The organism is Streptomyces sp. NPDC005494 (assembly GCF_042872025.1).
Lineage (GTDB): Bacteria > Actinomycetota > Actinomycetes > Streptomycetales > Streptomycetaceae > Streptomyces.
Map to the genome: position 1 here is coordinate 63,428 of NZ_JBIAJR010000001.1, position 112,366 is coordinate 175,793.

Annotated in this window: 106 protein-coding genes (2 of these 106 cut by a window edge); 36 read left to right on the forward strand and 70 right to left on the reverse strand. The window is 71.0% G+C overall.

The features are described from left to right. A protein-coding gene (locus tag ACFYQ6_RS00325; protein WP_388759440.1) for an SCO1860 family LAETG-anchored protein crosses the window boundary here: on the reverse strand, nt 1-610 show its 5' portion. Its footprint begins 530 nt before the window's first position; 610 of the gene's 1,140 nt are visible here — the first part of the coding sequence; its start codon is at nt 608-610; its stop codon lies beyond the left edge, outside the window. Nucleotides 611-942: 332 nt separating this feature from the next. After that, a complete protein-coding gene (locus ACFYQ6_RS00330) occupies nt 943-2,043 on the reverse strand; it encodes an amidohydrolase family protein (RefSeq protein ID WP_361580344.1) in 1,101 nt (366 codons plus the stop codon). Nucleotides 2,044-2,145: 102 nt separating this feature from the next. Here ACFYQ6_RS00330 and ACFYQ6_RS00335 point away from each other — a divergent pair, with 102 nt between their 5' ends. The 7 genes from ACFYQ6_RS00335 to ACFYQ6_RS00365 all read left to right on the forward strand — a co-directional run bounded on the left by ACFYQ6_RS00335 (nt 2,146) and on the right by ACFYQ6_RS00365 (nt 9,052). Beyond that, a complete protein-coding gene (locus ACFYQ6_RS00335; protein ID WP_361580342.1) occupies nt 2,146-3,252 on the forward strand; it encodes an aminotransferase class V-fold PLP-dependent enzyme in 1,107 nt (368 codons plus the stop codon). Between the two features lie 336 nt (nt 3,253-3,588). Then, on the forward strand, nt 3,589-4,113 hold the full coding sequence (ectA, locus tag ACFYQ6_RS00340) for a diaminobutyrate acetyltransferase (protein ID WP_361580340.1): 525 nt from the start codon (nt 3,589-3,591) through the stop codon (nt 4,111-4,113). Between the two features lie 95 nt (nt 4,114-4,208). Next, nucleotides 4,209-5,471, forward strand: coding sequence for a diaminobutyrate--2-oxoglutarate transaminase (ectB, locus tag ACFYQ6_RS00345; protein WP_361580338.1), 1,263 nt, complete (start codon nt 4,209-4,211; stop codon nt 5,469-5,471). A gap of 61 nt (nt 5,472-5,532) precedes the next feature. Then, nucleotides 5,533-5,931 (forward strand): ectoine synthase, encoded by a 399-nt coding sequence (locus ACFYQ6_RS00350; RefSeq protein WP_073747901.1) that lies wholly within the window; start codon nt 5,533-5,535, stop codon nt 5,929-5,931. A 3-nt stretch (nt 5,932-5,934) separates the two neighbouring features. Further along, nucleotides 5,935-6,828, forward strand: coding sequence for an ectoine hydroxylase (gene thpD / locus ACFYQ6_RS00355; protein ID WP_361580336.1), 894 nt, complete (start codon nt 5,935-5,937; stop codon nt 6,826-6,828). Nucleotides 6,829-7,074: 246 nt separating this feature from the next. Further along, nucleotides 7,075-7,773 (forward strand): hypothetical protein, encoded by a 699-nt coding sequence (locus tag ACFYQ6_RS00360; protein WP_361580334.1) that lies wholly within the window; start codon nt 7,075-7,077, stop codon nt 7,771-7,773. Between the two features lie 271 nt (nt 7,774-8,044). Beyond that, entirely contained in the window at nt 8,045-9,052 is a 1,008-nt protein-coding gene (locus tag ACFYQ6_RS00365; protein WP_361580332.1) for a VOC family protein, read from the forward strand. A gap of 3 nt (nt 9,053-9,055) precedes the next feature. On the opposite strand, the gene ACFYQ6_RS00370 is transcribed toward ACFYQ6_RS00365, so the two are convergent. Together ACFYQ6_RS00370 and ACFYQ6_RS00375 are read right to left on the reverse strand one after the other, a co-directional pair. Next, on the reverse strand, nt 9,056-10,615 hold the full coding sequence (locus ACFYQ6_RS00370; RefSeq protein ID WP_361580330.1) for an arabinogalactan endo-1,4-beta-galactosidase: 1,560 nt from the start codon (nt 10,613-10,615) through the stop codon (nt 9,056-9,058). Between the two features lie 45 nt (nt 10,616-10,660). Next, the gene (locus ACFYQ6_RS00375) at nt 10,661-12,706 is read right to left on the reverse strand and encodes a beta-galactosidase (RefSeq protein WP_361580328.1); all 2,046 of its coding nucleotides are present in this window, start codon (nt 12,704-12,706) and stop codon (nt 10,661-10,663) included. A 188-nt stretch (nt 12,707-12,894) separates the two neighbouring features. Here ACFYQ6_RS00375 and ACFYQ6_RS00380 point away from each other — a divergent pair, with 188 nt between their 5' ends. From ACFYQ6_RS00380 to ACFYQ6_RS00395, 4 genes are read left to right on the forward strand one after another with little or no spacing between them, the layout of a single operon-like run. After that, nucleotides 12,895-14,208 carry an extracellular solute-binding protein gene (locus ACFYQ6_RS00380; RefSeq protein ID WP_388759448.1) on the forward strand — a complete coding sequence of 438 codons (1,314 nt, stop codon included), beginning with the start codon at nt 12,895-12,897 and terminating at the stop codon, nt 14,206-14,208. After that, complete coding sequence (locus tag ACFYQ6_RS00385; RefSeq protein ID WP_361580324.1) at nt 14,205-15,131, forward strand: sugar ABC transporter permease; 927 nt, start codon at nt 14,205-14,207, stop codon at nt 15,129-15,131. Before ACFYQ6_RS00380 ends, ACFYQ6_RS00385 begins: the two co-directional genes overlap by 4 nt. Beyond that, nucleotides 15,128-15,988, forward strand: a complete 861-nt coding sequence (locus ACFYQ6_RS00390) for a carbohydrate ABC transporter permease (RefSeq protein ID WP_361580322.1) — start codon at nt 15,128-15,130, stop codon at nt 15,986-15,988. Before ACFYQ6_RS00385 ends, ACFYQ6_RS00390 begins: the two co-directional genes overlap by 4 nt. Nucleotides 15,989-16,030: 42 nt before the next feature. Further along, on the forward strand, nt 16,031-17,065 hold the full coding sequence (locus ACFYQ6_RS00395) for a LacI family DNA-binding transcriptional regulator (RefSeq protein ID WP_361580320.1): 1,035 nt from the start codon (nt 16,031-16,033) through the stop codon (nt 17,063-17,065). A 91-nt stretch (nt 17,066-17,156) separates the two neighbouring features. On the opposite strand, the gene ACFYQ6_RS00400 is transcribed toward ACFYQ6_RS00395, so the two are convergent. The 3 genes from ACFYQ6_RS00400 to ACFYQ6_RS00410 all read right to left on the reverse strand — a co-directional run bounded on the left by ACFYQ6_RS00400 (nt 17,157) and on the right by ACFYQ6_RS00410 (nt 19,279). Continuing rightward, nucleotides 17,157-17,627 (reverse strand): MarR family transcriptional regulator, encoded by a 471-nt coding sequence (locus tag ACFYQ6_RS00400; protein ID WP_361580318.1) that lies wholly within the window; start codon nt 17,625-17,627, stop codon nt 17,157-17,159. Further along, the gene (locus ACFYQ6_RS00405; RefSeq protein ID WP_361580316.1) at nt 17,624-18,118 is read right to left on the reverse strand and encodes a MarR family transcriptional regulator; all 495 of its coding nucleotides are present in this window, start codon (nt 18,116-18,118) and stop codon (nt 17,624-17,626) included. Before ACFYQ6_RS00405 ends, ACFYQ6_RS00400 begins: the two co-directional genes overlap by 4 nt. A 93-nt stretch (nt 18,119-18,211) precedes the next feature. Then, on the reverse strand, nt 18,212-19,279 hold the full coding sequence (locus ACFYQ6_RS00410) for an alkene reductase (protein ID WP_361580314.1): 1,068 nt from the start codon (nt 19,277-19,279) through the stop codon (nt 18,212-18,214). A gap of 146 nt (nt 19,280-19,425) precedes the next feature. Here ACFYQ6_RS00410 and ACFYQ6_RS00415 point away from each other — a divergent pair, with 146 nt between their 5' ends. Beyond that, nucleotides 19,426-19,929, forward strand: coding sequence for a MarR family winged helix-turn-helix transcriptional regulator (locus ACFYQ6_RS00415; protein WP_361580312.1), 504 nt, complete (start codon nt 19,426-19,428; stop codon nt 19,927-19,929). Between the two features lie 5 nt (nt 19,930-19,934). Here the strand turns inward: ACFYQ6_RS00415 and ACFYQ6_RS00420 are convergent, their stop codons facing one another. Continuing rightward, the gene (locus tag ACFYQ6_RS00420) at nt 19,935-20,996 is read right to left on the reverse strand and encodes an aminotransferase class V-fold PLP-dependent enzyme (RefSeq protein ID WP_361580310.1); all 1,062 of its coding nucleotides are present in this window, start codon (nt 20,994-20,996) and stop codon (nt 19,935-19,937) included. Nucleotides 20,997-21,066: 70 nt separating this feature from the next. Next, nucleotides 21,067-21,804, reverse strand: coding sequence for a DsbA family oxidoreductase (locus tag ACFYQ6_RS00425; protein ID WP_388759455.1), 738 nt, complete (start codon nt 21,802-21,804; stop codon nt 21,067-21,069). 204 nt (nt 21,805-22,008) lie between these two features. Here ACFYQ6_RS00425 and ACFYQ6_RS00430 point away from each other — a divergent pair, with 204 nt between their 5' ends. Continuing rightward, nucleotides 22,009-22,500, forward strand: a complete 492-nt coding sequence (locus ACFYQ6_RS00430) for a DUF664 domain-containing protein (RefSeq protein ID WP_388759457.1) — start codon at nt 22,009-22,011, stop codon at nt 22,498-22,500. 194 nt (nt 22,501-22,694) lie between these two features. Next, complete coding sequence (locus ACFYQ6_RS00435; protein WP_361580305.1) at nt 22,695-23,267, forward strand: dihydrofolate reductase family protein; 573 nt, start codon at nt 22,695-22,697, stop codon at nt 23,265-23,267. Between the two features lie 269 nt (nt 23,268-23,536). On the opposite strand, the gene ACFYQ6_RS00440 is transcribed toward ACFYQ6_RS00435, so the two are convergent. Both ACFYQ6_RS00440 and ACFYQ6_RS00445 read right to left on the reverse strand, forming a co-directional pair. Continuing rightward, entirely contained in the window at nt 23,537-24,151 is a 615-nt protein-coding gene (locus ACFYQ6_RS00440) for a DUF1349 domain-containing protein (RefSeq protein ID WP_388759460.1), read from the reverse strand. Beyond that, entirely contained in the window at nt 24,148-25,668 is a 1,521-nt protein-coding gene (locus tag ACFYQ6_RS00445; RefSeq protein ID WP_356736347.1) for an aldehyde dehydrogenase (NADP(+)), read from the reverse strand. Before ACFYQ6_RS00445 ends, ACFYQ6_RS00440 begins: the two co-directional genes overlap by 4 nt. Before the next feature lie 153 nt (nt 25,669-25,821). Between ACFYQ6_RS00445 and ACFYQ6_RS00450 the strand changes: the two genes are divergently transcribed. From ACFYQ6_RS00450 to ACFYQ6_RS00470, 5 genes are all read left to right on the forward strand, one after another. Further along, complete coding sequence (locus tag ACFYQ6_RS00450) at nt 25,822-26,592, forward strand: IclR family transcriptional regulator (RefSeq protein ID WP_037691667.1); 771 nt, start codon at nt 25,822-25,824, stop codon at nt 26,590-26,592. A 121-nt stretch (nt 26,593-26,713) separates the two neighbouring features. Further along, nucleotides 26,714-28,165 (forward strand): penicillin-binding transpeptidase domain-containing protein, encoded by a 1,452-nt coding sequence (locus ACFYQ6_RS00455; RefSeq protein ID WP_361580301.1) that lies wholly within the window; start codon nt 26,714-26,716, stop codon nt 28,163-28,165. Nucleotides 28,166-28,388: 223 nt separating this feature from the next. Continuing rightward, a complete protein-coding gene (locus ACFYQ6_RS00460; protein WP_356736343.1) occupies nt 28,389-28,961 on the forward strand; it encodes a SigE family RNA polymerase sigma factor in 573 nt (190 codons plus the stop codon). Continuing rightward, entirely contained in the window at nt 28,961-29,671 is a 711-nt protein-coding gene (locus ACFYQ6_RS00465) for a hypothetical protein (RefSeq protein ID WP_388759465.1), read from the forward strand. The genes ACFYQ6_RS00460 and ACFYQ6_RS00465 overlap by 1 nt, the downstream gene beginning before the upstream one ends. A 114-nt stretch (nt 29,672-29,785) precedes the next feature. Further along, on the forward strand, nt 29,786-30,619 hold the full coding sequence (locus ACFYQ6_RS00470) for a pectate lyase (RefSeq protein WP_361580297.1): 834 nt from the start codon (nt 29,786-29,788) through the stop codon (nt 30,617-30,619). Here ACFYQ6_RS00470 and ACFYQ6_RS00475 read toward each other — a convergent pair. The 17 genes from ACFYQ6_RS00475 to ACFYQ6_RS00555 form a co-directional block, all read right to left on the reverse strand. Continuing rightward, nucleotides 30,606-31,748: a dienelactone hydrolase family protein gene (locus ACFYQ6_RS00475; RefSeq protein ID WP_388759468.1), complete on the reverse strand. Its 1,143-nt coding sequence runs from the start codon at nt 31,746-31,748 to the stop codon at nt 30,606-30,608. The genes ACFYQ6_RS00470 and ACFYQ6_RS00475 overlap by 14 nt on opposite strands. Then, nucleotides 31,745-32,848 (reverse strand): pectinesterase family protein, encoded by a 1,104-nt coding sequence (locus ACFYQ6_RS00480; protein WP_361580293.1) that lies wholly within the window; start codon nt 32,846-32,848, stop codon nt 31,745-31,747. Before ACFYQ6_RS00480 ends, ACFYQ6_RS00475 begins: the two co-directional genes overlap by 4 nt. A 96-nt stretch (nt 32,849-32,944) precedes the next feature. Further along, complete coding sequence (locus ACFYQ6_RS00485; protein WP_388759471.1) at nt 32,945-34,270, reverse strand: polysaccharide lyase family 1 protein; 1,326 nt, start codon at nt 34,268-34,270, stop codon at nt 32,945-32,947. Between the two features lie 67 nt (nt 34,271-34,337). Then, complete coding sequence (locus ACFYQ6_RS00490; RefSeq protein WP_361580289.1) at nt 34,338-35,162, reverse strand: rhamnogalacturonan acetylesterase; 825 nt, start codon at nt 35,160-35,162, stop codon at nt 34,338-34,340. A gap of 127 nt (nt 35,163-35,289) precedes the next feature. Beyond that, complete coding sequence (locus tag ACFYQ6_RS00495; protein ID WP_361580287.1) at nt 35,290-36,624, reverse strand: sugar ABC transporter substrate-binding protein; 1,335 nt, start codon at nt 36,622-36,624, stop codon at nt 35,290-35,292. Between the two features lie 44 nt (nt 36,625-36,668). Next, on the reverse strand, nt 36,669-37,721 hold the full coding sequence (locus ACFYQ6_RS00500) for a right-handed parallel beta-helix repeat-containing protein (protein WP_361580285.1): 1,053 nt from the start codon (nt 37,719-37,721) through the stop codon (nt 36,669-36,671). 26 nt (nt 37,722-37,747) lie between these two features. Next, on the reverse strand, nt 37,748-39,295 hold the full coding sequence (locus ACFYQ6_RS00505) for a family 43 glycosylhydrolase (protein WP_388759475.1): 1,548 nt from the start codon (nt 39,293-39,295) through the stop codon (nt 37,748-37,750). After that, on the reverse strand, nt 39,292-40,116 hold the full coding sequence (locus ACFYQ6_RS00510; protein WP_361580281.1) for a PmoA family protein: 825 nt from the start codon (nt 40,114-40,116) through the stop codon (nt 39,292-39,294). The genes ACFYQ6_RS00505 and ACFYQ6_RS00510 overlap by 4 nt, the downstream gene beginning before the upstream one ends. Continuing rightward, on the reverse strand, nt 40,113-41,285 hold the full coding sequence (locus ACFYQ6_RS00515; RefSeq protein WP_361580279.1) for a Gfo/Idh/MocA family oxidoreductase: 1,173 nt from the start codon (nt 41,283-41,285) through the stop codon (nt 40,113-40,115). The genes ACFYQ6_RS00510 and ACFYQ6_RS00515 overlap by 4 nt, the downstream gene beginning before the upstream one ends. Further along, nucleotides 41,282-42,637, reverse strand: coding sequence for a pectate lyase (locus ACFYQ6_RS00520; protein ID WP_361580277.1), 1,356 nt, complete (start codon nt 42,635-42,637; stop codon nt 41,282-41,284). The genes ACFYQ6_RS00515 and ACFYQ6_RS00520 overlap by 4 nt, the downstream gene beginning before the upstream one ends. Nucleotides 42,638-42,642: 5 nt before the next feature. Next, complete coding sequence (locus tag ACFYQ6_RS00525) at nt 42,643-43,560, reverse strand: carbohydrate ABC transporter permease (protein ID WP_361580275.1); 918 nt, start codon at nt 43,558-43,560, stop codon at nt 42,643-42,645. Then, nucleotides 43,557-44,492: a sugar ABC transporter permease gene (locus tag ACFYQ6_RS00530; protein WP_356736315.1), complete on the reverse strand. Its 936-nt coding sequence runs from the start codon at nt 44,490-44,492 to the stop codon at nt 43,557-43,559. Before ACFYQ6_RS00530 ends, ACFYQ6_RS00525 begins: the two co-directional genes overlap by 4 nt. A gap of 121 nt (nt 44,493-44,613) precedes the next feature. Beyond that, nucleotides 44,614-46,359: an L-arabinonate dehydratase gene (araD, locus tag ACFYQ6_RS00535; protein WP_388759480.1), complete on the reverse strand. Its 1,746-nt coding sequence runs from the start codon at nt 46,357-46,359 to the stop codon at nt 44,614-44,616. After that, nucleotides 46,356-47,258 (reverse strand): dihydrodipicolinate synthase family protein, encoded by a 903-nt coding sequence (locus tag ACFYQ6_RS00540; protein WP_361580270.1) that lies wholly within the window; start codon nt 47,256-47,258, stop codon nt 46,356-46,358. Before ACFYQ6_RS00540 ends, araD begins: the two co-directional genes overlap by 4 nt. Nucleotides 47,259-47,308: 50 nt before the next feature. Beyond that, complete coding sequence (locus ACFYQ6_RS00545) at nt 47,309-47,965, reverse strand: GntR family transcriptional regulator (protein ID WP_361580268.1); 657 nt, start codon at nt 47,963-47,965, stop codon at nt 47,309-47,311. Nucleotides 47,966-48,160: 195 nt separating this feature from the next. Then, nucleotides 48,161-49,345, reverse strand: coding sequence for a hypothetical protein (locus ACFYQ6_RS00550; RefSeq protein WP_388759484.1), 1,185 nt, complete (start codon nt 49,343-49,345; stop codon nt 48,161-48,163). Then, on the reverse strand, nt 49,342-50,301 hold the full coding sequence (locus ACFYQ6_RS00555; RefSeq protein ID WP_388759487.1) for a 5-dehydro-4-deoxyglucarate dehydratase: 960 nt from the start codon (nt 50,299-50,301) through the stop codon (nt 49,342-49,344). The genes ACFYQ6_RS00550 and ACFYQ6_RS00555 overlap by 4 nt, the downstream gene beginning before the upstream one ends. A gap of 344 nt (nt 50,302-50,645) precedes the next feature. Here ACFYQ6_RS00555 and ACFYQ6_RS00560 point away from each other — a divergent pair, with 344 nt between their 5' ends. The 3 genes from ACFYQ6_RS00560 to ACFYQ6_RS00570 all read left to right on the forward strand — a co-directional run bounded on the left by ACFYQ6_RS00560 (nt 50,646) and on the right by ACFYQ6_RS00570 (nt 53,068). Beyond that, entirely contained in the window at nt 50,646-51,455 is an 810-nt protein-coding gene (locus ACFYQ6_RS00560; protein WP_361580262.1) for an NAD(P)-dependent oxidoreductase, read from the forward strand. Between the two features lie 88 nt (nt 51,456-51,543). Continuing rightward, entirely contained in the window at nt 51,544-51,777 is a 234-nt protein-coding gene (locus ACFYQ6_RS00565) for a hypothetical protein (protein WP_361580260.1), read from the forward strand. Between the two features lie 64 nt (nt 51,778-51,841). Beyond that, on the forward strand, nt 51,842-53,068 hold the full coding sequence (locus ACFYQ6_RS00570; RefSeq protein WP_361580258.1) for a TerD family protein: 1,227 nt from the start codon (nt 51,842-51,844) through the stop codon (nt 53,066-53,068). Between the two features lie 113 nt (nt 53,069-53,181). Here the strand turns inward: ACFYQ6_RS00570 and ACFYQ6_RS00575 are convergent, their stop codons facing one another. The 7 genes from ACFYQ6_RS00575 to ACFYQ6_RS00605 all read right to left on the reverse strand — a co-directional run bounded on the left by ACFYQ6_RS00575 (nt 53,182) and on the right by ACFYQ6_RS00605 (nt 61,540). Next, a complete protein-coding gene (locus tag ACFYQ6_RS00575; RefSeq protein ID WP_356736297.1) occupies nt 53,182-53,412 on the reverse strand; it encodes a hypothetical protein in 231 nt (76 codons plus the stop codon). 79 nt (nt 53,413-53,491) lie between these two features. Then, complete coding sequence (locus ACFYQ6_RS00580; protein WP_388759491.1) at nt 53,492-55,072, reverse strand: TROVE domain-containing protein; 1,581 nt, start codon at nt 55,070-55,072, stop codon at nt 53,492-53,494. 328 nt (nt 55,073-55,400) lie between these two features. Continuing rightward, nucleotides 55,401-56,858: an alkaline phosphatase PhoX gene (locus tag ACFYQ6_RS00585; protein ID WP_361580254.1), complete on the reverse strand. Its 1,458-nt coding sequence runs from the start codon at nt 56,856-56,858 to the stop codon at nt 55,401-55,403. 218 nt (nt 56,859-57,076) lie between these two features. Continuing rightward, on the reverse strand, nt 57,077-58,558 hold the full coding sequence (locus ACFYQ6_RS00590; RefSeq protein WP_361580252.1) for a hypothetical protein: 1,482 nt from the start codon (nt 58,556-58,558) through the stop codon (nt 57,077-57,079). Between the two features lie 439 nt (nt 58,559-58,997). Next, nucleotides 58,998-60,170 (reverse strand): DUF6596 domain-containing protein, encoded by a 1,173-nt coding sequence (locus ACFYQ6_RS00595; protein ID WP_361580442.1) that lies wholly within the window; start codon nt 60,168-60,170, stop codon nt 58,998-59,000. Nucleotides 60,171-60,178: 8 nt separating this feature from the next. Then, complete coding sequence (locus ACFYQ6_RS00600) at nt 60,179-60,586, reverse strand: YciI family protein (RefSeq protein ID WP_361580250.1); 408 nt, start codon at nt 60,584-60,586, stop codon at nt 60,179-60,181. 312 nt (nt 60,587-60,898) lie between these two features. Next, nucleotides 60,899-61,540, reverse strand: a complete 642-nt coding sequence (locus tag ACFYQ6_RS00605; protein WP_361580248.1) for a DUF4232 domain-containing protein — start codon at nt 61,538-61,540, stop codon at nt 60,899-60,901. 150 nt (nt 61,541-61,690) lie between these two features. On the opposite strand from ACFYQ6_RS00605, the gene dapA reads away from it, so the two are divergent. Beyond that, nucleotides 61,691-62,578, forward strand: a complete 888-nt coding sequence (dapA, locus tag ACFYQ6_RS00610; RefSeq protein WP_361580247.1) for a 4-hydroxy-tetrahydrodipicolinate synthase — start codon at nt 61,691-61,693, stop codon at nt 62,576-62,578. On the opposite strand, the gene dapD is transcribed toward dapA, so the two are convergent. The 3 genes from dapD to ACFYQ6_RS00625 all read right to left on the reverse strand — a co-directional run bounded on the left by dapD (nt 62,579) and on the right by ACFYQ6_RS00625 (nt 64,725). Continuing rightward, the gene (gene dapD / locus ACFYQ6_RS00615) at nt 62,579-63,577 is read right to left on the reverse strand and encodes a 2,3,4,5-tetrahydropyridine-2,6-dicarboxylate N-succinyltransferase (protein ID WP_361580245.1); all 999 of its coding nucleotides are present in this window, start codon (nt 63,575-63,577) and stop codon (nt 62,579-62,581) included. 279 nt (nt 63,578-63,856) lie between these two features. Continuing rightward, nucleotides 63,857-64,405 (reverse strand): TetR family transcriptional regulator, encoded by a 549-nt coding sequence (locus ACFYQ6_RS00620; protein WP_361580243.1) that lies wholly within the window; start codon nt 64,403-64,405, stop codon nt 63,857-63,859. Then, nucleotides 64,405-64,725 (reverse strand): multidrug efflux SMR transporter, encoded by a 321-nt coding sequence (locus ACFYQ6_RS00625; RefSeq protein ID WP_361580241.1) that lies wholly within the window; start codon nt 64,723-64,725, stop codon nt 64,405-64,407. Before ACFYQ6_RS00625 ends, ACFYQ6_RS00620 begins: the two co-directional genes overlap by 1 nt. Nucleotides 64,726-64,878: 153 nt before the next feature. Here ACFYQ6_RS00625 and ACFYQ6_RS00630 point away from each other — a divergent pair, with 153 nt between their 5' ends. Beyond that, complete coding sequence (locus ACFYQ6_RS00630) at nt 64,879-66,021, forward strand: hypothetical protein (protein ID WP_361580239.1); 1,143 nt, start codon at nt 64,879-64,881, stop codon at nt 66,019-66,021. Between the two features lie 53 nt (nt 66,022-66,074). On the opposite strand, the gene ACFYQ6_RS00635 is transcribed toward ACFYQ6_RS00630, so the two are convergent. The 9 genes from ACFYQ6_RS00635 to ACFYQ6_RS00675 form a co-directional block, all read right to left on the reverse strand. After that, nucleotides 66,075-66,437, reverse strand: coding sequence for a VOC family protein (locus tag ACFYQ6_RS00635; protein WP_361580237.1), 363 nt, complete (start codon nt 66,435-66,437; stop codon nt 66,075-66,077). Nucleotides 66,438-66,633: 196 nt separating this feature from the next. Next, nucleotides 66,634-66,972 carry a metal-sulfur cluster assembly factor gene (locus tag ACFYQ6_RS00640; protein WP_014156915.1) on the reverse strand — a complete coding sequence of 113 codons (339 nt, stop codon included), beginning with the start codon at nt 66,970-66,972 and terminating at the stop codon, nt 66,634-66,636. Beyond that, nucleotides 66,969-67,424 (reverse strand): Fe-S cluster assembly sulfur transfer protein SufU, encoded by a 456-nt coding sequence (gene sufU / locus ACFYQ6_RS00645; RefSeq protein ID WP_356736277.1) that lies wholly within the window; start codon nt 67,422-67,424, stop codon nt 66,969-66,971. The genes ACFYQ6_RS00640 and sufU overlap by 4 nt, the downstream gene beginning before the upstream one ends. 26 nt (nt 67,425-67,450) lie before the next feature. Continuing rightward, nucleotides 67,451-68,719: a cysteine desulfurase gene (locus ACFYQ6_RS00650; RefSeq protein ID WP_361580235.1), complete on the reverse strand. Its 1,269-nt coding sequence runs from the start codon at nt 68,717-68,719 to the stop codon at nt 67,451-67,453. Next, complete coding sequence (sufC, locus tag ACFYQ6_RS00655) at nt 68,716-69,504, reverse strand: Fe-S cluster assembly ATPase SufC (protein WP_361580233.1); 789 nt, start codon at nt 69,502-69,504, stop codon at nt 68,716-68,718. The genes ACFYQ6_RS00650 and sufC overlap by 4 nt, the downstream gene beginning before the upstream one ends. Nucleotides 69,505-69,511: 7 nt before the next feature. Beyond that, entirely contained in the window at nt 69,512-69,829 is a 318-nt protein-coding gene (locus ACFYQ6_RS00660; protein WP_014156911.1) for a bifunctional 3-phenylpropionate/cinnamic acid dioxygenase ferredoxin subunit, read from the reverse strand. Between the two features lies 1 nt (nt 69,830). Beyond that, entirely contained in the window at nt 69,831-71,012 is a 1,182-nt protein-coding gene (gene sufD / locus ACFYQ6_RS00665) for a Fe-S cluster assembly protein SufD (protein ID WP_361580231.1), read from the reverse strand. Nucleotides 71,013-71,072: 60 nt separating this feature from the next. After that, the gene (gene sufB, locus ACFYQ6_RS00670) at nt 71,073-72,494 is read right to left on the reverse strand and encodes a Fe-S cluster assembly protein SufB (protein ID WP_033303094.1); all 1,422 of its coding nucleotides are present in this window, start codon (nt 72,492-72,494) and stop codon (nt 71,073-71,075) included. Beyond that, nucleotides 72,491-73,240: a metalloregulator ArsR/SmtB family transcription factor gene (locus ACFYQ6_RS00675; RefSeq protein ID WP_361580229.1), complete on the reverse strand. Its 750-nt coding sequence runs from the start codon at nt 73,238-73,240 to the stop codon at nt 72,491-72,493. Before ACFYQ6_RS00675 ends, sufB begins: the two co-directional genes overlap by 4 nt. Before the next feature lie 344 nt (nt 73,241-73,584). Between ACFYQ6_RS00675 and ACFYQ6_RS00680 the strand changes: the two genes are divergently transcribed. From ACFYQ6_RS00680 to ACFYQ6_RS00690, 3 genes are all read left to right on the forward strand, one after another. After that, on the forward strand, nt 73,585-74,511 hold the full coding sequence (locus ACFYQ6_RS00680) for an ABC transporter ATP-binding protein (RefSeq protein WP_388759502.1): 927 nt from the start codon (nt 73,585-73,587) through the stop codon (nt 74,509-74,511). Further along, entirely contained in the window at nt 74,508-75,275 is a 768-nt protein-coding gene (locus tag ACFYQ6_RS00685) for an ABC transporter permease (RefSeq protein WP_361580225.1), read from the forward strand. Before ACFYQ6_RS00680 ends, ACFYQ6_RS00685 begins: the two co-directional genes overlap by 4 nt. 152 nt (nt 75,276-75,427) lie before the next feature. Beyond that, nucleotides 75,428-76,408 carry a COX15/CtaA family protein gene (locus ACFYQ6_RS00690; RefSeq protein ID WP_361580223.1) on the forward strand — a complete coding sequence of 327 codons (981 nt, stop codon included), beginning with the start codon at nt 75,428-75,430 and terminating at the stop codon, nt 76,406-76,408. Nucleotides 76,409-76,484: 76 nt separating this feature from the next. Here ACFYQ6_RS00690 and ACFYQ6_RS00695 read toward each other — a convergent pair whose 3' ends face one another. Continuing rightward, the gene (locus tag ACFYQ6_RS00695; protein ID WP_361580221.1) at nt 76,485-76,847 is read right to left on the reverse strand and encodes a hypothetical protein; all 363 of its coding nucleotides are present in this window, start codon (nt 76,845-76,847) and stop codon (nt 76,485-76,487) included. Between the two features lie 99 nt (nt 76,848-76,946). Next, entirely contained in the window at nt 76,947-77,900 is a 954-nt protein-coding gene (locus tag ACFYQ6_RS00700) for a heme o synthase (protein ID WP_388759506.1), read from the reverse strand. 286 nt (nt 77,901-78,186) lie between these two features. Here ACFYQ6_RS00700 and tkt point away from each other — a divergent pair, with 286 nt between their 5' ends. The 6 genes from tkt (at nt 78,187) to ACFYQ6_RS00730 (ending at nt 85,412) form a co-directional block, all read left to right on the forward strand. Beyond that, entirely contained in the window at nt 78,187-80,274 is a 2,088-nt protein-coding gene (gene tkt, locus ACFYQ6_RS00705; RefSeq protein WP_361580217.1) for a transketolase, read from the forward strand. A gap of 34 nt (nt 80,275-80,308) precedes the next feature. Next, nucleotides 80,309-81,427, forward strand: a complete 1,119-nt coding sequence (gene tal / locus ACFYQ6_RS00710; protein WP_388759509.1) for a transaldolase — start codon at nt 80,309-80,311, stop codon at nt 81,425-81,427. Between the two features lie 5 nt (nt 81,428-81,432). After that, nucleotides 81,433-82,965: a glucose-6-phosphate dehydrogenase gene (zwf, locus tag ACFYQ6_RS00715; protein ID WP_388759512.1), complete on the forward strand. Its 1,533-nt coding sequence runs from the start codon at nt 81,433-81,435 to the stop codon at nt 82,963-82,965. After that, a complete protein-coding gene (gene opcA, locus ACFYQ6_RS00720) occupies nt 82,962-83,993 on the forward strand; it encodes a glucose-6-phosphate dehydrogenase assembly protein OpcA (protein ID WP_388759515.1) in 1,032 nt (343 codons plus the stop codon). The genes zwf and opcA overlap by 4 nt, the downstream gene beginning before the upstream one ends. Continuing rightward, nucleotides 83,990-84,772 carry a 6-phosphogluconolactonase gene (pgl, locus tag ACFYQ6_RS00725; protein ID WP_388759517.1) on the forward strand — a complete coding sequence of 261 codons (783 nt, stop codon included), beginning with the start codon at nt 83,990-83,992 and terminating at the stop codon, nt 84,770-84,772. Before opcA ends, pgl begins: the two co-directional genes overlap by 4 nt. 211 nt (nt 84,773-84,983) lie before the next feature. Next, nucleotides 84,984-85,412, forward strand: a complete 429-nt coding sequence (locus ACFYQ6_RS00730) for a hypothetical protein (RefSeq protein WP_361580207.1) — start codon at nt 84,984-84,986, stop codon at nt 85,410-85,412. Between the two features lie 8 nt (nt 85,413-85,420). Here the strand turns inward: ACFYQ6_RS00730 and ACFYQ6_RS00735 are convergent, their stop codons facing one another. Beyond that, a complete protein-coding gene (locus ACFYQ6_RS00735) occupies nt 85,421-86,371 on the reverse strand; it encodes an esterase/lipase family protein (RefSeq protein WP_388759521.1) in 951 nt (316 codons plus the stop codon). 392 nt (nt 86,372-86,763) lie between these two features. Between ACFYQ6_RS00735 and ACFYQ6_RS00740 the strand changes: the two genes are divergently transcribed. Then, nucleotides 86,764-88,491, forward strand: a complete 1,728-nt coding sequence (locus ACFYQ6_RS00740) for an alpha/beta fold hydrolase (protein ID WP_388759523.1) — start codon at nt 86,764-86,766, stop codon at nt 88,489-88,491. A gap of 61 nt (nt 88,492-88,552) precedes the next feature. Here ACFYQ6_RS00740 and ACFYQ6_RS00745 read toward each other — a convergent pair whose 3' ends face one another. Further along, nucleotides 88,553-89,806: a beta-ketoacyl-[acyl-carrier-protein] synthase family protein gene (locus ACFYQ6_RS00745; RefSeq protein WP_388759525.1), complete on the reverse strand. Its 1,254-nt coding sequence runs from the start codon at nt 89,804-89,806 to the stop codon at nt 88,553-88,555. Continuing rightward, entirely contained in the window at nt 89,787-90,041 is a 255-nt protein-coding gene (locus ACFYQ6_RS00750) for a hypothetical protein (protein ID WP_361580199.1), read from the reverse strand. The genes ACFYQ6_RS00745 and ACFYQ6_RS00750 overlap by 20 nt, the downstream gene beginning before the upstream one ends. Before the next feature lie 558 nt (nt 90,042-90,599). Here ACFYQ6_RS00750 and ACFYQ6_RS00755 point away from each other — a divergent pair. After that, nucleotides 90,600-91,073, forward strand: coding sequence for a winged helix-turn-helix domain-containing protein (locus tag ACFYQ6_RS00755; protein WP_361580197.1), 474 nt, complete (start codon nt 90,600-90,602; stop codon nt 91,071-91,073). A gap of 91 nt (nt 91,074-91,164) precedes the next feature. Here the strand turns inward: ACFYQ6_RS00755 and ACFYQ6_RS00760 are convergent, their stop codons facing one another. The 6 genes from ACFYQ6_RS00760 to ACFYQ6_RS00785 all read right to left on the reverse strand — a co-directional run bounded on the left by ACFYQ6_RS00760 (nt 91,165) and on the right by ACFYQ6_RS00785 (nt 97,165). Continuing rightward, nucleotides 91,165-91,881, reverse strand: coding sequence for a LuxR C-terminal-related transcriptional regulator (locus ACFYQ6_RS00760; protein ID WP_388760882.1), 717 nt, complete (start codon nt 91,879-91,881; stop codon nt 91,165-91,167). 162 nt (nt 91,882-92,043) lie between these two features. Next, a complete protein-coding gene (locus tag ACFYQ6_RS00765) occupies nt 92,044-93,477 on the reverse strand; it encodes an MFS transporter (RefSeq protein ID WP_361580195.1) in 1,434 nt (477 codons plus the stop codon). A 101-nt stretch (nt 93,478-93,578) separates the two neighbouring features. Beyond that, a complete protein-coding gene (locus ACFYQ6_RS00770; protein WP_361580193.1) occupies nt 93,579-94,505 on the reverse strand; it encodes a ThiF family adenylyltransferase in 927 nt (308 codons plus the stop codon). Further along, nucleotides 94,502-95,497, reverse strand: coding sequence for a hypothetical protein (locus ACFYQ6_RS00775; protein ID WP_388759530.1), 996 nt, complete (start codon nt 95,495-95,497; stop codon nt 94,502-94,504). The genes ACFYQ6_RS00770 and ACFYQ6_RS00775 overlap by 4 nt, the downstream gene beginning before the upstream one ends. After that, nucleotides 95,494-96,720, reverse strand: a complete 1,227-nt coding sequence (locus ACFYQ6_RS00780; RefSeq protein ID WP_361580189.1) for an acyl-CoA dehydrogenase family protein — start codon at nt 96,718-96,720, stop codon at nt 95,494-95,496. The genes ACFYQ6_RS00775 and ACFYQ6_RS00780 overlap by 4 nt, the downstream gene beginning before the upstream one ends. Before the next feature lie 55 nt (nt 96,721-96,775). After that, a complete protein-coding gene (locus ACFYQ6_RS00785; RefSeq protein ID WP_361580187.1) occupies nt 96,776-97,165 on the reverse strand; it encodes a hypothetical protein in 390 nt (129 codons plus the stop codon). Between the two features lie 749 nt (nt 97,166-97,914). Between ACFYQ6_RS00785 and ACFYQ6_RS00790 the strand changes: the two genes are divergently transcribed. Further along, entirely contained in the window at nt 97,915-99,156 is a 1,242-nt protein-coding gene (locus ACFYQ6_RS00790; protein WP_361580185.1) for a SagB/ThcOx family dehydrogenase, read from the forward strand. 119 nt (nt 99,157-99,275) lie between these two features. Here the strand turns inward: ACFYQ6_RS00790 and ACFYQ6_RS00795 are convergent, their stop codons facing one another. The 12 genes from ACFYQ6_RS00795 to uvrC all read right to left on the reverse strand — a co-directional run. Continuing rightward, nucleotides 99,276-100,781: a PH domain-containing protein gene (locus ACFYQ6_RS00795; protein ID WP_361580183.1), complete on the reverse strand. Its 1,506-nt coding sequence runs from the start codon at nt 100,779-100,781 to the stop codon at nt 99,276-99,278. Next, nucleotides 100,778-101,281, reverse strand: a complete 504-nt coding sequence (locus tag ACFYQ6_RS00800) for a PH domain-containing protein (RefSeq protein ID WP_361580181.1) — start codon at nt 101,279-101,281, stop codon at nt 100,778-100,780. The genes ACFYQ6_RS00795 and ACFYQ6_RS00800 overlap by 4 nt, the downstream gene beginning before the upstream one ends. Nucleotides 101,282-101,285: 4 nt before the next feature. Beyond that, nucleotides 101,286-102,938 carry a glucose-6-phosphate isomerase gene (pgi, locus tag ACFYQ6_RS00805; protein ID WP_361580179.1) on the reverse strand — a complete coding sequence of 551 codons (1,653 nt, stop codon included), beginning with the start codon at nt 102,936-102,938 and terminating at the stop codon, nt 101,286-101,288. Nucleotides 102,939-103,091: 153 nt separating this feature from the next. After that, nucleotides 103,092-103,427 (reverse strand): RNA polymerase-binding protein RbpA, encoded by a 336-nt coding sequence (locus ACFYQ6_RS00810; RefSeq protein ID WP_073747820.1) that lies wholly within the window; start codon nt 103,425-103,427, stop codon nt 103,092-103,094. A 109-nt stretch (nt 103,428-103,536) separates the two neighbouring features. Continuing rightward, entirely contained in the window at nt 103,537-103,773 is a 237-nt protein-coding gene (secG, locus tag ACFYQ6_RS00815) for a preprotein translocase subunit SecG (RefSeq protein ID WP_014156893.1), read from the reverse strand. A gap of 113 nt (nt 103,774-103,886) precedes the next feature. Next, nucleotides 103,887-104,675 (reverse strand): triose-phosphate isomerase, encoded by a 789-nt coding sequence (gene tpiA / locus ACFYQ6_RS00820; RefSeq protein WP_361580176.1) that lies wholly within the window; start codon nt 104,673-104,675, stop codon nt 103,887-103,889. Nucleotides 104,676-104,681: 6 nt separating this feature from the next. Next, nucleotides 104,682-105,893 carry a phosphoglycerate kinase gene (locus tag ACFYQ6_RS00825; protein WP_361580174.1) on the reverse strand — a complete coding sequence of 404 codons (1,212 nt, stop codon included), beginning with the start codon at nt 105,891-105,893 and terminating at the stop codon, nt 104,682-104,684. 112 nt (nt 105,894-106,005) lie between these two features. Continuing rightward, the gene (gene gap, locus ACFYQ6_RS00830; protein ID WP_145802384.1) at nt 106,006-107,016 is read right to left on the reverse strand and encodes a type I glyceraldehyde-3-phosphate dehydrogenase; all 1,011 of its coding nucleotides are present in this window, start codon (nt 107,014-107,016) and stop codon (nt 106,006-106,008) included. Between the two features lie 739 nt (nt 107,017-107,755). Next, nucleotides 107,756-108,745 (reverse strand): DNA-binding protein WhiA, encoded by a 990-nt coding sequence (gene whiA, locus ACFYQ6_RS00835; protein WP_356736213.1) that lies wholly within the window; start codon nt 108,743-108,745, stop codon nt 107,756-107,758. Continuing rightward, nucleotides 108,736-109,767, reverse strand: coding sequence for a uridine diphosphate-N-acetylglucosamine-binding protein YvcK (gene yvcK / locus ACFYQ6_RS00840; protein ID WP_356736211.1), 1,032 nt, complete (start codon nt 109,765-109,767; stop codon nt 108,736-108,738). The genes whiA and yvcK overlap by 10 nt, the downstream gene beginning before the upstream one ends. Then, nucleotides 109,764-110,669, reverse strand: a complete 906-nt coding sequence (rapZ, locus tag ACFYQ6_RS00845; RefSeq protein WP_388759540.1) for an RNase adapter RapZ — start codon at nt 110,667-110,669, stop codon at nt 109,764-109,766. Before rapZ ends, yvcK begins: the two co-directional genes overlap by 4 nt. Before the next feature lie 56 nt (nt 110,670-110,725). After that, nucleotides 110,726-112,366, reverse strand: the 3' portion of a protein-coding gene (gene uvrC / locus ACFYQ6_RS00850) for an excinuclease ABC subunit UvrC (protein WP_388759544.1). 507 nt of this gene lie beyond the right edge of the window; only the last 1,641 of its 2,148 coding nucleotides appear in the window; its start codon lies off the right edge, out of view; its stop codon occupies nt 110,726-110,728.

A 112,366-nucleotide genomic window follows, 5' to 3' on the forward strand; every position in this document is an offset into this window, starting at 1 on the left:
CCGTGCGCGTGGTGGTCTCGGTCCTGGACAGGTCGAGCGTGACCTCACCGACGCCCGGCACCTCGATCCTCGTCGTACCGGCGGACGTGAGCCGGACCCTCTTGCCGAGCACGGACACATGGCCCAGGACGTTCGACTCGGCGACCGGCTTGCGGCCCACCTCGCACAGCGCCTTGGAGGTGACCTTCTGGACCTCGATCAGGGAGAGCAGCGGCAGCCCCGGCACATGGACCCGGGCCTTGGCGAGATTGGCGTAGGCCTCGGCCTTGCGCGCGTCCACGGTGGCGTTCGCCGTCGCCACGTCGGCCTTCAGGATGCGGATCGGCCGCCCCCGCTCGGCGCCGTCGAGCTCGACACTGAGGGCGGTCTTCCTCGCACTGGCCGGGGCGTGCACCTCGTTGAGCGTGGCCTCGAGCGGGACCTGGACGGACTTGTTCACGAGCGAGACGTCGAGCCCGGCGCGGAGCACGACGGCCCCCGCCTTTCCGTGGCCGCCGCCCGGCGTGGCCGGGTTCGTCGCGGGAGCTGCGTGCGCGGGGACGGCGACCAGCAGAGCGACGGGAGCGGCGGCGACCGCCAGGGCAGCCAGACGGAAGGTGTTGCTGTTCAAGATGGTGGAACCCCCACAAGAGACATGGAGCCGCCGGCGCCGTCCAATGGGGGACATCGCGGACGCCGGTGGCCTCGACTCCGTGAATCTTTACGCACGGAGAGTGAACTGGCCGCTACCTTCCGCCAGTTCACTCCAAAGAGGGGTTTCCGTGTGCACATTCGAATCTCCCGGCACAGGAGTTCCTCTGAATCACCCGGAATCACCTGCCTCACCGGCCGTTCGGCACGGATCTCGCGCCTCGCCTCACGGTGGGCAGAGGTGTTTCAACGAGAGGCAGGGCCCGAGGTCACCGCCGGTCAACACGACACCTGCGGGCGGGTCAACCGGGGTCAGCCGGTCACCCTCCCGTTGAGCACCACCCTGCGCGGGGACCCCAGCACCCGCACATCCGCCCTCGGGTCCTCGTCGTACAGCACCAGGTCCGCCGGGGCGCCCTCCTCCAGTCCCGGGCGGCCCAGCCAGCTCCGCGCGCCCCAAGTCGTCGCCGAGAGGGCGTCGAGGGGCGGGATGCCGGCCTTCACCAGTTCGGCGACCTCCGAGGCGACGAGACCGTGGGCCAGCGAGCCGCCCGCGTCCGTACCGGCGAAGACCGGGATGCCCGCGTCGTACGCCGCCCGCACGGTGTCGTACCGGCCGGCGTGCAGACGTCGCATGTGGGCGGACCAACGGGGATATCGGCCCTCGCCCGCGTCCGCGAGGCCCGGGAACGTGGCGATGTTGACCAGGGTCGGGACGATAGCGACGCCGCGCTCCGCGAAGAGGGGGATGGTGTCCTCGGTGAGCCCGGTGGCGTGCTCGATGCAGTCGATTCCGGCCTCCACCAGGTCGCGCAGGGCCGCCTCGGCGAAGCAGTGCGCGGTGACGCGGGCGCCGAGCCGGTGCGCCTCCGCGATGGCGGCCTCGACCTCGCCCCGGGGCCAGCAGGCGGTCAGGTCCCCTGCGTCCCGGTCGATCCAGTCGCCGACCAGCTTCACCCAGCCGTCGCCGCGCTTCGCCTCCTGGGCGACGTAGGCGACCAGGTCGCCCGGTTCGATCTCATGGGCGTAGCCGCGGATGTAGCGGCGGGTCCTGGCGATGTGACGGCCCGCCCTGATGATCTTCGGCAGGTCGTCGCGCTCGTCCGTCCACCGCGTGTCGGAGGGCGACCCCGCGTCCCGGATGAGGAGCGTGCCGGCCTCCCGGTCGGTGAGGGCCTGCTTCTCGCTGGTCGCCGCGTCGACGGGCCCCTCGTGGCCGAGGCCGACATGGCAGTGGGCATCGACGAGGCCGGGCAGTGCCCAGCCGGTGAGCGTCGTCGCGCCGTCCGCGCCCGGCGGCCTCTCGTAGGTGATCCGCCCGTCCACGGCCCAGAGTTCGTCCCTCACCTCGTCGGGCCCGACGAGCACCCGCCCTTTGATGCGCAGCACCGGCGCCACCTCGTGATCGCTCATGGACAGCACTGTACGAGGCGGGCCCGCCGGGGCTCCTGGAGGTGCTGGGTACCCTCGACCCAGGCGCTGACGCGCACCTGCCGACCCGAAGAGAGCACCACCGTGACACACCCGTTCCTCGACCTCGCCCCGCTCACCGCCGCGCGTTTCGCAGCGATCGAAGGGCGGGTGGCCGGCCTCCTCGCGACGGAGCAGGACGTCGTCATCATGCAGGGCGAGGCGCTGCTGCCCCTCGAAGGCTGCATCCGGGGCGGCGCCCGTCCGGGTTCCACCGCACTGAACGTCGTCACCGGCCCGTACGGCCAGACCTTCGGCAACTGGCTGCGGGACTGCGGCGCCGAGGTCGTCGACCTCCCGGTGCCCTTCCACTCCGCGGTCACCGCCGAGCAGGTCGAGCGGGCGCTGGCGGAGCACCCCGGGATCGACTTCGTCTCGCTCGTGCACGCGGAGGCGGCGACCGGCAACACCAACCCGGTCGCGGAGATCGGTGAGGTCGTGCGGGAGCACGGCGCGCTGTTCATGGTGGACGCGGTCGCATCCGTGGGCGCGGAGCCGCTGCTGGTGGACGCCTGGGGCGTGGACCTGTGTGTCATCGGAGCGCAGAAGGCCATGGGCGGGCCGGCCGGGGTGTCCGCGGTGTCGGTGAGCGCGCGGGCCTGGGAGCGGATGGCCGCCAACCCGCAGGCGCCGCGCCAGTCCTATCTCTCACTGCTGGACTGGAAGGCGCGCTGGATCGACGGGGGCCGCAAGGCGCTGCCGCACGCCCCCGCGCAGCTGGAGATGCTGGCCCTGGAGGCGTGTCTGGAGCGGATCGAGGCGGACGGCCTGGACACCGTCATGGCGCGGCACGCCTCGGCCGCCGCGGCGACCCGGGCGGGTGCCACGGCGCTCGGGGGCGGCCTGGAGCCGTACGTCCACGACGCCCGCGACGCGGCTCCGGTCGCCACGACGCTGCGCGTGCCCGCGGGCCTCGACGCCACGGAGCTCGTCGGCCGGGCACTCGCGGCCGACTCCTCGCTGCCACTGATCGCGGGCGGTGGGGCCCTGTCCAAGGAGATGATCCGGGTCAACCACTACGGCGCGGACGCGACGCGGGAGGCGGTGCTGTCCTCGCTGGCCGCCCTGGGGGCCGCACTGGACGGTGCGGGCCGGGAGACCGATATCGATGCTGCCCGCGAAGCCGTCGCGGAAACCTGGCGGAACAGCTGAATTAATTATCGGCGGTCCGTTGCCGATTCAATCGACGCAAAAGGGGAGCTGCTTTATCGGGAGCAGCTCCCCGCATTCTTCTTCCCCCGTTCTTCGAGCCTAAACGCTGCGGTTTTCACTCGATCGGCCTAAGCACCCAAAACGGATGCCGGGAGGGTTACAACGATGTGACAGACTCCACATCGCGTCCGGTATGTTCGGAAAATCCCGGACACTACCGGCGAAATTGCCCCCGAGGCAGGGTCGGGCCGCGCCCGCGTGATAACACAACAGGCTGCCGCACCCAACCCCCTGCGGCGATGCAATTTTGATTTTTGCTGGGTAAATTCAATTCGCATGACCGCCGCACCAGCAGATTTTGCCCGTGCCCGAAGCGAATTCCTCAGAATCGACACCCCTCGAGTGGAGGACGGAGCCGCGATCTGGCGCATCGCCCGCGACTCCGAGGTCCTGGACCTCAACTCCTCGTACAGCTACCTGCTGTGGTGCCGTGACTTCGCGGCGACCTCCGTGGTCGCCCGCGACGAGAACGGCGACCCGATCGCCTTCGTGACCGGGTACATCCGTCCCGACCGCCCCGAGACGCTCGTCGTCTGGCAGGTGGCCGTCGACCAGGCCCACCGTGGCAAGGGGCTGGCGGCCACACTGCTGGACGCGCTGACCGCTCGCGTCGCCTCCGACCAGGGCCTGGCATCGGTCGAGACGACCGTCACCCCGGACAACACCGCCTCCGACCGGCTGTTCACCTCCTACGCGCAGCGGCACGACGTGCCACTGGAGCGCGAGGTGCTCTTCGACGGGTCGCTGTTCCCCGAGGGAACGCACCTGCCGGAGGTGCTGTACCGCATCGGCCCCTTCTAGGGCCCCGTCGCCCCTCCGCGCCCCGCCCGGGCGCGGCTCCCCGGGGCATGTCCGACCCTCCGCCCGTCACACCCCCCTCGAGCAGGAGATCCGCTGTGACCATCACCCCGCCCGCCCTGAGCGTCTTCGAAAGCCTTGAGTCGGAAGTACGGAGCTACTGCCGCGGTTGGCCCGCAGTCTTCGACCGCGCGCAGGGCGCCCGTATGACCGACGAGGACGGCCACTCGTACCTCGACTTCTTCGCCGGTGCCGGATCGCTCAACTACGGCCACAACAACCCCGTGCTGAAACGCGCGCTGATCGACTACATCGAGCGCGACGGCGTCACCCATGGCCTCGACATGGCCACGACGGCCAAAAGGGCCTTCCTCGAGACCTTCGAGAACGTCATCCTGCGCCCCCGGGACCTCCCCTACAAGGTGATGTTCCCCGGCCCGACCGGCACCAACGCCGTCGAGTCGGCGCTGAAGCTCGCCCGTAAGGTCAAGGGGCGCGAGTCCGTCGTCTCGTTCACCAACGCCTTCCACGGCATGTCGCTCGGCTCGCTCGCCGTGACCGGCAACGCCTTCAAGCGCGCCGGCGCCGGCATCCCGCTGGTGCACGGCACCCCGATGCCGTTCGACAACTACTTCGACGGCAAGGTCCCCGATTTCCTCTGGTTCGAGCGGCTCCTGGAGGACCAGGGTTCCGGGCTCAACAAGCCCGCGGCCGTGATCGTGGAGACCGTGCAGGGCGAGGGCGGCATCAACGTCGCCCGTGCCGAGTGGCTCCGCGCGCTCCAGGACCTCTGCCACCGCCAGGACATGCTCCTGATCGTCGACGACATCCAGATGGGCTGCGGCCGGACCGGCGGCTTCTTCTCGTTCGAGGAGGCCGGCATCGTCCCGGACATCGTCACGCTGTCCAAGTCGATCAGCGGCTACGGCCTGCCGATGTCGCTCTGCCTCTTCAAGGGCGAGCTGGACATCTGGGAGCCCGGCGAGCACAACGGCACCTTCCGCGGCAACAACCCGGCCTTCGTGACCGCCGCCGCGGCACTGGACGCCTACTGGGCCGACGGCCAGATGGAGAAGCAGACCCTCGCCCGCGGCGAGCAGGTCGAGCAGACACTGCTGGCGATCTGCGGTGAGGACGAGACCGCGCACTTCCGTGGCCGTGGTCTGGTCTGGGGCCTGGAGTTCACCGACCCGGAACGCGCGTCCGCCATCTGCGCGCGCGCCTTCGAGCTGGGCCTGCTGCTGGAGACCTCCGGCCCGCAGTCCGAGGTCGTGAAGCTGCTGCCGCCGCTGACCATCACCCCCGACGAGCTGGACGAGGGCCTGCGCACGCTGGCCCGGTCCGTCCGCGAGACCGCCTGACCAGGGCTCCGCCCCGGGGCAGGCACCAAGAGCAGGACAGAAGAGAAAGGCACCATCCCACGTGATCGTCCGATCTTTCAGTGACATCGAGAACACCGACCGGCACATCAGGTCCGCTTCAGGCACCTGGGAGAGCAAGCGCATCGTGCTCGCCAAGGAGAAGGTGGGCTTCTCGCTCCACGAGACCGTGCTCTACGCGGGCACGGAGACGTCGATGTGGTACGCGAACCACATCGAGGCCGTTCTGTGCACCGAGGGCGAGGCCGAGCTCACCAATGACGAGACCGGCGAGAAGCACTGGATCTCCCCCGGGACGATGTACCTGCTGAACGGACACGAGCACCACACCCTGCGGCCGAAGACCGACTTTCGCTGCGTGTGCGTCTTCAATCCTCCCGTCACCGGACGGGAGGACCACGACGAGAACGGTGTCTACCCGCTGCTGACAGAGGAGGGCTGAACCATGACCACCGATGTACGCGCCGACCTGTACCCCTCGCGCGGCGCCGCCGAGATGACCACTCCCCGCCAGGACCCGGTCATCTGGTCCGCGCCGGGCGCGCCGGGGCCGGTCACCGCGAAGGACCTCCAGGGGTTCGAGGAGAACGGCTTCCTCACCGTCGACCAGCTCGTCACTCCGGACGAGGTGGCGGTCTACCGGGCGGAGCTGGACCGGCTGATCGCCGACCCGCGGGTCCGTGCCGACGAGCGCTCGATCATCGAGCCGCAGTCCCAGAGCGTGCGGTCCGTCTTCGAGGTGCACAAGATCAGCGAGATCTTCGCGAACCTGGTGCGTGACGAGCGTGTGGTGGGCCGTGCCCGCCAGATCCTGGGCTCGGACGTGTACGTCCACCAGTCCCGGATCAACGTGAAGCCCGGTTTCGGCGCCTCGGGCTTCTACTGGCACTCGGACTTCGAGACCTGGCACGCCGAGGACGGCCTGCCGAACATGCGGGCGGTGTCCGTCTCGATCGCGCTGACCGAGAACTACGACACCAACGGCGGGCTGATGATCATGCCCGGCTCGCACAAGTCGTTCCTCGGCTGCGCGGGTGAGACGCCGAAGGACAACTACAAGAAGTCCCTGCAGATGCAGGACGCCGGCACCCCGTCCGACGAGGCGCTGACGAAGATGGCAGACCGGCACGGCATCAAGCTCTTCACGGGCAAGGCCGGTTCGGCGACCTGGTTCGACTGCAACGCCATGCACGGGTCCGGGGACAACATCACCCCGTACGCGCGCAGCAACGTGTTCATCGTCTTCAACAGCGTCGAGAACACGGCGCAGGAGCCGTTCGCGGCTCCGATCCGCCGGCCCGAGTTCATCGGGGCGCGCGACTTCACCCCGGTGAAGTAGTCACGCAGGACGACCGGAAGGGGCGGGACGCATCGCGCGTCCCGCCCCTTCCGCGTCTCCGGCCGTGCTCCCGCCGGTGCGGGGTCGGGGGGAGGTGTTCCCGCCGCTGCGGCGCGCGGTGAGGCAGGGGGTTGTTCGTACCGGCTGTTTCCGTACCGGCCGCCCGGCAGGCGGCGGCCGGGCGTTGTTAGGCTGCCCGTGCCGATCATGGTTGTGATCGTGTGCCCGTCGGAGAGGTGTCGACCCATGCGAACGGTTCACAGGACGATGGCGGTGACGCTGACGTCTCTGCTGGCCGGTGCCGCACTCGCCGGCTGCGGGGGCAACGGCGGAGGGCCGGCGCAGAAGTCGGCGTCGGACATGCTCGATGAGGCCAACGCCCGTATGGAGAAGCTCAGTTCCCTCACCATAGAGATCAGCAACACGGTCGGCGACGACCGTGTGACCTGGCGGATGACCACGGACCTCAAGAGCCGTTGCCAGGTGCGGAACACCTTCTCCAGAAGCGGCACCCTGGAGCAGATCCGGATCGGCGAGACGGACTACGTCCGCCCGGACAAGGCGTACCTGGAGGCCTGGAGCGGCAACGATCTCGGCGACGCCGAGCCGGGCGTATGGGCGAAGGTTTCCGTGTCCAGGTCGCAGCCGGGCGACGGGCTGTCCCAGTGCACGAGGCCGTTCGAGTCGTTCGGCACGGCGACCAAGGGGGAAGCCACCCGCATCGAGGGCCGGGAGGCTCTCGGCCTGAACGTGACCGACCCTGCGGACAAGGAGGGAAAGTACTCCTTCTACGTCGCCACCGAGGGCGAGCCGCATCTGCTGAAGGCCGTGTACAGGAGCGGGAAGCAGGTCACCACCACGTCGTTCAGCGATTTCGACGAGCCGCTGGACATTCGGCCGCCGGCCTCGGCCGATGTGCTGGAGCCTGGTGGAACCACCGAGTAGCGCCGCCGCGGCGGGCGCTCGCCTCTTCGGGCGGTGATGGCCCTCCATGACGGTACGGCCGTGTCAGACGGTGATGGTCTTGTACCCGGTGCAGGTACCGAGGCCGACCGCGCCGTACTCGCGGCCTCTCCTCCCGGCAGCTGCCCGAGCTGAGCTCCGCCCGCGCGGCGGACGTCGTCGTCGACACCCTGCTGCGCGGAGTCGGGGCCCCCTGAGCCGGCGGAGTCAACTCACTGGACCTCGGCACGGTCCAGCGGAGACAGTGGCGCCCATGACTTCGCTCGTACAGCACATCACCATCGACTGCGCCGACGCCTACCAACTGGCCCTGTTCTGGGCGGAGGTGCTCGGCTCACCCCTGTCCGACGACGACGCGCCCGGCGATCCCGAGGCACTGGTCGAGGCCCCCGGGGCGGCACTGCTCTTCGTCACGGTGCCCGAGCCCAAGAGCGGCAAGAACCGCGTCCATCTGGACGTGCGCCCCGAGGATCGGACCCGCGACGAGGAGGTCGAACGGCTGCTGGCCCTGGGCGCCACGCTGGTCGCCGACCACCGCAAGCCGAACGGCCGGGGCTGGGCGACCCTGGCCGATCCCGAGGGCAACGAGTTCTGTGTGGAGTGCGGTGCCGCCGAACGTGCCGCGCTGACCGGTGCACGACTGCCCGTCACCGCCGACGACGTCACGCTGGCGGTCCGGCTCTCGGTCGACACCCTCGCGCAGTCCCCGGCGGACGACTGGCGCGTCCCGGCGGGGTCGTTGACGTGGGACTGCTGGGAGACCGTGGAACATCTGAGCGACGACCTCTTCGCGTACGCGGTCCAGCTCGGCCCGCGCAGGCCGCCGCAGGCGCGTGAGGTGCCGTACCGGTACGGGCCCGAGCGCGAGGGAGGCCCCGCGAACTCGATCTTCGCCAACCCGGAGGCGGGGACCGCCGGACTGCTCCAGACGCTGGAGGCGAGCGGGGCCCTGCTGGCCGCGATGGTGCGGACGACCCCTTCGGACGTGCGCTCCCACCACGTGTTCGGGCTCTCCGACCCGGAGGGCTTCGCCGCCATGGGCGTCGTCGAGACCCTGGTGCACACCCACGACGTCGCCGCCGGGCTGTCGCTCGACTGGACCCCGCCCCGGGACCTCTGCGACCGGGTGCTGGCGCGGCTCTTCCCCGACGCGCCGGACGACGACGACCGGTGGACCGTACTGCTGTGGTCCACCGGCCGTGCCGATCTGCCGGGCCGCGACCGTGTCACCTCGTGGAGGTGGCACGGGGCGCCGCTGTAGCGGCTACCTGTGCGAGAACCAGGCGGCCGCCGGGAGCAGCCTGCCGTCGTAGTCGAACACCGCCTGGTTCTCCCAGGCGTTGCCCGAGGAGGGGTCGGCCGGGTCCCAGCCGCTGCCGGTGACGGCGGTCCAGGCCGGCTCCCAGTAGACGGCACCGAGTCCCCGCCCGCCGGGGACGGCTTCGACGACGTTCATGACGTCCCGGAGGTTCGCCGCCTGGCCCGCCGGAGTCGCCGGGTATCCGGAGACCAGCTGGCCGGCGGTGGCGACGTTGTTCTCCAGGCCGTCGTCGTTCGCGAGCGTGTGGGCGTATGCGGTCTCGGCGACGAGGACGGGCTTCCCGTAGCGGGAGGCCGCGTCGTCGAGGTTGGTCTGGAGCTCGGACAGCGAGCCGTGCCAGTAGCCGTAGTAGGAGAGGGCGATGACGTCGAAGGGCACCTTCTGCGCCACGGCGTTGTCGAACCACCAGCGGGTGCCCGCGTTGTCGCCGCCCTCGGCGAGGTGCAGCGCCACCTTCGTGCCGGAGGAGACCGCCTTGGCCGCGTTCGCCCCGGAGGTGATCAGGCCCGCCAGCTGGGACCAGTTGTCGGTCGAGCCCTCCGGCCAGAGCATCCCGCCGTTGATCTCGTTGCCTATCTGCACCATGTCGGCGGTGGTGCCCTGGGCCTTCAGGGCGTTCAGTACGTCGTAGGTGTGGTTGTAGACGTCCGTGCGGAGCTGCGCGTAGCTGTGGCCCGCCCAGGCGGCGGGCTTGTTCTGCTTGCCGGGGTCGGCCCAGGCGTCGGAGTAGTGGAAGTCGACGAGGGTCTTCATGCCGAGGGCCTTGGCGCGCTTGGCCATGGCGAGGACCCGGGCCTTGTCGTTGTAGCCGTCGGCCGGGTTCACCCACACCTTGAGGCGTACGTAGTTCATCCCGGAGCTCTTGAGGATGCTCATGGCGTCCCCCGCTCCGCCGCTCGCGCCCCTGTACTTCGCGCCGTACGCCTCGTTCTTCGGGAGGGTGGAGAGGTCACCGCCCCTGACGCTCAGCCCGGTACTGCCCGGGGTGAAGGTGATGTCGTCGAAGTTGGCCCACTCCCCCGCGTGCGCGTCGGAGTTGAGGCTGATCGTGCAGGACCCTCCGGTCACCTTGACGGAGGTGACGAGCCTGATCCAGGCGCCGTTCGCGGTCGGCGGCAGGTCGGTGCGCTGCTCGGCGCTGCCGCAGTTGCGCAGGGCGATGTAGGCGGAGTTCTGGCCGCCGCCCGAGCGCACCCAGGCGCTGAGGGTGTACGCGCCGTCGGTGAGGCCGCTCAGGTACTGGTAGGTCTCGACCTTGTACGCCGAGGCCGACCAGTGGCTGAGCCGGGTGCTGCCCCCGTGGCCCCCCGCCTCGGTGAAGGAGGCGGCGTTCTGCCCCCCGGCCGAGTACGTCGACCAGCCCGTCGCGCCGGACTCGAAGCCGGTGTTGACGGGGGTGGTGGCCGCGTGTGCGGCCTGGGCGGGAAGTGCGGCGAACAGGAGGCCTGAGAGCGCGGCCACCGCTCCGGCCGCCTTCGCGCGGGTGTGCGTCGTTCCGTACATCGTCGATGTCCCTTCGACAGTTGTGCGGGTGAACGTGCGGGCGCCTCAGCCGTCGAGCCGTACGACGCGGACCGCCCCCGCCGGAACGGCGAGCTTGTCCACGGCGGGCTCGCCGGTGAGGAGTTCGGTGCCGGGGGTGCCGAGCGGCACCACCGCCTCGGCGTCGGTGTGGTTGATCACGAAGAGGTGGCTGCCGGAGTCACCGGTGCGGCGCACGACCTCGACGTCGTACGGGAGGCCGGTGCGCGGCTCGACACCGGCGTCGGAGGCCGCGCGGTCCAGGACGGCGTCCAGGTCCGGGCCGGAGAGCCGGGTGGAGATGTACCAGGCGGTGCCCTCGCCGAGCCGGTTGCGGGTGACGGCGGGGCGGCCTGCCGGGATGCCGTCGGCGTACGACCAGACGGTCTCGGCGCCGCGCGGGATCACCACGTCCGACCAGAGGTCACCGGTCAGCTCGGGGCCCTCGGGAGCGCCCTCGGGCGTGATCAGCCGGACGGTATCGCCCTCCCCGAGCGGGGCGAACTCCTCGACGGTCAGGCCGAGTACGTCCCGGAGCGCGCCCGGGTAGGCCCCGGGGTGGACCGCGTCGTCGGTGTCGACGATGCCGGAGAAGTACGAGACGACGAGGGTGCCGCCCTGCTCGACGTACCGGCGCAGATTGCGGCCGGTCTCCTCGGTGGCGAGGTAGAGGGCCGGGACGACGACCAGGGGGTAGCCGGAGAGGTCGGCGTCCGGGTGGGCGAAGTCGACGGTGAGGTGGCGGTCGTAGAGCGAGGCGTAGAAGGTGTCGGCGCGCTCGCGTGCGTCGTGCTCCTCGCTGGGGCGCCACTCCAGGCGCTGCGCCCACCAGGACTCCCAGTCCCAGAGCATCGCCACATCGGCGACGGTGCGGGAGCCCCGGATGCCCTCCAGCCGGCCCAGACCCGCGCCCAGCGCGCTCACCTCGCGCCACACGCGTGAGTCGGTGCCGGCGTGCGGGACCATCGCGGAGTGGAACTTCTCGGCGCCGCGCCGGGACTGCCGCCACTGGAAGAACATCGCGCCCTCGGAGCCCCGGGCGACGTGGGCGAGGCTGTTGCGGGCCATCTCGCCGGGGCGCTTGGCGGGGTTCCGGGGCTGCCAGTTGACGCCGCTGGTGGAGTGCTCCAGCAGGAGCCAGGGGGCGCCGCCCGCGACCGAGCGGGTGAGGTCGGCGGCCATGGCGAGGTTGACGTGGGTGCGGCGGCCGTCGGTGATCAGGTAGTGGTCGTTGGTGACGAGGTCGACTTCGCGGCCCCAGGCCCAGTAGTCGACGGACTCGCACTGGCTGAGCGCGGTCATGAAGTTGGTGGTGACCGGGATGCCGGGGGCGAGCCGGTGCAGGATGTCGCGTTCGGCGGTGAAGTTCTCGCGCATGGTGGCGTCGGCGAAGCGGGCGTAGTCCAGCTGCTGCGCCGGGTTGCCGACCGTGGGGGTGGTGCGGGGCGGGTCGATGTCGTCGAGGCTGCGGTAGCGCTGGCCCCAGAACGCGGTGCCCCAGGCCTCGTTGACCGCTTCGGCCGTGCCGTGCCGGGCGGCGAGCCAGCGGCGGAAGTGCGCGGCGCAGCTGTCGCAGTAGCAGGCGCTGACCGGTACGCCGTACTCGTTGTGGACGTGCCAGAGCGCGAGGGCGGGGTGCTTCGCGTAGCGGCGGGCGAGCTGTTCGGTGATGTTCGCCGCGGCAGCGCGGTAGGGAGCCGAGCTGTGACAGATGGCGCCGCGCGACCCGAAGGCGTAGCGGACCCTGTCCCTGCTGACGGGCAGGGCCTCGGGGTGGGCGCGGTAGAACCAGGCGGGCGGGGCGACGGTGGGGGTGCCGAGGTCGGCGCGGATGCCGTTGACGTGCAGCAGGTCCAGGAGACGGTCGAGCCAGCCGAAGTCGTACACGCCCGGCTCGGGTTCCAGGAGTGCCCAGGAGAAGATCCCGACGCTGACCATGCTCACGCCCGCTTCCCGCATCAGGCGTACGTCCTCGTGCCAGACCTCTTCGGGCCACTGCTCGGGGTTGTAGTCGCCGCCGAAGGCGAGCGTGCGCAGGCCTGCCGGGTAGGGAGCGGATTCTGAGTGCGGCATGGACAGCTCCTGGCTCTTCGGGACAACTTCTGGGAACGTGCACACACACTCTCGGCGGCGCAGGGCCAACATAACCGCACAGCAACAACCATTGACAAGTGTCGGTTTGGTTTCTCTACTGTGAACGCTCACAGCGCCTTTCCGGCCAGTCCGCCGAAGCGTCTGTTCGTCTCGTCAGGGGAGAAACCATGAAATACCGCACCGTCGCGGTGTCCACCGCCGCCGCTCTCGCCGCCACCGCCCTGCTCTCGGGGTGCGGCTCGGACGACGGCGGCGACGAGCCGGCCGCTTCCGGGCCCGCCTCGCTGACGTACTGGGCGTGGGCCCCCGGCCTGGACAAGGTCGCCGACATCTGGAACAAGGGCCCCGGCAAGGAGGCCGGCATCACCGTCACGGTGAAGAAGCAGGCCTCGGGTGACGACCTGGTCACCAAGATCATCACGGCGGCCAAGGCCCACAAGGCCCCCGACCTGGTCCAGGCCGAGTACCAGGCGCTCCCCACCCTGGTCTCCAACGACGTCCTCGCGGACATATCCGAGGAGGCGGGCGACGCGAAGGGCGAGTTCGCCGACGGGATCTGGCAGCAGGCGACGCTCGGCTCGGACGCCCTGTACGCACTGCCGCAGGACTCCGGTCCGCTGATGTTCTACTACCGCCAGGACCTCTTCGAGCAGTACGGCCTGACCGTGCCCACCACCTGGGACGAGTTCGCCGAGACCGCCCGTGCGCTGAAGAAGAAGGCGCCGGACAAGGACCTCACCACGTTCTCCTCCAACGACTCGGGGCTCTTCGCGGGTCTCGCCCAGCAGGCGGGCGCGAAGTGGTGGACCACGGGCGGCGACAAGTGGAAGGTCGCGATCGACGACCCCGCGACGCAGAAGGTCGCGGACTTCTGGGGCGGCCTGGTGAAGGAGGGCGCCATCGACAACCAGCCGATGTACACCCCCGCCTGGAACAAGGCGCTGAACACCGGCAAGCAGGTCGCCTGGGTCAGCGCGGTCTGGGCACCGGGCACCCTGACCACCGCGGCGCCCGACACCAAGGGCAAGTGGGCGATGGCCCCGCTCCCCCAGTGGACCGCCGGTGAGAACGTCACCGGCAGCTGGGGCGGCTCCTCCACCGCCGTCACCAACGACTCCAAGAACAAGAAGGCCGCCGCCACCTTCGCGAAGTGGCTGAACACGGACCCGACGGCCCTCGCCGCGCTGGTGAAGGAGAGCGGCATCTACCCCGCCGCGACCTCCGCCCAGACCGGTGGCGCGCTCGCGAAGGCCCCGGACTACTTCTCCGGCCAGCCCGCCTTCTACACCGAGGCCGCCAAGATCGCCCAGGGCACCGCCCCGGCCGCGTGGGGCCCGAACGTCAACGTCGCGTACAGCGCCTTCAAGGACAACTTCGCCGCCGCCGCGAAGAACAAGTCGGACTTCGGCTCCGCGCTGACCGCCATGCAGGACGCCACCGTCGCGGACCTGAAGAAGCAGGGCTTCGGGGTCTCGGAGTGACACGCGCACCCCGCGGGAAGGCGTACGGGGTCAGGAGCGCCCCGTACGTCTTCCTGATCCCCGCCACCCTGCTGTTCCTGCTCTTCTTCGCCCTGCCCATCGGCTACGCCGTGTACCTCAGCTTCCGCAGGACCGAGGTCAGGGGACTGGGCCTCGGCAAGGGCGCACGGGAGGAGATCTGGGCCGGCCTCGCCAACTACACGGACGCGCTCTCCGACTCGGAACTGCTGCACGGGGCGCTGCGTATCCTGGGCTACGGCGCGATCGTCGTCCCGGTGATGCTCGGTCTCGCCCTGCTCTTCGCCCTGCTGCTGGACACGGACGGGCTCCGCATGCGCGGCTTCAGCAGGCTGGCGATCTTCCTGCCGTACGCGATCCCGGGCGTCATCGCCGCGCTGATGTGGGGCTTCCTGTACCTGCCCGACGTCAGCCCCTTCCTCTACGTGCTCGACGCCGTGGGGCTCCCGCAGCCCGACCTGCTGGACGGCGGGCCGCTGTACGCCTCGCTGGCGAACATCGCGGTGTGGGGCGGCACCGGCTTCAACATGATCGTGATCTACACGTCGCTGCGGGCGATCCCCGCCGAGATCTTCGAGGCCGCCCGGCTCGACGGCTGCTCGCAGCTCCAGATCGCGCTGCGCATCAAGATCCCGATGGTGGCGCCGTCCCTGATCCTGACCTTCTTCTTCTCGATCATCGCGACGCTCCAGGTCTTCAGCGAACCCACCACGCTGAAGCCGCTGACCAACTCGCTCTCCACCACCTGGAGTCCGCTGATGAAGGTCTACCAGGACGCCTTCGTCAACAACGACATCCACGCGGCCGCCGCCCAGGCGGTCATCATCGCCCTGGCCACCCTCGCCCTGTCGTTCGGCTTCCTCAAGGCGGCCAACTCCCGTACGAAGCAGGGAGACTCCCGATGAGCACCCAGCCATTCCCCTCCCCCGGCCGCCGTCGCCTCCCGCTCGTGCCGACCGCCGCGCTGCTCCTCGGCGCGCTGTACTGCCTGCTGCCCGTCGCCTGGGTCCTGGTCGCCTCGACGAAGTCCGGCAGCGAGCTGTTCTCCACCTTCACCTTCCTGCCGGGCTCCGGATTCACGCAGAACGTCGCCGACCTCACGGAGTACCGCGACGGGGTGTACTGGAAGTGGATGGCCAACTCGGCCTTCTACGCGGGTGCGGGCGCCCTGCTCTCCACCGCGGTGTCCGCGGTCTCCGGGTACGCGCTGGCCGTGTACCGCTTCCGGGGCAAGGAGACGGTCTTCAACATCCTGCTCGCCGGGGTGCTGATGCCTCCGGTGATCCTGGCCGTGCCGCAGTACCTGCTGCTGGCCGAGGCGGACATGACCGACTCCTACCTCTCGGTGCTGCTGCCGCTGATCCTCTCGCCGTACGGCGTCTACCTCGCCCGGATCTACGCGGCGGCAGCCGTGCCGGCCGATGTGATCGAGGCCGGGCGGATGGACGGCGGCGGCGAGTGGCGGATCTTCCGGACGATCGCGCTGCCGATGATGCTGCCGGGGCTCGTGACGGTGTTCCTGTTCCAGTTCGTGGCGGTCTGGAACAACTTCCTGCTGCCGTACATCATGCTCGGCGACGACGAGAAGTTCCCGGTCACCCTGGGGCTCTACACGCTGCTCCAGCAGGGTTCGAACACCCCCGCGCTCTACACCCTGGTCATCACGGGAGCACTGCTGGCGATCATCCCGCTGATCGCCCTGTTCCTGGTCATCCAGCGGTTCTGGAGCCTCGACCTGCTCTCCGGCGCCGTAAAGTCCTGACAGCTCCTCAACAGGGCACCCCTTCATGAAAGATCGAGCACCATGAGCCGCACAGAACAGAACGGCGCGGGACGCCGCAGGCCGCCGACGATCCATGACGTCGCCCGGGAGGCCGGGGTCTCCCGGGGCACGGTCTCCCGGGTGCTCAACGGCGGTCACAACGTCAGCCCGGCCGCGCTCGAAGCGGTTCAGTCCGCCATCCGGCGGACCGGCTACACCGTCAACCGGCATGCCCGGTCGCTGATCACCGGCCGTTCCGACTCGGTGGCGTTCCTGCTGACCGAGCCCCAGGAACGCTTCTTCGAGGATCCGAACTTCAACGTGCTGCTGCGCGGCTGCACCACCGCGCTCGCCGCGCACGACATCCCGCTCCTGCTGATGATCGCGGGGACCGAGGCGGAGCGGCGCCGCAACATGCGTTACATCGCCGGGCACGTGGACGGGGTGCTGCTGGTCTCCAACCACTCCGGCGATCCCGTGGCGGCCCAGCTGCACGAGGCCGGCGTACCGCTCGTGGCGTGCGGGAAGCCGCTCGGCCAGGGGTCGCGGGTCAGCTACGTGGCGGCGGACGACCGCAACGGCGCCAGGGACATGGTGCGTTTCCTGTACGAATCCGGGCGCAGCCGGATCGCCACGGTCACCGGCCCGCTGGACACGCCGGGCGGTGTGGACCGCCTGGCGGGCTACCGCGAGACGCTCACCGAGTGCGGGCTGCCGGTGGACGAGTCGCTGATCGTGCCGGGCGACTACAGCAGGGCGGGCGGTGAGGCCGCGGCGGCGCTGCTGCTGGAGCGGGCGCCGGACGTGGACGCGGTGTTCGTGGCGTCCGACCTGATGGCGCAGGGGGTCCTGAGCACCCTGGAGCGGGCGGGCCGGCGGGTACCGCAGGACATCGCGGTGGGCGGTTTCGACGACTCCCCCGCGGCGCTCGCGGCCCGCCCGGAGCTGACGACGGTCCGCCAGCCGTGGGACCGGATCAGCGCGGAGATGGTCCGGGTGCTGCTGGCGCAGATCGGCGGGGAGGACCCGGCAGCGGTCATACTCCCCACCGAACTGGTGCGCCGGGATTCGGCGTAGGCATCACGGGACGGCGCCGGGATTCGGCGTAGTCCTTGCGGGCCGGGCGCCGGGATTCGGTGCAGGTCCTACGGGCCGGGCGCCCGGGCGGTCAGGCGGCCAGTGCCGCGAGCTCCGCTTCCGCGCGCTCGGTGACCAGGGCGAGGACGCGGCCGGCGACCGCCAGGTCCTCGGCCGGTATGCCGGACCAGATACGGGCTGAAAAGGGGGCGGTCTCGGCGCCCACGGCGGCGAGCAGTTCGCGCCCCGCGTCGGTCGGGCGCAGATGCGCGCCGTCCTCGGCGAGCAGCCGTGCGGCCAGCAGTTCGTCGAGGGTGACGCGGATCCCGGCCGGGTCGGCCTTGAGGGACGCCCGGACCTGGGCGACCAGCTCGTCCGCGGTCTGCGGGCCGCCGGCGGTCACGGCGGCGCGCAGGGCGATCTGCTGCTGGAAGGTGACGCCGTGCCTCGCCAGGACGTGCTCCAGGACGCCGCGGGCGGCGTAGTGGGCCAGGCCGAGGGTGCGGGCGTCGGCGGCGGGTGCCGTGGATGCGGTGGGGCCGGTGGAGGTGGTGGTGGTCATGGTGTCGTCCCCTGGGTGCTCTCGTCGGTCGGTACGGATGGAGCGAGAGGTGCGTCGAGCAGGGTCGTCAGCTCTTCGGTGAACGCGCGCGTCCGGGGCCCGTCGATGCCGCCGAGCGGCTCCAGCAACTGCTGGAGAAGCTCCTGGACCGCCGCGACGGCCTGCAGCGCGACGGTCCGGCCCTCCTCGGTGAGGGCGAGCTGCACGGCACGCGGGTCACGGGGATCACGGGTGCGCTCGATCAGACCGGCCGACTCCAGGGCGCGCGCCAGCTTCGAGACGTACAGCGCCTCCAGACCGGTGTGGTCGGCGAGTCGGCGCTGGCTGGGCCGCTCGCCGGTGCGTCCCATCCCGTACAGCGACGCGACCACCGCGTACTGCGCGTGGGTGAGGCCCAGCGGGGCCAGCGCACGATCGACCGCGACCCGCCACTTGTTGGCGAGCCGCCACACCAGAAAGCCGGGCGTGGGCCCCGGTGAACCCTTGCTCATGGAAAATAGAGTACATAGCTACTATGTCCATGGCTACTGTTTTCGATGGGACCCACACCCCCGGACCTCGGGGCCGGACCTCGGGGCCGGACCTCAGTCCGTCAGCGCCGGATAGTCGGTGTATCCCTTCACCCCTCCACCGAAGAAGGTTGACGGGTCCGGGGTGTTGAAGGGCCCGCCGGCCTTCAGCCGGGCGGGCAGGTCCGGGTTGGCGAGGAAGAGCGCGCCGTAGGAGATGACGTCGGCGATGCCGTCGTCGATCACCGTGTGGTGCTCGGGGCCGGTCGGCCCCTCGGAGAACACGTTGATGACGAGCGTGCCGGTGAACTTCTTCCGCAGCGCGAGCGTCAGTTCACGGCCGTCGGCCTGCTCCAGCACGTGCAGGTAGGCGAGCCCGAGCGGTTCGAGCTCGGCGACGAGCGCGTGGTAGACGGCGTCGGGCTCCGGCTCCTCGATGCCGTTGTACGGGTTGCCGGGCGAGATGCGCAGCCCCGTGCGCGCGGCGCCGATCTCGGCGACGACCGCCTTGGTCACCTCGACGGCGAAGCGGACGCGCGCCTGGTCGGAGCCTCCCCATCCGTCCGTGCGCAGGTTGGTGTTGGGGGCCAGGAACTGGTGGATCAGATAGCCGTTGGCGCCGTGCAGCTCGACCCCGTCGAAGCCCGCCTCGACCGCGTTGCGCGCGGCGGCGGCGAAGTCGGCGATCGTCGCGCGTATCTCGGAATCGGAGAGTTCGCGGGGCTCCACGAAGTCCTTCGGCCCCACGTGGGTGTAGACCTGGCCGGGCGCCGTCACCGGGGAGGGGCCGACCGGGCTCAGCCCGTCCGGCAGCAGGACGGGGTGGCCGATCCGGCCCGCGTGCATGATCTGGGCGAAGATCCGGCCCCCCGCGGCGTGCACGGAGTCGGTGACCTTGCGCCAGGAGGCGACCTGCTCGGCACTGTGCAGGCCGGGGGTGGAGGGATAGCCCTGGCCCACCACTGAGGGCTGGACGCCCTCCGTGATGAGCAGCCCGGCCGAGGCCCGCTGGGTGTAGTACTCGACGGTGAGGTCGGTCGCCGTGCCTCCTTCACCGGCCCTGCTGCGGGTCATGGGCGCGAGGGCGATGCGGTTGGCGAGCTGGATGCCGGAGAGGTCGATGGGGTCGAACACGGTGGTCATGAGAGCCTCCGTCGAATTTATATGGTCGGCCAAGTAATCAGCTGCCGGTCACTGTAACCTATTAATTGGCCGACCAAGGTAAAGTTCACGAGGACGTCATGAACCCGGCTGCGGACCGGGCAGAGACACCGCCCGGAGGAGTCACGATGCAGCCCGACAGCACCACTGCCGCCGATCCCGCGTGTGCCGCCGGGCTGCCGAGCGCGGCCATGGGCGGCCCGGTCAGCCATGCCGTCTCCCGGGTCGCCAGGCTGCACAGGAACGCGGCGGGCAAGCTGCTCCGGGGGCTCGGTCTCTACCCCGGGCAGGAGTTCCTGCTGATGCACCTGTGGGACACGGGCGCGGTCCGCCAGGCCGAACTGATCAAGGCGATGGATCTCGACCCCTCCACCGTGACCAAGATGCTCCAGCGCCTCGAACAGACCGGGCACGTACGCCGCCGCCCCGACCCTGACGACCGGCGGGCCGTGCTGGTCGAGGCGACCGTGGAGAGCTGCGCCCTGCGCACCGACGTGTGCGACGCCTGGTCGAGCCTGGAGGAGCACACCCTCACCGGGCTGGACCCGGCCGAGCGCGCCGAGCTGGTCAGGCTGCTCGCCAAGGTGGAGGACAACCTCTGCCAGGAGACCGGCGACTGCCCCGGGCGGTAGCCGGCTCAGCCCGACAGCACGTCCAGCACACGGTCGACGTCCGCCTCGGTGTTGTACAGGTGGAAGGCCGCCCTCAGGTTCCCCGCCCGGGCCGAGACCATCACCCCGGCCGCGGCCAGATCCGGCTCCCGGCCGCCGAGCCCGGGCAGGGCGACGATCGCCGAGGTGCCGGGCACGGTCTCGTACCCGGCCGACGCCAGCCCTTCCCGGAGGCGGGCGGCGAGCCCGGTGGCGTGGGAGTACAGCGCGTCGGGGCCGACCTCGGCCAGGAGCTCCAGCGACCGTTCGGCGCCGTGATAGGCGAGGAAGGCGACCGGCTCGTCGAACCGCCGTGCGGTGACGGCCAGTTGCTCCACCGGTCCGTACGTGCTGTTCCAGGGGTCCTGCGCCGAGACCCAGCCCGCGTACAGGACGGGCAGGGTCGCCTGCGCCTCCTCGGTGACCGTGAGGAACGAGGTGCCCCGCGGGCACAGCAGGAACTTGAAGCCGCCGGTGACGGTGTAGTCGTAGGCCCCCGCGTCGAGCGGAAGCCAGCCGGCCGACTGGCTGGCGTCGAGCAGGGTGCGGGCCCCGTGCTCGGCGGCGGCCGCGCGGATCGCGTCCAGGTCGGCGACCCGGCCGTCGGCGGACTGGACGGCCGAGAAGGCGACGAGCGAGGTCCCTGGCCGCACGGCGTCCGCCAGCCCGGCCAGCGGGACGTATCGCATCTTCAGGTCGCCACGCACGGCGAAGGGACTGACGACGGAACTGAACTCACCCTCGGGAGCGACGACTTCGGCACCCGCGGGGAGGGAGGCGGCCACGAGCCCCACATGGGCGGCGACGGAGCCACCGACGGCCACCCGGTCGGCGCCGACCCCGGCGATCCGGGCGAAGCCCGCCCGGGCGGCGTCCACCCGCTCGAAGCTGCCCGCGCCGGCCCGGGTGCCCGCGGCGTTCTCGCCGGCCAGTGCCGTGACGGCCTCGACGGTGCGGCGGGGCAGCAACCCGCAGGTGGAGGTGTTGAGATAGGTGGTCTCCGGTGCGAATTCGGTGGCCCTCGCCTGGTCGATCGCAGAAGTCTCCATGCGCCACAGCCTGACGGCCGCTCAACCCCACGTCAATCGTGCAGATATGAGCGGCGCGCCCTAGGCAGCCTTATACGCGCTGGTCAGAAACCTTCTGCTGCGGCACCTCACAGGCTCCGTCCGCATCGCAGGCCGCGGCGTCCCCGCCCACCTGGGCGAGACCGGGCACCTCGCGGTCCTTCCACGCCTGCTCCAGTGCCTGGGCGAAGACCTCCGCGGGCTGCCCGCCGGAGATCCCGTAGCGCCGGTCGAGCACGAAGAACGGCACGGCGTTGGCACCGAACTCGGCGGCCTCGCGCTCGTCGGCGCGTACGTCGTCGGCGTACGCCTCAGGGTCGGCCAGCACCGCACGCGCCTCGTCACCGTCGAGTCCCGCCTCGACGGCCAGATCGGCCAGTACCGAGTCGTCGAAGACCGAGCGCTCCTCGGCGAAGTTCGCCCGGTAGACGCGGGTCAGCAGCTCGTCCTGGCGCCCCCGGGCCTTGGCGAGGTGCAGCAGCCGGTGGATGTCGAAGGTGCTGCCGTGGTCGCGCCCCTCGACGCGGTAGCCGAGCCCTTCGGCCTGCGCGTTCGCCGCGACGTTGGCCTCCATCCCGCGGGCCTGCTCGGGGGTGCGCCCGTACTTCTGCGCCAGCATGTCGACGACCTGCTCGATGTCGCCCTTGGCCCGCCCGGGGTCGAGCTCGAAGGAGCGGTGGACCACCTCGACCTCGTCGCGGTGGGCGAACCCGGCCAGGCCCTTCTCGAAGCGTGCCTTGCCGACGTAACACCACGGGCAAGCGATGTCGCTCCATATCTCGACGCGCATGACTCTTCTACTCTCCACCTCTGCAGCAACGGTGCGGAGGGAGCCTCCGCCGCCGGTTCAACGTGCGGACCGAGCGGCTGATTCCCGGGGCCGGCCCATGCTCCCGGCTCAGGGCGTCCCGGTCCGGGGACCATGCTCCCGGCTCAGGGCGCCCCGGTCCGAACGAGGACAGCTTCTGACCTGTTGGCCTTCTACGGTGTCCGCATGACGCCTGAGACCGAAGGACTTCTGACCGCCCTGCGCGAAGCGCGCCGGCTCCTCCTCATCACCACGCGGGACGCGACGGACGCACAGCTGGCAGAGCGGTCCACGGTGAGCCAGCTGACGCTCGGCGGCATCCTGAACCACCTCACCCGGGGCGAGCGGGTCTGGACGCACATCCTCACCGACACCACCGGCCGGACCCCGGACGGCATGTGGGACATGGGCCAGTACCGGTGCCCCGAGGGCGCCACGGTCGCCGGCCTGCGCGCCGCGTACGAGGAGGCCGCCCGCGCCACCGACGAGGCCGCCGCGACGGCGCGCCCGGACGCGGAGGCCCGCCTTCCGGAGACACCGTGGGAGCCTGGGGTCGTACGCCACTGGACGGTGCGGCGGATCCTGCTGCACCTTCTCCAGGAGACGGCCCAGCACACCGGGCACGCGGACATCGTCCGGGAGGCGAGCGACGGCGCGAACAGCACGGCGCTGAGGTGACCGGCGACGATCGACGGCGCCGAGGTGACCGGCGGCGATCGGCGGCGCCGAGGTGACCGGGCGGCGGGCCCCGGACCGATGAGTTTCCCGGCGAGCCGCAGTCGAAGACCATGAGGAGCGCGCGGCGCCACGACGAGGCCGCCGCGTTCACCGGACGAGCCGCCGGCCCTGACACGAGAACCGAGGAACTTCAGATGCGCACTCTGATCAGCACCGCTTTCGTCTCGCTCGACGGTGTCGTGGAGGCCCCGGGCGGCGAGCCCGGCTACCGGAACTCCGGATGGACCTTCAAGGAGGTGGAGTTCCTCCCCGAGGCCTTCGAGATCAAGGGCCGGGAGCAGAAGGAGGCCTCCGCGATGCTGATGGGCCGGGTCAGCTACGAAGCGTTCAGCCCCGTGTGGCCGGAGATGGAGGACTTCGCGGACTACAAGGTGATGCCGAAGTACGTCGTCTCCACGACCCTCGCCGAGGGGGACCTCGTACCGGGGTGGGGCGAGACCACCATCCTGCGCTCGCTCGACGACGTCGCCGCGCTGAAGGAGACCGAGGGAGGGCCGATCATCGTCCACGGCAGCGCCACCCTCAACCAGGGACTCTCGGACGCGGGGCTGATCGACCGTTACCACCTGCTGGTCTTCCCGCTCCTGCTGGGCGCGGGCAAGCGGCTGTTCAGCGCGACGGACAAGGACACCCAGAAGCTGAAGCTCGTCGAGCACGAGGCGTACGCCAACGGGCTGCAGAAGAACGTCTTCGACGTGGTGCGCTGAACCGTCTCCCGCAGCGGGCGCGCGGGTCAGCGCGCTGGTGCGGGGCAGTGCTCCTGGCCGGGGGCGGCCGGCAGGAGCAGCCGGAGGGCGCGGCCCTCACCCGGGCCGGTGTCGAGCTCCAGGCGGCCTCCGTGGGCCCCGGCGATCGTCGAGGCGATGGCCAGGCCGAGGAACTTGCCCGGGCAGACCGAGCGATGACGGGTCCCGGACAGACCGAAGGGCCCGGAAGACTCTCGGATCCGGGCCCTTCGTCCGTGTGCGTCCGCCGGTCAGCTGCCGTCCCGCAGATCGCCGGGGGCGGTGGGCCGGAAGGCGATGCGGTCGAACGACACCTCGCAGCCCTTGCCCGTGGGCGACTGGACGAGGAAGCCGATGCGGGCGGCCGCGCGCTCCTGCTCCGTGCCGAGGGTGAACAGCCGGACGAAGGTCCACCGTTCGCCGTCGGGCGAGGCGTGGAAGGCGAACGCGCCGCCGGCGCGGCTGAGCCGCAGCCAGTAGGTGTCGCCCTCCACCTCGGCGGAGTTGACGTCGTCGGACTGACCACGGGTGACCACGGTGCAGATCGTCGGGCGCTCCGGGGAGAGCTCCAGGCAGAGCTTCGCCCACTCCCGCTCCCCCACGTGGAGGTAGAGGACCCCCGCGTCGAAGGCTGCGGCGAAGCCCACCCGCACCCGGGCGATCAGCTGGAAATCGCCCTCCGGTGCCGCGCCGAGCAGGCGGGGCGCGTCGGTCGCGGGCTCCAGGGCGTCACCGCCCGGCGGGACGAAACGGTCCTGCTCCGCGCCCGCCAGGCCGGTGAGCACCCCGCCCTCGTACGTCCATCCGCCCTCGGGCCCGGCCGGTTCCAGGGTGAAGGGGAGCTCGGGGAGCTGTATCGCCGTCATGCGCGGCGCCCGTCGACCCGGCGGGGCAGGCCCTGCGGGTTGTCCTCGCGCAGCTCCGGGGGGAGCAGCGCGTCGGGCGTCGACTGGTAGCTGACGGGGCGCAGCCAGCGCTCGATCGCGGTGGCACCGACCGAGGTGGAGGTGGAGGTGGTGGCCGGGTAGGGGCCGCCGTGGTGCTGGGCGGGCGCGACGGCGACGCCGGTCGGCCAGCCGTTGACCAGCACGCGCCCTGCCACCGGGGTGAGCTCGCCGAGCAGCCCGGCGGCGCTGCCGTCGGCCTCCTCGGTGGCGATCTGGAGGGTGGCGGTGAGGTTTCCGGGGAGCCGGGAGAGCACGGCGGTGATCTCGTCCGCGGAGTCGTAGCGCGCGACGACGGTGACCGGGCCGAAGCACTCCTCGAGCAGCGCGTCGTGCGGGCCCTCCTCGGCCAGGTGCCGGGCGGGCACGGTGAAGAAGCCCGGGGAGACCGTGTGGTCGTCCCCGGCGCCCGGGGCGACCGGGGCCTCGACGTCCGGGAGCGCGGCCCGCTCGGCCACGCCCTTGACGAAGGCGTCCCGCATCCGGTGGTCGAGCATGGTGCCGGCACCCGTGCCGCCGACCGTCTCGGTGAGGGACTTCAGCAGCCGGTCACCGGCCTCGCCGGACGGCGCGAACACGAAACCGGGCTTGGTGCAGAACTGTCCGGCGCCCATGGTCATCGAACCGCCGAGTCCGGCACCGATCTGGTCGCCGCGCTCCGAGGCGGCCGCCTCGGTGACCACGACGGGGTTGAGCGAGCCGAGCTCACCGTGGAAGGGGATCGGGGTGGGCCGGGCCGCCGCCGCGTCGAACAGCGCACGGCCCCCGCGGATCGAACCGGTGAAGCCGGCGGCGGAGATCAGCGGGTGCTTGACCAGCTCGACGCCCGCGTCGAAGCCGTGCAGCACGCTCACGACGTCCTCGGGCAGGCCGTTGCGTGCGGCGGCCGTACGCAGGATCGAGGCGCAGAGTTCGGACGTCGCGGGGTGGTCAGGGTGCGCCTTGACGACGACCGGGCAGCCCGCCGCGAGCGCGCTCGCGGTGTCGCCGCCGGGGACGGAGAAGGCGAGCGGGAAGTTGCTGGCCGCGTAGACGGCGACGACGCCGAGCGGGATCTTGTAGCGGCGCAGGTCCGGCCAGGGCGGGGTCCTGCTGCCGTCCTCGTGGTCGATGTGGATGTCGAGGTAGGCACCCTCGTCCACGACCTCCGCGAAGGCCCGCAGCTGCGCGGCCGTGCGGGCGAGTTCGCCGGTCAGCCGGACGGGGCCGAGCGCGGTCTCCGCGTCGGCGGTCTCGACGATCTGTTCCTGGGCCTCGGTGAGCAGATCGGCCGCGGTGCGCAGGAACGCCGCGCGCACGGTGCGGTCGGCCAGCGTGCCGCGCACGGCGTGCGCCGCCCGGACCGCGCGGTCGACCTCCTCCGCTGTAGCCTCCACCGCAACCTGCTCGCGCGGGTTCCCCGTCCGGGGGTCGACGCTCCAGACTGGTGCTGCTGCCACCGTATTTCCTTCCGGTCCACTGCCACACAGGAGAAGTTGTTCGGTATTCTGAACAGCGTTCCTGAACGTGAATACATGGGAACTCTATTTCCGGGCGCTCGTGGTTGCAAGAAGTAGCAGGGTCGTACAAGAAGGCTGGAAGGGGCATAAGGCATGTCGGTAGCCGAGTCTGGTGGGGCGCAGGTCAAGTCCGCTGTACGGACGGTGGAACTCCTCGAATACTTCGCGGGACGCCCCGGTATGCACTCGCTGGCCGCGGTGCAGGAGGCCGTGGGCTACCCCAAGTCCAGCCTCTACATGCTGCTGCGCACGCTGGTGGAGCTCGGCTGGGTGGAGACGGACGCCACCGGCACGCGGTACGGCATCGGCGTGCGTGCCCTGCTCGTCGGCACCTCGTACATCGACGGCGACGAGGTCGTCGCGGCGGCCCGGCCCACCCTCGACCGGCTCTCCGACGACACCACGGAGACCATTCACCTGGCCCGGCTCGACGGGACCAACGTGGTCTACCTCGCCACCCGGCAGTCCCAGCACTACCTGCGCCCCTTCACGCGCGTCGGCCGCCGCCTGCCCGCGCACTCCACCTCGCTCGGCAAGGCGCTGCTGGCCACCCACAGCGACGAGCAGGTGCGCAAGATGCTGCCCGAGACGCTGCCGGCGCTGACGGAGCACACGCTCACCGACCGCGAGAAGCTGATCGAGGAACTGCACCTGATCCGCGAGCAGGGATACGCGGTGGACCGCGAGGAGAACACGCTGGGGCTGCGCTGCTTCGGCGTGGCGATCCCCTACCGCACCCCGGCGCGCGACGCGATCAGCTGCTCGGTGCCGGTCGCCCGCCTCACGCCCGCGCACGAGCAGATGGTGAAGGACGCCCTCTTCGACGCCCGCGACCGGCTGACCCTCGCGACCCGGAGGCTCTGAGCACCGGAGGCTCCGGGCGCCGGAGGCCCGCCCCGGCGCCGGGAGCGGCGCGCCTGAGAAACCGGTGAGAAGGCACACGAACGGGAACGCCCCCCGCGCCCCCGTTCGTCCCTCCAGCGGGATGAACAAGACGATCAGGCGCGCTTCGGTCTTCTGTCTGCTGATGGTTCTCGCCCTGCTGGTGCGGGCGACCTGGGTGCAGGCGTACGAGGCCCGGGCGCTCGCAGACGACGAACACAACCGGCGGAACGTGATCGCGCAGTACGCGCAGCCGCTCGGGAACATCATCGTGGCCGGTTCCCCGGTCACCGGTTCGAAGGAGACGGACGGCGACGACCTCCGCCACAAACGCACCTACACCCAGGGCGAGCTGTACGCGGCGGTCACCGGCTACAGCTCGCAGGCGTACGGCGCCACCCAGCTCGAAGGCATCTACGGCGATGTACTCGACGGCACCGACGACCGGCTGAAGAGTCCCGCCGATCTGCTGACCGGCGAGCAGGCGTCACCCGGCGACGTGGTGACGACCATCGACCCCGACGTCCAGAAGGCCGCCTTCGAAGCGCTCGGGGACGACCGGGGCGCGGCCGTCGCGATCGACCCGGCGACCGGGCGGATCCTCGGGATGGTCTCCTCGCCCTCGTACGACCCGTCGGACATCAGCGGTACGTCGGACGGCGACGCATGGCAGAAGCTGCTGGACGACAAGGACAAGCCCCTGGTCAACCGGGCGCTGCGGCAGCCGCTCCCGCCGGGCTCGACGTTCAAGCTGGTCGTCGCGTCGGCGGCGCTGGAGAACGGCCTCTACAGCTCGGTCGACGAGGCCACGGACAGCCCCGATCCGTACACCCTCCCGCACACGAGCACGGTCCTGTCGAACGAGAACCCCTCGGCCCCCTGCGAGAACGCCACCCTGCGCACCGCCCTCCAGCACTCCTGCAACAACGTCTTCGCGAAGGTCGCGGCCGATCTCGGCCAGGACAAGCTGAAGGCGATGGCGGACGCCTTCGGCTTCGACACCGAGAAGCTGGACGTGCCGGTGCGGGCGTCGCAGAGCGTCTACCCGTCCGGCATGGACGAGGCCCAGACCGCGCTGACCGGCATCGGCCAGTTCGAGGTGACCGCGACGCCGCTCCAGATGGCCATGGTCTCGTCGGCCCTCGCCAACGGCGGTGAGCTGGCCTCGCCGCACATGGTCTCGAAGGTGACGGACTCCGACGGCTCCACGCTCCAGGAGTACTCCGACGACGACACCGAGCGTGTGGTGAAGGCGTCGACGGCCGAGCAGCTGCGCAGCGCGATGGTCACCGTCGTGGAGGAGGGCACCGGCAGCAACGCCCGGATCGACGGCGCCGAGGTGGGCGGCAAGACGGGAACCGCGCAGAACGGCGTGGACAACAGCAACACCCCGTACGCCTGGTTCACCTCGTACGCGAAGGACGACTCGACCGGCAAGCAGGTCGCGGTCGCGGTGGTCGTCGAGGACTCGGGGGCGGCCCGCTCCGAGGTCAGCGGGAACGGCCTGGCGGCTCCGGTCGCGCAGAAGATGATGAAGGCGGCCCTGAAGGACTGAACCCCCGGGACCGGAAACTGGACATGCCCCCCTGCGACAGCTGGATCGTTCACCTGCCGCAGGGGGGTTCAGGTTTTCGCCGTGTTACGCCTTACTGGGAGGCGCACCCGCGTCGAAGCGCTTCCGGGGTGCGCGTTGGTACGCTCTCGCCCCGCGAACGGGATTGGGAACGTACACAGCTTGTCCGAGCGCGCAGGCACCCGGTGCAGAGAAGAGGTAATCCGTGGGCACGGTCGTCGATGATGCCGCCGCCGCCGAGTTCCATGCGTTCTTCGAGGCGCACTACACCGAACTCGCCCGGCTCGCCCATCTGCTGACGGGCGAGGCCGATGCGGCGGACGACCTGGCAGCCGAAGCGCTGCTGGCCCTCTGGCACCGCTGGGACCGGGTCAGGGACGCCGATCACCCGGGGGCGTACGCGCGAGGCGTGGTCGCCAACCTGGCCCGTACGCGCATCCGCAGCGCGGTGCGCGAGCGCCGGCGGATCGCCCTGTTCTGGATGCCACGCGGGGCCGGGGACGCCTACACGGCCGACGGGCCCGACGTGTCGGCGGTGGTGGACGTCCAGGAGGCCCTGCGACGGCTGCCGTTCCGCAAGCGCGCGTGCGTGGTGCTGCGGCACGCCTTCGACCTGTCCGAACGCGACACCGCTCTCGTCCTCGGGGTCTCGGTCGGTACGGTGAAGAGCCAGACCTCGCGTGGTGTGGCGGAACTCCAGCGGCTGCTCGGATCCGAGACCCCGGCGGCACAGGTACAGGTGGCGGCTGCGGGTCAGCGCGCCGGAGGAAGGCACTGATGGACGAGGAGCTGCGGGAGCGGCTGCGCACGGCCGCTGCTTCGCACCGGCCCGACCGGGCGCGGATGCTGGCCCGGATCGAGCGCGGGATGGCCCAGGAGCCGCCGGCCCGCCCCGCCCGCGCCCCCCGCACACCCATGCCGTGGCTGCGGATCGCGGGCGCGACGGTGGCGGTGTGCGGCGTGCTGACGGCCGGGGCGCTCGCGGTCACCTCGGCGGGCCGGGAAGAGCCCACGAGCGGGCAGCGGGTCGCCGCCGAACCCGTCCCGACGGCGCCCTCGTCGCCGTCCGGCCCCCGGGGCGCCGCACTGCCGGCCGGCCGGGGCCCGCTGTGGTCGGACGGTTCCCTGGACCCGAACAGCAACAGCTACTGGGCGCAGAGCGAGGTGGTGGTGAAGACGACGGAGAAGCTGTCCGGGCTGACCGTCGAGCTCCGGATCGCGCAGAACGGCGGTGTGAACACGACCGGTTCCTGGCGCTCGCTGCCGGAAGGGGACTTCGAGGTCTCGGTGCGCGAGGAGGAGGGGTATCTCGTCTACCGCTGGGCGCTGAAGCCGGGCCGGAGCGTGCCGGTGGGTACGCACACGTTCGCGGGGCAGTACAACCACGACGAGGGCACGCGCGACACGGGGCGGGACGACTACACGGCGCGGGCACGCACGACGGGTGGTCCGGCCGCGGTGGGCGGGGACTTCGGCGACACCCGCTGAGGGCGCGAGGTCTCCGTGTGAAATACGCGTCCATGACACGGCAACCCTTTCGCGGGCGGTGGCGACCCATCAGCGCTACACACACCCCCACCCCCGAGGAACGGACCGACCGACATGAGCGAACGAGCGCACACCCACCGCCGCCGCCCCGGCAGGCGACGCATGGCCGCCGCGCTGACCGCGGCCCTGGCCCTGACCGGCGCCGCCCTGGCCACCAACGTGATGCTCCAGCCCGCAGGCGCGGCCACCGCCGCCGTGCCCGCCTGGCCCAGCGCAACCGGCAGCCAGGCCGTCACGAAGACGATCGAGGTCTCCGGGACGTACGACGGGTCGCTGAAGCGCTTCTACGGGAGCGGTGACCTCGGCGACGGCGGTCAGGACGAGGGCCAGGACCCGATCTTCAAGCTGGCCGACGGGGCGACGCTCAAGAACGTCGTCCTGGGCTCACCCGCCGCCGACGGCGTCCACTGCTCCGGCAGCTGCACGATCCAGAACGTCTGGTGGGAGGACGTCGGCGAGGACGCGGCGTCCTTCAAGGGCAAGTCCACCGGTTCCGTCTACACGGTGTACGGCGGCGGCGCCAGGAAGGCCTCCGACAAGGTCTTCCAGTTCAACGGCGCGGGCAAGCTGGTCATCACGAAGTTCCAGGTCGCGGACTTCGGCAAGCTCGTCCGTTCCTGCGGCAACTGCTCCACGCAGTACCAGCGTTCCATCATCGTGAACGACGTCGACATCACGGCACCGGGCAAGTCCCTGGTCGGCATCAACACCAACTACGGGGACACCGCCGCACTGCGTTCGGTGCGGATCCACGGCGACAGCAGCAAGAAGATCAAGCCGTGCGTCCGCTACACCGGCAACAACACCGGTGCCGAGCCGACGGAGACGGGCAGCGGCCCGGACGGCACGTACTGCCGCTACACCGCGTCGGACCTCAGCTACGACTAGGAGGCGGCAGTGGGGCGCCCCCGCCGGGCCCGGGTCCGGATCCGGCGGGGGTGCCGAGCCAGGTGTCCAGCCAGGCGTGGACCTCGTCCTGCATGGCCGCCGTGAAGGCATGGCCCGTCTCCGGCCACACCGTGGTGGTGAGCCGGTCGCCCGCTCCTGCCGCCTCCCAGACCGCGCGCAGCTTCGCGTACGCCGTCCGCACCCCGGCCGGCGTGAAGAGGTGGTCGCGGCCGCCGGAGAGGAACAGGGCCGGCTTGGGGGCGGCGAGCGACGCCACGTCCGGGAGGTCGAGATGGCGGTGCAGGCCGGGGTGGAGCATGAAGTACGCGGACTGCCCCCGCAGGGCGTTGCCGCCCGGAAGCATCAGCTCCTTGAGCCCCGTCATCCAGCAGACGGCCGCCGCGGCGCGGACGCCGTCGGTCAGGGCGGACAGCTGCCAGGCACGGAAGGCGCCCATGGAGAAGCCCAGCGCCCCCACCCGGCGTCCGTCGACCTCCGGCAGTGAACCGAGGAAGGCCGCCGCGCGGATGTCCTCGTGCGCGGCGAGACCGGCCGCCGAGGTGCCCAGCTGCATGAGGTTCGCGGCGAGGGCCTGCTGGTCCTCGTAGGCGAGCGGGCCTCTGTCGCCCCAGCCGAGGGTGTCCACGGCGAGCACGACGTAACCCCGGGCGGCCAGGTCGTCGCCGATGAACCGTCCGTCGTAGTGCCGGTCCGCCCATCGTGTGGCCAGGGCGAGCCTGGCAGGGTCCGACCTGGGCCGCACCAGCTTCTCGCGGCCGATCGTGAACTCGGAGCCGTGGTCGTGCAGGAGCAGCACGGCCGGGAAGGGTCCCACGCCGTTCGGCACCAGCAGGGAGCCGCGCGCACGTCCGTAGCGGCTGAGGGCGAACTCGACGGTGCGCCCGGTGTACGCCCGCGAGCGGTGCTCCTCGACCGTCACCGGGTCGAAGGGCTCGGGGCCCGGGCCGGCCGGCTGCAGCAGCGACTCCCCGGCCACGGCGCGGGCCCGCGCGCGCCAGGCCGGGAAGTCACGGGCCGTGGCCCTCTCCCAGGAGAGCGGGAAGGTCAGTTCGTCCCTGAGCCGCTCGTGGAAGGCGGGGAGCGCCCCCTCGGTGAGGCCGAGGCTCACGCGTAGGGGCGCCAGTCGCCGAGGTGGGCGGCCAGGGTGTGCGCGCGGGCCTCGGAGGCGGTCAGCTGCGGGCGGTTGTCCGGGACGGTGACGCGCGCGCCGGGGCCGGTGTTGCGGAACTCGGCGAAGCGCTGTTCCTGCCAGGGGAAGCCGGCGGACATGGTGCCGTACGGCGCGACGGCGTCGATGCCCGCGCCGAGGTGGCTGTCGCGGACGGTCAGCATCGGGTGCGCGGTGAGGTCGGACGAGGGCACCCAGGGGCGGGCCAGCTTGTAGTACGCGTCGGGCGCGGTGCTGGTGATCCGCGAGCGCAGGACGAGGTATCCGCGCGGGTTGGCTCCGGCGGTGCTGGGCGCGAACACGAACCCGTACGGGGCCGAGGTGAGGTCGGGGCGCGTCAGGGTGCGGAAGTGGCAGCGGTCGTAGGCGGCCGTGGCGCGCCCGAAGACGAAGTCGACGTCGCCCTCCATGTAGCAGTCGCGGTAGTACTGCCGGGCGAAGGCGGTCAGGGCGAGGGAGTCGGCGTACAGGGTGTCCTGGTGGCCGAGGAAGCGGCAGCGGTAGAACGCCGAACGGTCGCCCTGGACCTTGATCGCGACGGCCTGGGTCCCGGTGTACTCCGGGTTGTCGGAGCGCAGCCAGTCGTTGGCGAAGGTCACGTCGCGGGCGGTGAAGCCCGCGGCCTGGACGGTGACGCTGGCGGATCCGCTGGTGCCGTAGGTGCCGGAGCCGTCGGGCTTGGGCGTGCCCGCCGCGGTGCCGTGGACGACGACGGTGTCGCGCGGGTCGCCGCTCGCACCGATGAGGGTGAGTCCGGTCCGGGCGGCGCCGACGGTGACCCTGCCCCGGTAGGTGCCGGGAGCCAGTACCAGGGTGTGACCGGTGCCGGTGGCGGCGTCGACGGCGGACTGCACGTCGGTGTGGTCGCCCCTGCCGTGCGGGTCGACGTACAGGGTCAGGGCGTCGAGGCGCCGGGCGGGTGAGCCGTAGCGTCCGAAGGGGCCGTGCGGGGCGGGCCTCGCACGGGCGGCGGGGGCGCCGACGGCGAGGGCCGCGCCCGCGCCGGCGAGCAGGGACAGGGCACTGCGTCTGCTGGGCATTGCGGAACTCCTTGCGCAGGGGGCAGGCCGGAGCGGCGCCTTCCGGGGTGGTGGAAGGGTGCGGTGCCGCTCCGGCCGGTTCATGGGGAGGGGGGATCAGCGGCCGGAGACCTTGCCGGCTCCCGCCTTGAGGCCGACCAGCACGGGGACGAGCAGCGGGTGGCTGACCTTCGTGCGCAGCGTCGGGGTCCAGCCGGCGCCCTCGGTGAGCTGCTCGGTGGGAACGCCCGCGTTGTGCACGGCGACCAGATCGGTCTTGCGCCCGTTGACGTAGTTGTCCTCCGCGGTGAGCGAGGACTCGGACCACTTCTTGAGGATGGTGGCCTTGTCGAAGCCCTTGGGGACGGTGAACGCGTTGTGCTCGGCGACGAGCTTGGACTCGGCACCGATGCCGTACGTGTAGCCGTAGGCGCTGCCGGCGGTGGCCACGAAGTGGTTGTTGTACGAGTCGACCTGGCCGAAGCGGACGCGGGGCGCGCGCTCCTTCACGTCCTTGAAGAGGTTGTGGTGCAGGGTCACGCGGAGCTTGCCGCGGTCGCTTGCGCCGGCGCCGTCGCTGTTGCCGATGAGCATGGTCTTGTCGTGGTCCTTGAGGACGTTCCACGACACGGTCACGAGGTCGGCCCCGCGCACGATGTCGAAGAGACCGTCGTGCTGCTGGTAGACCTGCCCGAAGTAGTGGGGCTGGTCGGCGTCAGGGCGGTCGCCGTCGCTGAAGGTGTTGTGGTCGACCCAGACGTGGCGGGAGCCGTAGACGACCAGGTTGTCGTACTCGGAGTTCCAGGCGCCCTGGTCACCGTCGGTCGGGTCCCACTGGGGGAAGCAGTCGTAGGTGTCCTCGAACGAGATGTTGCGGACGATGACGTTGGAGACGTTCTTGACCTGGAGACTGGCGCCGATGATCGTGGCGTCCTTGCCGACACCGACGAGCGTGGTGTTGGACGGGACGTTCACGTTGACGGCGGCGGCCTGCAGCTTCGCGGACGCCGCGCGGGCGTCCTCCAGCGGGCCGGAGGGGACCGTGTCGCTGCCCCAGACGGCCGGGGCGTAGGCCGCCAGGTACTTCTCCAGCGTGTAACCGCCCTGCTGGTAGGCCTCGCAGCCGATCGGGGTGCCGTCGGCGTCGGAGTTGCCGTGCACGGTGCCGGCGATCCTGACGATCTTCGGCGCGTCCCCGGCCTCCTCGAAGGCGGCGATGAGTTCCGCCCGGTTGGACACGGTGTAGACGTGCTCGGGGGCGGCCTCGGCACCGCCGGTGGTGGAGCCTTCGGCGGAGGCCCAGCCGTCGCCGGAGGGAAGGACGGCGCGTTCGATCCCCTGGCCGTGGGAGGCCGCCTGGGCGGGGACGCTCACGGCGAGGGCCAGCGAGGCACAGCCCATCACCACGGCAATGGCGCGGACATGTCTCATGCGTGCGGGCATGGCGAATCCTTAACTGTCGTACGCGGGAAAGGAGAGATGTGCGGGAGGAGCCGGGAGGGAGCGGGGATCAGGCCTGCGGCCAGGTGATCCACGTCTCGGGGACCGGATCGTCCAGGCGGCGCAGATCGCGCGGGGCGAGCACGCGCCCGTCCAGCAGCGCGCGGGCGACGGTGCGGGCCACCTCGATCGCGCCCTTCGGCGCGAAGTGGGTGTTGTCCTGCTTGCCGTCCGGGTAATTGGGCGACTCACCGGGCTCGAGCCAGTTGAAGTACGCCAGGGTCCCGTCGGGGCCGAGTTCCTGCCAGCGGGCCAGGGAGAGCGCCTGTGTGTCGAGGAGGGCCACTTGCTCCTCCGCCGCCAGGGCGCGCATCGCGGCGGGGTACTCGCCGTGGGTGGCCCTGGCGGTGCCGTCCGCGGCGAACCGGCGGCGCTCCACGGGCGTGAGCAGCACGGGTGTCGCGCGACGCGCGCGGGCGCCGTCGATGTACCTGCGCAGACAGTCCTGGTAGGTGGTGTACGGGTCGGTGCCCCGGGTGGGGTCCTCGGTCTTCTCGTCGTTGTGACCGAACTGGACGAGGACGAGATCGCCCGGGCGGACGCCCTCCAGGAGGGCGGTGAGCCGGCCCTCGTCGATGAAGCTCTTGGAACTCCGGCCGTTCATCGCGTGGTTGGCGACGGTGAGGGAGCGGCCGAGGAAGAAGGGGAGGGCCATGCCCCACCCGGTCTCCGGGGCGGCGTCGGCGTATTTCCGGGCCGCCGTGGAGTCGCCCGCGATGTGCAGCGTCCGGCGCCGGGGCCCGCCTCGGCCGCCGGCCGCGAGTGCGGGGGTGGCGCCGAGGGCGAGGGGCAGCGCGAGGAGCGCGGCGGCCGTCCGTCTGCGGGTGAGTGACACAGGATGACTGCCTCTCTCGGATGACAAACGTGAGGTGGTACGTGGAGGGGGACCGGCGGCGGGACGCGACCCGGACCGCCGCCGGTCCCCCGGTCACCGGGGTGCCGAGGTGTGGCGGGGCGGCGGCTCAGCCGTTGCCCAGTTCCTTCCACTCCTTCTGGGCGGCGTTCAGCTCATCGGCCATCTTGTCCAGGAAGGCCTTGGCCGTGATCTTGCCGAGGAGCAGCTTCTGGAACTCGGGCTCGTTGTCGGCCTTGCTGATGTTGTTCCAGTCGGGCAGGTAGTACGGCAGGTTGACGATGGTCGTGGAGCCGTCGGTGAGCGCCTTGGCGGCGAGCGCCGTCGGCTCCGTCTCGTTGATCCACGGGTCCCCGGCCGCCTCGGTGTTCGCCGGGATGGCGCCCGCGGACTTGTTCCACTTGCTGTTGGACTCGTGCGAGGCCGCGAACTCGATGAACTTCCAGGCCGCGTTCTTGTTCTTGCTCGAACGGAAGAGGCCGAGGCCGTCGACCGGGTTGGAGACCTGGACGCGCTTGCCGGTCTCACCGGTGGGCGCGGGTATGCCCGCGAACTTCTCCTCGCCCAGGGCCTTCAGGTGGTCCTGGTAGGAACCGAGGTTGTGGCTGAGCATCCCGATGGTGCCGGTGTCCCACTGCGCGACCATCTTGGTGAAGTCGTTGTTGACGTCGGCGGCGGGCGTCGTCTTCTTGTAGAGGGCGGCGTACTTCTCCAGCGCCGCGACGTTCTTCGGGTCGTTGAGGGTGGTCTTCTCGCCGTCCCAGAACTCCGTGATGCCGGTCTGGCCGTAGATCGCGTCCAGGGCCTGCGCGATGGAGCCGGCGCCGCCGCGGATGGTGTAGCCGAACTTGTTCTTCTTCGCGTCGGTGAGCTTCTCGGCCGCCGCGTAGAACGCGTCCCAGGTGGTGGGGGCCTCCAGGCCGGCCTGCTCGAACAGGTCGGTGCGGTACCAGAGCGCGCCGTTGTTCGCGGACGTCGGTACGGAGTACATGTCGTCGCCCCGGCCGCCGGCGTCCCTGACGCTCTCGACCATGCCCTCGACGAGCTTGCCCTTGAGGGCGGACTTCTCCAGCCGGTCGTTGACCGGCTCCAGGGCCTCCTGGGACACGATGTTGGCCAGGTAGGCCGTACCGACACCGCCGACGTCGGGCAGACCGCCGCCCGCGATGGCCGTGTCGTACTTGGACTGGACGTCGGCGATCGGGATCGGGACGTACTTGACCTCGATGTCCGGGTTGGCCTTCTCGAAATCCTTGATGATCTCGGTCCAGATCGCGGTGCGCGGACCACCGTTGTTGTCCCAGAAGGTGATCTCGCCCTTGCCGCTGCCTTCCGTGCCGGAGCTGCTGCCGTCGTCACCGCAGCCGGTGGCCGCGAGGGCCAGGACCGCCGTGAGGGACACCGCGGTCGCGGCACGCCCCCGGAGCGTCTTCGAGATGTTCATGTCGGCTCTTCTCTCTCGGGTCTGTACGCGTACGTGGGGGGAAATCAGTGGTGTGTGCCGTGCGGCGCGTTGCCGATGTGCCTCTGCGGGCCGGCGTTCCTGGTCACGAGCTTCGGCACGTCGGCGGCGCGGTCCAGGGTGTACGGATAGAAGTCACGCGGCTCGAACGCGGCGCCCCGGGCGTCGGTGCGCCCGGTGGTGTTCTTCAGGATCGATCCGCGCTGGACGAGCTCGGCCGTGGCGTCGGCCTGGTAGGGGTGCTGGACGTCCTGGTAGTAGCTGTTCTCGATGACCATCCTGGTCGCGCCGCGCGCCCAGTTGCCGTACGTCCACGTGGGGTCCCCGTCCGCGACCTGCGCGGAGAGGTAGTTGTTGTAGAGGTGGGCGTAGGCGCAGTTGTCGGCGGACGGGTTGCGCTGCTTGGTGCCGCTGAACCAGTTGTGGTCGATCGTGATCTGCGTCCGGACGTTCTCGGTCCAGCCGATGCCGAGCGCCTTGTTGTGGTTGTCGAAGTGGTTGTACGACACGGTGATGTACTGGCTGTCCTTGCGGATGTCGAGCAGCCCGTCACCCATGTGCGTCAGCCGGTTGTGGTCGATCCAGACGTGGTCGGCCGAGTCCATCTGGATCGCGTCGAAGTCCGTCGTCTTCCCGTCCCAGTCGCCCTCGATGTAGGAGTCGCGGATGGTGAGGTTACGGATGATGACGTTGCTGGTGCCGGGGTTCAGGTGCAGCTCGCCGTGGACGATCTCCCCGGTGTCTCCGGCTCCGACGATGGTCTTGTCCGACGCGACGTCGATGTCCGCGCCGAACGGCTCCACCGCGATGGATCCGGCCACCCTGATGACGTAGGGCTCCTCGGCACCGGCGTACCTCTCCAGGCCTGCCTGGTCGGTGACGGTCACCACCCTGCCGCCCTGGCCCCCGGTGGTGCCCCCGGCGAGCGAGGCGAATCCGTGCGGGCCCGCGGGCCGGCCGCCGCCCTGCTGGACGGCCGTCGCCTCGCCCGGGACGGTGGGCAGGAGGAAGGCGGCGGCGAGGGCGAGGGCTGTGAACAGCGTCCTCGTTCTGGTGCGCTCGGTACGGAGGTGCGTCATTGCGGCTCCCATACAGCGGTGCGGAATCAGGAGGTGCGTGGTCTTTCGCTGGTGCGGAATGCGGTGAAACCCGCGGTGCCCGAAGGCCCCGTGCCGGCCGGTGCCGTGGCGAAGAGGCCGAGCAGGGCTCCGACCCAGCGCCAGGGGGTGGCGGCGAAGACCTGGCCGGAACGGCGGAACCCGGCGCCGTCGCCGGTGTCGGCGTAGAAGCGGCAGCGGGCGCCCCGGGTGACCTCGATCCGGACCCAGACCTCTGCCCCGGGTGCGGGGCGGGGGTGTTCGGCGTCCCGCTCGTGCTCGGCCACGGCCTCGGCGTACCGGTGCACCAGCTGTGCCGTGCCGTCCGCCCCGGCCTCCAGGCCGATCCACGAGAAGGCGTCACCGAGGATGGCGAGCCCTGCTTTGGCGCCCGGCTCGCCCGTGTCCAGGGTGATGCCCACCTCGACGGTGAACTCCTCCGCGGGGAGCCGCTGCACCAGGACGTTGGGCAGGGCCCGCAGATCGTGGGCGTACGCGGTGCGTACGCAGCTCAGCCGCAGTCCGTCACCCGTGTGCCCGACGGTCCAGCCGGGCCGGGGGTTGGCCGTCCACTGCCACTGGCGGCCGTGGCGCCCGCCGGGGAAGTCGTCGCTGGACGCCGGCGCCCCGGCGGCCTGCTCCGGTGCGCGGGGCCGGCGGTGGACGAGGACGGGTTCGCCCTCGTCGCCGATGACCGGCCAGCCCGCCTCCCAGCGCATCGGCTGGAGGTGCACGACCCGGCCGTAGGCGCCGCGGTCCTGGAAGTGCAGGAACCAGTCCTCGCCCGCCGCGGTACGGACCCAGCCGCCCTGGTGCGGGCCGTTGACCTCGGTGCGGCCCTGCTCCAGGACGACGCGCTCCTCGTAGGGACCGTCGAAGGTCCGCGAACGGAAGGCACCCTGCCAGCCGGTCTCCACTCCCCCGGCGGGGGCGAAGATCCAGAAGTACCCGTCGTGCAGGTAGAGCTTGGGGCCTTCGAGGGTGAACCAGCCCGGGATCGTGTCGGCGTCGATCAGGGTGGTGCCCTCGTCGAGGAGTTCGCGTCCGTCGGGGCTCATCCGGTGCCCTGTGAGCCGGTTCTTGACGCCGGAGCGGGACTTCGCCCAGGCGTGCACCAGATAGGCCTCGCCGGTCTCCTCGTCCCACAGGGGGCAGGCGTCGATCAGGCCCTTGCCCCCCTTGACGAGGTGCGGGGCGCTCCAGGGTCCGCGGATGTCCTCGGCGTTGATCTGCTGGATGCCGTGGTCGGGGTCTCCCCAGAAGATCCAGAAGCGTCCGGCGTGGTGGCGCAGCGAGGGTGCCCACACGCCGCAGTCGTGCCGGGGTACGGAGAAGTCCGCGTCCGGCCCGAGCCGGTCCAGGGCGTGGCCGATGAGCGTCCAGTTGACCAGGTCGCGGGAGTGCAGCAGGGGCAGCCCCGGGACGCGGCCGAAGCTGGACGCGGTGAGGTAGTAGTCGTCGCCGACGCGCACGACGTCCGGGTCGGACCAGTCCGAGTTGAGGACCGGGTTGCGGTAGGTGCCGTCCCCGAGGTCGGCTCTCCAGACCGGTGTCATGCGGCGACCGCCTTCCGGACGTGGGCGGCGGCGGCGTCGCGGTCGAGGCGTCCGTCGGCGACGACGGTGACGACCCGGCGTACGACGGTGGCTCCGGCGGCGACGGGCAGCCGCCGGTCCGCGGCGAGGGACGAGCCGACGCCCGGGTACTCGGTGGTCCGTACGAACCACGGGTCGCGCCGGGTCTCCTCGGTCGCACCGGCGAACACGAGGGTCCAGCCGTCCCCGGCGAGGGCCAGCCAGTCGGCCGCCTTGCCGTGCACGGCCTCCTCGCCGTCGAGCGTCCCGCTGAAGACGGCCGGCGGCCGGGCCTCCTTGGGGGCCCGCCAGAAGAAGCCCCCGTATCCGGCGCCGGGACGGCCGTTGGTGGCGGGGCTGCCGATGGAGAGGTCACCGGTGCCCCGGTTGGTCAGGGAGAACGAGAAGTCCAGCGCCCAGGCCGTCGTGGAGAGTTCGGCGACGGCGACCGTGCGGTGCTCGCGCAGCAGTTCGGTGCCGGCGGCCTCCCAGCTGAGCTCCTCCACGAAACCGTCCGGGTCGCGGAGCTTCCAGCCGATGTGGCGCTGCGTGCCGTGGTTGTCGAGCTCGGTGGGTCCCTGGCCGCGGACGAAGGTGCGTCCGCCCCAGAAGTTGTGTCCGGCCACGTCGGGCACGGCGACGGAGGCTCCGAGGTGGTGGATGTGGTCGGCCGGGCGCTCCTCGGTGACGGGGGTTCCGGCGAGGGTGGTGACGGGGTGGAGGTAGGGTCGGCTGTCCGTCCCGGGCCGGTAGGTGTAGCGGCCCACGGGGCGTCCGGCGCAGCTGAGGAGTGCGGTGGTCACGGTGTGCTCACCTCGCTCGGGCGCGCCCAGGACGCGCCCAGTTCGGAGAAGAGGGTGAGGGTGTCGGCGGCGGCGGCGACGGTGCCGTCGATGCCACGCACGACACGCCGGTCCCCTCCGGCGGGCCCGTCGGGCCGGGTGTGCCAGGCCGTTGCGGGCAGGGCGGTGGGGTCGGGTGCGGTGCGCACGGCTTCGACGACCCGCATGAAGGCGCCCGTGCGCTCCGGCGGTACGAGGAGCGCGGTGCCGTGCTCCAGGTGGTCGACGAGGTTCTCCAGGAGGTCGGTCCGCCCGTGCACGGCCTCCTCGGGGCCGTGGCCGGCGCGCTGGACGAGGACGCGGTCCTGCTTGTACCAGAAGGTGACGCGGCCCCGGTCACCGTGCACGATCACGTACGGTTCCCCGGCCTTCTCGGCGCAGAGGGTGACCGCGACGGTGATCGGCAGCCCGCCGGTGGTGGTGACGCGGCAGCAGCTGGTGTCGTCGGACTCGATGTCGTGGGCCCGGAAGAGCTCGGTCTCGATGGAGGCGACGTCCTCGGCCGTGCCGCGGTCCGCCAGTTCGAGAGCGGTGGCGACGGCGTGCGCCAGCGGGTTGGTGAGCACCCCGTCGACCACGTCCGTGCCGCCGAGCCTGCGACGGCCGGCCCAGGGGGCGCGGCGGAAGTAGGTGTCGTCGCGGACCCAGGCGCCGGCGGCACCGATGCCGCGCACGTTCCCGATGGCTCCGGAGCGTACGAGTTCCTTGATGGCGGGCACCGCGTGGGACCCGAAGGACTGGAAGCCGATCTGGCAGGCGATGCCCGCCTCCCGTACGCCCTCGGTCATGCGGGCGTAGTCCGCCCAGGTGGCGGCGGGCGGCTTCTCCAGGAGGAGGTGGACGCCGCGGGAGGCCGCGGTCAGGGCGAGCTCGGTGTGCGTCGGGATCGGTGTGCAGATGACGGCGGCGCGTGCGCCGGTGGAGTCCAGGAGGGCGCCGAAGTCGGACGACTGCTCCGGGAGTTCACCGGCGAACGCTTCGAGTTCGTCCTCGGTCAGCGGGTTCAGTTCGCAGATCCCGGCGAGCCTGACCAGGCCCTGGTGCTGGAGCCTGCGGATGTTGGCGAGGTGCCAGCGGCCGTGGCCCCTGGCACCGGCCAGGACGAGGGGCAGGGGGGTGGTGGCGCTCATCGGCCCGCCCTCCCCGCTCCGGCCTCGCGGGCGACGTCGGCGGCGGCACGTTCGGCGCTGTCGACGGGGCCGTGCAGGGCGGGCGTCCAGCCGGTGTCGGGGCTGAGGTCCTGCTCGCTGCCTGAGTTGTAGGCGTTGTAGATGGAGACGAGGTCGACGGGGAAGCCGTTGAAGACGGTGCCGCGCTGGGTGAGGGCGCTGCCGTTCCAGCTCTTGACCAGGTCGGCGACCTCCACGTGGCCCGGTGCCTCGAAGGCGTTGTTCTCCGCGACGATCCGCGACTCGGTCGAGACGCCGATGGAGTAGCGGTGGTCGGCGTCCCCGGGGAGGACGTAGCGGTTGTTGTAGAGGTGGACCTGGCCGAAGCGGACGCGGGGCGCGCGCTGGACGACGGAGTGGAACTCGTTGTGGTGCAGGGTGACGCGGAGCTTGCCCCGGTCGGTGGTGACACCGTCGCCGTTGCCGATCAGCATCGCCTTGTCGTGGTCGGCGAACCGGCTCCAGGAGACGGTGACCAGGTCGGAGCCGTTGGTGATGTCGAGGAGCCCGTCGTGGCGCAGGAAGTTGCGCCCGAAGTAGGTGGGCTCGCGGTCGTCGGGGTGGCCCTTGTCGTCGGCGGTGACGTGGTCGACCCAGACGTGGGTGGCGCCGCGCAGCCACAGGGTGTCGTACGCCGTCTTCCAGTCGCCGAGTCCGCCGGTGTTGGGCTGCCAGGCCGGGAAGCAGTCGTAGGCGTCGCGCAGTGCGATGTTGCGGACGATGACGTTGTCGGCGCCGTCGACCCGCAGGCTCGCACCCTTGAGGACGGCGCTCGTGCCGACGCCGACGATCGTGGTGTTGGAGCCGACCAGCAGTTCGACGCGTTCGGCCTGGCGGGCGGCGGACGCCTTGCGGGCGTCCTCCTGTGCTCCGGCGGGCTTGGCGCCGCCCCAGGTGCGCGGGTCGTAGGCGGCGAGGTAGGCGTCCAGGTCGTAGCCGTCGGTGGCGTAGTCGGCGCAGTCCAGCCGCCGGCCGCGGTCGTCGGTGTTGGCGTCGACGGTCCCCGCGACCTTGATGATCTTGGGCGTCGGACTGCCGCCGTCGAGCGCCGCGACGAGCTGGGCGCGGTTGCGCACGGTGAAGACGTGGGCGTCGTCCGCCGTCGAGCCGCCGGTGGTTCCGGCGCCCTCGGCCGCCCAGCCGTCGCCGGCGGGGAGGACCTCGCGGCCGAGGTCGCGCTCCGGGGCGGCGGGCCGGGCCTCCGGCGCCGCGGTTGCGGCCTGGGCCCCGGCCTGGAGGGCCAGGCTGCCCAGCAGCAGGGCGAGCGCTGCGGCGACGCGGCGGGCGGCCCGGGGACGGGACGTCGGGATCATGTCCGTCATCCCTTCACCGCGCCGGCGCTGAAGCCGGTGATGAGCCACTTCTGGATGAAGGCGAAGACGATCACCACGGGCACCGCGGCGATGACACCGCCCGCGGCCAGTGCCCCGAGGTCGACGCTGTCGGCGCCGATCAGGGTGTTGAGGCCGACCGGGATCGTCTGCTTGTCCTGCTCGCTGAGGAACATCAGGGCGAACAGGAAGTGGTTCCAGCTGTGGACGAAGGCGAAGGAGCCGACGGCGATCAGGCCGGGGCGCAGCAGCGGCAGCACGACCGCGCAGAAGGCCTTGAAGCGCGAGCAGCCGTCCACCCAGGCGGCCTCTTCGAGGGAGACCGGCACGTTCTTGATGAAGCCGCTGATCAGGATGATCGACAGGGGGAGCTGGAAGACGGTCTCCGCGATGACGACGCTCCCGAGGGAGTTGATCATCTGGAGGTTCTTGAAGATCTCGAAGAGCGGTACGAGCATCAGCGCGCCCGGGATGAACTGCGAGCAGAGCAGCGCCAGCATGAAGGCGCCCTTGATCTTGAAGTCGAACCGGGCCAGGGCGTAACCGCCGGCCAGGGCGACCAGCGTCGTCGCGATCAGCGTCGCGACGCCGACGAGCATGCTGTTCTGGAAGAAGACCGCGAAGCTGCGTTCGTTCCAGACCTTGGAGAAGTGCTGCCCCGTCATGGGCCACGGCACGAGGGAGGTGGAGCCCGCGGGCCGTACGGCGAAGAGGAACATCCAGTAGAAGGGGATGAGCGTGAAGAGCAGGTAGATGCCGAGCGGCACGTAGATCTGCCAGCGCGGTACGTCGTCGAAGGCGCGCTCACGCTTGGCACGGCGGTGGGCGGGGGGCGGCGGGACGTCGTTCCCCGTGGACGGTCCCGGCGTGCGGGCGCTGTTCTTCTCTGCGAGTGCGGCAGTCACTTGTGGTCGCCTCCGAACTTGCTCAGGCGCAGATAGACGATCGAGCAGAAGAGGAGGATCACGAAGGCGACGGTGGTGAGCGCCGAGGCGTATCCGAAGTCGTGGCCCTCGATGCCGGTATTGGCGACGTAGAGCGGGAGGGTGGTGGTCTCACCCGCGGGCCCGCCCCCGGTGAGGGTGTAGAGCAGGTCGACGTTGTTGAACTCCCAGACCCCGCGCAGCAGGGTGGCGAGGATGATCGCGTCGCGCAGGTGCGGGAGGGTGATGTGGAAGAACTGGCGCATCCGCCCCGCTCCGTCCACCGACGCCGCCTCGTACAGTTCCTTGGAGACGGACTGCAGGTCGGCGAGGATGAGGATGGCGAAGAAGGGGACTCCGCGCCAGAGTTCGGAGATGGTCGCCGCCCAGAAGACGGTCCCGGTGTCGGAGAGCACCGAGGTGCCGTACTCGCCGATCCCGGCGTCCGCGAGGTAGCGGCTGAAGCCGGTCGAGGAGTTGTACAGCAGGATCCAGATGGTGCTGGTCAGCACGCCGGAGACGGCCCAGGGAGAGAAGACCATGGCGCGGGATATGCCGCGGCCGATGAAGGTCTGGTTGACGATCAGGGCGAGCGCGAGGCCGAGTGCGAGCTGCAGGGTGACCTGGGTGAAGACCCACTGGGCGCTGAAGCCGAGCGTCGACCAGAACTGGTCGTCCTCGGTGAAGATCCGGGTGAAGTTGTCGAAGCCGGCGAAGCCGTTCCGCCACGGCTTGGTGACGTTGTAGTTCTGCAGGCTGTAGTAGAAGACGCTGATGACCGGGTAGGCGATGAAGCCCACCATCAGCAGGCCCGCGGGCGCGATCAGCAGGTACGGCAGGCGGCGGGGACTTGCCGAGCGGCGCTTGGTCGCCTTCGCCTTGGGCGGCGGTGTGGCCACGGCTGTGTGGGCCATGACGCGTCTCCGATCTCTGGGAAGTGCTGGATGTGCCGTGCTTTCGGTGCATGGTGCAAGCGCTTACCGCATGCCGTTCGGCATCCCGGACAGGTGGTGCGCTGAATTCCGTGCGCCCGGTTCAGCCCGCGTACGGGTCGGGAACCTCTCCCTGCCTCGCCAGGAACGCGAAGTCGCATCCGGTGTCGGCCTGGGTGATCTGGTCCTGGTAGAGCGCGCCGTATCCGCGCCCGTAGCGGGCGGGCGGCTCGGACCACTCGGACCTGCGGAGCTCCATCTCCTCGTCGGACACGTCGAGATGGAGCAGCCGCGCCTCGACGTCCAGCGTGATCAGGTCCCCGGTGCGGACCAGGGCGAGCGGTCCGCCGACGAAGGACTCGGGGGCGATGTGCAGGACGCAGGCGCCGTAACTGGTGCCGCTCATGCGGGCGTCGGACAGCCGCACCATGTCGCGTACGCCCTGCTTCAGCAGGTAGTCGGGGATCGGCAGCATGCCGTACTCGGGCATGCCCGGTCCGCCCTTGGGGCCGGCGTTCCGCAGCACCAGCACGTGGTCCGGGGTGAGGGCCAGGGCCGGATCGTTGATGGTGCGCTGCATCTCCTTGTAGTCGTCGAAGACGACCGCGGGTCCGGTGTGACGCAGCAGGTGGGGCTCGGCGGCGATGTGCTTGATGACGGCGCCGTCGGGGCACAGGTTGCCGCGCAGCACCGCCACGCCGCCCTCCTCCGCCAGGGGGTTGTCGCGCTCCCGGATGACGTCGGCGTTGTGGACGAGCGCCCCGTCGAGCTGCTCGCGCATCGTGCCATGCGTGACCGTGGGCCGGTCCAGGTGGAGTACGTCGGTGAGCCGCGCCAGGAAACCCGGCAGCCCTCCGGCGAAGTGGAAGTCCTCCATGAGGTACTTGCCGCCGGGGCGGAGGTTGGCGAGGACCGGGACGGTGCGGGCGATGCGGTCGAAGTCGTCCAGGGTGAGTTTCACCCCGGAGCGGCCGGCCATGGCGATCAGGTGGATGACGGCGTTGGTGGAGCCGCCGAGGGCGAGGACGGTGGCGACGGCGTCCTCGTAGGCGTCGGCCGTGAGGATCTTCGACAACGTCAGCTGCTGCCACACCAGTTCGACGACGCGGAGGCCGGACTGCGCGGCCATCCGGTCGTGACCGGAGTCCACGGCCGGGATGGACGAGGCGCCCGGCACGGTGACCCCCAGCGCCTCGGCGGCGGCGGTCAGCGTGGAGGCCGTACCCATGGTCATGCAGTGGCCCGGCGAGCGGGCGAGCCCGTTCTCCAGCTCGGCCATCTCGCAGTCCCCGATGAGCCCGGCCCGCTTGTCGTCCCAGTACTTCCACATGTCCGTACCGGAGCCGAGGACCTCGTTGCGCCAGTGGCCCGGCAGCATCGGTCCGGCGGGCACGAAGACCGTCGGCAGGTCGACGGACGCGGCACCCATCAGCAGCGCCGGCGTGGACTTGTCGCAGCCGCCCAGCAGCACCGCGCCGTCGACGGGGTAGGAGCGCAGCAGCTCCTCCGTCTCCATCGCCAGCATGTTGCGGTAGAGCATCGGGGTCGGCTTCTGGAAGGTCTCCGAGAGCGTGGAGACCGGGAACTCCAGCGGGAAGCCGCCCGCCTGCCAGACGCCCCGCTTGACCGCCTGGGCGCGGTCGCGCAGGTGGACGTGGCAGGGGTTGATGTCGGACCAGGTGTTGAGGATCGCGATGACCGGCTTGCCCAGGTGCTCCTCGGGGAGGTAGCCGAGCTGCCGGGTGCGGGCGCGGTGGCTGAACGAGCGCAGGCCGTCCGTGCCGTACCACTGGTGGCTGCGCAGCTCCTCGGGGGCGATGCGGCGGCCCGTCGTGCCGTTGTCCGTCATATGGACCACCCGGCGACCTGGTCGGCGACCTCCGCGCGCTGCGCCTCGGGCAGGACCCGGCTCGGCGCGCGCACGTCACGGCGGCAGAGCCCGAGCGAGGCCAGCGCCTCCTTGACGACCGTCACGTTGTTGGCGGACTGCCGGTCGGCACGCAGTTCCTCGAAGCGGCGGATCTGCTCCCAGACCTTCATGGCCGCGGTGTAGTCGCCGGCCTTCAGCGCCTCCAGCATGCCGAGCGAGACGCCGGGCGCGACGTTGACGAGGCCGGAGGTGAAGCCGGTGGCGCCGGTGGCGAAGTAGGAGGGGGCGTAGAGCTCGGCGAGCCCTGCGACCCACACGAACCGCTCCAGGCCGGCGTCGCGGGCGAAGGCGCCGAAGCGCGCGGCGTCCGGGACGGCGTACTTCACGCCGATGACGTTGGGGCAGCTGTCGGCGAGCTCCGCGAGCGCCTCACCGGCCAGCAGCGGGTTGCGGATGTAGGGGACGACGCCGAGGTCCGGGACGGCTTCGGCGATGGCCCGGTGGTAGTCGATCCAGCCGTCCTGCGAGACGTAGGGGTGCACGGGCTGGTGCACCATCACCATCTCGGCCCCCGTGTCCCTGGCGTGCTCGGCGGCGGCGACCGCGGTGGGCACGTCGTGGCCCACCCCCACCAGGACGGTGGCGCGCCCGCCGGCCTCCTCGACGGTCAGCTCGGTGACGGTGCGCCGCTCGTCGGGGGTGAGCGCGTAGAACTCACCGGTGTTGCCGTTCGGGGTGACGATGCGGACGCCGCCGTCGAGCAGGCGCCTCAGCAGGACGCGGTGCGCCGGGACGTCGATGCTCCCGTCCTCGGCGAACGGGGTCACCGGGATCGCCACTACGTCTGCGAGGGCCGCCTTCAGCGGGGAGATGTCCATGCGGACTGGCCTTTCGTCGGAGTGCTGGTGAGTCGGATCCAGCGGGTGGTTCACGCCGTGTCACCCCCGTCTTCGTCGTCGGGGAACGCACGGCGTACGAACGATGCGATGTGGTCGTGCAGGGCTCCCGCGGCGGCATCCGCGTCGGCGGCCAGCGCGAGCCTGAGGATCTCGCGGTGCTCGGCCGCCTCGCGCTCCCAGGAGGGGATCGCCGACCAGGCCACGGTCGACACGAGTGCGGCCTGGTCGCGGACCTCGTCGAGCATCCGGCCGAGCAGCGGGTTGCCGCAGGGCAGGTAGAGCGCCCGGTGGAAGTCGCGGTTGGCGAGCGACCTGTCCGCCTTGTCGATCGCCGAGTCGGACCGCTCCAGGGCCTCCTGGGCCGCTTCCAGCGATGCCTGCCGGGTGATGGTGCGGCGCAGCGCCTCCGGCTCCAGGAGCAGGCGCACGTCGTAGACCTCCCGGGCCATGGCGGCGTCCACGAGGCGGACCGTGGCGCCCTTGTACTGGCTCATGACGACCAGTCCGGTACCGGCGAGTGTCTTCAGCGCCTCACGGACGGGGGTCTTCGACACCCCGAACTGGGCGGCGAGTTCGGTCTCCACGAGGGCCTGTCCCGGTCTCAGCTGCGCGGTGAGGATCGCGTGCTTGATCGCCTCCAGCACGTACTGGGTCCTGGAAGGGATCGGGGCAGGCGCAAAGGTCATGGAAAGGTGCTCTCACATCTCGCGTATCGCGTCTCATATATGACGTACGAAGTATGACGCGATGAAGCTAGAGCGGTGCGAATGTTTCGTCAACGCTTCTGGCAGAAGAAATTTGGTTTCGTCACCGGAAGCCGGAAAAGCCGCAGGTCCCCGGCGTGCACCGGGGACCTGCGGGTGGGACGTGTGCCGGCCGGTTCAGCCGCCGCGCAGGGCGGACAGGGCGTCGGTGACGGCACGCAGGTCCGGGCCGGAGGCCAGACCCGCGTGGTACAGGCGCAGTTCGCCCGCGCCGAGGGAGGCCGCGTGCGCGGCGTCCCGTGCCAGTGTGCCGGGGCTGCCGCCCATCCCGGTGACCAAGTTGAAGTTCGCGGCGAGCACGCCGGAGAGGCCTCTGTACGGGCCGAGCACCACCTCGCGCGCCGGGTCCGGTCCGGTGCACGGCAGCACGACCCCGTCCGCCGTGGACAGGATGTGCGCGGGGTCCGTCCCGACGTTGGCACCGGTGCGGTACGGCGCCGGGTCGGCGTGCAGCAGGACCTGGAAGTCCGGACTCGGCGCGGCGGCCCGCACCGCCGTCACAGCCGCCTCCTGGAGGCCCCTGGCGACCTGTGTGCGCCACCGCAGGGTGGCGTCGGCGAGGTCCTCGCCGAGCAGTTCCCCCACGCCGGACCAGCCGGCCTCGGCGGACCCCTGACCGGCCCAGACGGGTTCCAGCGCGCGGCGGACCGCCGCGCCCAGCCCGTCGGGGTCCAGCCCCACCGAGGCGTACCCGGCCCGGCAGTCGGCGCAGAAGCAGAGGGACATCAGATACTGCGCGGCGTCCCCGAGGCCCACCCCCGCGGTCTTGTCGTGGGCGTGCAGATGCGCGAAGCCGTACCAGCCGCACGACTCCAGCTCGGTTCCCGACGCCCCCGGCCGTACGGCGGCCTCGGCCGCCAGGTCCACCAGGTACGCGTGGACGGCGGGCTGCGCGATGCACGGCGCCCAGGGATAGCGGTCACCGTAGGCGTTGACCACGGAGGTGTCCGGATGTTCCGCCCCGAGCCGGGAGTTGTGCGCCAGGACCACCCAGGAGTGCACCTGGAGACCGGCGTCCGACAGCGCGTCGGCGGCCTCGGCGTACGGATCCTCCCCCGGCACCCAGGACTGCGGGTAAGGGCTCAGCTCGCGCCCCTTCCAGCGGGTGTCGTCCGGCGGGTAGAGCACCGCCGCGTGTTCGGCGGTGACGATCCGGTGGCCGGGGTGGCGCGGGGTCAGGGCCCGGGTGGAGTGATACGCGGAGGCGAGCGTCACCTGCTCGACACCGAGACCGGCAAGCCGTCCGGCCGCCTCGGGATCCCCTACGACGTCCCAGGGGTACAGGAAGGCGGAGGCCTTCACTTCGCCTCCTCCGTGCCGTACTTCTCCAGCAGGGCGCGGCCGTTCGCGATGATCGCGGTCAGCTCCTCGACGTGCGCCGCCGTGGGCTCGGTGAGCGGGGTGCGCACCGGTCCGACGTCCAGACCCTCCAGCCGGACGGCCGCCTTGACCAGCGAGACGGCGTAGCCCCGGCCCTTGGCCCGGAGTTCGACGAGCGGCCGGTAGAAGTGGTCGAGCAGCGCGTTGACCTGGTCGTCGTCGCCGGATTCCAGCGCCCGGTAGAAGGCCAGGGCGATGTCGGGGGCGAAGGCGAAGACGGCGGAGGAGTAGAGCGTGACGCCGATGCCCCGGTAGGCGAGCCCCGTCAGTTCGGCGGTGGGCAGCCCGTTGAAGTACAGGAAGTCCTCACCCGGCAGTCCGGTGCGCACGGCGCTGACGGTGCGCTGCATCAGGTCGAGGTCGCCGACGCCGTCCTTCAGCCCGATGATCCCGGGAGTGGCGGCCAGGGCGAGGACGGTCTCCGGGGTGAAGACCGCGTTGTCCCGCTGATAGACGATCGTCTCCAGCGAGGTCGCGGCGGCGAGGGCGGCGTAGTGGGCGAGCAGCCCCTCCTGGCCGGCGACGACGAGGTAGGGCGGCATGGCGAGCAGCCCGTCCGCCCCCGCCTCCTCGGCGAGCTTCGCGTACTGGATCGCGAGCGCCGTGCCGTAACCGGCGCCCGCGACGACGGGCACCCGCCCCGCCGTCTCCTCGACGGCGGCGGCCACGAGGAGGCGGAACTCGTCGGGGGCCAGCGCGTGGAACTCGCCGGTGCCGCAGCAGGCGAAGACGGCTGCCGCGCCGGCGTCGACGCCCTTGCGCACGTGTGCGCGGAAGGCGTCGAGATCGACGGCGCCGTCCGGCCCGTAGGCGGTGACGGGGAAGAAGAGCGGCCCGGCGACGTCGGTGAGTCGGGCGGCAAGGGGGGCTGAGGTCACGGGCGCTCCCTGAGCAGATTCAGGCGTGCACAATTATGATCGATGTCCATATTCATGAACGCTGCCACGCTAAGGCAGCCGTACGGCGCAGGTCAAGACGCGAACACCCGACTCGGGCCCGGATCGTTCGAGTGGGCACCGCACTTGACGCGGTCCGCCCGGAGTTCTTAGCGTGTCCACGCATGTGAATGTGATCCATGCATTTGACGCTCCGGGCGGGTTGCGCCATGTCCGCGCGCCGCGCGTACCTTGCTGTCCGTACGTCCAGCTCCGCGCAGCACCTTGCCGCACCTGTCCGCGCACGCCGCGCCCGCGTCCTGCGCCCGCACCGAGGAGATCCCCGTATGCCCGCTCCCCGCACCGTTCTGCTCACCGGCGCCGCCGGCGGCCTCGGCACCCTCATGCGGGGACTGCTCCCCGCCTACGGCTACGACCTCCGGCTCCTCGATCTCACCCCCATCGAGGGTGAGCCCGGCGCCGTCACCGCGGACCTGGGCGACAAGGACGCCCTCCGGGAAGCCGTGCGGGGCGTCGACGCGATCATCCACCTCGCGGGCATCTCCCTGGAAGCCTCGTTCGACAAGATCCTGCGCTCCAACATCGAGGGCACCTACAACCTCTACGAGGCGGCGCGCGAGGAGGGTGTCGGACGCATCGTGTTCGCCTCCTCCAACCACGCCATCGGCTACACCCCGCGCCCCCTGCCCGGCGACCCGCTGATCCCGGTGGAGACCCCCCGGCGCCCCGACACCTTCTACGGCCTGTCGAAGTCGTTCGGCGAGGACCTCGCCCAGTTCTACTGGGACAAGCACGGCCTGGAGACCGTCTCGGTGCGCATCGGATCCTGCTTCATGGAGCCGACGTCGGTGCGGATGCTGTCCGTCTGGATGAGCCCCGGCGACGGGGCGCGCCTCTTCCACGCCGCCCTGACCGCCGAGGACGTGGGGCACACCGTGGTCTACGGCTCCTCCGACAACACCCGTCTGTGGTGGGACCTGACGAGCGCCCGCGCCCTCGGGTACGACCCGCAGGACGACTCCGAGCAGTACGCGGACAAGCTCGTCGCCGAGCACGGCGAGCTCGACCCGGAGAACCCCGACCACGCCCACATCGGCGGTCACTTCGTCACGGACCCGCCGATCTGGCCCTACTGAGGCCCTCGGCCGGTCCGGCAACCGAGGCCCTCGGCCGGTCCCGGGAAAACGCCGTGCCCCGGCGCGCCGGAAGGTGCACCATACGGCCATGCCCAGACCTTCCGGATTCCGGTACGAGCAGCACGGTGACGCGAGCGTCACCCTCACCCACCACGGCCGCCCCGCGGGCACCCTGCGCGGCGGCCGGGCGGAGAAGTTCCTGGCCGAAGTGGCGTCGGGCGACGCCCAGCTCGTCATGGCGCGCTGGACGGGCGCATACCGGCACGGCAACGAGCGGACCGCGCGGGACCACCCCCGCAACCGGGCCGGCGGCAGGCACTGAGCCGTACGGATCAAGCCGCCGAAGGTAAGGGAACGGCAAAGCCGGGTCGTTCGTTACCCCGTGCATGACCGCAATGACCCCCGGCTCGAACATCCCTCTCTCCGCCGCCCGCGTGGCGGTGGACGTCGCCGCCCCCGTGCGGCTCGACGTCTCGGGCCTGCTGCTCACCGCCGACGGCAAGGTGCGCTCCGACGACGACTTCATCTTCTACAACCAGCCCTCGGGCCCCGGCGTGACCTACCGCTCGGGCGGCGGGTCCGCGCCCGACGCGATCGTGGTGGACACCACCGCGGTCCCCCCGGGCATCGAGAAGATCGTCGTCACCGCGAGCCCCGACGCCGCGGGCCAGACCTTCCAGGGCGTCGAGCCCACCGCCACCGTGCGCAACGCGGACGACGGCGGCGTGCTCGCCACCTTCACCCCGCCGCAGCTGGGCAGCGAGACGGCACTGGTGGTCATCGAGATCTACCTGCGCAACGGCGCCTGGAAGGCCCGCGCCGTCGGCCAGGGCTACGCGAACGGCCTGGCGGGCATCGCCACCGACTTCGGCGTCTCGGTGGAGGAGCCCGCGGCGGCCACCCCGCCCGCACCGGCGGCGGCGCCCCTCGCTCCGCCGGCCGCACCGCCCGTCGCGCCCCGGACCACTACCCCGCCCGTGGACCCGCGAATCGCTCCCCCGGCTCCCCCGGCGCCGCCCGCACCCGCCGGCTCCGGCAAGATCAATCTCGACAAGGGCCGGGTCAGCCTCCAGAAGAACCAGACGGTGTCCCTGGTCAAGGGCGGCCGGCCGCTGCTCTCGCAGGTCAAGATGGGCCTCGGCTGGGAGCCCGCGTTCCGCGGCAAGGACATCGACCTCGACGCCTCGGTGATCGCCTTCGGCCCCAACCGCAATCACCTGGACAGCTGCTACTTCGGCAAGCTCTCCATCCTGAACGGCGCGATCAAGCACTCCGGCGACAACCTCACGGGTGAGGGCGCGGGCGACGACGAGGTGATCGTCGTGGACCTCGGCCGGATCCCCGCGGACGCGACGGGCCTGGTGTTCACGGTCAACTCGTTCACCGGCCAGAAGTTCACCGAGGTCGCCAAGGCCTACTGCCGGCTGATCGACGCCGCCACGGGCGAGGAGCTCGTCCGCTTCGACCTGACCGGCGCGGAGCCGCAGACCGGCGTGATGATGGCCAAGCTGATCAAGCAGTTCTCCGGCGAATGGGAGATGACCGGTATGGGTGAGTTCGTGAAGTCGCGGACCGTCCGGGGCATGGTGAAGCCGGCCGCGAAGGCCCTGTAGGGCCGCCGTCGGCCGCCCCGGAACGGCTTCCGGGGCACCCGAGGGGTCTCAACCCCAGGGTGCCCCGGATCCGGAAGTTTCCGGTGGGACGCGGTGCGTGCTCGTTCTCTCTCTCAGAGCTTGGTCAGCTTGGAGTACGGGCTCAGGATCCTCCCCTGGCGCCCCGAGAAGTCGATGAGCACCGCGTCGTTGTCGCCCTCGACGGCGAGGACTCGCCCGAGGCCGAACTGGTCGTGCGACACCCTGTCGCCCACATCGAAGCATTCGACCGGTGGGGCCTCCTGGGCCGGGCGGTTGAAGGGACTGGAAGGCAGGTGACGCCGGGAACCGGCTGACTGTTTCATTACGGTCGAGTATGCGCCCTGGGAGCCCTCGACGCCATGCCCGACCGCTCCGGAGCGGTCAGTAGTGCCGCATTCGTAATCAGCGCTGCCAAGGCCAGACCGCGCTCCTGCCCGCTTCCAGCAAGGGCACCATGCGGAAAGCCGCGTCGGAAAGACCCCCGAACGTGTGGCGGTTGTCGCTTCCGGACGGCGCGTGCCCGACCCGGTATCCGGCGAGGTTCCAGGTGTAGACGGGCACGGTCGGCGGGATGCCCTCGGTGGCGTCGCCGTAGTGGGTGAAGGAGGCCTGCTCGTCGGTGACGATCAGTACCCGGTCGTGTGCGCGGTAGTGCTTGCGCACCGCCCGCACGGTGTCGGTCCCGCCGAGGTCGCCGAAGCGCTCCAGGACCTTCAGCACGGATTCACCCCTGCGGTGGGTCACCGGCGCGCTGGTCGTACCGAACTCGACCAGGTCGGCGTCGTCGGCCCGCAGCGCAAGCGCCGCGCCGAAGACGGCCGCCGCGTCGGCCCGGTTCAGCTGGGAGCGGTCCGACAGCGGGGACCACATCGAGCCTGACCGGTCGACGAGGACCAGCGTGCGGCCGGGGAGCGCAGGGACGTTCCCCAGCGAGTGCCCGAGCGCCTGCTCCAGCGGGTAGGCCCACCGCAGCGACGGGGCGTGCTGGTACGCCGCCAGGTAGCGGAAGGGGAACTGCCGCGAGGCCACGACGGCCTCCGGGTCGCTGATCCGCGCCGCCACCCCGGCAGCGACCTGGTCCGAGACCCCCGCCTCGTCGAAGTTGCGCAGGTTGCGTACGAGCGCCATGGACCCCATGGACGGGATCACGGCCTCCCAGGCCGCGGCGTCCATCGGCCCCTGCAGCCATCCCGCGAGCGCCTCCCAGGTCATGCCCGCCTCGGCCAGCTGCTCCGCGCCTCCGGGCCCGGTGACCACCGCGCGGCGCTCGGCGACCGGCACCGCCATCAGGGCCTGGTGGGCGGTGAGGGTGGTGTCCGACGCGGGCGGGACGGCGTCCTCGGGGTGGTGCCTGCGGTCCAGGGCGTAGCGGAACAGCTCGCCCTGCCAGGGCTTGGCGGGGTCGGGCGCGGCGTGCACCAGGTTCAGGACGTCACCGAAGCGGTAGCCCTTGGACGCGGTGTCGTACTTCAGCAGTGCCTTGCCGTTGTAGAGCCGGCGCACGGCGTCGGCGATGCCTCGCTTGACCGGCTTGGGCACGGCGCGGCCGTACCGCGAGGTCCAGTAGCCGAGCAGTTCACCGGGCTCGTCCGGGCGCAGCAGCACCGAGTCCACGACCTGGCGGTTGGAGGGGCCGTCCACCGCACCGGCGTCGAGCCGCGCCTTCACGTATTCGGCGGCGCCGACGAGGGACGCCGTGCGCATCTGTCCCTCGCGGCGCAGCCAGCTCAGCAGCCCCGCCGTCCACTCCGGGTCCTCGACGGCCAGGGTCCGCACGAGTGCGGCGAACCGGGTGTCGCGCTCCCCGCCGTCCTCGTAGAACGTCTGCTGCGACACGAAGTTCGCGACGGCCAGCAGGAAGAGCTCGGACCGGGAGTCCCTGAGGTGTCCCGTGCCGCCCTGGTGGTTGAGGGTGGTGCGGCCGGTCGTCCGCACGGGCGAGGTGACGAGGGGACGCGCGGAGCGGGTGTTGAAGCGAGCCATGTGAATTCCCCCGAATTCATGGGGGAGGGCACAGCGGTGGGGTGCCCGAGATCGGAATCGGCGACGGTTTGCCGATGCTCTACCCGATTGAGCTACCGGCCGGGGCCGGGCGGGACTCGAACCCGCAACCGTCGAATCAGGAAGTAACCGTCGCCTGCGCACCGGGCACCCCGGCGCTCGTGCCTCCCGAGGTCAGGACGGCTGCGGCGTGATTTCGGGAAAGGAAGTAGCCGCTGCCTTCGCACCGGGAGGTGCATGGCCATGACCATAGAAGAGCGACCGCGCGGCGCGCGAAGGAATTTCCTCCCCCGGCACCGCGCGGCTTTCGTCACTTGTTGGGCTGGCGCTTCCACGGACCCGTGATGGCGAGCATGATGCCCGGGGTCTGGATGTTGGCGAACAGCGTCTTTCCGTCGGGCGAGAAGGTGACCCCGGTCAACTCGCTGTAGGAGGGGTCCTCCTCCGTTCCGTCGTTCAGTTCGTTGCGGGCGATCGGGTAGGTGCGGCCGCTGTCGGTCGCCCCGAAGAGGTGCTGGATGCCGTTGCCGTCCTCGGAGATGACGATGCCGCCGTACGGCGAGACGGTGATGTTGTCCGGGCCGTCGAGGGCGCCGTCCACGGACGGGTCCGGGTTGACGCCGAGGAGGACCTTCAGGGTGATCGTGCGGCGCTTGGGGTCGTAGAACCAGACCTGACCGTCGTGCGCCACGGGGCTCTCGCTCCGGGCGAACGAGGAGACGAAGTAGGCACCGCCGTCGCCCCACCACATGCCTTCGAGCTTGCGGGCGCGGGTGACCTGGCCGTCGGTGAACTGCTTGCGCACGGAGACGGTCTTCGCGTCGCGGTCGGGCACGTCGACCCAGTCCACGCCGTAGACGGTCCCGATCTCGGTGGCACGCGACAGGTCGTCGACGAACGCGCCCTTCTTGTCGAAGCACTTGGTGGCCTGGAGGACACCGGCGTCGTCGGCGAGCGTGCGCAGCTTGCCGCGGCCGTGCTTGAAGCCCTTCGGCGGAACCCAGCGGTAGAGCAGGCCGTTGGGGCCGGACGCGTCCTCGGTCAGGTAGGCGTGACCCTGCTTCGGGTCGATGACGACGGCCTCGTGGGCGTAGCGGCCGAAGGCCTTGATGGGGCGCGGGTCGCGGTTGGCGCGCTTGTCGTACGGGTCGACCTCGAAGACGTAGCCGTGGTCCTTGAGGAGGCCGTTCTTGCCGGCCTTGTCCTCGGTCTCCTCGCAGGTGAGCCAGGTGCCCCACTCGGTGCTGCCGCCCGCGCAGTTGGTCGACGTACCGGCGATGCCGACCCACTCGGCGGTACGGCCGTCACGGCGCGTCTCCACGACGGTGCAGCCGCCGGCCGCGACCGGGTCGTAGACGAGTCCCTCCGTGAGCGGGACCGGGTACTGCCAGCCGGCGCGGGTACCGCTCAGCTCGTGGTTGTTGACGAGGAGCGTGACACCGCGGGGCCCCTCGAAGGCGGCGGTGCCGTCGTGGTTGGACGGGGTCGGCTCGCCGGTCTCCAGCTTGGTGACACCGCTGTGGGTGAGGACGCGGTACGAGAATCCGGCGGGCAGCGCGAGGATCCCGTCGGGGTCGGGGATCAACGGGCCGTAGCCCAGCTCCTTGCCGTGGCCCTTGCCGTCCTCGCCGTGGCCGTGACCGTGGCGGGCGTCCTCCGCGGCGAGGGCGCCGGGAGCGGTGGCCAGGGCGCCCACGGCGCCGGTGAGGGCGATGCCGGCCCCGGTGAGAGCTGACTGTCTGGTGAATTCCCTGCGCGTGACTGACATCGCGGACTCCTGGTGGTACGTGGCCGGGTGGTTGGCGTGATCACGCTCCCTCCCCAGGACCAACAGCAGTTGAACGACGTACGACGCCGAGCGGGCTCTCTGATCAAGCCCTCCGGCGATCAGGGACAAATCCCGTCACCCCGCGAGGTTCCGGCCGGGCGCGGCGCACCACGCCTGGCCGAAAAGCCTCCCTGTCCGGCTGCCGGGCCCTCCGCCTCTCAGTCCTTGGCGCGCGAACGGGCCTTGAAGGCCGCCTTGCGGGCCTCCTTCGCGATCTTCCGGTCACGGTGCAGCCGGCCCACCGCCTCCAGCACCTCGGACGTCGCGGGGTGCTCGACCCTCCATGCCTCGTCGAAGAAGCCGCTGTGCTGGCCGGAGAGCCCTTCCACCAGCTCCTGGAGCTCGTCCAGATCGCCGTCGGCGTCCAGTTGCGCGGCGATCGTGTCGACGGCGAGCCAGAAGATCATCGACTCGGGAGGCGCGGGCACGTCCCCCGCGCCGCGCTCCACGAGCCAGACGCGCGCCAGCCCGCCGAGTTCGGGGTCGCCGAGCACCGCGCGCACGGCGGGCTCCGCCTCCGGGCCGACCAGGGCGAGGGCCTGTTGGCAGTGGAGCCTGCGCAGCGGGGCGCGCCGGTCGGCGCCGCGTGCCGCACCCAGGAGTTCGGCCGCGGCGGTCTCGGCGCCTGCGGCGCCGCGCCGGGCGAGCCACAACCCGACCTCGGAGCGCGCGGCCTCCTCGGGGTAGTAGGCGATGCCGTCGAGGAGCGCGTCGGCGCCCTTGTCGGCGAGGTCGCCGACGGCGGGCGCGTCCACCCCTGCCTCCAGCATCCGCTCCCGGATGCCGTAGAGGCCGAGCGGAGTCAGCTTCACCAGGCCGTAGCGGGTGACGTCCTCGTCGTCGGCGGGCGGAGTGGCCTCCTCGCCCTCCTCGGTGAGCAACGACTCGTCCACCGGCCGGTATTCGACGATCCCGATGGGTTCGAGCACCCGGAACTGGTCGTCCAGCCGCATCATGGCCTCCGACACCTGCTCCAGGACGTCGTCGGTGGGCTCGCCCATGTCCTCGGGCACCACCACGGACGCGGCGAGGGCGGGCAACGGCACCGGCGCATCGGCGGGGCCCGCCTCGGAGACGGTCAGCAGGTAGAGGTTGGCGAGCACCCCGTCGAGGAATTCGGCCTCCGCCTCCGGGTCCCAGTCCAGGGCGTCGAAGTCGACGCTGCCGTCCTCGCCGATGAGGTCGGCGAAGTCGTCGAAGGCCGGGGCGGTGGCGTCCGCGTGCACGGCGTCCAGACCGTCGAGCCAGATCGCGAGGACGTCCTGCGGGGATCCCGATGTGAGCAGGGCGAGATTCTCCCCGGCGGTGGCGGTGCCCTCGGCGTCGTCACCCGCGGTCTCGTCCAGACCGTCCTCGTCCTGCGGGTCCTCCACGTCGACGAGCCCGGTGTCGACGGCGAGGCGCCACGCCTCGCTCGCGTACGCGGCGCCGTCCTCGTCGTCGGCGAGCCCGAGATGCTCGGCCGCCGCGGGCAATTGGGCCTCGACGAGTTCGCCCCCGGCGCCGACACGCGTGCCGGGCCCGGCCCAGCGGGCGAGGCGGACGGCGCGGACGAGCAGCGGAGCGGCCAGCGCGTCCCGTGCCAGCTCGGCCTCGGAGTGCAGCCGCACCGGCGGCAGGGAGGGGCGCTCTGCGGACATCAGGGTGTTCTCCTCGGGGCGTGCGCGGGCTGTGTGCGGGGCCGGACCGGCGCGTACGGGGTCCACGGCCGCGGCCCCAGCCTAGACCGCATTTCGTCCCGAGCCGCCCGTTCCCGCACAGGCCGGCCACGGGGCCGCGTGCGAGGGCACGGGGCCCGGACTCCGCCGCCGCTCCCGCACGGGGCTCCGCGCGTGCCTCCACTGCGACGCCGGGGTTCCGGGGCGCTTCGCAAGCGCGCTCGTGCACCGGGGAGCCACCGGGCACGCGGGACCCGGCGGCACCGTCCGTCAGCGGGATCGGCAGGCGAGCCCCGCGACACCCGTCGCCGGCGGGAACGGCAGGCGAGCCCCGCCACACCCGCCGCCGGCGGGAACGCAGGCGAGCCCCCCGACACCCGCCGTCGGCGGAAGCGGCACCAGAGCCCTCCGGCACCCACCGTCAGCGCGGCAGGCGGACGTTGAGCCGCGCGGCCTGGCGGGTCAGGTGGTCGCGCTCGGCGAGGTCGTGCGCCTTGTGAGCCGCCTCGGCGTACAGCCGTGCCGCCGTCGCCAGGTCGCCGTCGCGCTCGTGGAGGTAGGCCGCCACCGCGGTGCAGCGGGGCAGCGAGGCGTCCAGCTCCGCGAGTGCCGCGAGGCCCGCCCGCGGCCCGTCGGCCTCGCCGACGGCCACCGCGCGGTTGAGCCGCACGACGGGGTTGGCGGTCAGGAGCACGAGCTCGTCGTACCACTCGACGATCTGCACCCAGTCCGTCTCCTCGGCCGTGGGCGCGTCCGCGTGGAGGGCCGCGATGGCGGCCTGGGCCTGGAACTCGCCCAACCGGTCGCGGCCGAGGGCCGCCTGGAGGATCATGACGCCCTCGGCGATCGCGCCGGTGTCCCACCGGCCGCGGTCCTGCTCGGCGAGGGGCACCAGGCTGCCGTCCGCCGCGGTCCGGGCGGCGCGCCGGGCGTGGTGGAGCAGCATGAGGGCGAGGAGCCCCGCCGCCTCCGGGTGGTCGACCCGGACAGCGAGCTGCCGGGTGAGCCGGATGGCCTCGGCGGCGAGGTCGACGTCGCCGGAGTATCCCTCGTTGAAGACCAGGTAGAGGACGCGCAGCACGGTGGCCACGTCGCCCGGCCGGTCGAGGCGCACTCCGGAGACGGTGCGCTTGGCCCGGCTGATGCGCTGCGCCATGGTCGCCTCGGGCACCAGATAGGCCTGGGCGATCTGACGCGTGGTCAGCCCGCCGACGGCCCTCAGCGTGAGCGCGACCGCGGACGAGGGCGTGAGTGACGGGTGGGCGCACAGGAAATAGAGCTGGAGCGTGTCGTCCACCGCCGCCGCGGGGCCGGGCACCGGCTCCTCGTCGAGACGGTCCTCACGCCGGCGCCGGGCGGCATCCGCCCGGGTGGCGTCGAGGAACCGGCGCCAGGCGACTGTGATCAGCCAGCCCTTGGGGTCCCGGACGGGCTCCGCGGGCAGGTCGCCCGAGGAGGGCCCTGCCGGCCGGACGCGGAGCGCCTCCACCAGCGCGTCCTGGACGGCGTCCTCGGCCGCCGCGAAGTCGGCTCCGCGGCGGACGAGGACGGCGATGACGCCCGGAATGAGGCTGCGGAGCAGGGCCTCGTCCATCGGTGAGGTCACTCCGTGACGGTGGGCGGCGCCGACAGGAAGGGGCGCAGTTCGAGCCACTCGTGGATCGGCTTGCCGCCCGCCCCGGGGGCGGCCGACAGTTCCCCTGCCAGTTCGACGGCGCGCTCCTGGCTGTCGACGTCGATCACCATCCACCCGGCGATGAGGTCCTTGGTCTCGGCGAACGGGCCGTCGGTGACCGGCGGGCGCCCCTCACCGTCGTACCGGACCCACATCCCCTCGGGGGCGAGCGCCTGACCGTCGACGAACTCGCCGGTCTGCTCCAGCCGGGCCGCGAAGTCGTGCATGTACCGCATGTGCGCCGAGATCTCCTCGGGTGTCCACCGGTCCATCGGCACGTCGTTGGCCGCGGCCGGGGCGCCGCGGTAGTGCTTGAGCATCAGGTACTTGGCCATGGTGTTTCTCCTCGCCGGTGCGACCCTTCGTGGTCGCGTTCATTGCGGGGACGGAGCCGGTCACGGGTTCTCGACATCGCCGTCCGGAATTTTTTCCGGACGTGCGTGGACGGGTCCGGGTGAGCCGTCTCGCGGGGTCCGGTCCACACCCTGGCACGCGGGCGCGAGCTTCGAAGGCCGGCACCGGCCGGACACGTGCGGCCGGGCGGCGGTGGTGAGCCCCGCCGGAGGACAGGAGCACCGCCTCGTACGGTTCAGCCGCGCCCGGTTCCGTGGCCGGTCATCCCGTCGACCCGTCATCCCGTCGACCTGTCATCCGGTGGTGCTCGTGCGCCAGGCTGTCGTGTTCAGTTCGTCCATCAGGCGCAGGTCGTGTCCCTCCAGCGGGAAGACGCGCGCGCCCGCGTCCGGGGCCGCGGCGATCGCGAGGGCGTCCCCCTCGATGAGGTCTCCGCCCTCCTGGGTGGAGACCCAGGCCAGGGTGGACCGGACCGTCCCGCCCGGTTTCAGCATGATCTCCTCGGGTCCCTCGTCGTTGCCGAACATCGAGGCGCCCGCGTTCACCGGCACGGCGAGGCGCTCGCCGTCCTCGCCCAGCGCCCGGACGGAGGGATAGCCGTGGACGCGGTACGGCTTCTTCCCGCAGTTGGTCAGGGTGAGCACGACAGCACGATGGAACATCGCCGTCTGGACCTCGCCCATGTCCACGGTCACCCCCGACGCGGGGCAGTCGCCGACCGGCGCCACGGGGTCCGGGGCGCCCTGGGCGGGCGCGTCGGCGGTGTCCCCCTCGTCCGGGACCGCGGCGGGGGGCGTGGGCCGCGTGGTGGTGGCAGGGCTCCCCGTGGGGCCCGGTTCCCCCTCCCCCGCGGGCACCAGGAAGCCGGCGCAGCCGGAGAGGCTCAGTGCGGTCACCGCGAGCACGGCGGCCGAGATCGTCTTCCGTACGCGCATACCGTGTGCCCCACCCCTGGAACGGCCCGTCGTCCATCAGTTCGATCATGTCAGACACGGGCCGCCCGGTAGGACAGTTCAGCATCTCTTGGCCGTCACCCCGAGCAGATCTAAGTGGACCCGCACGGACCGGGCGCCGAGACTGCGGAGATGACATCCCACACGGCCAGGCCCTTCGGCCGCGCCCTCTGCGCCATGATCACGCCGTTCACCGCTGCGGGTGACCTGGATCTGGACGCCGCCCGCCGGCACGCCTCCGGGCTCGTCGCGGAGGGCTGCGACGGCCTCGTGCTCAGCGGCACCACGGGCGAGTCCCCGACCACGACGGACGAGGAGAAGACCGCACTGCTCCGGGCGGTCCGTGAGGCGGTCGGCGGCTCGGTCCCGCTCCTCGCCGGCGTCGGCAGTTCGGACACCCGCCACACGGTCCGGCTGGCGCGGGAGGCCGAGGAGGCGGGCGCCGACGGGCTCCTCGTGGTGACGCCGTACTACAGCCGCCCCCCGCAGGCGGCCGTGGAGGCCCACTTCCTGCGGATCGCGGAGGCCACGGGCATCCCGCTGATGCTCTACGACATCCCCGGCCGCACCGGCACACGGATCGAACCGGGCACCCTGCTGCGCCTGGCGGAACACCCGCGCGTCGTCGCGGTCAAGGACTGCTCGTACGACCTGCTCGCGGCGACGAAGGTGATGGCGCGGACCTCACTGGCCTACTACTCGGGCTGCGAGGAGCTGAACCTGCCGCTGTACGCACTGGGCGGCGCGGGTTACGTCAGTACGGTCGCCAACGTGGTCCCGCGCCGCATGCGGGCCGTCCTGGACGCGTTCGACGCCGGTGACACGGCGGAGGCCGCCCGCCTGAACGGGCTCACCGTGGCCCTGGTCGAGGCGATGATGTCCTCGGGCCTGCCCGGCACCGTCACGGCGAAGGCGCTGCTCGACGCGGGCCCGGTCCGCGAACCGCTGCAGCCCGCCGACCGGGACGCGGTCGGCGGGCTGCGCGGGATCTACGAGGAACTCCTCGCGGCCACGGCTTGATCAGTTGTGGCTGTGCAGGATGTCGTTGAGCCCGTCCCAGACCGCGTTGTTCGGGCGGGCCTCGACGGCACCGGTGACCGAGTTGCGGCGGAAGAGGATGTGGGAGGCGCCGGAGAGCTCGCGGGCCTTGACGACCTGCCCGTCGGGCATCGTGACGCGGGTGCCGGCCGTGACGTACAGCCCGGCCTCGACCACGCACTCGTCGCCCAGCGCGATCCCGATGCCGGCCTCGGCGCCGATCAGGCAGCGCTGCCCGATGACGATGCGCTCCTTGCCGCCGCCGGACAGCGTGCCCATCGTGGACGCGCCGCCGCCGATGTCGGAGCCGTCGCCGACGACGACACCCGCGGAGATGCGGCCCTCGACCATGGAGGTGCCGAGGGTGCCCGCGTTGAAGTTCACGAAGCCCTCGTGCATCACGGTCGTGCCCGAGGCCAGGTGCGCGCCGAGCCGGACCCGGTCGGCGTCGGCGATGCGCACGCCCTTGGGCGCGACGTAGTCCGTCATCCGGGGGAACTTGTCCACGGACGTGACCTGGAGGTGCAGGCCCTCGGCGCGGGCGTTGAGCCGGACCTTCTCCAGGTCGTCGACGGCCACCGGACCCAGCGAGGTCCAGGCGACGTTGGCGAGGAAGCCGAAGATGCCGTCGAGGTTCTGGCCGTGGGGCTGGACGAGCCGGTGCGAGAGCAGGTGCAGGCGCAGGTAGGTGTCGTGCGCGTCGAGCGGCTTGTCGTCGAGCGAGGAGATGACCGTGGACACGGCGACGATCTCCACCCCGCGGCGCGCGTCCACACCGATGGCCCTGGCCGCGCCCTCGCCGAGGCGGTTCACCGCCTCCTCGGGGCTGAGGCGGTGGGTCCCTGCCGGGCCGGGCTCGGCGGCGAGCTCGGGGGCGGGGAACCAGGTGTCGAGGACGGTGCCGTCACCGGCGATGGTGGCGAGGCCGGCGGCGACGGCGCCGGTGGTGCGGGCGGAACCCTGGGAAGTCGTGTCGGTCATGACCAAAACCTAACCGCCCGGGCCCCGCGCGGGCGAACCGGTCTCAGCGTCCGGGAGGGTCGCCGCACCCGCCGCGCCGCCGGCACGGCCAGGCCCGCGCCACAGGCGAGGACCGCGCACAGCGACGGGAGCAGCCCGGGCGCGGCGGAGTACAGCGCGCCCCCAGGCGCGGGGCGAGCCCGACGGCTGCGGGAGGCGCCCGCGTACAGGCTCCGGAAGCGTCCCTGCCGCCGGTGCCACGGGCCGGCACCGGCGGCGGCTCTGCGGCTCCCGGCGTTCTCAGTGGCCGGACCCGGCCGCGACCCTGGCCAGCATCTCCCTGGCGTACTCCGCGTCGAAGTCTCCCCCGGTCAGCAGCGCCTGGAGGCTGATCCCGTCCATCAGGGCGACGAGCGCCCGCGCGGTGGCCGGGTCGGAGCGGGGGACGATCAGCGCGGCCAGGCCGTCGGCCCACTCGGCGGCGACGGGCCGCAGTGCGGGTCGGCGCAGGGCCGCGAGGTACAACTCGTACTCCAGCTCCATCGGCCCGCGCCCGCCCGCGAACCACTCCCCCAGCAGCCGGGCCAGCTCGTCGGCGAGCGGGACCGCGGGATCGGAGAGATACGCGCTCTCGCGTACGGTCGCGGCGAAGTTCTCGTTGCACCGGCGCAGAGCGGCGACGAGCAGTTCGTCGAGCGAGGCGAAGTGATAGGTCGTCGAGCCGAGCGGCACATCGGCCTCGGCCGCCACCGAACGGTGGCTGAGACCCGCGATGCCCTTGGCCCCGACGACCCGGATGGCCGCCTCGATGATGCGCTCGCGCCGCTCGGGGTCGTACCGCCGGACCATCAGTGGGCCCCTCCCAGGTTCAGGACCACGACCCCCGCGACGATCAGCGCGATGCCGGCCAGCTTCACGGGCCCCGCGGCCTCGCCCATCCAGATGATCCCGATGGCGGCGACCGCCGCCGTGCCCACGCCTGCCCAGATCGCGTAGGCGGTACCGACGGAGAGCGTCTTGAGGGTCTGGGCGAGCAGCGCGAACGCGAGTACGTACCCCACGACCGTGACCAGCGAGGGCCACAGCCGGGTGAAGCCTTCGCTGTACTTCATGGCCGTCGTCCCGGCCACCTCCGCCGCTATCGCCGCGGCCAGCAGTCCGTATCCCATACGTACGAGCGTACACATCGTTGCGTACACCTGTACACAAAGCCCCTCCCCCTTGTACGGGCCCGCAGGCGCAGGGTTCGGGTCCGTCCGGGGACGCTACGGTGTCCGGACCGGCTGGACCGATGACCGGACGATACGAACAACGGAGTGGTAGTGGCGCAGGACGCAGGGTGGGGCGGGGGCGCCTACGGGGGCGCACCGTACGGGGGCAGTCCTTACGGGGTGCCGCCGGGATGGGGCGGCTGGGTGCCGCCGCCGAAGCCAGGGGTGATACCGCTCGCCCCGCTGAAGCTGGGAGACCTGCTGGGCGGGGCGTTCTCGACGATGGGCCGGTACTGGAAGCAGTTGTTCGGCATGGCCGCCGCCCTCTACGGCGGCGCCGCGCTGCTGATGGTGGTGGCGGTCGCGGTCGCCTACTCCGCCGTCGCCGACCACCTGGAGCGTGTGGTCTCGCTCAGCTACGACGAGGAGGCCCTGTCCTCCGACGTCGTGCCGCTCGTGGTCTCGGGCGCCGTCCTGCTGCTGCTCGGCATCGTCGTCATGGCGCTCGTCTCCGGGCTGATGTACGCGGCGGTGCCCGCCGTGCTCCAGGAGGCGGTCCTGGGCAGGCCCGTCTCCTTCGGCACGGTGTGGCGCAGGGCCTGGTCGCGGGTCACCCCGGTGATCGGCACGGTGCTGCTCACCGCGCTGATCGCGGTCGTCCCCGTGATCCTGCTGATGGTCGCCTTCATCGCGGTGATGGTCAGCCTCCTCACCATGGAGAGCGGTGGTGCCGGCGCCGCCACCGCGATCGGGCTGGGCGTGCTCGGCGCGCTGCTGACCGGGCCGCTGGCGGTCTGGCTCTGGATCAAGTTCTGCCTGGCACCGGCGGTCGTGGTCTTCGAGGGCCAGGGGCCCCTGGCCGCGCTGCGGCGTTCGTCCCAGCTGGTGCGCGGCGACTGGTGGCGGATCTTCGGCATCACCCTGCTCGCCGGCGCGATGGCGGCAGCAGCGGGTTACGTCATCCAGATGCCGTTCTCGATCCTCGGCATGTTCCCCGGCGTGATCGGCACGTCGTCGATGGGCGACGACCCGAGCACCGCGGCCGTGCTGGTCGCCGTCAGCGGCTACCTGGTGGCGACGCTGCTCGGGCAGCTGGTGAGCCAGATCATCTCGACGACGTTCCCGCAGCTGGTGGTCGGGCTGTTGTACGTGGACCGGCGGATACGGACGGAGAACCTGGGGCCGGTACTGGCCGAGGCAGCCGGACCGCCTCAGCAGAGCCCGCCTCCGTACGGCGGCGGCGCCCACCTCTGACCGTCCTCCCGTGGGTCCCGCGCGACGTCCGGGGCTCACGGGACGTCAGGAGCTCAGTCCACCAGCGAGTTCTTCGGGCTGAGCACGCAGAACTCGTTCCCCTCGGGGTCGGCCAGCACGACCCAGGTGGCCTCGCCCTGCCCGATGTCGACGCGCCGCGCCCCGAGCCCCAGGATCCGCTCCACCTCCGCGTCCTGGTCGTCGGGCGCCAGGTCGATGTGGAGCCGGGTCTTGGCGGTCTTCGCCTCCGGCACGGGGACGAAGCACATGCCGGGCAGCGCGGACGCGTCGGCCCCGATGACGACTTCCTCCTCGTCCTCGAACAGCACCTTCCAGTCCAGCACCGCACACCAGAAGCGGGCGAGCGAGGGCAGGTCGTGGGTGTCCACGGTGAGTTGATACATACGAACGGCCATGCCCGCCAGTCTGCCCGGCGGGCGCGCCCGCTGTCACTCGCGGCGGGACCGTGACCCTGGGAACCCGTCGGCCGCCGGATCGCGGTGGAGCGATGCGAGGGGCACGGTCCGGCCCCCGGGCCGACGTCCGGCACACGGGGCGGATACGCAGGACGGCCCCCGGCGTGTGCCGGGGGCCGTCCTGGACATCAGGGGGTCAGACGTTGAAACCGAGGGCGCGAAGCTGCTCACGGCCGTCGTCGGTGATCTTGTCCGGGCCCCACGGCGGCATCCAGACCCAGTTGATCCGCAGCTCGTTGACGATGCCGTCGGTCGCGGACTTCGCCTGGTCCTCGATCACGTCGGTCAGCGGGCAGGCCGCGGACGTCAGCGTCATGTCGAGGGTGGCGATGTTGGCGTCGTCGATGTGGATGCCGTAGATCAGGCCCAGGTTGACGACGTCGATCCCCAGCTCGGGGTCGACCACGTCGTACAGCGCCTCGCGGACCTCCTCCTCGGAGGCCGGCTTGGTGGTCAGAGTCTCGTTCTCGCTCATGCCGTCTTCCCTTCGGACAGCGCCTTCGCCGTCGCGTCCTTCCACGCCATCCAGCTCAGCAGCGCGCACTTGACCCGGGCCGGGTACTTGGAGACGCCGGCGAACGCGACGGCGTCCTCCAGCACCTCCTCCATCGCGTCGTCCGGCTCCAGCTGGCCCTTGGACTGCATCAGCTCCAGGAAGGTCTCCTGGATCTTCTGCGCGTCCCCGAGTTCCTTGCCGACGAGCAGCTCGTTGAGCACCGAGGCGCTCGCCTGGCTGATGGAGCAGCCTTGGCCCTCGTAACTGACGTCGGCGATCGTCTCGCCGTCGTACTTCACGCGGAGCGTGATCTCGTCGCCGCACGTCGGGTTGACGTGGTGCACCTCGGCGTCGCCGTCCCGCAGGCCACGCCCGTGGGGGTGCTTGTAGTGGTCCAGGATCACTTCCTGGTACATGGATTCAAGCTTCACCAGTCAACCCTCAGCCGCTCTGCCATCTAACCGAAAAAGTTCCGCACGTGCTCCAGGCCGTCCACCAGGGCGTCGACCTCGGCGGGCGTGGAGTACAGATAGAACGACGCTCGCGTGGTCGCGGGAATTCCGTAGCGCAGGCAGACCGGCCGTGCGCAGTGGTGTCCGACCCGGACGGCGATGCCCAGCTCGTCGAGTACCTGGCCCACGTCGTGGGGGTGGATGTCGCCGAGCGTGAAGGAGATCGTCGCCCCGCGGTCCTCGGCCGTGGACGGACCGATGATCCGCAGGTCGGGGACCTCCAGGAGCCGCTGTACCGCGTACCGGGTGATGGCCTCCTCGTGGCGGTGGATGTTCTCCATGCCGATCGAGGTGAGGTAGTCCACCGCGGCACCGAGGCCGACCGCCTGGGCGATCGGAGGCGTACCCGCCTCGAACTTGTGCGGGGCGGGGGCGTACGTCGACGAGTGCATCGACACGGTTTCGATCATCTCGCCGCCGCCGAGGAACGGCGGCAGGTCCTCGAGGAGTTCCTGCCGTCCCCAGAGCACGCCGATGCCCGTCGGGCCGACCATCTTGTGGCCGGTGAAGGCCACGAAGTCGGCCTGCAGCGCCTGCACGTCGAGCACCATGTGCGGGGCGGCCTGCGAGGCGTCGATGCAGACCAGGGCGCCGACCTGCTGGGCCCGGCGGATGATCTTCTCGACCGGGTTGATCGTGCCCATGATGTTGGAGACCAGCGTGAAGGAGACGATCTTCGTCTTCTCCGTGATGATCTCGTCGATGTTGGACAGGTCGAGGCGGCCGTCGTCCGTGATGCCGAACCACTTCAGCTTCGCGCCGGTGCGCTGCGAGAGCAGCTGCCACGGCACGATGTTGGAGTGGTGCTCCATCTCCGTGGTGACGATCTCGGTGTCGCTGTCGACCCGGTAGGGCTCGTCCGCCCAGCCGAGCATGTTCGCGACGAGGTTGAGCGACTCCGAGGCGTTCTTGGTGAAGATCACCTCGTTGCGGCTGGGTGCGTTGATGAAGGCCGCGACCTTGTCGCGAGCGCCTTCGTACAGCGCGGTCGCCTCCTCCGCGATCGTGTAGACACCGCGGTGGACGTTGGCGTTGTGCCGCTCGTAGTACGCGCTGAGCGCGTCGAGAACCTGGCGCGGCTTCTGCGAGGTCGCAGCGCTGTCCAGGTAAACGATCTTCTTGCCGTCGTGGACCGTACGGTCCAGGATCGGGAAGTCCTTACGGATCGCCTCGGTGTCGAGGAGGCCGGAGAGCCCCTGTCGGGCGTCAGTCACGCGACCGTACCTCCTGAGTTCGCTCCGCTCACGGGGCTCTTCACGTATGCCTCGTAGCCCTCGTTCTCCAGCTTGTCTGCGAGCTCGGCGCCGCCGGACTCGGCGATGCGGCCGTTGGCGAAGACGTGCACGAAGTCGGGCTTGATGTAGCGGAGGATGCGCGTGTAGTGCGTGATCAGCAGGGTGCCGACCTCACCGCCCTCGCGGACCCGGTTGACGCCCTCGGAGACGACGCGCAGGGCGTCGACGTCGAGACCCGAGTCGGTCTCGTCGAGGATGGCGATCTTCGGCTTGAGGAGCTCCAGCTGGAGGATCTCGTGGCGCTTCTTCTCACCGCCGGAGAAGCCCTCGTTCACGTTGCGCTCGGCGAAGGCGGGGTCCATCTGGAGGTCCGCCATCGACTCCTTGACCTCCTTCACCCACGTCCGCAGCTTGGGGGCCTCGCCGCGGATGGCGGTGGCGGAGGTGCGCAGGAAGTTGGAGACCGAGACGCCGGGGATCTCGACCGGGTACTGCATGGCGAGGAACAGGCCCGCGCGGGCGCGCTCGTCGACGGACATCTCCAGGACGTCCTCGCCGTCCAGGGTCACCGTGCCACTCGTGATCGTGTACTTGGGGTGACCCGCGAGCGAGTACGCGAGGGTGGACTTGCCGGACCCGTTGGGGCCCATGATGGCGTGCGTCTCGCCCTGCTTCACGGTCAGGTCGACGCCCTTGAGGATCTCCTTCGTGGCGTTGTCGGCCTCGACGGAGACGTGCAGGTCGCGGATTTCAAGCGTTGCCATGGGTGACTCAGGACTCCTGGGTGACGGAGACGAGCACATCGTCCCCTTCGATCTTGACGGGGTATACGGGGACGGGGCGCGTCGCGGGAAGGCCGGACGGCTTGCCGGTGCGGAGGTCGAAGCTCGATCCGTGCAGCCAGCACTCGATCGCGCAGTCCTCCACCTCGCCCTCCGACAGCGAGACGTTCGCGTGCGAGCAGATGTCGTTGATCGCGAACACCTCGCCCTCGGTGCGGACGACGGAGACCGGCGTGCCGTCGAGCTCCACCCTCTTGGGGGTGTCGTCCTCCAGCTCGCTCAGCGCACAGGCTTTGACGAAGGCCATCTCAGACCGACGCCTTCAGCTCGGCCTCGATCTTGTCGAGGAGCCGGGCCTCGACGTCGGGCAGGCCGATCTGCTGGACCAGCTCGGCGAAGAAGCCGCGCACGACGAGCCGGCGGGCCTCCTCGGCCGGGATGCCGCGGGACTGGAGGTAGAACAGCTGCTCGTCGTCGAAACGGCCGGTCGCCGAGGCGTGGCCCGCGCCGACGATCTCGCCGGTCTCGATCTCCAGGTTCGGTACGGAGTCGACCCGGGCGCCGTCGGTGAGAACCAGGTTGCGGTTCATCTCGTAGGTGTCGGTGCCCTCGGCCGCGGCCTGGATGAGCACGTCACCGATCCAGACGGCGTGGGCGTCGTCGCCCTGGAGCGCACCCTTGTACACGGCGTTGGACTTGCAGTGCGGCGTGTTGTGGTCGACCAGGAGACGGTGCTCCTGGTGCTGGCCCTTGTCGGTGAAGTACAGGCCGAAGAGCTCGGCCTCACCGCCGGGGGCCGCGTACGCGACGCGGGGGTGGAGACGGACGAGGTCCCCGCCGAACGTCACGACGATCGACTTGAAGGAGGCGTCGCGGCCGACCAGCGCGTTGTGCTGGCCGACGTGGACCGCCGTGTCGTCCCAGTCCTGGACGGAGACGACGGTCAGCTTGGCGCCGTCGCCCAGGACGTATTCGACGTTGGCCGCGAGCACGGCGTCACCGGTGTGGTCGATGACGACGACCGCCTCGGCGAAGGCGCCCAGCTCGATGACCTGGTGGCCGTAGGCCACGCCGCCCTCGCCGTGCACGGTGATCCGGACCGGCTCGCTGAGCACGGCCTCCTTGGCGACCGTGACGACCGAGGCCTGCTGGAAGGACGAGTACGCCTGGGCGGCGACCCGGTCCACCGGCTTCCCGGCCTTGCCGAGCCGCGCGTCGTCGCGGCCGACGGTCTCGACCGTGACGCCCGAGGGCGCCTCTACGACGACCTTGACACCGTCACCCGTGGCGACGGCGGTGCCGTCGTGAAGGCCGCGCAGCCGCTCCAGCGGCGTGAACCGCCACTCCTCCTCGCGGCCGTGCGGGACCGGGAAGTCCGCGACGTCGAAGGACGGGGGCGCGCTCATGCGCGTGGCGACGGTGGACTCGGCCGCCACCGCGATGGAACCGGCGGTCGTCGAACCGGCCGGGATGTTCTGAGCCTCAGCCATGGCTGTCGTAGTGCTCGCTTTCTCAGTCAAGAACTCTTCGGGACGCGGTCGGCGGGCGTACTAGCCGACCGAACCCTCCATCTGCAGCTCGATCAGCCGGTTGAGCTCCAGGGCGTACTCCATGGGCAGCTCCTTGGCGATCGGCTCGACGAAGCCGCGCACGATCATCGCCATGGCCTCGAACTCGGTCATGCCGCGGCTCATCAGGTAGAAGAGCTGGTCCTCGGAGACCTTGGAGACGGTCGCCTCGTGACCCATCGACACGTCGTCCTCGCGGACGTCGACGTACGGGTAGGTGTCGGAGCGGGAGATGGTGTCCACGAGCAGCGCGTCGCACAGCACGTTGGACTTGGCGCCCGGCGCACCCTCGCCGATCTCGATGAGACCGCGGTAGGAGGTGCGGCCACCGCCTCGCGCCACCGACTTGGAGACGATGTTGGAGGAGGTGTTCGGAGCCATGTGGACCATCTTGGCGCCGGCGTCCTGGTGCTGGCCCTCGCCCGCGAAGGCGATGGACAGGGTCTCGCCCTTGGCGTGCTCGCCCATCAGGTAGACGGCCGGGTACTTCATGGTGACCTTGGAACCGATGTTGCCGTCGACCCACTCCATGGTCGCGCCCTCGTACGCCACGGCGCGCTTGGTGACCAGGTTGTAGACGTTGTTCGACCAGTTCTGGATGGTCGTGTAGCGGCAGCGGCCGCCCTTCTTCACGATGATCTCGACGACCGCGGAGTGCAGCGAGTCGGACGAGTAGATCGGCGCGGTGCAGCCCTCGACGTAGTGGACGTAGGCGTCCTCGTCGACGATGATCAGCGTCCGCTCGAACTGGCCCATGTTCTCCGTGTTGATACGGAAGTAGGCCTGGAGCGGGATCTCGACGTGCACGCCCTTCGGCACGTAGATGAAGGAGCCACCGGACCACACGGCGGAGTTCAGCGAGGCGAACTTGTTGTCACCGACGGGGATGACGGTGCCGAAGTACTCCTTGAAGAGCTCGGGGTGCTCCTTCAGCGCGGTGTCGGTGTCCATGAAGATGACACCCTGCGCCTCGAGCTCCTCGTTGATCTGGTGGTAGACCACCTCGGACTCGTACTGCGCGGCGACACCGGCGACCAGGCGCTGCTTCTCCGCCTCCGGGATGCCGAGTTTGTCGTACGTGTTCTTGATGTCCTCGGGCAGGTCCTCCCAGGACTCCGCCTGCTTCTCCGTGGACCGCACGAAGTACTTGATGTTGTCGAAGTCGATGCCCGACAGGTCGGAGCCCCAGTTCGGCATGGGCTTCTTGCCGAACAGCTTCAGGCCCTTGAGCCGGAGCTTCAGCATCCACTCCGGTTCGTTCTTCTTCTCCGAGATGTCGCGGACGACAGCTTCGGACAGGCCGCGCTTCGCCGCCGCGCCTGCCGCGTCGGAGTCGGCCCAGCCGAATTCGTACGTACCCAGACCCTCGAGCTCAGGGTGGGCAGTCTCCGTGGGGAGCGTCATGCGGGGTTCCTCCCGGCCGTGCTTGCAGATGCTGAATGGGTGGTCTGTGAAGCCTGTGGCGCTGCGGGGCTGCTGCGTGGGACGAACGTCGTGCACACACCGTCACCGTGGGCGAGGGTGGCGAGACGCTGCACATGGGTCCCGAGCAGGCTGGAGAAGAATTCCGTCTCCGCCTCGCACAGCTGCGGGAACTGCTCGGCGACGTGTGCCACCGGGCAGTGGTGCTGACACAGCTGCTCGCCCTGCTGAGGAGCCGGCGCGCTGCGCGCCGTAGCAGCGTACCCGTCGGCGGACAAGGCCTTGGCCAGCGCCTCGGTACGCGCCTCGGGGGCCGCGGCCTCGACCACGGCACGGTACGTCTCGGACTGGGCGGCCATCCTGGCGCGGGCGAAGGCGACGAGCGCCTCGTCCCCCGCCGTCTCGGCGATCCAGCGCAGCGCGTCGGCGGCGAGCTTGTCGTAGGACTGGTCGAAGGCGTCCCGGCCGCAGTCGGTGAGGGCGAACACCTTGGCCGGGCGGCCACGGGTCCGTGCCCCGTAGACCCGCTGCTCGCGGGCCTCGACCACGTCGTCGGAGACGAGGGCGTCCAGGTGCCGCCGGACGGCCGCCTGGGTCAGGCCGACCCGCTTGGCCAGATCGGCGACGGTGGAGGGGCCGTGGTCCAGGATGGAGCGCGCGACCCGGTTGCGCGTCGAGCGCTCACCGGTCGCGAGTTCCTCCTGAGGAGCCTCGCCAACGTATTTCACAACGCCATTGTTGCGTAATTCCTTCGAGCGTGACAACCCGCCTCCGAGACCCGCCGCGGTGCGGTGCATCACTTAGGTGAACCTAAGTTGACCTGCGGAAATGTCGATCACCGCGCTGCCCCCGCAGGTCGGGGCCCTGGGGGGGCGCGGGCGCCGCCGCCCGTGCGCGCGACGGGGCCGGCCCCGGGAGAAGATCCACCGGGGGCCGGTCGTGGGCGCGCCGCGGGGGTCAGCCCGCCGCGAGGCCGGCCGGACGGACACCCCGGCCGCGCGCCCGCTTCCCGCTGTCCCGGAGGGTGCCCTCCTGCGGGACAGCCGCGGTCTCCCGCCTAGACTTGCCCGCCATGAGCAGCGAGCCCGTCGTACAGGCCAGGGGCCTTGTCAAGCGGTACGGCAAGAAGACGGCGGTGAACGGCCTCGATCTGAAGGTCGCGGCGGGCGCGGTGACCGCGGTCCTCGGCCCCAACGGAGCCGGCAAGACCACCACGATCGAGACCTTCGAGGGCTACCGCCGGCCCGACGGGGGCACCGTACGGGTCCTCGGCCTGGACCCCGTCGCCGACGCCGCCCGGCTCCGCCCGCGCATCGGCGTCATGCTCCAGTCCGGCGGTGTGTACTCCGGCGCACGCGCCGAGGAGATGCTGCGCCACATGGCGAAGCTGCACGCCCATCCGCTGGACGTCGGGGCGCTCGTCGAGCGCCTCGGGCTCGGCAGCTGCGGCCGGACCACCTACCGCAGGCTCTCCGGCGGGCAGCAGCAGCGCCTGGCCCTGGCCATGGCCGTCGTCGGCCGCCCCGAGCTGGTCTTCCTCGACGAGCCCACGGCGGGCCTCGACCCGCAGGCCAGGCGCTCCACCTGGGACCTGGTCCGTGAGCTGCGGGCCGACGGCGTGTCGGTCGTGCTCACCACCCACTTCATGGACGAGGCGGAGGAACTCGCCGACGACGTGGCCGTCATCGACGCCGGCCGGGTCATCGCCCAGGGCAGCCCCGAGCAGTTGTGCCGGGGCGGCGCCGAGAACACCCTGCGCTTCACCGGCCGCCCCGGCCTGGACCTCGGTTCGCTGCTGAAGGCGCTGCCCGACGGCAGCGAGGCGGCGGAGCTCACCAGCGGCGCGTACCGGATCACGGGGCAGATCGACCCGGAACTGCTGGCGACGGTCACGTCCTGGTGCGCCCAGCACGGCGTGATGCCCGACGGGATCGCGGTGGAACGCCACACCCTCGAGGACGTCTTCCTCGAACTGACCGGCAAGGAGCTGCGCGCATGAGCGCCGGTACGTACACCCCCCGGCCGGGCGCCGCCCCGCTGCCCCGCATGATCGCCGCGCAGGCCGCGCTGGAGACGCGGATGCTCCTGCGCAACGGCGAACAGCTGCTGCTGACGGTGGTCATCCCCACGCTGCTGCTCGTGCTGTTCAGCGCGGTCGACATCGTGGACACGGGCGCGGGCAAGCCCGTCGACTTCCTGACGCCCGGCGTCCTCGCGCTCGCCGTGATGTCCACGGCCTTCACGGGCCAGGCGATCGCCACCGGCTTCGAACGGCGCTACGGGGTACTCAAGCGGCTGGGCGCCTCACCGCTGCCCCGCTGGGGCCTGATGGCCGCGAAGACACTCTCGGTGCTGGTCACCGAGGTGCTCCAGATCGTCCTGCTGACGGTGATCGCCTTCGCGCTGGGCTGGTCACCCGAGGGCAGTCCGTTCGCCGTCCTGCTGCTCCTGGTGCTGGGCACCGTCGCCTTCTCCGGGCTCGGGCTGCTGATGGCGGGCACGCTGAAGGCCGAGGCCACCCTGGCGGCGGCCAACCTCGTCTTCCTGCTGCTGCTGGTCGGCGGAGGGGTCGTGGTACCTCTGGACAAGTTCCCGGACGCGGCGCAGTCCGTCCTGGGCCTGCTTCCGATCGCCGCCCTCTCCGACGGGCTCAGGGACGTCCTCCAGCACGGCGCCGCGATGCCCTGGGGCGACGTGGCGATCCTCACGGGCTGGGCCGTGCTGGGGCTGGGAGCCGCGGCGAAGTTCTTCCGCTGGGAGTGAGCGGGCGCGGGTGACGCCCCGCCGCCCCGCGTGACCGCCGCGCGGGGACAGTCCCCCGGATGAGCTGGGACATCGGCGGTGCGACCGCCGGTGTCCCAGCTCATCCGGGAATGGCCACCCCTCGTGAAAACATGCACAAGCCGTTGCCTACGATGGTGCGCGTGGAAACCCCCCTCTCCTACATCGCCAAGCGCTGGACACCGTCGATGAGGACGGCCAAGCGAGCCGCGCTCTCCGCGGTCGTGATGAGCGTTTTCATCATCGTCACCGGCGGCGCTGTCCGGCTGACCGGTTCCGGTCTGGGCTGCGACACCTGGCCCAAGTGCACCGACGACAGCCTCTTCGCCACGCCCGAGCAGGGCCTGCACGGGGCCATCGAGTTCGGCAACCGGATGCTGACGTACGTCCTGTCGGCCGCGGTCGGCTGGGCGATCATCGCGACGCGCTCCCTGAAGCCCCGGCGGCGCGGCCTGACGCGGATCGCCTGGCTCCAGTTCTGGATCGTGATGGGGAACGCCGTCATCGGCGGGATCACGGTCTGGGCGGGCCTCAACCCGTGGTCGGTCGCCGGGCACTTCATGCTGGCCAACGGCCTGCTCACCGTGGCCGTCCTCACCTGGGTACGGATCGGCGAGGGCGACGGAGCACCGCGCCCGCGCGCCCCTCTTCCCGTACGCCGGCTGGCCTGGGCCCTCGTCGCCACCACGGTCGTCCTGATCGCCCTCGGCACCACCGTGACCGGCTCCGGCAAGCACGCCGGGGACAGCAGCGACGTACCGCGCATGCCGTGGGACTGGAGCGCCGCGGCGCACGTGCACGCGATCGCCGCCTGGGTCGTCTGCGCCCTGGCCCTCGCGATGTGGTTCGCGCTGCGTGTCGTCGACGCCCCCGTCGACACCCGGGCGCGCGCCCGCGACCTGCTGATCGTGCTCGTGGCGCAGGGAGGGATCGGCTACGTCCAGTACTTCAACGACGTGCCGGAGATCCTGGTCGGCCTGCACATGCTCGGCTCGTCCCTGATGTGGATCGCGGTGCTGCGTCTGCTGCTCTCGATGCGCGAGCGTCCGGCGGCCGAGGCCTCCGTACCCGCCCCGGCCTCCGGACAGCAGCAGGAGCCCGCGCCGGCTGTCTGACCCGGTACGCGCGACGGCCTCGGCCCCCCACCCTTCCGGGTGGGGGGCCGAGGCCGTCGTGTGCCTGTGCGAGGGCTCAGCCGTTGGAGGGGCCGCCGACCTGGATCCCGGCCATACGGGACCACTCGTACGGGCCGGTGCGGACCTTGGCGGCGAACTCTCCGTCGAAGTCCTCGTGCATCGTGATGCCGGCCTTCCGCACGGCGCTCTCGGCGACGGCGTAGGAGGGCGCCACCAGATCGCCCCAGCCGCCGTCCTCGCCGACCAGCACGATGCGGGTGCCCGACTGACCGATGTAGGCGAGCTGCCCCTCGGCACCGCCGTGCGCGGCGGCGAACGCGCCGATCTGCTTGGCGAGCTTCGCCGCCCTGCGCTCCGCGCGGGCCGCGTGCCTGCTGTCGTCCGTCTGCTGGGTCTGAGCCTCTGCCGTCTCTGCCATGGACAGGATGCTACCGACGGGTAGAACAACGGGCGACGGGCGGGGGGCGTGGCGTGGGCCACGTCCCCCGCCCGTCGGCGGAGCCTCTGTGCGTGCGGACTACCTCAGGAAGGGGTCCACCGCGACGGCGACGAAGAGGAGCGACACGTAGGTGATCGACCAGTGGAACAGCCGCATCTCCTTGAGCTTGGCGCCGGTGACCCCGGCCTTCGCCCGGTTCTGGAGGCCGTGCGCCTCCCAGAGCCAGAAACCACCGGTCAGCAGCGCCACCAGCGTGTAGAACCAGCCGGTGTAGCCCAGCGGGGTCAGCAGGAGCGAGACCGCGACCATCACCCAGCTGTAGACCACGATCTGGCGGGCCACCACCCGATTGGACGCCACGACCGGGAGCATCGGGACGCCGACCCGGGCGTAGTCCTCCTTGACCTTCATCGACAGCGGCCAGTAGTGCGGCGGCGTCCAGAAGAAGATGACGGCGAAAAGAATGACCGCGGCCCAGCTCATCGAATTGGTCACGGCGGACCAGCCGATGAGTACGGGCATGCAGCCGGCGATTCCGCCCCAGACGATGTTCTGCGAGGTGCGGCGCTTCAGCAGCATCGTGTAGATGACGACGTAGAACAGAAGTGCGCCCAGCGCGAGCGCCGCCGAGAGCCAGTTGACGAGCAGCCCGAACCAGACCGTGGAAATCACGCCGAGCGCGATTCCGAAGGCCAGGCACTCACGCGGGCTCACCATGCCGGTGACGAGAGGCCGCTGCGACGTGCGGTCCATCAGCGCGTCGATGTCACGGTCGATATACATGTTGAGCGCATTGGCACCGCCCGCGGAGAGATATCCGCCGATGGTGGTGGTGACCACGAGCCAAAGATCGGGCACGCCCTGAGCGGCCAGGAACATCACCGGAACGGTGGTGATCAGCAGCAACTCGATGATGCGCGGCTTGGTAAGAGCCACGAATGCCTTGACGCGGGCGCCGAACGGGCGCTGGCCCGCCGGGCTCGGAGTCAAGGCGACCCCTGCGGGTCGGGACTCGACGGCCGTCACGCACACCCCTGACAGAGAAATCCCAGCAAGCTCCGGGCAGGAAGGCCCGGTAAAGACTTGCGCGAACCAGACCACTGTAGACGTTGGGCGTACGCCGCCCTTCGCGGGGGTGGGCTCGTGTTGGGGTGGCGCAGAAGTGAACGGGAGCGCTCATACGGGAGGCGAAGTCCGCAGGTCGCCCGCACTGTGGAAAGGGCAGAAGTAGGGCCTTCCGTCGGGGGTAGGCTCGACAATGCCCGGTGCGGTAACCAGTCACCGGTTTACGAACAGTGGAGAGGAGCCCTGACTCAGGGTGAGCACCAAGCCGACCACCACAGACCTCCAGTGGACCGAATTGGACCAGCGGGCCGTGGACACCGTCCGCGTCCTCGCCGCGGACGCCGTACAGAAGGTCGGAAACGGCCACCCGGGTACGGCGATGAGCCTGGCTCCCGCCGCCTACACCATCTTCCAGAAGGTGATGCGGCACGACCCGTCCGACGCAGACTGGACCGGCCGGGACCGGTTCGTACTCTCCGCGGGCCACTCCAGCCTGACGCTGTACATCCAGCTCTACCTCGCCGGGTACGGCCTGGAGCTGGACGACCTCAAGGCGTTCCGCACCTGGGGCTCGAAGACCCCGGGTCACCCCGAGTACGGCCACACCACCGGTGTCGAGACGACGACGGGCCCGCTGGGCCAGGGTGTCGCCAACGCCGTGGGCATGGCGATGGCCGCCCGTTACGAGCGCGGCCTCTTCGACCCGCAGGCGGCCCCCGGCACCTCCCCGTTCGACCACATGGTCTGGGTCATCGCCGGAGACGGCTGCCTCCAGGAGGGCATCTCCGCCGAGGCGTCCTCGCTGGCCGGTCACCAGAAGCTCGGCAACCTGGTGCTGCTGTGGGACGACAACCACATCTCGATCGAGGGCGACACGGAGACCGCGGTCTCCGAGGACACCCTGAAGCGTTACGAGTCCTACGGCTGGCACGTCCAGCGCGTGGACCAGCTGCCCAGCGGCGACCTGGACCCCGAGGGTCTGTACCGTGCGCTGCAGGCCGCCAAGGCCGAGACGGAGCGCCCGTCCTTCATCGCGGCCCGCTCGATCATCGCCTGGCCCGCCCCGAACGCGCAGAACACCGAGGCCGCGCACGGCTCGGCGCTCGGCGACGACGAGATCGCGGCCACCAAGCGGGTGCTCGGTTTCGACCCGGAGAAGACCTTCGAGGTCTCCGACGAGGTCATCGCACACACCCGTGAGGCCCTGGACCGCGGCCGCGAGGCCAAGGCCGAGTGGGAGAAGTCCTTCGCCGCGTGGCGCACCGCGAACCCGGAGCGCGCCGCCGACTTCGACCGCATCGCCGCGGGCGAGCTGCCCGCGGGCTGGGAGGACCACCTCCCGGTCTTCGAGGCCGGGCACGGCGTCGCCACGCGTGCCGCCTCCGGCAAGGTCCTCCAGGCGCTCGGCGGGGTCATCCCCGAGCTGTGGGGCGGCTCTGCCGACCTGGCCGGCTCGAACAACACCACGATCGACAAGACCTCGTCGTTCCTCCCCGTCGGCAACCCGCTGCCCGAGGCCGACCCGTACGGCCGGACGATCCACTTCGGCATCCGCGAGCACTCCATGGCCGCGGCCATGAACGGCATCGCGCTGCACGGCAACACCCGCATCTACGGCGGCACCTTCCTGGTGTTCTCCGACTACATGCGCAACGCCGTCCGACTGTCGGCCCTGATGCACCTGCCGGTCACCTACGTCTGGACGCACGACTCGATCGGCCTCGGGGAGGACGGCCCGACGCACCAGCCGGTCGAGCACCTCGCCTCGCTGCGCGCCATCCCGGGCCTCAACGTCGTCCGTCCGGGCGATGCCAACGAGACGGCCATCGCCTGGCGCGAGATCCTCAAGCGCGGCAAGAAGGACTTCGGCAAGAGCGCTCCGCACGGTCTGGCGCTCACCCGCCAGGGCGTTCCCACCTACCCGGCGAACGAGGACGCGGCCAAGGGCGGCTACGTGCTCTTCGACGCCGAGGGCGGCGAGCCGAAGGCCGTTCTCATCGCCACCGGTTCCGAGGTCCAGCTGGCCGTCGAGGCCCGCGACGAGCTCCAGGCGGCCGGCGTTCCGACCCGTGTGGTCTCGATGCCGTGTGTCGAGTGGTTCGAGGAGCAGGACCAGGCGTACAAGGACAGCGTGCTGCCGCCCTCGGTGAAGGCCAGGGTCGCCGTGGAGGCGGGCATCGGCCTGACCTGGTACCGGTACGTGGGCGACGCGGGCCGGATCGTCTCGCTGGAGCACTTCGGTGCCTCCGCCGACGCCAAGGTCCTCTTCCGCGAGTTCGGCTTCACCGCCGCACACGTCGCGGAAGCCGCCCGGGAATCTCTCGCCGCCGCTGCGCGCTGACGCGGACATACGACAAGTAGGAGATGCAATTCTCATGACAGACGCACTCAAGCGCCTCTCCGACGAGGGCGTGGCGATCTGGCTCGACGACCTGTCCCGCACTCGGATCACCTCCGGCAATCTCGCCGAGCTGATCGACCAGAGTCACGTCGTGGGTGTCACGACCAACCCGTCGATCTTCCAGAAGGCGATCTCGCAGGGCCACGGTTACGACCAGCAGCTCACGGACCTCGCCACCCGCAAGGTCACGGTCGACGAGGCCATCCGCATGATCACGACGGCGGACGTCCGTGACGCCGCCGACATCCTGCGCCCGGTCTTCGACGCCACCGACGGCCAGGACGGCCGGGTCTCCATCGAGGTCGACCCGCGCCTGGCCCACCACACCGCGGCCACCGTCGCCGAGGCCAAGCAGCTGGCCTGGCTGGTGGACCGGCCGAACACGCTCATCAAGATCCCGGCGACCAAGGCCGGCCTGCCGGCGATCACCGAGGTCATCGGCAAGGGCATCAGCGTCAACGTCACGCTGATCTTCTCGCTGGAGCGCTACCGCGAGGTCATGGACGCCTACCTGGCGGGCCTGGAGAAGGCGAAGGCCGCCGGCCTCGACCTCTCCAAGATCCACTCGGTGGCCTCCTTCTTCGTGTCCCGCGTGGACACCGAGATCGACAAGCGCCTGGACGCCATCGGCAGCGACGCGGCGAAGGCCGCCAAGGGCAAGTCCGCCCTGGCCAACGCCCGCCTCGCGTACGAGGCGTACGAGGAGGTCTTCGGCGGCGACCGCTGGGCCGCTCTGGACAAGGCGCAGGCCAACAAGCAGCGCCCGCTGTGGGCCTCCACCGGCGTCAAGGACCCGTCCCTCAAGGACACCCTGTACGTCGACGACCTCGTCGCCCCCAACACGGTGAACACCATGCCGGAGGCGACGCTGGAAGCCGTGGCCGACCACGGCGAGATCTCCGGCAACACCGTTGCCGGACGTTACGACCAGGCCCGTGCCGACCTCGCCGCGATCAAGGACCTCGGGGTCAGCTACGACGCCGTCGTCCAGCTGCTGGAGGACGAGGGCGTCGAGAAGTTCGAGGCCGCCTGGATCGACCTGCTCAACTCGACCGAGGCCGAGCTCAAGCGCCTCGCTCCTTCGGAGGGCTGACCACCTTGTCTGGTGTTCCCGGAGCCAACCCGCTCCGTGACGCCCAGGACCGACGGCTCCCGCGTATCGCGGGGCCGTCGGGCCTGGTGATCTTTGGCGTCACGGGCGATTTGTCCCGTAAAAAGCTGATGCCCGCCGTCTATGACCTGGCCAATCGCGGCCTGCTGCCGCCGGGCTTCTCGCTCATCGGCTTCGCGCGCCGCGACTGGGAGGACGAGGACTTCGCCCAGGTCGTCCACGACGCCGTCAAGGAGCACGCCCGGACCCCCTTCCGCGAGGAGGTCTGGCAGCAGCTCAGCCAGGGCATGCGTTTCGTCCAGGGCAACTTCGACGACGACGAGGCCTTCGACACCCTCAAGAACACGATCGAGGAGCTCGACAAGGCACAGGGAACGGGCGGCAACTTCGCCTTCTACCTCTCCGTGCCGCCGAAGTTCTTCCCCAAGGTCGTCCAGCAGCTCAAGAAGCACGGGCTGGCCGACCAGAAGGAAGGCTCCTGGCGCCGGGCCGTCATCGAGAAGCCGTTCGGCCACGACCTGGCGAGCGCGCAGGAGCTGAACCAGCTCGTGCACGACGTCTTCCCGCCGAACGAGGTCTTCCGCATCGACCACTACCTCGGCAAGGAGACGGTCCAGAACATCCTGGCGCTGCGCTTCGCCAACACGATGTGGGAGCCGATCTGGAACAGGTCGTACGTCGACCACGTCCAGATCACGATGGCCGAGGACATCGGCATCGGCGGCCGGGCCGGTTACTACGACGGCATCGGCGCGGCCCGTGACGTCATCCAGAACCACCTGCTCCAGCTGCTGGCGCTGACGGCGATGGAGGAGCCCGGCTCCTTCCACCCGAAGGCCCTGGTCGCCGAGAAGCTGAAGGTGCTCACGGCGGTCGAACTGCCCGAGGACCTCGGCAGCCACACGGTGCGCGGGCAGTACACGCACGCGTGGCAGGGCGGTCAGGAGGTGCCCGGCTACCTCGAGGAGGACGGCATCGACCCCAAGTCGACGACGGACACCTACGCCGCGATCAAGCTGACGATCAACAACCGCCGCTGGGCCGGGGTGCCGTTCTACCTCCGCACCGGCAAGCGCCTCGGCCGCCGGGTCACGGAGATCGCGGTCGTCTTCAAGCGCGCCCCCTACCTGCCCTTCGAGTCCGGTGCGACGGAGGAGCTCGGCGGCAACGCCCTGGTCATCCGGGTGCAGCCGGACGAAGGGGTCACGGTCCGGTTCGGCTCCAAGGTCCCCGGGACCTCCATGGAGGTACGGGACGTCACGATGGACTTCGCCTACGGCGAGTCCTTCACGGAGTCCAGCCCGGAGGCGTACGAGCGGCTCATCCTCGATGTCCTGCTCGGCGACGCCAACCTCTTCCCGCGCCACCAGGAGGTCGAGCTCTCCTGGAACATCCTCGACCCGATCGAGGAGTACTGGGACAAGCACGGCAAGCCGGCCCGGTACGCGGCCGGAACCTGGGGCCCCGCCGAGGCGGACGAGATGCTCGCACGCGACGGACGGAGCTGGCGCCGGCCATGAAGATCGATCTCACGGAAACCACGTCCAGCAAGATCAACCAGGCCCTCATCTCGGCCCGCCGTGACATCGGCTCCCCCGCCGTCGGCATGGTGCTCACCCTCGTCATCGTCACGGACGAGGAGAACGCGTACGACGCCCTCAAGGCGGCGAACGACTCCTCGCGCGAGCACCCCTCGCGGATCATCGTGGTGATCAAGAGGGCCAGCCGTTCGCCGCGGGCGCGCCGCGACGCCCGGCTCGACGCCGAGATCCGGGTCGGTTCCGACGCCGGATCGGGCGAGACCGTCGTCCTGCGTCTGCACGGCGAGCTGGCCAACCACGCCCAGTCCGTCGTCCTGCCGCTGCTGCTGCCGGACGCCCCGGTGGTGGCGTGGTGGCCCGAGGACGCACCTGCGGATCCGGCCAAGGACCCGCTGGGCGCGCTCGCCCAGCGCCGCATCACCGACACGTACTCCGCCGAGCACCCGCTCGACGAGCTGTCGGTGCGCGCGGCGACGTACCAGCCCGGGGACACCGACCTGGCCTGGACGCGCATCACGCCGTGGCGCTCCATGCTGGCGGCGGCGCTCGACCAGCAGCCCGCCCAGGTCATCTCGGCGACGGTCGAGGGCGAGTCCGACAACCCGAGCTGCGAACTGCTCGCGATGTGGCTGGCGGACCGGCTCGGCGTCCCGGTCGAGCGCACCCTCTCCGGCGGTCCCGGTCTCACGGCGGTGCGTCTGGAGACCAAGAACGGCGCGATCGTCCTGGACCGTCCCGACGGTTCCCTGGCGACGCTCTGCATGGTCGGCCAGCCGGACCGTGCGGTCGCGCTGAAGCGGCGGGAGACCGCCGAGCTCCTCGCGGAGGAGCTGCGCCGGCTGGACCCGGACAACATCTACGAGTCGACGGTGAAGTTCGGTGTGGAGCGCCTCGGCGGTCCCACGGAGGCGTCGTCCGTCGGTTCGGGTTCGAAGCGGCAGGAGCCCGCGGGCGCCGCCGCCCCGGCCGCGAAGAAGGCGGCGGTCAAGAAGGCGGCGTCGAAGTGAGTGCTCCGCAGCTCGTCGTGCACCGCGACAAGGAGCTGATGGCCCAGGCCGCGGCGGCCCGGCTGATCACGAAGATCGTGGACGCTCAGGCCGCCCGTGGCTCGGCATCGGTGGTGCTCACCGGTGGGCGCAACGGCAACGGCCTGCTGGCCGCGCTCGCGTCCTCGCCCGCGCGGGACGCGATCGACTGGTCGCGGCTCGATCTGTGGTGGGGCGACGAGCGGTTCCTGCCCGACGGTGATCCGGAACGCAATGTCACGCAGGCCCGCGAGGCCCTGCTGGACAAGGTGGAGCTGGACCCCTCACGGGTCCACGCGATGCCGGCGTCGGACGGTCCGTACGGCGGGGACGCCGACTCCGCCGCCGCGGGGTACGCGGCGGAACTCGCCGCCGCGGCGGGGCCGGAGGACCACGGGCCCGTGCCGACGTTCGACGTGCTGATGCTGGGCGTCGGCCCGGACACGCACGTCGCGTCGCTCTTCCCGGAGCTGCCCGCGGTGCGGGAGACCGAGCGCACCGTCGTCGGTGTGCACGGTGCCCCCAAGCCGCCTCCGACCCGGGTCACCCTCACGCTGCCCGCCATCCGCGCGGCGCGAGAGGTGTGGCTGCTGGCCGCGGGTGCGGACAAGGCGGAGGCGGCGGAGATCGCCCTCTCCGGCGCTGGGGAGCTCCAGGCCCCGGCCGCCGGGGCGTACGGCCGCAGCCGCACGCTGTGGCTGCTGGACGCCGCGGCGGCCTCCCGGCTGCCGCGCGCCCTGTATCCGCCGGCTTCGGCGTAGGCGGGACACGCGGAGGCCCTGCCTCGCTCTTCGGAGCGAGGCAGGGCCTCCTGCCGTCCCGGGGCCCGCCCTCCCGTTCCGCCGTTCGGGGAGGACATTGCGGGCAGACCGCCACATGGCGCCGCCTGCGCTGTACCCGCGGGAACGCCCCTCGCTAGCCTCTGCCGGGCATCTGGCATGTCGGGCCCCTGTCCGGTTGAAGAGGTACTGCGTGAGCGCCGTCGTCCGTACCGTGAGCGAGTGCACCTGGCCCGGTTTCGTCGAGTTCAGGTCCTACTTCATGTCCTGTGCCGACGCGTTCTGGGACTGGCCCGGCCAAGTCAGGGAGAAGGACTCCGTCTTCGAGTTCTGCGGCTCCAGCGACGACATGGTGGCCATCATGAACAGGCCGGAGTTCCGTGCCATGCGCAACCTGCTGCCGAACGGGACCGACGCCGTGACCGCGTTCTGCCAGATCTACGCGCTCAAGTACGTGGATCGGCTGGGCCTCTCCGGCGCGAGCGGCACCTACACCCTCAGATGCCGCCTCTGGCCACGGGTGATCGAGAACCGGGACAGCACGTGGCCCCGGCAGGACAGCGCGTTCACCCACTCCGCGACCGGCAGTTGGGACGTCCTGGAGGTCACCGTCTGCCTGTAGGGCGAGCGTCAGCCCCGCTCCGCGGGCGCGTCGGCGCAGTCGGGCCGACGCGCGGCTGTGGGGTCGAGCGCGCTGCTCACCAGTCGCAGGACGACAGGGTCGTACGGACTGCCCATGTGCCCGGTCCGGTTCCCGGGGCAGACGTCCTGGACGGTGATGTTGGTGACCGGATCTCCGGAGCGGGCGGGGCTGAGGTACTGACGCTCGTAGGGAGTGACGATCCTGTCCCGCCGGGTGACCACGGTCGTGTACCGCACACCGGGCATGGTGTCGCCGCCGGCGTCGAGCCGCCGGTTGACCGGCGAGCCAATCGTCTGGTCGGCCAGGGCCTGACCGCCGAACTCCGCTGCCGGGGCGAGGATGTGCAGCCGTCGGCCGAGAGTGGCGAGCCCCGAGACGGTGCTTCCGTGGTTGGCGGGTGCGATGCCGATCAGATGGTGGACCTTGTTGCGGGCAGGATCCCCGGGTTCGGTACCGCCCGCGAACTTCAGGTAGTAGCGCGGCAGGATGCCGCCGCCCTGGGAGTGGCCCACCAGATCGACCTGCCGGGCTCCGGTCCGGGCGAGTACCCGGTCGACGAAGCGGGCCAGTTCGACGGCGGAGCGGGGGACGGCTGCCCGGCCCTTGACCACGTCACCGCGCGGGGCTCCGAAGTTGCCGGCGAAGACGCAGTAGCCCTCGGCCCTGAGCCGGGGCGACAGAGCACTCCAGTTGCTGTACGCGTTCTCGTACGTGCCGTGCACGAGGACGACGGGCCTGGGGTGGCGCGCACCCGGTTCGCAGCTCCAGTCGTCGGCGCCGGGGGGCGGCGCGTCGGGATCGTCGGCGGAGGCGACGAAGGCGCGCTCCCAGCGGGAGTATCCGGCGTCCGCCTCCCCTGCGGAGTGGGCGGTGCGCAGGGGCCTGCCGTCCGGAGCGGAGACCGCTGCGAGGAGCAGGAGGCCGAGGAGGATCGTCACGGCCGGCCGGCGCGACCGGCGCCGGGGCCGGTGGTGTCGGTCTGCCGGATGGTCGCGGACGGTGTGACGGAGACAGGGGACCTGCATGGAGGTACCTCCCGGGTGGGGGTTTCTCACGGACGGGTTCTCACGGACGGGTTCTCACGGACGGGCTGCGCACGGACGGGCTTTTTCGCGGTGCGGACGGAACACGAGCCGACGCGGTGCGACCGCCGGGGCGTCCCCGCACCGGAGGAGCTCGGGGGCGACGCGCTTTCGGGTGACTCCATGCCCAGGGCTGTTCACGGAGAGTGAGATTGCCGGTACCGTGGCAGAGGTCGTGTGCGGGCCCTCCCGCCCGCTCCGTCATCCGACGCAACACGTCACCTCGTGCCCGGCCGCAAGGAGATGGCATGCCCGCGAACTCGGTCGTCCTCGGTGCCGGTGGTTTCATCGGCCGCTCCCTGGTGGTGGAACTCCTGCGCCGCGGCCAGGACGTCGCCGCTGCCGTGCACGGCAGCGGCGACCGGCTGACGCGATGGCTCACGGAACAGCGGGTGGACACCGGCCGGCTGACCGTCGTCCACGCCGACATCACCCGCCCCGGACTCGGTCTGCCGGAGGAGGGTCTGGAGGACGTGCGCGACGTCTACAACACGGCGGCGCGCTTCGCCTTCGGCATCGACCCCGCCGAAGCCAAGGCGGTCAACGTGGACGGCGCCGCGCATGTGATCGAGTGGGCCGCCGCCCGCCCGCACCTGCGCCGGGTGGTGCACATCAGCGGCTACCGCATGGCAGCGGCCGACGCGGACTCCCCGGACTACCGGCGGGACGGCGCCTACGAGGCCTCCAAGCGGGAGGGAGACGCGACGGCACGCACCCGGGCCCGTGAGCTGGGCGTGCCGCTGACCGTCGCCAACCCCAGCACGGTGATCGGCCCGGGACAGTACGTCGGCCTGGCGGATCTGGTCGGGGAGCTGTGGCGGGGCACTCTCCCCGCGCTGCCCGGCGGTCCTGACATCTTCCTCCCGGTCGTCGAACTCGACTACTTCGTGCGGTTCCTGGCCTCCCTTCCCGAGAACGAGGAGAGCGCGGGCAACACCTACTGGGTGCTCGACGACACCACGCCCACGCTGCCGCAGCTCGTCTCGCTGCTCGCCGGGCACATGGGCGTACGGGCTCCGCGCCGGTTCGTGCCCGTCCAGCTCCTGAAGCGGCTGCCCCGTGCCCTGACCAAGGCCGACCCCGAGACGCTCTCCTTCCTCTCCACCGACCGGTACGACACCTCGCCCGCACGCAAGTTCGCCGCTTCCTGCGACCTGGAGATGCCTCCCGTGGGCGACGCCCTGCGCGGATGGACCGACGATCTGGTGGCCGCCCGCTTCGGGCGGGTCCGGGCACCGCGCGCGCCGTACGGATTCCAGCAGGTGGGTGCGGACAGAACGTGGGTGACCGGCGACCGGGAGCGGCCGGGCTACGTCTTCCTGCACGGCCTTCCCGTCGACGCGGACTCCTGGTCCGGGGTGACCGACCGGGTGGACGACTCCTGTCTGTCCGCCGATCTGCCGGGGTTCGGGCGGTCGGCACCCGCCCGGCAGTCCCACGACGACTGGCTGGCGGCCTTCCTCGAGCCGCTCACCAGCCGGCCGGTCCTGGTCGCGCACTCCTACTCCTGCGGACCGGCCCTGCGTTACGCGCTCAGGCATCCCGGGCGGGTGGGAGCGCTGGTCCTCGTCTCCCCGGCCTTCCTCCAGCCACCCTCCTCATGGCTGACGCGCTCCCCTCTCGCCGTGCCGGTGCTGCGCCGGATGACCGCCGAGCGGCTGGCGGGATCGCTCGGGCTGCCGCATGACGGTTACCTGGAGGGTCCGGTGGCGGACCTGCGGCGTTCGGGGGCGGCAGTAAGGGTCGTCGCGGCCCTGCGCTCGGCCTACGGCCGGCGCGATGCTCTGCGGAGCGCCCTGCCGCGTGTCGAGGTGCCCGTGGAACTCGTCGTCGGAGCGCGGGACCCACTGGCCGAGCCGACCGCACTGCCGGTCACGGAGATCGCGTCGGCCGGCCACTACCCCCAGCTCACGCATCCCGACGAGGTCGCCCGCCACCTCGTCGCGGTGCGAGAGCGGGCGGCTGCCCGCTGGTGATGCGGCCACCTCCCCCTGTCCACGGCTCGGTGGCGGACCGGGCGGCGCGCCCGCCGGGAGCTCAGTCACGGGTGAAGGTCAGCACCACGTTGTGGCCGCCGAAGCCGAAGGACGTCGACAACGCCGCGGTGGCGTCGATGGTGCGAGGGGCGCCGGTCACCAGGTCCAGTTCGATGCCGTCGCCCGGCTTCTCGAGGTTGCGCACCGGGGGCACGATCGACTCCGTGAGAGCGAGCACCGTGAGGATCGCCTCCAGGGCTCCCGAGGCGCCGAGGAGGTGGCCCGTGGCGGACTTGGCGGCGGTGACCACCGGATGGTTCCCCACCGCGGTCGTCAGCGCCCGGGCCTCGGCGACGTCCCCCTGCGGCGTCCCGGTCGCGTGTGCGTTGACGTGCCCGATGTCGCCACCCGTCAGCCCCGCGTCGCGCAGGGCCTCCTCGATGGCGCGTACCTGCCCCGCGGAGTCGGGCAGCGTGATGTCGTGGGCGTCGGACGTGACACCGGCCCCGGCCAGCGCCGCGTGCACACGGGCACCGCGTGCCCGCGCGAAGTCACCGCGCTCCAGGACGACCATTCCCGCACCCTCGGACATCACGAAGCCGTCCCGCTGCCGGTCGAACGGCCGGGAGGCCTGCTCGGGGGCGTCGTTGCGCAGTGACAGCGCGCGCATCTGCGCGAAGGCGCCGAGCGACAGGGGATGGATGCAGGCGTCCGTGCCTCCGGCCACGACCACATCGGCGCGGCCCGCGCGGATGAGCAGGGCGCCGACGGCGATCGCCTCGGCACCCGAGGCGCAGGCGCTGGTAGGGGCATGGGTTCCCGCCCGCGCCCCGAGCAGCAGACTCACCACCGCGGAAGGGCCGTTGGGCATGAGCCTGGGGACGGTGTAGGGGGACACCGCGCGCTGGCCCCGCTCCCCCATCCGGTCGTGCTGGTCCAGTATGGTCAGCGCTCCGCCGATGCCGGTGCCCACGACGACGGCCAGTCGTTCGGGTTCGACCCCGGGCGGTCCCGCGTCGGACCATGCCTCCCTGGCCGCGACCAGCGCCGCCGCCTGGCTCCGGTCCAGCCGTCGCCGCTGTACGCGGTCCACCTCGGCGTAGGGGTCCTGGAGCATGGCGCCGGCGATGTGGACCGGCAGCTGTGTGACCCAGGGGGAGACGATCGGCGTGATGCCGGACCGGCCCGCCAGGAGCCCGTTCCAGGTGCCCGGGACATCGGCGCCGAGCGGGGTCGTGGCCCCCATGCCCGTCACCAGTACGTCGTTCACCGGCCCGCCGCGGCGACCCGCGGCCTCACCGTCCGTACGCCGCACGACGGCCCCTCTCGCCCGCGCCCTCGGCCGACCGTGCGCGCCTGCTGAGTCCCGCGACGGTGAGCCGTGCCACGGCGAGCATCAGATCGAGGGCGCCCGTCACCTGGGCCGGCTCCTCGTGGGCTCCCGGGCGCGTGGCGGCCTCCGTGCCCCCGAGGGTCTCCGCGCTCCGACCGGCCGTGCCGCCCCGGCCGCTCTCCTCCCCCTCGTGAAATGCATTCGCTTCCACAGTCACACACATACCAGCTCCCCATTCCTTTGCACCGCGCGTGGCTTGAAAATGCCGTAGGCCCCGGACGGGCGCACAGAATGCCACAAGGCAGAGACGAGTTACCGGCCGCAGATTCCTCTCACCGCAACCGCAACTCAAGCTAAGCGACAGCGGCCCTTCTCCACCTCGGCTATTCTGTCGAATTATCGACTCCCCCTTTTAGCGGATCCTCCCCCGCCAGGGGGGCGCAGGGGGCGCAGAATCAAACGGCGAAGAGAGCGCTTCACCCCCTTTGCGCGTAAAGTATGCCGAGCTCAGCACCATGATCAAATTCTTTCTGACTTGTCGTACTATGCCTTCGATTATTGCTTATTGCCACCATGCTCAGGAATGCTGCATAGTAAAGAAAGAGGCTGCAGAGAACAGTTCCCCGCCACCTCGGTCCCGTGCACTTCAAAAATAAAGCAATGCACAGTGAGGCCTGGGGTTCCGGCATTCCCGTTCTCATGCAAAAATCGGAAAGGGAGATTCGTGCCGCACACCAAAAGGCCTCACCCGTCCTCGGCCGAGGAACAGGTTCAAGTGGTCCGCTGGCCCCTCGAAGCGTCGAAGCTGGAGCACTTCCGGCACAAGGGTGTCCTGCGCCTCCTCGTGATCGAGAACGGGGCGACGCCACCCGTGTCGACGGACGTGCGGGAGGACTGGGTCCGGTCCCCGATCACACGGGAGGACTTCGCCGCACGCATCTCCGCGCTGCGCGCCAGGGCCTCCTCGCACGACGTGCCGGCGCTGGACCATGACGGGCTGCTCAGGTACGGCAGCCGCGTGGTGCCCGTGTCCCCGACCGAGATGTACCTGTTACGGCCCCTGGTACAGCGTTTCGGCAGCCTGGTGGCGCGTGACGAGCTGCTCACGCTCCTCAGCACGCGGGGCAGCACGGCGAGCCGGAACGCCCTGGACCTGCACGTGATGCGGATCCGGCGCCGTCTCCTTCCCCTGGGACTGCGGGTCCGCACCGCCAGCAGACGCGGTTACCTGCTGGAGGCGCTGGGCTGAGCACGGAGCCCCTGCCGGACATCGGTCCGGCAGGGGCTCCACACGTGCGTGAGGGCTTCGGCCGTACCCACGCGGTCCCGCCGAGCAGTACTCACGCCGCTCCGGCCCTCGGCGGGCCGGAGCAGCCGCAGGCGGCGGACACCAGGCCCGTCCGGTGTGCGTAGATCACGGCGTGCACCCGGTTGCGCAGGTGCAGCTTGTCGAGCAGGTTCTGCACGTGCGACTTGACGGTGCTCTCGCTCACCACCAGTTCGGCGGCCATCTCGGCGTTGCTGAGGCCGCGCGCGAGGAGTTGCAGCACTTCCCGCTCGCGCCGGGTCAGCAGATCCGCCCGTGCGCGGTCCGGGCCCGCCCCCGGGCGGGGGACCGTCACCGGCCAGGGCTCGTCGCCGCCGTCGCCGTGCCGGAGTCCGGGGGCGACGTGGACGGCGTACCCCGCCGAGACCATGTGGACGGCGGCCACCAGCTGTTCCGGTGTGGCGCTGCTCAGCACCACACCCTTGGCGCCGGCGCGCAGGGCTTCTCTCGCGGTGCCGTCGGCACCCTGGGCGGTGAGCAGGACCGCCGGCATCGAGTCCCCGTGGCGTGCGGCCAGAGCCCTGACCAGTCCGACGACGTCGAGACCGGGCGACTGGGCGTCGGCGAGCACCACGGCGGGCCCGAGACGCAGCACCTCCCGCTCGGCCTCGGTGGCGTCGGCGGCTTCACCGGCCACCTCGATGCCCTGGTCCTGGTCGAGGATGGCCCGGATGCCGGTCCGGGTGATGGCACGGTCGTCGACGAGCAGAACGCGGACAGATGCGTCGATCGGACTCTCCCTCCAGGCTGAGCGTGGAAAACGCCTTGGTGGTCGGGGCTTTCGGTGACGCCGGAGCCGGCGTCAGGCCCGGGCACTGTCGGCGCCCCGGCGTCGGGGCCGCGCGCTCTTAATGCCCCGGCGTCGGGCCCGGGCGCTCTCCGCGCCCCGGCGTCAGGCCTGGGCGCTCTCGGCGCCGGAGATCTTCAGGCCCGCGCCCCTGCCGGCGGCCCGGCCCGCACCCGGCCGTCTCGGCGTCGTCAGGACGGCGAGCGCGCCGACGGCGATGAGGCACGCACCGGTCCAGAGGGCGGGGACCATGCCGTCGGTGAACCCCTCCGGCGTGGTGAGTTCGCCGTGCGCGGTGAAGACGGAGGCCAGTACGGCGACTCCGAGTACACCGCCCAGCTCCCGCAGCGAGTTGACCGCGCCCGAGGCCATCCCCCGGTCCTGGGCGTCGACCGAGCCCATCACCAGGTTCGCGGTCGGGGAGAAGTAGAAGGTCATGCCGAGCCCGCACATGACCAGGGCCGGGATCAGGGAGACGTAGTCCACGTCCGGCGACACACGGGAGGCGATCCAGCCGAGCCCGCAGGCCTGGAAGGTCAGGCCGATCGCGACGATGGCCCGGCTGCCGATGCGGTCGGAGAGGAGTCCGACCAGCGGCGCGACGAAGATCGGTACCGCGGTCCAGGGCAGGATGCGCAGCCCCGCCTCCATCGGGGAGTAGCCGCGCGGGCCCTGGAAGAACTGGGTGAGCAGGAAGACCGAGCCGAACATGCCGGCGAACATCAGCAGCCCGGCGGCGTTCATCCCGCTGAAGGTCCGATGGCGGAACAGCCGCATCGGGAACATGGGCATGTCCGTACGGAGCTCCCAGGCGACGAACGCGACCAGGACGAGCGCGCCCCCGGCCAGCGCGGCCAGGACGAGGGGACTGGTCCAGCCGTCCGTGGGGCCCTGGATGAGGCCGAAGACGATGCCGAACAGACCGACGCCGGCCAGTACGGTCCCGATCAGGTCCAGGCGGGAGTTGGGCCCGCGGCTCTCGGCGAGCTTCCATCGGCCGAGCGGCAGCAGGACCAGCCCGATCGGCACGTTGATCCAGAAGATCCACTGCCAGGTCAGGTGCTCCACCATCACCCCGCCGACGAGCGGCCCCGTCGCGATGGCCAGCCCCTCCACGGCGCTGAGTGCGCCGAGGACGGCGCCGCGGCGGGCCGCGGGGGCCACGGCGGTGAGCAGGGTCAGGTTGAGGGGCATCAGAGCGGCGGCGCCGAGTCCTTGCAGGGCCCGGGCCGCGATGAGGGCGCCGATGCCGGGGGCGAGCGCCGCCGCGGCCGACGCGGCGGTGAAGACGCCGAGCCCCACGGCGAACATCCGCCTCCGCCCGAACCGGTCGCCCAGGGCGGCACCGGGAAGCATGAGGACGGCGTAGGTGAGGGTGTAGGCGTTGACGGTCCACTCGAGTTGCTGGATGTCGCCGCCGAGGCTCTCCCGGATCGCGGGCAGAGCGGTGATGACGACCAGGTTGTCGAGGGAGACCATGGCCACGCCCAGGCCACAGCACAGGAACGTCCACAGGACGTTCCGCTTGGAGACATGCATGATTGCCTTTTCCTGGAGGATGGGCCGCGAACCTGACACCGGCGGCGGCCTCGCGGGAGGGGAGCCGCGGGACCGCCGCCGGTGAGGCGTACGCGGTCGGTTCAGTGCGCGCCCGTGCCACGCATGACGCGGATCACCGGCGGCACCAGGGCCGCCAGTTCGAAGGGCCACCGCAGCCGGGTCCGCCAGCGCTCGCCCAGCGGCCGGGCCAGCTGGTGCACGTCCAGGCCGATCTCCTGGCGCACACGCCTGCCCGCCAGCACACGCACCGCCATGTGCGAGCTCAGTACGCCGAACGCCGTCGCGGTGTAGGCGACCTGCGGGAAGCTGTAGTCCGTGCGTGTGTGGTTGGCCCGGATCTCCGCCAGCATCTCGGCGGGGACCCTGCGCAACGGCACCGCCCGTCGCAGGAGTTCCCAGGTGTCCACCCGCTCGATGTCCTCCACGGTGATCGCCCCGCCGAAGGGTTCGCGCAGGCGCCGGTAGTCGTAGCAGCGCACGTACTGGGTTCCGGCCATGTCCCAGCCGGTGATGAGCGGCAGCCTCCGCTGGGCGGCCACGCGGTGCAGCAGGTGTTTGGCGCGCCATCCGTCGAGGGTGGTGACGTCCACCCCGTCGATGACGAGCTGGCTCGGCGCGGTGAGGCGCTGCACCGTGGACGCGGTCACCCCTTCGGTGAACACCGTGACCCGGGCGTGCGGGTTGATCGACATGATGCGTTCCGCCGCGCCGGCGGCCTTGTTCTGCTCGATGTCGGCGGCGACCGCGCTCTGGCGGTTGAGGTTGTTCAGTTCGAAGGTCCCCGGGTCCGCCACGACGAAGCGCTGCACCCCGAGCCGCGTCAACGGCTCCACGGCCGCGCCGCCGATCGACCCGCAGCCCGCCACCAGGATCGTGGCATTGCGCAGCGCCGACTGCTCGCCCGCCGACACGACGCCCGCGTTCCGGGTGACCAGTTCCTCGTAGAAGCGGCTGTGGGGTGCCGATTCCCCTTCGGCCGGCGTACGGCCCAGGTGTTCCAGGGTCATGCGGCACCTCCACGCTGGCGGGGGATCACGGGGCGGCCGTTCGCCTGCCTGCGCCCGGCGAGCCTGGCCACCATCTCGTGGTACGAGGTCAGGTCGCTGCTGCCGTCCATGTAGGAACGGACGACGTCGCGGTACCAGGGCAGGTCCTCGGGCACCGGGGCGACGAAGGGCTTGGCGAGGACGCCCTGGTGGTAGATGGGCGCCAGCGGGTCGGACGAGGGCAGGCTCGGGGAGGTGTCCTCGACGACGTGGAGGTCGAAGCCGGCCAGACGCAGGTGGCGCAGGGCCACGTGCTCCTTGGCGTCGCCGAGCACGAGGCGGATCGCGTCGTCGAGCTGGATCATCGCCTCACCCATGCCGAGCATCAGGTGCCACGGCACCCGGTCGTGCTGGATACCGAGGGGCATCGACTGGTCGCGCAGGAAGCGTTTGAGCTCGAAGACCTGGTGGGTCCCGAGCCCGGGACGCGCGTACTGTCCGAGCAGGTCGATGCCGTGGGCGGCCTCGGTCGGGAACAGGGCGCGCCGGGGCGAGTCGAGGGGCAGGCTGACGGGGTCGGCGGAGCAGCTCAGCCCGACGTAACCTCGGATCCTCCCGGTGCGCGAGCAGAGGGTCACCGTGTGGATGCTCTCCATCTGGCCCGGGCGGGGCAGCGGTTCGTGGTACGCGGCCGTCCGGTAGACGAGGTCGGCCGAGATCCAGCTGAGCCGCAGGTACTGGGCGAGCCGGAAGCCGAGGATCCCCCGGAGGTAGCGGGCGGGGATCTGGCTGTCCCGCACGGTGAGGGTGATCAGACCGCTGTGGACGTCCTCCGCGTGGTACAGCGGGGTGCCGGAGATCTCCGCCGGGAGCTGCCGGTAGCTGAGCCGTTCGTGCAGCTCGATGATGTCGGCGACGTAACGCAGGGCACGGGAGCCCGAGGGGTCCGCGGAGGTCGGGACGGTGGTGCGGGCGTGCCCGTCACCGCCCGCGCGCGGGTGTGCGGTGTTCATTCGGCGTCGTCCTCGGCGTAGAGGCTCTCGGTGATCGTGAGTGCCAGCACCTCGGGGGTGCCCTCGTAGATCCGGGTTCCGTAGGCGTCGCGGAGCATCTTCTCCACGCCGTACGAGCGGAGGTAGCCCCGGGCGCCGACGAGGGACAGCGCGGCGTCGGCGACGTCGACCGCGGCGCGGTCGGCGAACAGCTTGGCCACGGCGGGCTCGTAGGCGGGCGGGGGCAGCTGGGTGTCCACGGTGTTCGCCGCGTGCAGGTACAGCAGGCGCGCCGCGTCCACCTTCGCGGTCATGTCGGCCAGCTTCGCCGCGGTGAACTGGTGACGCCGCAGCAGTTCACCGCCCTGTACCCGTTCCCCGGCCCAGGCCACGGCCTGTTCGAGGGCGCCGCGGGCCACTCCGGTGGAGATCCCGGCGACCGCGGCGCGGGCCATGTTGCTCTGCGCCATGTTGATGGGCATGCCCTCGCCCTCGCCGCCGATCATGTTCTCGGCGGGGACCCGGACCTCGTGGAACTCCAGCTCGCTGCCCAGGCAGGCCCGGTAGCCCATCTTGTCGGCGACCGGGCCGCGTACGACGCCGGGCAGGTTCAGCGGCACGATGAAGGAGGTGAGTCCGGTGGCGCCCGGGCTGCCCTCCATGTTCGCGAACACGGAGGCGAAGGCCGCGAAGCGGGCGTTGGTGATGAACCGCTTCCTGCCGGTGAGCACGTACTGGTCGCCGTCCCGGCGCGCGGTCATGACGTTACGTGCGTGCGGCGCGTTGGCCGGGATGATCAGGTCGCACCCGGCGTCCTCCTCCGTGACGGCGTTGCAGGCGAGCACCGGTTCGTCGCCGGAGAAGAGCGGGAGGTACCGCGCCTGGAGGCGAGGGTCGCCCGAGAGGAGGAGCGGGGCCTGGCCGAGCATGGTGGCACCGAAGACCAGCGCGGTGCCGGGGCACACGGCGGCCACTTCCTCCAGGGCGGTGGCGACCCCGAGCATCCCGAGGCCGAGGCCGCCGTAGTCGGTGGGGACGGCGGCACGGGTCAGGCCGATTTCGTGGCCGCGGCGCATCACGTCCCAGTCGAAGTCCTCCGCCGGCGCCTGATCGAGCTGCTGGACCAGGGGTTTGACGGTCTCCTGCGCGAACCGCCGTGCGTCCTCCTTGAGTTGCCTCACCTCCGGGGGCAACGTGTCGAAGTTGAGCTCTGGGGAGAGGTCTGCCGGTACGTCGACGGTCATGGGTTCCTCGGTTTCCTGGTCGGTGTCGTCGGGATGTCTCGGAAGGTCAGGGAGGTCAGACACCGACGCCCGACTCCGCGGCGATCGCCGGATAGCTGTCGAAGGCGGGCTGGAGCATCGGCACGAGTTCCAGCACCTTGGCGATGCGGCCGCGGATCCGGACCTTGCCGGTGGCGATGGCGGCGGGCACCAGCAGGCGGCCCATCCACAGGGCGTGCGCGGTGTCGCAGGTCATCTTGAGGGTGATCGCGGCCTTGAACGGCGGCTCCCCGTGGACGACGCCCTCGGACGAGACGAAGATCCGGCAGTCGGGCTTGCTGTGCACCAACTGCACCGACAGCGCTTCCCTGCGCGCCTTCTCCACGAACTGCTCGTCCTCCAGCAGCACGTCGAAGAGCCGGCCGAACACGTCGGACGCCATTTCACTGGACGAGAATACGGTCATGCTTCCCCTTTGGTATATCGGCGGTCCGACGCCCTCCGTGCAAGGAATTTGCTTGTTCCTTCCGAATGCCCTCGCACCGGAAGAATTCCGCTGGCGCGGCGCGCAAACCCCCGACCGGACGGTGGGAGTGCGTTTGCTCGTCGAGCGTCGATGACCGCACGCTATGACACCTCCGGGAGAGCTTCGTCCGCACCGACAGGTAGCCGAAAAAAGACTGAAAGAAATTGGTAAGCAGCCGCCACACAACGCCCTGAACAGGGACGATGCTCCACGCATGCTGTCCGGAGCCGCCCTGGCCGCCTCGGATCGCCGGCGTTCGAATACAGGCGGACGCGCACCGATCGCCCCTCCCGCTCGTATACGAAACGGGTTGACAGCGCGTGACAGCACTAGCCACGAATGCAACTCGAATGAGAATCAGAGGCCAGTGGTTTCACCACGAAAGAGTGATCGACGATTGCGCCTCTTGCATATCGGAATTCTGTCGTGCGTCATTGAGGAGTCGTCGCGGCGACACATGCACGAGAGTTCTCGAAAGGAGGTGTCGAATAATGCGCAGGATCGAGATGAAGCACCGCATCGCCGTCCGGGCCGACCGCCCCGCGGCCGGTCAGGGTTCCACCTGGAACTGGACGTGGGCCTACCGCCAGGCGTGACCGCGCGTGTGGGGCCGGGCACTCCCCTGCCCGGCCCCACACGTATGTCCCGGCCTTCCTTCCTCCCAGCCGCCCGTGTACCGAGGAGTCACCTTGCGTCTACGCCGCTCCCGTTGCCTGACCTGCTACTGGCACGACGGCGCCTTCGTCGTCCACCCCCACCCGCACGGCACACCCACGGCGCTGCACCCGGCAGCCGCTGAGGTCCTCACCGCCTTCGAGGACTGGAGCACCGCCGCCGAGGCAGCCGAAGAGCTCGGCCATCTCACCCGGGACACCGTGGAGGAGGCCGTCGAGACGCTGTCGCGGAGCGGGGCCCTCCTGGAGCAGGGTGGCGCGGCCGCCCACCGGGACGAGGAGATCGCGGGGCGGTGGGGTTCATGGATGCCCGAGGCGTCGTTCTTCCACTACGCCACGCAGGACGTGTACGACCACCCGGACGCCGTGGGACCCCCGGGCTCCGCGTCCGCCGGGGGCCCGCCGCCCCTCGTCGAGTCCGGAGAGCCGGACGCGCATCCGGGGGGAGCCGTGGGGGCGGGGACCCCAGTCACACATCCGGGGGGCACACCGAAGGCCGGGGACACGGGCGGCGCGGCACCCTCGCCCGTACCGCCTCCCCTGTTCACGGACCACCCGCGAGTACCCCTCCTCCTGCTGCCTCGCAGACCGCCGGGGCTCGGGGCGCCGTTCGAGCAGGTGCTGTACGAGCGCCGTACCCACCGCGACTTCACCGGCGAGCCGGTGCCGGCGGAGACCTTGGCCGCCCTGCTGTCCGTGGTCTTCGGACCGGCCGACTTCATCGACTGCGGGCGGGGCGCCCTGTACCGGCGCACCAGTCCGCAGGGCGGCTCCCGTCAGGAGATCGACGCCTACGTGGGGGTCCTGGACGTCGAGGGCCTCGATCCTGGCTGGTATCACTACGACGGCCTGCGGCACGGTCTCGCGTTGCTCTCCGAGGGCTTCACGCCCGCGGAGGCCGCCCGTCTCTGTGCCGATCAGGAGTGGGCGGCGCGGCCCGCCTTCCTGGTCCTGCTCGCCGCGCGGCTTGAGCGGATGAGCGTGAAGTACCCGACGCCCCGCGCGTACCGCGTCTGCCTGCTGGACGCCGGGCACCTGGGGCAGACCTTCGCCCTGACCGCGACGGCCCTCGGACTCGGCCCTGCCCAGACCGGGGCCTTCAGGGACTCCGAGGTCGCCGGCCGCTGCGGCCTGGACAACACCGGTCACGTCCCGCTCTACGTGCTGGCCGCGGGGCACCCCGCCCCGGCTCGGCGGGACGCTCCCCCACCGGCCGGCATCCCGGCCTTCGGCGCCACCACGCTGCTCGCCCGTTGACGGCGCGGGCCCGTCAGGAGCCGGCTGCCCGCACGAGGCGGCAGGAGCCGGGCCGGAGACGCGACCGGTCGCTCGGCGAACGGGGTCAGCCGCGCCCTTCCCGCTCGGCCGCGGCCCCCTCAGCCACGGTCCAGGAACGGTTCCAGCAGCCCTGGGACGGCCTCGGACGCGAAGGCGAGACCCTCACAGGCGTCGGTGTCGCGTGCCGTGTAGGCGCCGCCTCCGGCCGCCGTCGTGGCGGTGACGCTCAGCAGCCCGGCCCTCCGCTGGAACCAGGACTGCTTCACCGTCCACCCGATCACCCCGGCCCGCTGGAGGGCCGCCGTGGAACGCCGGACCGTACCGGAGCGGGTGACCAGATAGCCGCCGCTCAGCGTGTGGCCCAGCGACCGGTACGAGTCGAGGCCCAGGAGCACGGCGAGCGGCAGGAACAGCACGCCGCAGGCGAGCGCGGTCCACAGCAGTACGGGGGTCAGCAGAACACCCAGCACGGCCTGGACCAGCACGGGTACGAGCGCCACGGCCACAGCACGGCGCAGCCGCCGGCCGCGCGCGGCACGGGGGTGGGCCGTGAGCGCGGCACCGTTCGGGGCGCCGGGCTCCCGCAGGACCTCGGCCGCGATGGCGTCGGCCACGGCACGGGGAGCGGCCGGCAGCAGGGTGTTGTGGTCACCGCTCCGCGACTCCTCGTCCTTGGTCAGGCCCGTGGTGATCGCGTCCACCCGGGCCGCGCCCACCAGCCGTACGCCCAGCGGCTCCACCAGGTCCACCCCGCGCAGCCGGCGCTCCTCGACGGACAGCGAACGCGCGGTGAACAGACCTCGCCGGACCCGGAGGGTGCCGCCCGGTTCGCGTTCCAGCCGGTAGTTCCACCACATTTCGACCCACAGCCCGAGTGCGCCGACCACTCCGGCGACCAGGGCGGCCAGGACCAGCACGCCGATCGCCCACAGCAGCGGGGTGTCGCGGAAGCGGTCGGCGACCCAGTCGATGACCTCGCCCTGGGCGCCGACCCACTCGCTGACCTGGAGGACACCGCCCGCGGCGGCGCCGCCGAGCATGGGTGCGACGAAGGACACGGGGGCGTAGCGGATCCAGCGGGGGTCGAGCGTGGCGAGCGCGCCCTCCCGGTGCGTCCCGGGGGCCTGCGGGACTCCGCGGTCGAGCAGTTCGTGGCGCAGCCGCTCGCCCTCCGCGCGGGTGACGGGATCGAGCTCCAGGGTGGAGTCGCCGCCCTGCTCTCCGGTGCCGATGCGCACCGTCACGAGCCCGAGGACCCGCAGCAGCGGGTGAGCGGTGAGATCGACGCTGCGGATCCGCTCGCGCGCCAGCGAGCGGCGCTTCACCAGGAGGAGCCCGGTGTGCAGATCGACGCGTTCGGCGCCGACCCGGTACTGGGTGCGCCGCCAGCGGACGTAGTCCCCGGCGGCGGCGCAGCCGCTCAGCAGCGCCGCCCCCGCCAACTCCCAGCCGATCGCCCTCGCGTACCCGAGGCGGCCGGACAACGCGACCGTGACCGGCACGGCCGCGCCCGCCGCGACCCCCGCCGTGACCAGCGCGGTGACGAGGACCGTACGGAAGTGGAGCCGGCGCCAGCCGGGGTCGGCGCCGGCGGCCGTGCTCACGTGGCGTCCCCGGGGGTGTCCTGGGTGATGCGGGTCAGCCGCTCGGCGAGCGAGGCCGCGGCCTCGTGGGCCAGTCCCTCGATCCGCACGGCGCCCTTGGCGGACGCGGTGGTGACGGTGACCGTGGCCAGCCCGAAGAGCTGTTCCAGCGGGCCCCGGACCGTGTCCACCGTCTGGATGCGGGACATCGGCGCGATCCGCCACTCCCGCAGGAGGACCCCGGTGCTCACGTAGACCGCGTCATCGGTGACCTCCCAGCGGTGCGTGCGGTACCACCAGGAGGGGAAGAGGACGGCGCACAGCAGGCCGGCGCCCGCGAGGGCGGCGGCCGGCATCAGCAGCCAGAACCTCGCCGGAGCGATGAACGCCCCCAGGATGCCCAGGACCGCCACCGGCGCCGCGGTCAGCAGCAGCCACTGGGCTCTCCACCAGCCGACGGCCCGCGGATCCAGCCTGTTGCGCGGCGGCCTGAGCCGTATCGTCCCCTCCCCCTCCGCCATGGGCTCAGCGGCCCCGCAGCGAGCGGTACGCCGAGACCAGCGCGGCGGTGGAGCTGTCCAGCTGCTCGCCGCCCGTGCCCTCGGTCAGGACCGGCTCGACCTTCTTGGCGAGGACCTTGCCCAGCTCGACGCCCCACTGGTCGAAGGAGTCGATGTTCCACACGGCGCCCTGGACGAAGACCTTGTGCTCGTAGAGCGCGATCAGCTGGCCGAGCACCGAGGGGGTGAGCCGGTCCGCGAGGATCGTGGTCGTCGGGTGGTTGCCGGGGAACGTCTTGTGCGGCACGAGCTCCTCGGGCACGCCCTCCGCGCGGACCTCCTCCGGCGTCTTGCCGAAGGCGAGCGCCTGGGTCTGGGCGAAGAAGTTGGCCATCAGCAGGTCGTGCTGGGCGATCAGGCCGGGCAGCAGGTCCTGGACCGGCGCCGCGAAGCCGATGAAGTCGGCCGGGATGACCTTGGTGCCCTGGTGGATCAGCTGGTAGTAGGCGTGCTGCCCGTTGGTGCCGGGAGTGCCCCAGACGACCGGTCCGGTCTGCCATTCGACCGGATCGCCCTGCCGGTCCACGGACTTGCCGTTGGACTCCATGTCCAGCTGCTGCAAGTACGCCGTGAACTTGGACAGATAGTGGCTGTACGGCAGTACGGCGTGCGACTGGGCGTCGAAGAAGTGGCCGTACCAGACCCCCAGCAGCCCCAGCAGCAGCGGCGCGTTCTCCTCGGCGGGCGCGGTGCGGAAGTGCTCGTCGACGAGGTGGAAGCCGTCGAGCATCTCGCGGAAGCGCTCCGGGCCGATGGCGATCATCAGCGAGAGGCCGATCGCCGAGTCGAAGGAGTACCGGCCGCCGACCCAGTCCCAGAACTCGAACATGTTGGCCGTGTCGATACCGAAGTCCGTGACCTTGTCCGCGTTGGTCGACAGCGCCACGAAGTGCTTGGCGACGGCATCCTGACCGGCCCTCAGCTCGGTGAGCAGCCAGTCGCGGGCGGAGGTGGCGTTGGTGATGGTCTCGATCGTGGTGAAGGTCTTGGACGCGACGATGAACAGGGTCTCCGCCGGGTCGAGGTCACGGACGGCCTCGTGGAGGTCGGCGCCGTCGACGTTCGACACGAAGCGGACGGTGAGCGAGCGGTCCGTGAAGGAGCGCAGCACCTCGTAGGCCATGGCGGGCCCGAGGTCGGAGCCGCCGATGCCGATGTTCACGATGTTCTTGACCGGCTTGCCCGTGTGGCCGGTCCACTCGCCCGCCCGGACCCGGTCGGCGAAGGCGGCCATCTTGTCGAGGACGGCGTGCACGGCCGGCACCACGTTCTCACCGTCGACCTCGATCACGGCGTCGCGCGGGGCGCGGAGCGCGGTGTGCAGGACGGCCCGGTCCTCGGTGGTGTTGATCTTCTCGCCCCGGAACATCGCGTCCCGCAGCTCGGCCACGCCCGTCGCACCGGCGAGGTCCCGCAGCAGACGCAACGTCTCGTCGGTGACCAGGTGCTTGGAGTAGTCGATGTGGAGGTCACCGACCCTGAGGGTGTACGCCGTACCGCGGTCAGGCGCCTGTGCGAACAGCCGGCGCAGATGGGTGTCGCCGAACTCCTCACGGTGCTTGCCGAGAGCCGCCCACTCGGGGGTCTGATTGAGCTTGGTTCGGCTTTGTGCGTTCATCCCGGAAATCGCCCACTTCTTCTCGTACCTGCAACCTTCCCCGCTGCCCCTCCAACCTAATTGATCTGGAGGGTGGGACGGAGCAATGGCAGGTTCCGGAGGCGACAAACGGATTCCGGCCGGGCACCCGAGGGGTGACCGGCCGGTGAACGACTAGATTTCGCCGCGGAGTTTCGCGAGGGCTTCGGCGAGGATCGCTTCGCCGTCGGCGTCGCTGCGCCGCTCGCGTACGTACGCGAGGTGCGTCTTGTACGGCTCGGTGCGCGGCGGATCCGGCGGGTTGTCCTGGTCCTGCCCGGCCGGGAAACCGCAGCGCGGGCAGTCCCAGGTCTCCGGTACCTGCGCGTCATGGGCGAAGCTCGGCTGCGTCTCGTGCCCGTTCGAGCACCAGAAGGAGATGCGGAGGCGCGGTGCTGACTCGCCCCGCTCGGCCTCCCCCATCGGCCCCGCTCCGACCCGGCTTCCCCGGATCGCGTTGCCACTTGCCACGGTCGTAACTCCCTGCGTGATGGTGCTCGAAGATGCCCCAGTCTACGTAAGGCCCAACGCGCGTCCAGTGAAAGGAGTTACACCCTCACCGGGAATCGCGGACGACGGGTCAGCTGTCCAGCTTGATGAGCAGTGCAAGGACGACAATGCACGCGAACCAGGCCAGACCGACCACGACGGTGATGCGGTCGAGGTTCCGCTCGGCTACCGACGAGCCGCCGACGGAGGACTGCATTCCGCCACCGAACATGTCGGAAAGGCCGCCGCCCTTTCCCTTGTGCATCAGCACCAGCAGCATCAGCAGCAGGCTGAAGACGATCAGGGCGATCTCGAACGCCAAAACCACGGCTGGTCCCTACTTTCCGGAATTCATAGGACTGCATGTACGAACAGCGGGGGCCAGAGGGTATAACCCCCTCGGCCCCCGCAAGGGTACGACGGATCGGCGCTACCGCATACTCACTGGTCGCGGAAGCGGACGATCTTGACGAACTCGTCGGCGTCCAGAGCGGCGCCGCCGATCAGAGCACCGTCCACATCGGGCTGCGCCATGATGGCCCCGACGTTGCCGGACTTCACGGAGCCGCCGTACTGGATACGGACGGCGTCGGCCAGCTCCTGCGAGTACAGCTCGGCGAGCCGGCGGCGGATCGCGCCGCAGACCTCCTGGGCGTCCTCGGGGGTGGCGACCTCGCCGGTGCCGATGGCCCAGACCGGCTCGTAGGCGATGACGATGGACTCGGCCTGCTCGGCCGGGATGTCCTTCAGGGCTCCGTCGAGCTGCGCCAGCGTGTAGGAGACCTGGTCACCGGCCTTGCGGATGTCCAGGCCCTCGCCGACGCACAGGATCGGGGTCAGGCCGTGCTTGTACGCGGCCTTCACCTTGGCGTTGCAGATCTCGTCGTTCTCGCCGTGGTACTGGCGGCGCTCACTGTGGCCGACGGCGACGAACGTGCACTTCAGCTTGGCGAGCATGGAGCCGGAGATCTCACCGGTGTACGCGCCGGAGTCATGGGCGGAGAGGTCCTGGGCGCCGTACTTGATCTTCAGCTTGTCGCCGTCGACCAGCGTCTGCACGGAGCGCAGGTCGGTGAAGGGCGGCAGGACGGCGACCTCGACGGCCTCGTAGTCCTTGTCGGCCAGGGCGAAGGCGAGCTTCTGGACGTGTGCGATGGCCTCGAGGTGGTTGAGGTTCATCTTCCAGTTGCCCGCCATGAGCGGGATACGGCCTTGTGCGGGAGCAGTCATTGAGGGTCAGTCCTCCAGTGCGGCGAGTCCGGGAAGCGTCTTGCCCTCGAGGTATTCGAGGCTGGCGCCGCCACCGGTCGAGATGTGGCCGAAAGCATTTTCGTCGAAGCCGAGGATACGGACGGCGGCTGCGGAGTCCCCGCCGCCGACGACGCTGAAGGCCGGGGAGTCGACGAGTGCCTGGGCGACCGCCTTGGTGCCCTCGGCGTAGTCGGGGTGCTCGAAGACGCCCATCGGGCCGTTCCAGAAGACGGTGGCCGCGTCGGCGAGCTTCGCCGCGTACAGCTTGCGGGTCTCGGGGCCGATGTCCAGGCCCTCCTGGTCGGCCGGGATGGCGTCGGCGGCGACCGTGGTGGGGTTGGCCGGGGCCTTGGTCTTCAGGTCCGGGAACTCGCCCGCGACCAGGACGTCGACGGGGAGCACGAACTCCACGCCGAGCTCCTCGGCCCGCTTGAGGTAACCCTGGACGGCGGGGACCTGGTCCTCCTGGAGCAGCGAGGTCCCGACCTCGAGGCCCTTGGCCTTGAGGAAGGTGTACGCCATGCCGCCGCCGATGAGGATGCGGTCGGCCTTCTCCAGCAGGTGGTCGATGACCCCGAGCTTGTCGGAGACCTTGGCGCCGCCGAGGACCACGGCGTAGGGGCGCGCGACGTCCTCGGTGAGCTTCTTCAGGACGCCGACCTCGGTGGCGATGAGGCCACCGGCCGCGTGCGGCAGCCGGGCCGGGAGGTCGAAGACCGAGGCGTGCTTGCGGTGGACGGCGCCGAAGCCGTCGCCCACGTACACGTCGGCGAGCTGCGCGAGCTGGTCGGCGAAGGCGCCGCGCTCGGCGTCGTCCTTCGACGTCTCGCCGGCGTTGAAGCGGAGGTTCTCGATGACGGCGACCTGGCCGTCGGTGAGAGCGTCGACCGTGGCGCGGGCGGACTCACCGACGGTGTCGGTCGCGAAGGCGACCTCGGCGCCGAGCAGCTCGCCCAGGCGGGCGGCGGCGGGGGCCAGCGAGAACGCCGGGTCCGGCGCACCCTTGGGGCGGCCGAGGTGCGAGGCGACGACGACCCGCGCGCCGGCTGCGGCGAGCTGGGCGACGGTCGGGCGGACGGCGCGGATGCGGCCGTCGTCGGTGATCGTGGTGCCGTCCAGCGGCACGTTGAGGTCGGCACGGACGAATACCCGCTTGCCCGCGACCCCTTCGGCGAGAAGTTCGTCGATGGTCTTCATCTGTTCCCATACTCCTTGGAAGGACGGATGAGCATGCAAGGGGGCTCGAACGGCGCCGCGTCGCGCCGTCCGAGCCCCTCACATCACACCTGGATGCCTGCCGATCCTAGGATCAGAGCTGGCCGCCGACGAAGACGGTCAGGTCGACGAGGCGGTTGGAGTAGCCCCACTCGTTGTCGTACCAGCCGAGGATCTTCACCGAGTTGCCCTCCTGGACCATGGTCAGGGAGGAGTCGAAGGTGCAGGACGCCGGGTCGCTGACGATGTCCGAGGACACGATCGGGTCCTCGGTGTAGGACAGGAAGCCCTTGAGGTCGCCGTCCTCGGAGGCCTTCTTGAACGCGGCGTTGACCTCGTCCTTGGTGACCTCGCGCTGCAGCGTCACGACGAGGTCGGTGGCGGAGCCGGTCGGGACCGGGACGCGCATCGCGATGCCGTCGAGCTTGCCCTTGAGCTGCGGGAGGACCAGGGCGGTCGCCTTGGCGGCGCCCGTCGTGGTCGGGATGATGTTCTCGGCGGCGGCGCGGGCGCGACGCAGGTCCGAGTGCGGGAAGTCCAGGATGCGCTGGTCGTTCGTGTACGCGTGGACCGTCGTCATCAGGCCCTTGACGATGCCGAAGTTCTCGTCCAGAACCTTGGCCATCGGCGCCACACAGTTGGTGGTGCAGGAGGCGTTGGAGATGACGTGATGGTTGGCCGCGTCGTACTTGTCCTGGTTGACGCCCATCACGATGGTGATGTCCTCGTCCTTGGCCGGAGCCGAGATGAGGACCTTCTTGGCGCCACCGGCGATGTGCTTCTCGGCGTCGGCCTTCTTGGTGAAGATGCCGGTCGACTCGATGACGATGTCGACGCCCAGCTCACCCCAGGGGATGTCGGCCGGGTTGCGCTCGGAGAGCACCTTGATGGTGTGACCGTCGACGGTGATGGTGTCGGCGGTGTGGCTCACCTCTGCTTTGAGACGACCCAGAATGGTGTCGTACTTCAGCAGGTGGGCCGTGGTCGCAGTGTCACCCAGGTCGTTGACAGCCACGATCTCGATGTCCGCACCCTGCTCCAGCAGCGCGCGGAAGTAGTTACGACCGATGCGGCCAAAGCCGTTGATGCCTACGCGGATCGTCACGAACCGATCTCCTCGTTAGGAACGCCGGTTTCGATGCCGGCGAGTTTTATAGGGATGTCCCCGACCGCCTCCGACCCTACCTCTCCGAAGGCCCCGGGGTGACATCGAGAGGGGCGGCGTGAAGGGAGATCTCCTTACTGCCGAGTAGGAGTGCCGGATTCCGCCGGAACGGGCCGGTGGGGGCGACCGCCGCGGCCCACGTGGTCACCGAGCGTCAACTCCCGCCCGGGCCCAACTCCTTGCGCAGGAAGGGCGCATGGACAGGGCCGTCGGCATCGGCATCACGGGGAGTCACCGATACGGACTTCGTCCGCCCCCACCCCGCCGGCGGACCCGCACCGCGAATGCCGCCCCCGAGACCGACGCTCAATCGTGCGGAGCGGCACTCAATCGATATTGCGGCGGGCCGGCGCACTTTCGGGCGGAGCGTGATCCCGGAACTGCCGAACCAGAACCGCTCAATCGTGCGGGGCGGCGCTCAGTCATCACGCCGGACGGCGGTCGGTCAAACCGGCGGGAGAGCGGTCGGTCAATCCGACGGGAGGCGGTCGGTCAATGCGACGCACCCGCCCGTCCAATCCGGGGCTGGTGCACTCGCCCCTTTACCGGAAAACACTCCGCGGAATTCGGAATGGATCCTGCTCCGGCGGGGAAATACCCACGGCCGGCCCTGCTCATGCCTCTGTGTCGTCCGAGCCCCGGCCGCACCCGAGGGCGGGCCGGGACCTGCCGGGGGCGCTCAGCCCACGAGGCCGTCGGCCATCTCCTCGCTGAGGGTCGATTCCGTACCCGGGACACCGAGGTCCTGGGCGCGCTTGTCGGCCATGGCCAGCAGGCGGCGGATGCGGCCCGCGACGGCGTCCTTGGTCAGCGGCGGATCGGCGAGCGCGCCCAGCTCCTCCAGGGAGGCCTGCTTGTGCTCCATGCGCAGCCGTCCGGCCGCCGCGAGGTGCTCCGGGACCTCCTCGCCCAGGATCTCCAGCGCGCGCCCCACACGGGCGCCCGCGGCCACGGCGGCGCGTGCGGAGCGGCGGAGGTTGGCGTCGTCGAAGTTGGCGAGGCGGTTGGCGGTGGCACGGACCTCCCGTCGCATGCGGCGCTCCTCCCAGGCCAGCACCGACTCGTGCGCGCCGAGACGGGTCAGCAGGGCCCCGATCGCGTCGCCGTCACGAACGACCACACGGTCCACCCCCCGCACCTCGCGGGCCTTGGCGGCGATGGAGAGCCTGCGTGCGGCACCGACCAGGGCGAGCGCGGCCTCCGGGCCGGGGCAGGTCACCTCCAGCGAGGAGGAGCGGCCCGGCTCGGTGAGCGAGCCGTGCGCCAGGAACGCACCACGCCAGGCCGCCTCGGCGTCGCAGGTGGCCCCCGAGACCACCTGCGGGGGCAGACCCCGGATGGGGCGGCCCCGGCCGTCCACCAGGCCCGTCTGGCGCGCCAGCTGGTCGCCGCCTGCCACCACCCGCACGACGTACCGGGAACCCCGGCGCAGTCCGCCGGGAGCCATCACGATCAGCTCCGAGCTGTGCCCGAAGATCTCCAGGATGTCCCGCTTGAGGCGGCGCGCCGCCATCGCCGTGTCCAGCTCGGCCTCGATCACGATCCGGCCGCTCACCAGGTGCAGCCCGCCCGCGAACCGGAGAATCGCCGAGACCTCTGCCTTTCTGCAGCAGGTCCGGGTCACGGGAAGCCGAGAGATTTCGTCCTTCACCGCTGGCGTCATCGCCATGGGCCGATCCTTCCATGCATCCGAAAAATACGGTCGTACGCGGCGGCCAACAGCTCCGGATCATGAATCGGAACGCCGTCGGGTGAGGCCACGGGGGCCAGCTCGACCGCGGCTCCGAGCCGCTGGGCGGCGTCGGCGAGGGACTCGCGGTCAGGCACGGCGGCCTCGTCGGCCAGCACCACGTCCATGGCGAGTTTAGGGGCGTGTCGCCCCAAAACCTCCAAATGACGCTGCGGTGAGAAGCCATCTGTTTCACCGGGCTGTGGTGCGAGGTTCAGCGAGAGGACCTTACGGGCCTTCGTGGTCACCAGTGCGTCGAGCAGCTCGGGCACCAGTAGATGCGGAATCACGGAGGAGAACCAGGACCCCGGACCCAGAACCACCCAATCGGCGTCGAGGACAGCGGCCACCGCCTCGGGGACCGCGGGCGGGTCGGCGGGCACGACGTGCACCGACTGCACCTCCCCCGGGGTCAGCGCCACCGTGGCCTGCCCGCGCACCGTCACGATCTCCTCGGGCCGCTCGGGGTCGTGTCCCCGCACGAGCGCCTGGAGCTCCAGGGGCACGGCGGACATCGGCAGCACCCTGCCGTGCGCCCCGAGCAGCTTGCCGACCAGGTCCAGCGCCTGGACGTGGTCGCCCAGCTGCTCCCAGAGGGCCACGATGAGCAGGTTGCCCACCGCGTGCTCGTGCAGATCCCCCTTGGACTCGAAGCGGTGCTGGATGACCTGGGCCCAGGTCCGGCCCCATTCGTCGTCCCCGCAGAGCGCGGCGAGCGCCTTGCGCAGGTCGCCGGGCGGCAGCACTCCGAGCTCCTCGCGGAGCCGGCCGCTGGAGCCGCCGTCGTCGGCGACGGTGACCACGGCGGTGAGGTCCCCCGTGATCCGGCGCAGCGCCGTCAACGACGCCGACAGACCCATGCCGCCGCCGAGGGCGACGACCTTGGGCGCGCCGCGATTGCGGCCGGAGAGCGCGGCCGTGGCTCTGCTCAGCCGTCGCAGACGCATGTTGCGACTGGTCACTCTCGCCCCATGTCCCGGTGGACGAGGACGGTCTCGATCCCTTCGGTGGCCAGCCGTGCGGCCAGCTTCTCCGACATCGCGACGGAGCGGTGCTTGCCACCGGTGCAGCCGACGGCGATCGTCACGTAGCGCTTGCCCTCGCGGCGGTAGCCGGCGGCGATGAGCTGGAGGAGCTCCGTGTACTGGTTGAGGAACTCCTTGGCGCCCGGCTGGTCGAAGACGTAGTCGGACACCTCCTCGTTGAGTCCGGTGAAGGGGCGGAGCTCGGGGACCCAGTGCGGATTGGGCAGGAAGCGGCAGTCGACGACGAGGTCGGCGTCGACCGGGAGGCCGTACTTGAAGCCGAACGACATCACCGTCGCCCGCAGCTCGGGCTCCTCGTCCCCGGCGAACTGGGCGTCCATCTTGGCCCGCAGCTCGTGGACGTTGAGGCTGGAGGTGTCGATGACCAGGTCGGCGTCACCGCGCAGCTCACGCAGCAGGTCGCGCTCGGCCGCGATGCCGTCGACGATGCGGCCGTCGCCCTGGAGCGGATGCGGCCGGCGAACCGATTCGAAACGGCGTACGAGGGCGTCGTCGGAGGACTCCAGGAAGACGATGCGCCGGGTGACGTGCTTGGCCTCCAGGTCCGCGAGGGACTCCCTGAGGTTGTCGAAGAAACGACGGCCCCGTACGTCGACGACGACGGCAATACGGGCGACGTTGCCCTGGGACCGGGCCCCGAGCTCGACCATCGTGGGGATCAGGGCCGGCGGCAGGTTGTCGACGACGAACCAGCCGAGGTCCTCCAGACACTTCGCGGCCGTGCTGCGCCCGGCGCCCGACATTCCCGAGATGATCACCAGCTCGGGGATGGCGGGGGCGGTCGCCTCGGCCTTCTCCGTGGTGCTTCCCGTACTCATGTGTGCTGCTCCGTCTGCTCGGCCGCGTTCGTCCTGGTGCTCATGCGCGTGCTCGGTCATGTCCTGCTGCCCCCGTCGTCCTCTTCAATGATCTCTCCTGTGGCGGTGTTCACGGCAGGCGCGGCCGGGGCCGCCGAGGCGAGGGCGGCGGCCACCGACTCCGCGGTCCTGCGCCCTATCCCCGGCACTTCGCAGATCTGGTCGATTGTCGCCTGCCGCAGCTTCTTGACGGAGCCGAAATGCTTGATCAGCGCCTGCTTGCGGGTCTCACCGAGGCCGGAGACCTCGTCCAGGGGGCTGCTGCGGATGCGCTTGGCCCGCTTGGCCCGCTGGTAGGTGATGGCGAAGCGGTGGGCCTCGTCGCGGATCCTCTGGAGGAGGTAGAGGCCCTCGCTGGAGCGGGGCAGGACCACCGGGTCGTCGTCATCGGGCAGCCAGACCTCTTCCAGCCGCTTGGCGAGACCGCAGACGGCGATGTCGTCGATGCCCAGCTCGTCCAGGGCCCGCTTGGCGGCGGCGACCTGGGGCTGCCCGCCGTCGACGACGACGAGCTGGGGCGGGTAGGCGAAGCGCTTGGGACGGCCGTCGTCCTCGCGCGGCTCCTCCCGCGCGGGAGCGATGTCACCCGGCGCCGGGGCCGCCACCACCACCGCGGGCTCTCCGGGGGATGCCGGTACGTCGCCCCCGGGAGCCGGCGCACCGTCCGCGGGAGCCGGTACCGGGCCGGTGGGGGCCGGTCCACCGTCCGCGGGAGCCGGTACCGGGCCGGTGGGGGCCGGGGTCTCCTCCCACTCCCCGGGGCGCTCCTTCTCCTGGAGGTAGCGCTTGAAGCGGCGGCCGATGACCTCGTGCATCGAGCGGACGTCGTCCTGGCCCTCGAAGCCCTTGATCTGGAAGCGGCGGTATTCGCTCTTGCGCGCGAGACCGTCCTCGAAGACGACCATCGACGCGACCACGTCGTCGCCCTGGAGGTGCGAGATGTCGAAGCACTCGACGCGCAGCGGCGCCGTGTCGAGGCCGAGAGCCTCGGCGATCTCCTCCAGGGCGCGGGAGCGGGTCGTGAGGTCGGAGGCCCGCTTGGTCTTGTGCAGCCCGAGCGCCTGCTGTGCGTTGCGCTGGACCGTGCCCATCAGGTCCTTCTTGTCGCCCCGCTGCGGAATGCGGAGGCTGACCTGGGAGCCCCTGCGGCCCGCGAGCCACTGGGAGACGGCCTCCGGGTCCTCGGGGAGGGCCGGGACCAGCACCTCCTTGGGCACGGAGTCACCCGACTCCTCCCCGTAGAGCTGCTGGAGCGCGTGCTCGACCAGGCCCGCCGTGTCGACCGCCTCGACCTTGTCGGTGACCCAGCCGCGCTGGCCCCGCACCCGTCCGCCCCGGACGTGGAAGATCTGGACGGCCGCTTCCAGTTCGTCCTCGGCCACCGCGATGAGGTCGGCGTCGGTGGCGTCGGCGAGGACGACGGCGCTCTTCTCCATGGCGCGCTTCAGCGCCTCCGCGTCGTCACGCAGCCGGGCCGCCCGCTCGTACTCCATCTCCTCGGCCGCCTGCATCATGTCCTTCTCCAGGCGGCGGATGTACGTCCCGGTGCGGCCGGCCATGAAGTCGCAGAATTCCTCGGCCAGGTCCCGGTGTTCCTCAGGGGTGACCCGTCCGACGCAGGGGGCCGAGCACTTGCCGATGTACCCGAGGAGGCAGGG

Coding starts and splice junctions, on each gene's coding strand:
- ACFYQ6_RS00330 (WP_361580344.1), bottom strand. CDS start 2,043: ATGAGCGATCACGAGGTGGCGCCGGTGCTGCGCATCAAAGGGCGGGTG.
- ectA (WP_361580340.1), top strand. CDS start 3,589: ATGACCGCCGCACCAGCAGATTTTGCCCGTGCCCGAAGCGAATTCCTC.
- thpD (WP_361580336.1), top strand. CDS start 5,935: ATGACCACCGATGTACGCGCCGACCTGTACCCCTCGCGCGGCGCCGCC.
- ACFYQ6_RS00360 (WP_361580334.1), top strand. CDS start 7,075: ATGCGAACGGTTCACAGGACGATGGCGGTGACGCTGACGTCTCTGCTG.
- ACFYQ6_RS00365 (WP_361580332.1), top strand. CDS start 8,045: ATGACTTCGCTCGTACAGCACATCACCATCGACTGCGCCGACGCCTAC.
- ACFYQ6_RS00370 (WP_361580330.1), bottom strand. CDS start 10,615: ATGTACGGAACGACGCACACCCGCGCGAAGGCGGCCGGAGCGGTGGCC.
- ACFYQ6_RS00375 (WP_361580328.1), bottom strand. CDS start 12,706: ATGCCGCACTCAGAATCCGCTCCCTACCCGGCAGGCCTGCGCACGCTC.
- ACFYQ6_RS00380 (WP_388759448.1), top strand. CDS start 12,895: ATGAAATACCGCACCGTCGCGGTGTCCACCGCCGCCGCTCTCGCCGCC.
- ACFYQ6_RS00390 (WP_361580322.1), top strand. CDS start 15,128: ATGAGCACCCAGCCATTCCCCTCCCCCGGCCGCCGTCGCCTCCCGCTC.
- ACFYQ6_RS00395 (WP_361580320.1), top strand. CDS start 16,031: ATGAGCCGCACAGAACAGAACGGCGCGGGACGCCGCAGGCCGCCGACG.
- ACFYQ6_RS00400 (WP_361580318.1), bottom strand. CDS start 17,627: ATGACCACCACCACCTCCACCGGCCCCACCGCATCCACGGCACCCGCC.
- ACFYQ6_RS00405 (WP_361580316.1), bottom strand. CDS start 18,118: ATGAGCAAGGGTTCACCGGGGCCCACGCCCGGCTTTCTGGTGTGGCGG.
- ACFYQ6_RS00410 (WP_361580314.1), bottom strand. CDS start 19,279: ATGACCACCGTGTTCGACCCCATCGACCTCTCCGGCATCCAGCTCGCC.
- ACFYQ6_RS00415 (WP_361580312.1), top strand. CDS start 19,426: ATGCAGCCCGACAGCACCACTGCCGCCGATCCCGCGTGTGCCGCCGGG.
- ACFYQ6_RS00420 (WP_361580310.1), bottom strand. CDS start 20,996: ATGGAGACTTCTGCGATCGACCAGGCGAGGGCCACCGAATTCGCACCG.
- ACFYQ6_RS00425 (WP_388759455.1), bottom strand. CDS start 21,804: ATGCGCGTCGAGATATGGAGCGACATCGCTTGCCCGTGGTGTTACGTC.
- ACFYQ6_RS00430 (WP_388759457.1), top strand. CDS start 22,009: ATGACGCCTGAGACCGAAGGACTTCTGACCGCCCTGCGCGAAGCGCGC.
- ACFYQ6_RS00435 (WP_361580305.1), top strand. CDS start 22,695: ATGCGCACTCTGATCAGCACCGCTTTCGTCTCGCTCGACGGTGTCGTG.
- ACFYQ6_RS00440 (WP_388759460.1), bottom strand. CDS start 24,151: ATGACGGCGATACAGCTCCCCGAGCTCCCCTTCACCCTGGAACCGGCC.
- ACFYQ6_RS00450 (WP_037691667.1), top strand. CDS start 25,822: ATGTCGGTAGCCGAGTCTGGTGGGGCGCAGGTCAAGTCCGCTGTACGG.
- ACFYQ6_RS00455 (WP_361580301.1), top strand. CDS start 26,714: ATGAACAAGACGATCAGGCGCGCTTCGGTCTTCTGTCTGCTGATGGTT.
- ACFYQ6_RS00465 (WP_388759465.1), top strand. CDS start 28,961: ATGGACGAGGAGCTGCGGGAGCGGCTGCGCACGGCCGCTGCTTCGCAC.
- ACFYQ6_RS00470 (WP_361580297.1), top strand. CDS start 29,786: ATGAGCGAACGAGCGCACACCCACCGCCGCCGCCCCGGCAGGCGACGC.
- ACFYQ6_RS00480 (WP_361580293.1), bottom strand. CDS start 32,848: ATGCCCAGCAGACGCAGTGCCCTGTCCCTGCTCGCCGGCGCGGGCGCG.
- ACFYQ6_RS00485 (WP_388759471.1), bottom strand. CDS start 34,270: ATGCCCGCACGCATGAGACATGTCCGCGCCATTGCCGTGGTGATGGGC.
- ACFYQ6_RS00495 (WP_361580287.1), bottom strand. CDS start 36,624: ATGAACATCTCGAAGACGCTCCGGGGGCGTGCCGCGACCGCGGTGTCC.
- ACFYQ6_RS00500 (WP_361580285.1), bottom strand. CDS start 37,721: ATGACGCACCTCCGTACCGAGCGCACCAGAACGAGGACGCTGTTCACA.
- ACFYQ6_RS00505 (WP_388759475.1), bottom strand. CDS start 39,295: ATGACACCGGTCTGGAGAGCCGACCTCGGGGACGGCACCTACCGCAAC.
- ACFYQ6_RS00515 (WP_361580279.1), bottom strand. CDS start 41,285: ATGAGCGCCACCACCCCCCTGCCCCTCGTCCTGGCCGGTGCCAGGGGC.
- ACFYQ6_RS00520 (WP_361580277.1), bottom strand. CDS start 42,637: ATGATCCCGACGTCCCGTCCCCGGGCCGCCCGCCGCGTCGCCGCAGCG.
- ACFYQ6_RS00530 (WP_356736315.1), bottom strand. CDS start 44,492: ATGGCCCACACAGCCGTGGCCACACCGCCGCCCAAGGCGAAGGCGACC.
- araD (WP_388759480.1), bottom strand. CDS start 46,359: ATGACGGACAACGGCACGACGGGCCGCCGCATCGCCCCCGAGGAGCTG.
- ACFYQ6_RS00540 (WP_361580270.1), bottom strand. CDS start 47,258: ATGGACATCTCCCCGCTGAAGGCGGCCCTCGCAGACGTAGTGGCGATC.
- ACFYQ6_RS00545 (WP_361580268.1), bottom strand. CDS start 47,965: ATGACCTTTGCGCCTGCCCCGATCCCTTCCAGGACCCAGTACGTGCTG.
- ACFYQ6_RS00560 (WP_361580262.1), top strand. CDS start 50,646: ATGCCCGCTCCCCGCACCGTTCTGCTCACCGGCGCCGCCGGCGGCCTC.
- ACFYQ6_RS00565 (WP_361580260.1), top strand. CDS start 51,544: ATGCCCAGACCTTCCGGATTCCGGTACGAGCAGCACGGTGACGCGAGC.
- ACFYQ6_RS00570 (WP_361580258.1), top strand. CDS start 51,842: ATGACCGCAATGACCCCCGGCTCGAACATCCCTCTCTCCGCCGCCCGC.
- ACFYQ6_RS00575 (WP_356736297.1), bottom strand. CDS start 53,412: ATGAAACAGTCAGCCGGTTCCCGGCGTCACCTGCCTTCCAGTCCCTTC.
- ACFYQ6_RS00580 (WP_388759491.1), bottom strand. CDS start 55,072: ATGGCTCGCTTCAACACCCGCTCCGCGCGTCCCCTCGTCACCTCGCCC.
- ACFYQ6_RS00585 (WP_361580254.1), bottom strand. CDS start 56,858: ATGTCAGTCACGCGCAGGGAATTCACCAGACAGTCAGCTCTCACCGGG.
- ACFYQ6_RS00590 (WP_361580252.1), bottom strand. CDS start 58,558: ATGTCCGCAGAGCGCCCCTCCCTGCCGCCGGTGCGGCTGCACTCCGAG.
- ACFYQ6_RS00595 (WP_361580442.1), bottom strand. CDS start 60,170: ATGGACGAGGCCCTGCTCCGCAGCCTCATTCCGGGCGTCATCGCCGTC.
- ACFYQ6_RS00600 (WP_361580250.1), bottom strand. CDS start 60,586: ATGGCCAAGTACCTGATGCTCAAGCACTACCGCGGCGCCCCGGCCGCG.
- ACFYQ6_RS00605 (WP_361580248.1), bottom strand. CDS start 61,540: ATGCGCGTACGGAAGACGATCTCGGCCGCCGTGCTCGCGGTGACCGCA.
- dapA (WP_361580247.1), top strand. CDS start 61,691: ATGACATCCCACACGGCCAGGCCCTTCGGCCGCGCCCTCTGCGCCATG.
- dapD (WP_361580245.1), bottom strand. CDS start 63,577: ATGACCGACACGACTTCCCAGGGTTCCGCCCGCACCACCGGCGCCGTC.
- ACFYQ6_RS00620 (WP_361580243.1), bottom strand. CDS start 64,405: ATGGTCCGGCGGTACGACCCCGAGCGGCGCGAGCGCATCATCGAGGCG.
- ACFYQ6_RS00625 (WP_361580241.1), bottom strand. CDS start 64,725: ATGGGATACGGACTGCTGGCCGCGGCGATAGCGGCGGAGGTGGCCGGG.
- ACFYQ6_RS00635 (WP_361580237.1), bottom strand. CDS start 66,437: ATGGCCGTTCGTATGTATCAACTCACCGTGGACACCCACGACCTGCCC.
- ACFYQ6_RS00640 (WP_014156915.1), bottom strand. CDS start 66,972: ATGAGCGAGAACGAGACTCTGACCACCAAGCCGGCCTCCGAGGAGGAG.
- sufC (WP_361580233.1), bottom strand. CDS start 69,504: ATGGCAACGCTTGAAATCCGCGACCTGCACGTCTCCGTCGAGGCCGAC.
- ACFYQ6_RS00660 (WP_014156911.1), bottom strand. CDS start 69,829: ATGGCCTTCGTCAAAGCCTGTGCGCTGAGCGAGCTGGAGGACGACACC.
- sufD (WP_361580231.1), bottom strand. CDS start 71,012: ATGGCTGAGGCTCAGAACATCCCGGCCGGTTCGACGACCGCCGGTTCC.
- sufB (WP_033303094.1), bottom strand. CDS start 72,494: ATGACGCTCCCCACGGAGACTGCCCACCCTGAGCTCGAGGGTCTGGGT.
- ACFYQ6_RS00680 (WP_388759502.1), top strand. CDS start 73,585: ATGAGCAGCGAGCCCGTCGTACAGGCCAGGGGCCTTGTCAAGCGGTAC.
- ACFYQ6_RS00685 (WP_361580225.1), top strand. CDS start 74,508: ATGAGCGCCGGTACGTACACCCCCCGGCCGGGCGCCGCCCCGCTGCCC.
- ACFYQ6_RS00690 (WP_361580223.1), top strand. CDS start 75,428: ATGGTGCGCGTGGAAACCCCCCTCTCCTACATCGCCAAGCGCTGGACA.
- ACFYQ6_RS00695 (WP_361580221.1), bottom strand. CDS start 76,847: ATGGCAGAGACGGCAGAGGCTCAGACCCAGCAGACGGACGACAGCAGG.
- tal (WP_388759509.1), top strand. CDS start 80,309: ATGACAGACGCACTCAAGCGCCTCTCCGACGAGGGCGTGGCGATCTGG.
- opcA (WP_388759515.1), top strand. CDS start 82,962: ATGAAGATCGATCTCACGGAAACCACGTCCAGCAAGATCAACCAGGCC.
- ACFYQ6_RS00740 (WP_388759523.1), top strand. CDS start 86,764: ATGCCCGCGAACTCGGTCGTCCTCGGTGCCGGTGGTTTCATCGGCCGC.
- ACFYQ6_RS00765 (WP_361580195.1), bottom strand. CDS start 93,477: ATGCATGTCTCCAAGCGGAACGTCCTGTGGACGTTCCTGTGCTGTGGC.
- ACFYQ6_RS00770 (WP_361580193.1), bottom strand. CDS start 94,505: ATGACCCTGGAACACCTGGGCCGTACGCCGGCCGAAGGGGAATCGGCA.
- ACFYQ6_RS00775 (WP_388759530.1), bottom strand. CDS start 95,497: ATGAACACCGCACACCCGCGCGCGGGCGGTGACGGGCACGCCCGCACC.
- ACFYQ6_RS00780 (WP_361580189.1), bottom strand. CDS start 96,720: ATGACCGTCGACGTACCGGCAGACCTCTCCCCAGAGCTCAACTTCGAC.
- ACFYQ6_RS00785 (WP_361580187.1), bottom strand. CDS start 97,165: ATGACCGTATTCTCGTCCAGTGAAATGGCGTCCGACGTGTTCGGCCGG.
- ACFYQ6_RS00800 (WP_361580181.1), bottom strand. CDS start 101,281: ATGGCGGAGGGGGAGGGGACGATACGGCTCAGGCCGCCGCGCAACAGG.
- pgi (WP_361580179.1), bottom strand. CDS start 102,938: ATGAACGCACAAAGCCGAACCAAGCTCAATCAGACCCCCGAGTGGGCG.
- tpiA (WP_361580176.1), bottom strand. CDS start 104,675: ATGACTGCTCCCGCACAAGGCCGTATCCCGCTCATGGCGGGCAACTGG.
- ACFYQ6_RS00825 (WP_361580174.1), bottom strand. CDS start 105,893: ATGAAGACCATCGACGAACTTCTCGCCGAAGGGGTCGCGGGCAAGCGG.
- whiA (WP_356736213.1), bottom strand. CDS start 108,745: ATGGCGATGACGCCAGCGGTGAAGGACGAAATCTCTCGGCTTCCCGTG.
- rapZ (WP_388759540.1), bottom strand. CDS start 110,669: ATGAGTACGGGAAGCACCACGGAGAAGGCCGAGGCGACCGCCCCCGCC.